Annotated in this window: 90 protein-coding genes, 3 tRNA genes and 1 pseudogene; 50 read left to right on the top strand and 44 right to left on the bottom strand. The window is 71.5% G+C overall.

Translation table 11 applies throughout. The features are described 5' to 3' along the window. Nucleotides 1-191: 191 nt before the first annotated feature. Both ACZ4E1_RS26475 and ACZ4E1_RS26470 read right to left on the bottom strand, forming a co-directional pair. On the bottom strand, nucleotides 192-632 hold the full coding sequence (locus ACZ4E1_RS26475) for a GNAT family N-acetyltransferase (protein ID WP_467543517.1): 441 nt from the start codon (nucleotides 630-632) through the stop codon (nucleotides 192-194). 10 nt (nucleotides 633-642) lie between these two features. Further along, a complete protein-coding gene (locus ACZ4E1_RS26470) occupies nucleotides 643-1,851 on the bottom strand; it encodes an MFS transporter (protein ID WP_467543514.1) in 1,209 nt (402 codons plus the stop codon). A gap of 72 nt (nucleotides 1,852-1,923) precedes the next feature. Between ACZ4E1_RS26470 and ACZ4E1_RS26465 the strand changes: the two genes are divergently transcribed. From ACZ4E1_RS26465 to ACZ4E1_RS26455, 3 genes are all read left to right on the top strand, one after another. Continuing rightward, nucleotides 1,924-2,925 carry a GlxA family transcriptional regulator gene (locus ACZ4E1_RS26465; RefSeq protein ID WP_467543510.1) on the top strand — a complete coding sequence of 334 codons (1,002 nt, stop codon included), beginning with the start codon at nucleotides 1,924-1,926 and terminating at the stop codon, nucleotides 2,923-2,925. Nucleotides 2,926-3,021: 96 nt separating this feature from the next. Beyond that, complete coding sequence (locus tag ACZ4E1_RS26460) at nucleotides 3,022-3,333, top strand: hypothetical protein (protein WP_188338670.1); 312 nt, start codon at nucleotides 3,022-3,024, stop codon at nucleotides 3,331-3,333. Nucleotides 3,334-3,587: 254 nt separating this feature from the next. Further along, the gene (locus ACZ4E1_RS26455) at nucleotides 3,588-5,738 is read left to right on the top strand and encodes an acyltransferase family protein (RefSeq protein ID WP_467543505.1); all 2,151 of its coding nucleotides are present in this window, start codon (nucleotides 3,588-3,590) and stop codon (nucleotides 5,736-5,738) included. 18 nt (nucleotides 5,739-5,756) lie between these two features. Here ACZ4E1_RS26455 and ACZ4E1_RS26450 read toward each other — a convergent pair whose 3' ends face one another. Continuing rightward, the gene (locus ACZ4E1_RS26450) at nucleotides 5,757-6,230 is read right to left on the bottom strand and encodes a carboxymuconolactone decarboxylase family protein (RefSeq protein WP_467543503.1); all 474 of its coding nucleotides are present in this window, start codon (nucleotides 6,228-6,230) and stop codon (nucleotides 5,757-5,759) included. Nucleotides 6,231-6,360: 130 nt separating this feature from the next. On the opposite strand from ACZ4E1_RS26450, the gene ACZ4E1_RS26445 reads away from it, so the two are divergent. The 3 genes from ACZ4E1_RS26445 to ACZ4E1_RS26435 all read left to right on the top strand — a co-directional run bounded on the left by ACZ4E1_RS26445 (nucleotide 6,361) and on the right by ACZ4E1_RS26435 (nucleotide 8,029). Next, nucleotides 6,361-6,819 (top strand): GNAT family N-acetyltransferase, encoded by a 459-nt coding sequence (locus ACZ4E1_RS26445; protein WP_467543500.1) that lies wholly within the window; start codon nucleotides 6,361-6,363, stop codon nucleotides 6,817-6,819. A 110-nt stretch (nucleotides 6,820-6,929) separates the two neighbouring features. Further along, nucleotides 6,930-7,724, top strand: a complete 795-nt coding sequence (locus ACZ4E1_RS26440) for a class I SAM-dependent methyltransferase (protein WP_467543498.1) — start codon at nucleotides 6,930-6,932, stop codon at nucleotides 7,722-7,724. After that, the gene (locus tag ACZ4E1_RS26435) at nucleotides 7,721-8,029 is read left to right on the top strand and encodes a hypothetical protein (RefSeq protein WP_467543495.1); all 309 of its coding nucleotides are present in this window, start codon (nucleotides 7,721-7,723) and stop codon (nucleotides 8,027-8,029) included. Before ACZ4E1_RS26440 ends, ACZ4E1_RS26435 begins: the two co-directional genes overlap by 4 nt. Here the strand turns inward: ACZ4E1_RS26435 and ACZ4E1_RS26430 are convergent. Next, nucleotides 8,009-8,740, bottom strand: coding sequence for an alpha/beta fold hydrolase (locus ACZ4E1_RS26430; RefSeq protein WP_467543491.1), 732 nt, complete (start codon nucleotides 8,738-8,740; stop codon nucleotides 8,009-8,011). The two genes, ACZ4E1_RS26435 and ACZ4E1_RS26430, sit on opposite strands and share 21 nt — an antisense overlap. A 121-nt stretch (nucleotides 8,741-8,861) precedes the next feature. Between ACZ4E1_RS26430 and ACZ4E1_RS26425 the strand changes: the two genes are divergently transcribed. Then, complete coding sequence (locus ACZ4E1_RS26425; protein ID WP_467543487.1) at nucleotides 8,862-9,737, top strand: AraC family transcriptional regulator; 876 nt, start codon at nucleotides 8,862-8,864, stop codon at nucleotides 9,735-9,737. 2 nt (nucleotides 9,738-9,739) lie between these two features. Here ACZ4E1_RS26425 and ACZ4E1_RS26420 read toward each other — a convergent pair whose 3' ends face one another. Then, the gene (locus tag ACZ4E1_RS26420; RefSeq protein ID WP_467543483.1) at nucleotides 9,740-9,916 is read right to left on the bottom strand and encodes a superinfection immunity protein; all 177 of its coding nucleotides are present in this window, start codon (nucleotides 9,914-9,916) and stop codon (nucleotides 9,740-9,742) included. A gap of 210 nt (nucleotides 9,917-10,126) precedes the next feature. Between ACZ4E1_RS26420 and ACZ4E1_RS26415 the strand changes: the two genes are divergently transcribed. Beyond that, nucleotides 10,127-10,591 (top strand): hypothetical protein, encoded by a 465-nt coding sequence (locus ACZ4E1_RS26415; RefSeq protein WP_467543481.1) that lies wholly within the window; start codon nucleotides 10,127-10,129, stop codon nucleotides 10,589-10,591. Nucleotides 10,592-10,598: 7 nt separating this feature from the next. Here ACZ4E1_RS26415 and ACZ4E1_RS26410 read toward each other — a convergent pair whose 3' ends face one another. Continuing rightward, complete coding sequence (locus tag ACZ4E1_RS26410; RefSeq protein WP_467543479.1) at nucleotides 10,599-11,492, bottom strand: hypothetical protein; 894 nt, start codon at nucleotides 11,490-11,492, stop codon at nucleotides 10,599-10,601. 236 nt (nucleotides 11,493-11,728) lie between these two features. Here ACZ4E1_RS26410 and ACZ4E1_RS26405 point away from each other — a divergent pair, with 236 nt between their 5' ends. The 4 genes from ACZ4E1_RS26405 (at nucleotide 11,729) to ACZ4E1_RS26390 (ending at nucleotide 16,110) form a co-directional block, all read left to right on the top strand. Beyond that, nucleotides 11,729-12,535: a DUF6042 family protein gene (locus tag ACZ4E1_RS26405; protein ID WP_467543475.1), complete on the top strand. Its 807-nt coding sequence runs from the start codon at nucleotides 11,729-11,731 to the stop codon at nucleotides 12,533-12,535. A gap of 188 nt (nucleotides 12,536-12,723) precedes the next feature. Then, complete coding sequence (locus ACZ4E1_RS26400) at nucleotides 12,724-13,347, top strand: hypothetical protein (RefSeq protein ID WP_467543471.1); 624 nt, start codon at nucleotides 12,724-12,726, stop codon at nucleotides 13,345-13,347. Nucleotides 13,348-13,489: 142 nt separating this feature from the next. Next, a complete protein-coding gene (locus ACZ4E1_RS26395; RefSeq protein ID WP_467543467.1) occupies nucleotides 13,490-13,897 on the top strand; it encodes a hypothetical protein in 408 nt (135 codons plus the stop codon). Beyond that, the gene (locus tag ACZ4E1_RS26390; RefSeq protein ID WP_467543464.1) at nucleotides 13,894-16,110 is read left to right on the top strand and encodes a tetratricopeptide repeat protein; all 2,217 of its coding nucleotides are present in this window, start codon (nucleotides 13,894-13,896) and stop codon (nucleotides 16,108-16,110) included. The genes ACZ4E1_RS26395 and ACZ4E1_RS26390 overlap by 4 nt, the downstream gene beginning before the upstream one ends. Nucleotides 16,111-16,146: 36 nt before the next feature. Here ACZ4E1_RS26390 and ACZ4E1_RS26385 read toward each other — a convergent pair whose 3' ends face one another. The 7 genes from ACZ4E1_RS26385 to ACZ4E1_RS26355 form a co-directional block, all read right to left on the bottom strand. Beyond that, a complete protein-coding gene (locus ACZ4E1_RS26385; RefSeq protein WP_467543460.1) occupies nucleotides 16,147-16,344 on the bottom strand; it encodes a DUF397 domain-containing protein in 198 nt (65 codons plus the stop codon). Beyond that, entirely contained in the window at nucleotides 16,344-16,637 is a 294-nt protein-coding gene (locus ACZ4E1_RS26380) for a Scr1 family TA system antitoxin-like transcriptional regulator (protein ID WP_467543456.1), read from the bottom strand. Before ACZ4E1_RS26380 ends, ACZ4E1_RS26385 begins: the two co-directional genes overlap by 1 nt. A gap of 177 nt (nucleotides 16,638-16,814) precedes the next feature. Beyond that, entirely contained in the window at nucleotides 16,815-18,680 is a 1,866-nt protein-coding gene (gene drmB / locus ACZ4E1_RS26375; protein WP_467543452.1) for a DrmB family protein, read from the bottom strand. After that, complete coding sequence (locus tag ACZ4E1_RS26370) at nucleotides 18,677-21,985, bottom strand: helicase-related protein (RefSeq protein ID WP_467543448.1); 3,309 nt, start codon at nucleotides 21,983-21,985, stop codon at nucleotides 18,677-18,679. Before ACZ4E1_RS26370 ends, drmB begins: the two co-directional genes overlap by 4 nt. Beyond that, complete coding sequence (locus ACZ4E1_RS26365; protein ID WP_467543444.1) at nucleotides 21,982-23,880, bottom strand: UvrD-helicase domain-containing protein; 1,899 nt, start codon at nucleotides 23,878-23,880, stop codon at nucleotides 21,982-21,984. The genes ACZ4E1_RS26370 and ACZ4E1_RS26365 overlap by 4 nt, the downstream gene beginning before the upstream one ends. Next, nucleotides 23,877-28,631 (bottom strand): DEAD/DEAH box helicase family protein, encoded by a 4,755-nt coding sequence (locus ACZ4E1_RS26360; RefSeq protein WP_467543441.1) that lies wholly within the window; start codon nucleotides 28,629-28,631, stop codon nucleotides 23,877-23,879. The genes ACZ4E1_RS26365 and ACZ4E1_RS26360 overlap by 4 nt, the downstream gene beginning before the upstream one ends. Before the next feature lie 126 nt (nucleotides 28,632-28,757). Then, nucleotides 28,758-29,024, bottom strand: a complete 267-nt coding sequence (locus ACZ4E1_RS26355; RefSeq protein ID WP_467543437.1) for a hypothetical protein — start codon at nucleotides 29,022-29,024, stop codon at nucleotides 28,758-28,760. Between the two features lie 528 nt (nucleotides 29,025-29,552). Between ACZ4E1_RS26355 and ACZ4E1_RS26350 the strand changes: the two genes are divergently transcribed. From ACZ4E1_RS26350 to ACZ4E1_RS26340, 3 genes are read left to right on the top strand one after another with little or no spacing between them, the layout of a single operon-like run. Further along, on the top strand, nucleotides 29,553-31,700 hold the full coding sequence (locus ACZ4E1_RS26350) for a helix-turn-helix transcriptional regulator (protein WP_467543433.1): 2,148 nt from the start codon (nucleotides 29,553-29,555) through the stop codon (nucleotides 31,698-31,700). Further along, the gene (locus tag ACZ4E1_RS26345) at nucleotides 31,697-32,692 is read left to right on the top strand and encodes a hypothetical protein (protein ID WP_467543429.1); all 996 of its coding nucleotides are present in this window, start codon (nucleotides 31,697-31,699) and stop codon (nucleotides 32,690-32,692) included. The genes ACZ4E1_RS26350 and ACZ4E1_RS26345 overlap by 4 nt, the downstream gene beginning before the upstream one ends. Continuing rightward, nucleotides 32,689-33,567, top strand: a complete 879-nt coding sequence (locus ACZ4E1_RS26340) for a DUF6339 family protein (protein WP_467543426.1) — start codon at nucleotides 32,689-32,691, stop codon at nucleotides 33,565-33,567. The genes ACZ4E1_RS26345 and ACZ4E1_RS26340 overlap by 4 nt, the downstream gene beginning before the upstream one ends. Nucleotides 33,568-33,583: 16 nt before the next feature. On the opposite strand, the gene ACZ4E1_RS26335 is transcribed toward ACZ4E1_RS26340, so the two are convergent. From ACZ4E1_RS26335 to ACZ4E1_RS26320, 4 genes are all read right to left on the bottom strand, one after another. Then, nucleotides 33,584-35,011, bottom strand: a complete 1,428-nt coding sequence (locus ACZ4E1_RS26335) for a DNA cytosine methyltransferase (protein ID WP_467543422.1) — start codon at nucleotides 35,009-35,011, stop codon at nucleotides 33,584-33,586. Further along, nucleotides 35,008-36,015 (bottom strand): DNA cytosine methyltransferase, encoded by a 1,008-nt coding sequence (locus tag ACZ4E1_RS26330; RefSeq protein WP_467543861.1) that lies wholly within the window; start codon nucleotides 36,013-36,015, stop codon nucleotides 35,008-35,010. The genes ACZ4E1_RS26335 and ACZ4E1_RS26330 overlap by 4 nt, the downstream gene beginning before the upstream one ends. Nucleotides 36,016-36,032: 17 nt before the next feature. Continuing rightward, nucleotides 36,033-36,413, bottom strand: a complete 381-nt coding sequence (locus ACZ4E1_RS26325; protein ID WP_467543858.1) for a very short patch repair endonuclease — start codon at nucleotides 36,411-36,413, stop codon at nucleotides 36,033-36,035. Nucleotides 36,414-36,753: 340 nt separating this feature from the next. After that, nucleotides 36,754-37,299, bottom strand: coding sequence for an AAA family ATPase (locus ACZ4E1_RS26320; protein WP_467543418.1), 546 nt, complete (start codon nucleotides 37,297-37,299; stop codon nucleotides 36,754-36,756). A 206-nt stretch (nucleotides 37,300-37,505) separates the two neighbouring features. On the opposite strand from ACZ4E1_RS26320, the gene ACZ4E1_RS26315 reads away from it, so the two are divergent. From ACZ4E1_RS26315 to ACZ4E1_RS26305, 3 genes are all read left to right on the top strand, one after another. Continuing rightward, entirely contained in the window at nucleotides 37,506-38,726 is a 1,221-nt protein-coding gene (locus ACZ4E1_RS26315) for a serine/threonine-protein kinase (protein ID WP_467543414.1), read from the top strand. Nucleotides 38,727-39,244: 518 nt separating this feature from the next. Further along, the gene (locus ACZ4E1_RS26310; protein WP_467543411.1) at nucleotides 39,245-40,039 is read left to right on the top strand and encodes a hypothetical protein; all 795 of its coding nucleotides are present in this window, start codon (nucleotides 39,245-39,247) and stop codon (nucleotides 40,037-40,039) included. 99 nt (nucleotides 40,040-40,138) lie between these two features. Next, the gene (locus ACZ4E1_RS26305) at nucleotides 40,139-43,636 is read left to right on the top strand and encodes a tetratricopeptide repeat protein (RefSeq protein ID WP_467543407.1); all 3,498 of its coding nucleotides are present in this window, start codon (nucleotides 40,139-40,141) and stop codon (nucleotides 43,634-43,636) included. A gap of 139 nt (nucleotides 43,637-43,775) precedes the next feature. On the opposite strand, the gene ACZ4E1_RS26300 is transcribed toward ACZ4E1_RS26305, so the two are convergent. After that, a complete protein-coding gene (locus tag ACZ4E1_RS26300; protein ID WP_467543403.1) occupies nucleotides 43,776-44,201 on the bottom strand; it encodes a hypothetical protein in 426 nt (141 codons plus the stop codon). A 148-nt stretch (nucleotides 44,202-44,349) separates the two neighbouring features. Between ACZ4E1_RS26300 and ACZ4E1_RS26295 the strand changes: the two genes are divergently transcribed. After that, entirely contained in the window at nucleotides 44,350-44,946 is a 597-nt protein-coding gene (locus tag ACZ4E1_RS26295) for a DEAD/DEAH box helicase family protein (RefSeq protein WP_467543400.1), read from the top strand. A 77-nt stretch (nucleotides 44,947-45,023) separates the two neighbouring features. On the opposite strand, the gene ACZ4E1_RS26290 is transcribed toward ACZ4E1_RS26295, so the two are convergent. Then, complete coding sequence (locus tag ACZ4E1_RS26290; protein ID WP_467543397.1) at nucleotides 45,024-46,073, bottom strand: SEC-C domain-containing protein; 1,050 nt, start codon at nucleotides 46,071-46,073, stop codon at nucleotides 45,024-45,026. A gap of 139 nt (nucleotides 46,074-46,212) precedes the next feature. Between ACZ4E1_RS26290 and ACZ4E1_RS26285 the strand changes: the two genes are divergently transcribed. The 6 genes from ACZ4E1_RS26285 (at nucleotide 46,213) to ACZ4E1_RS26260 (ending at nucleotide 51,100) form a co-directional block, all read left to right on the top strand. Next, complete coding sequence (locus tag ACZ4E1_RS26285) at nucleotides 46,213-47,037, top strand: class E sortase (RefSeq protein ID WP_467543856.1); 825 nt, start codon at nucleotides 46,213-46,215, stop codon at nucleotides 47,035-47,037. 26 nt (nucleotides 47,038-47,063) lie between these two features. Further along, complete coding sequence (locus ACZ4E1_RS26280; RefSeq protein WP_467543394.1) at nucleotides 47,064-47,294, top strand: DUF3311 domain-containing protein; 231 nt, start codon at nucleotides 47,064-47,066, stop codon at nucleotides 47,292-47,294. Continuing rightward, entirely contained in the window at nucleotides 47,291-48,802 is a 1,512-nt protein-coding gene (locus tag ACZ4E1_RS26275; RefSeq protein ID WP_467543390.1) for a sodium:solute symporter family protein, read from the top strand. The genes ACZ4E1_RS26280 and ACZ4E1_RS26275 overlap by 4 nt, the downstream gene beginning before the upstream one ends. A 65-nt stretch (nucleotides 48,803-48,867) precedes the next feature. Further along, a complete protein-coding gene (locus tag ACZ4E1_RS26270) occupies nucleotides 48,868-49,185 on the top strand; it encodes a DUF6412 domain-containing protein (protein ID WP_467543387.1) in 318 nt (105 codons plus the stop codon). Nucleotides 49,186-49,314: 129 nt separating this feature from the next. After that, the gene (locus ACZ4E1_RS26265) at nucleotides 49,315-50,088 is read left to right on the top strand and encodes a YidC/Oxa1 family membrane protein insertase (RefSeq protein ID WP_467543854.1); all 774 of its coding nucleotides are present in this window, start codon (nucleotides 49,315-49,317) and stop codon (nucleotides 50,086-50,088) included. 154 nt (nucleotides 50,089-50,242) lie between these two features. Next, nucleotides 50,243-51,100, top strand: coding sequence for a fumarylacetoacetate hydrolase family protein (locus ACZ4E1_RS26260; protein WP_467543384.1), 858 nt, complete (start codon nucleotides 50,243-50,245; stop codon nucleotides 51,098-51,100). Nucleotides 51,101-51,328: 228 nt separating this feature from the next. On the opposite strand, the gene ACZ4E1_RS26255 is transcribed toward ACZ4E1_RS26260, so the two are convergent. After that, nucleotides 51,329-51,799, bottom strand: coding sequence for a heme-degrading domain-containing protein (locus ACZ4E1_RS26255; protein ID WP_467543382.1), 471 nt, complete (start codon nucleotides 51,797-51,799; stop codon nucleotides 51,329-51,331). Next, complete coding sequence (locus ACZ4E1_RS26250) at nucleotides 51,796-52,905, bottom strand: Gfo/Idh/MocA family oxidoreductase (RefSeq protein ID WP_467543380.1); 1,110 nt, start codon at nucleotides 52,903-52,905, stop codon at nucleotides 51,796-51,798. Before ACZ4E1_RS26250 ends, ACZ4E1_RS26255 begins: the two co-directional genes overlap by 4 nt. Before the next feature lie 55 nt (nucleotides 52,906-52,960). Between ACZ4E1_RS26250 and ACZ4E1_RS26245 the strand changes: the two genes are divergently transcribed. The 8 genes from ACZ4E1_RS26245 (at nucleotide 52,961) to ACZ4E1_RS26210 (ending at nucleotide 61,784) form a co-directional block, all read left to right on the top strand. Continuing rightward, nucleotides 52,961-54,112 (top strand): ROK family transcriptional regulator, encoded by a 1,152-nt coding sequence (locus ACZ4E1_RS26245; RefSeq protein ID WP_467543378.1) that lies wholly within the window; start codon nucleotides 52,961-52,963, stop codon nucleotides 54,110-54,112. Nucleotides 54,113-54,340: 228 nt separating this feature from the next. Further along, complete coding sequence (locus tag ACZ4E1_RS26240) at nucleotides 54,341-55,234, top strand: hypothetical protein (protein WP_467543376.1); 894 nt, start codon at nucleotides 54,341-54,343, stop codon at nucleotides 55,232-55,234. Nucleotides 55,235-55,281: 47 nt separating this feature from the next. Continuing rightward, nucleotides 55,282-56,049 carry a GntR family transcriptional regulator gene (locus tag ACZ4E1_RS26235; RefSeq protein WP_467543374.1) on the top strand — a complete coding sequence of 256 codons (768 nt, stop codon included), beginning with the start codon at nucleotides 55,282-55,284 and terminating at the stop codon, nucleotides 56,047-56,049. Between the two features lie 183 nt (nucleotides 56,050-56,232). After that, nucleotides 56,233-57,336: an ABC transporter ATP-binding protein gene (locus ACZ4E1_RS26230; protein WP_467543372.1), complete on the top strand. Its 1,104-nt coding sequence runs from the start codon at nucleotides 56,233-56,235 to the stop codon at nucleotides 57,334-57,336. Then, a complete protein-coding gene (locus ACZ4E1_RS26225) occupies nucleotides 57,329-58,204 on the top strand; it encodes a 2-aminoethylphosphonate ABC transporter permease subunit (RefSeq protein WP_467543369.1) in 876 nt (291 codons plus the stop codon). Before ACZ4E1_RS26230 ends, ACZ4E1_RS26225 begins: the two co-directional genes overlap by 8 nt. Beyond that, the gene (locus ACZ4E1_RS26220) at nucleotides 58,191-58,988 is read left to right on the top strand and encodes an ABC transporter permease (protein WP_467543366.1); all 798 of its coding nucleotides are present in this window, start codon (nucleotides 58,191-58,193) and stop codon (nucleotides 58,986-58,988) included. The genes ACZ4E1_RS26225 and ACZ4E1_RS26220 overlap by 14 nt, the downstream gene beginning before the upstream one ends. Before the next feature lie 40 nt (nucleotides 58,989-59,028). Further along, nucleotides 59,029-60,102, top strand: coding sequence for a 2-aminoethylphosphonate ABC transporter substrate-binding protein (locus ACZ4E1_RS26215; RefSeq protein ID WP_467543363.1), 1,074 nt, complete (start codon nucleotides 59,029-59,031; stop codon nucleotides 60,100-60,102). Nucleotides 60,103-60,278: 176 nt separating this feature from the next. After that, nucleotides 60,279-61,784, top strand: a complete 1,506-nt coding sequence (locus tag ACZ4E1_RS26210) for an alkaline phosphatase family protein (RefSeq protein WP_467543360.1) — start codon at nucleotides 60,279-60,281, stop codon at nucleotides 61,782-61,784. Nucleotides 61,785-61,827: 43 nt separating this feature from the next. On the opposite strand, the gene ACZ4E1_RS26205 is transcribed toward ACZ4E1_RS26210, so the two are convergent. Both ACZ4E1_RS26205 and ACZ4E1_RS26200 read right to left on the bottom strand, forming a co-directional pair. After that, nucleotides 61,828-62,607: an HAD-IIA family hydrolase gene (locus ACZ4E1_RS26205; protein WP_467543357.1), complete on the bottom strand. Its 780-nt coding sequence runs from the start codon at nucleotides 62,605-62,607 to the stop codon at nucleotides 61,828-61,830. Nucleotides 62,608-62,697: 90 nt separating this feature from the next. Then, on the bottom strand, nucleotides 62,698-64,212 hold the full coding sequence (locus tag ACZ4E1_RS26200) for a recombinase family protein (protein ID WP_467543354.1): 1,515 nt from the start codon (nucleotides 64,210-64,212) through the stop codon (nucleotides 62,698-62,700). A gap of 57 nt (nucleotides 64,213-64,269) precedes the next feature. Here ACZ4E1_RS26200 and ACZ4E1_RS26195 point away from each other — a divergent pair, with 57 nt between their 5' ends. The 3 genes from ACZ4E1_RS26195 (at nucleotide 64,270) to ACZ4E1_RS26185 (ending at nucleotide 66,080) form a co-directional block, all read left to right on the top strand. Continuing rightward, the gene (locus ACZ4E1_RS26195) at nucleotides 64,270-64,707 is read left to right on the top strand and encodes an HAD hydrolase-like protein (protein WP_467543350.1); all 438 of its coding nucleotides are present in this window, start codon (nucleotides 64,270-64,272) and stop codon (nucleotides 64,705-64,707) included. A gap of 92 nt (nucleotides 64,708-64,799) precedes the next feature. Further along, nucleotides 64,800-65,360, top strand: a complete 561-nt coding sequence (locus tag ACZ4E1_RS26190) for a hypothetical protein (protein WP_467543349.1) — start codon at nucleotides 64,800-64,802, stop codon at nucleotides 65,358-65,360. A 6-nt stretch (nucleotides 65,361-65,366) separates the two neighbouring features. After that, a complete protein-coding gene (locus ACZ4E1_RS26185) occupies nucleotides 65,367-66,080 on the top strand; it encodes a class F sortase (protein WP_467543346.1) in 714 nt (237 codons plus the stop codon). Here ACZ4E1_RS26185 and ACZ4E1_RS26180 read toward each other — a convergent pair. Continuing rightward, complete coding sequence (locus tag ACZ4E1_RS26180) at nucleotides 66,019-66,801, bottom strand: ANTAR domain-containing protein (protein WP_467543343.1); 783 nt, start codon at nucleotides 66,799-66,801, stop codon at nucleotides 66,019-66,021. The two genes, ACZ4E1_RS26185 and ACZ4E1_RS26180, sit on opposite strands and share 62 nt — an antisense overlap. 165 nt (nucleotides 66,802-66,966) lie before the next feature. Between ACZ4E1_RS26180 and ACZ4E1_RS26175 the strand changes: the two genes are divergently transcribed. Continuing rightward, a complete protein-coding gene (locus tag ACZ4E1_RS26175; protein ID WP_467543340.1) occupies nucleotides 66,967-67,962 on the top strand; it encodes a glycoside hydrolase family 6 protein in 996 nt (331 codons plus the stop codon). 56 nt (nucleotides 67,963-68,018) lie between these two features. Here ACZ4E1_RS26175 and glxA read toward each other — a convergent pair whose 3' ends face one another. The 3 genes from glxA to ACZ4E1_RS26160 form a co-directional block, all read right to left on the bottom strand. Further along, the gene (gene glxA, locus ACZ4E1_RS26170) at nucleotides 68,019-69,956 is read right to left on the bottom strand and encodes a radical copper oxidase GlxA (protein ID WP_467543336.1); all 1,938 of its coding nucleotides are present in this window, start codon (nucleotides 69,954-69,956) and stop codon (nucleotides 68,019-68,021) included. Beyond that, complete coding sequence (locus tag ACZ4E1_RS26165) at nucleotides 69,953-71,917, bottom strand: glycosyltransferase family 2 protein (RefSeq protein WP_467543333.1); 1,965 nt, start codon at nucleotides 71,915-71,917, stop codon at nucleotides 69,953-69,955. Before ACZ4E1_RS26165 ends, glxA begins: the two co-directional genes overlap by 4 nt. A 363-nt stretch (nucleotides 71,918-72,280) precedes the next feature. Next, nucleotides 72,281-72,354: transfer RNA gene (locus ACZ4E1_RS26160), tRNA-Lys, on the bottom strand. A gap of 211 nt (nucleotides 72,355-72,565) precedes the next feature. On the opposite strand from ACZ4E1_RS26160, the gene ACZ4E1_RS26155 reads away from it, so the two are divergent. After that, a complete protein-coding gene (locus ACZ4E1_RS26155) occupies nucleotides 72,566-73,861 on the top strand; it encodes a peptidoglycan-binding protein (protein ID WP_467543852.1) in 1,296 nt (431 codons plus the stop codon). A gap of 76 nt (nucleotides 73,862-73,937) precedes the next feature. Further along, on the top strand, nucleotides 73,938-75,158 hold the full coding sequence (locus ACZ4E1_RS26150) for an SPFH domain-containing protein (RefSeq protein WP_467543331.1): 1,221 nt from the start codon (nucleotides 73,938-73,940) through the stop codon (nucleotides 75,156-75,158). 58 nt (nucleotides 75,159-75,216) lie between these two features. Here ACZ4E1_RS26150 and ACZ4E1_RS26145 read toward each other — a convergent pair. Then, nucleotides 75,217-76,440, bottom strand: a pseudogene (locus ACZ4E1_RS26145) (RNA-guided endonuclease InsQ/TnpB family protein). Between the two features lie 257 nt (nucleotides 76,441-76,697). Between ACZ4E1_RS26145 and ACZ4E1_RS26140 the strand changes: the two are divergent. The 4 genes from ACZ4E1_RS26140 (at nucleotide 76,698) to ACZ4E1_RS26125 (ending at nucleotide 80,062) form a co-directional block, all read left to right on the top strand. Further along, entirely contained in the window at nucleotides 76,698-77,294 is a 597-nt protein-coding gene (locus ACZ4E1_RS26140; RefSeq protein WP_467543328.1) for a lytic polysaccharide monooxygenase auxiliary activity family 9 protein, read from the top strand. A 124-nt stretch (nucleotides 77,295-77,418) separates the two neighbouring features. Next, the gene (locus tag ACZ4E1_RS26135; RefSeq protein ID WP_467543325.1) at nucleotides 77,419-77,865 is read left to right on the top strand and encodes a DUF3592 domain-containing protein; all 447 of its coding nucleotides are present in this window, start codon (nucleotides 77,419-77,421) and stop codon (nucleotides 77,863-77,865) included. A 38-nt stretch (nucleotides 77,866-77,903) separates the two neighbouring features. Then, a complete protein-coding gene (locus ACZ4E1_RS26130; protein WP_467543323.1) occupies nucleotides 77,904-78,320 on the top strand; it encodes a hypothetical protein in 417 nt (138 codons plus the stop codon). 77 nt (nucleotides 78,321-78,397) lie between these two features. After that, a complete protein-coding gene (locus ACZ4E1_RS26125) occupies nucleotides 78,398-80,062 on the top strand; it encodes a long-chain-fatty-acid--CoA ligase (protein WP_467543321.1) in 1,665 nt (554 codons plus the stop codon). Between the two features lie 15 nt (nucleotides 80,063-80,077). On the opposite strand, the gene ACZ4E1_RS26120 is transcribed toward ACZ4E1_RS26125, so the two are convergent. Further along, nucleotides 80,078-80,464, bottom strand: coding sequence for a YrdB family protein (locus ACZ4E1_RS26120; RefSeq protein ID WP_467543318.1), 387 nt, complete (start codon nucleotides 80,462-80,464; stop codon nucleotides 80,078-80,080). A gap of 109 nt (nucleotides 80,465-80,573) precedes the next feature. Between ACZ4E1_RS26120 and ACZ4E1_RS26115 the strand changes: the two genes are divergently transcribed. Then, a tRNA-Lys gene (locus ACZ4E1_RS26115) sits at nucleotides 80,574-80,647 on the top strand. A 213-nt stretch (nucleotides 80,648-80,860) separates the two neighbouring features. On the opposite strand, the gene ACZ4E1_RS26110 is transcribed toward ACZ4E1_RS26115, so the two are convergent. The 5 genes from ACZ4E1_RS26110 to ehuB all read right to left on the bottom strand — a co-directional run bounded on the left by ACZ4E1_RS26110 (nucleotide 80,861) and on the right by ehuB (nucleotide 84,924). Next, nucleotides 80,861-81,631: an IclR family transcriptional regulator gene (locus tag ACZ4E1_RS26110; protein WP_467543316.1), complete on the bottom strand. Its 771-nt coding sequence runs from the start codon at nucleotides 81,629-81,631 to the stop codon at nucleotides 80,861-80,863. Nucleotides 81,632-81,814: 183 nt separating this feature from the next. Then, on the bottom strand, nucleotides 81,815-82,585 hold the full coding sequence (ehuA, locus tag ACZ4E1_RS26105) for an ectoine/hydroxyectoine ABC transporter ATP-binding protein EhuA (RefSeq protein ID WP_467543849.1): 771 nt from the start codon (nucleotides 82,583-82,585) through the stop codon (nucleotides 81,815-81,817). A gap of 34 nt (nucleotides 82,586-82,619) precedes the next feature. Beyond that, a complete protein-coding gene (gene ehuD, locus ACZ4E1_RS26100; protein WP_467543313.1) occupies nucleotides 82,620-83,288 on the bottom strand; it encodes an ectoine/hydroxyectoine ABC transporter permease subunit EhuD in 669 nt (222 codons plus the stop codon). Next, the gene (ehuC, locus tag ACZ4E1_RS26095; protein WP_467543311.1) at nucleotides 83,285-84,031 is read right to left on the bottom strand and encodes an ectoine/hydroxyectoine ABC transporter permease subunit EhuC; all 747 of its coding nucleotides are present in this window, start codon (nucleotides 84,029-84,031) and stop codon (nucleotides 83,285-83,287) included. The genes ehuD and ehuC overlap by 4 nt, the downstream gene beginning before the upstream one ends. Further along, nucleotides 84,028-84,924 carry an ectoine/hydroxyectoine ABC transporter substrate-binding protein EhuB gene (gene ehuB / locus ACZ4E1_RS26090; RefSeq protein ID WP_467543308.1) on the bottom strand — a complete coding sequence of 299 codons (897 nt, stop codon included), beginning with the start codon at nucleotides 84,922-84,924 and terminating at the stop codon, nucleotides 84,028-84,030. The genes ehuC and ehuB overlap by 4 nt, the downstream gene beginning before the upstream one ends. A gap of 133 nt (nucleotides 84,925-85,057) precedes the next feature. Here ehuB and ACZ4E1_RS26085 point away from each other — a divergent pair, with 133 nt between their 5' ends. After that, a complete protein-coding gene (locus tag ACZ4E1_RS26085) occupies nucleotides 85,058-85,591 on the top strand; it encodes a DUF3830 family protein (protein ID WP_467543306.1) in 534 nt (177 codons plus the stop codon). A gap of 416 nt (nucleotides 85,592-86,007) precedes the next feature. On the opposite strand, the gene ACZ4E1_RS26080 is transcribed toward ACZ4E1_RS26085, so the two are convergent. Together ACZ4E1_RS26080 and ACZ4E1_RS26075 are read right to left on the bottom strand one after the other, a co-directional pair. Continuing rightward, the gene (locus tag ACZ4E1_RS26080) at nucleotides 86,008-87,405 is read right to left on the bottom strand and encodes an amidase (RefSeq protein WP_467543304.1); all 1,398 of its coding nucleotides are present in this window, start codon (nucleotides 87,403-87,405) and stop codon (nucleotides 86,008-86,010) included. Between the two features lie 29 nt (nucleotides 87,406-87,434). Next, nucleotides 87,435-88,412, bottom strand: a complete 978-nt coding sequence (locus ACZ4E1_RS26075) for a D-2-hydroxyacid dehydrogenase (RefSeq protein WP_467543302.1) — start codon at nucleotides 88,410-88,412, stop codon at nucleotides 87,435-87,437. Between the two features lie 271 nt (nucleotides 88,413-88,683). Between ACZ4E1_RS26075 and ACZ4E1_RS26070 the strand changes: the two genes are divergently transcribed. The 3 genes from ACZ4E1_RS26070 (at nucleotide 88,684) to ACZ4E1_RS26060 (ending at nucleotide 91,606) form a co-directional block, all read left to right on the top strand. Further along, a complete protein-coding gene (locus ACZ4E1_RS26070; protein ID WP_467543300.1) occupies nucleotides 88,684-89,490 on the top strand; it encodes a maleate cis-trans isomerase family protein in 807 nt (268 codons plus the stop codon). Beyond that, nucleotides 89,487-90,218: a maleate cis-trans isomerase family protein gene (locus ACZ4E1_RS26065; protein ID WP_467543297.1), complete on the top strand. Its 732-nt coding sequence runs from the start codon at nucleotides 89,487-89,489 to the stop codon at nucleotides 90,216-90,218. The genes ACZ4E1_RS26070 and ACZ4E1_RS26065 overlap by 4 nt, the downstream gene beginning before the upstream one ends. A 284-nt stretch (nucleotides 90,219-90,502) precedes the next feature. After that, the gene (locus ACZ4E1_RS26060) at nucleotides 90,503-91,606 is read left to right on the top strand and encodes an LLM class flavin-dependent oxidoreductase (protein WP_467543295.1); all 1,104 of its coding nucleotides are present in this window, start codon (nucleotides 90,503-90,505) and stop codon (nucleotides 91,604-91,606) included. 28 nt (nucleotides 91,607-91,634) lie between these two features. Here the strand turns inward: ACZ4E1_RS26060 and ACZ4E1_RS26055 are convergent, their stop codons facing one another. Next, nucleotides 91,635-93,545, bottom strand: coding sequence for a putative bifunctional diguanylate cyclase/phosphodiesterase (locus ACZ4E1_RS26055; RefSeq protein ID WP_467543293.1), 1,911 nt, complete (start codon nucleotides 93,543-93,545; stop codon nucleotides 91,635-91,637). A gap of 261 nt (nucleotides 93,546-93,806) precedes the next feature. Between ACZ4E1_RS26055 and ACZ4E1_RS26050 the strand changes: the two genes are divergently transcribed. Continuing rightward, nucleotides 93,807-95,063: a M6 family metalloprotease domain-containing protein gene (locus ACZ4E1_RS26050; RefSeq protein WP_467543289.1), complete on the top strand. Its 1,257-nt coding sequence runs from the start codon at nucleotides 93,807-93,809 to the stop codon at nucleotides 95,061-95,063. Between the two features lie 301 nt (nucleotides 95,064-95,364). Here the strand turns inward: ACZ4E1_RS26050 and ACZ4E1_RS26045 are convergent. The 7 genes from ACZ4E1_RS26045 to ACZ4E1_RS26015 all read right to left on the bottom strand — a co-directional run bounded on the left by ACZ4E1_RS26045 (nucleotide 95,365) and on the right by ACZ4E1_RS26015 (nucleotide 101,725). Beyond that, nucleotides 95,365-95,438 (bottom strand) — tRNA-Lys (locus tag ACZ4E1_RS26045). After that, complete coding sequence (locus ACZ4E1_RS26040; protein WP_467543286.1) at nucleotides 95,429-96,031, bottom strand: bifunctional DNA primase/polymerase; 603 nt, start codon at nucleotides 96,029-96,031, stop codon at nucleotides 95,429-95,431. The genes ACZ4E1_RS26045 and ACZ4E1_RS26040 overlap by 10 nt, the downstream gene beginning before the upstream one ends. A gap of 121 nt (nucleotides 96,032-96,152) precedes the next feature. Beyond that, the gene (locus ACZ4E1_RS26035; protein WP_467543283.1) at nucleotides 96,153-96,509 is read right to left on the bottom strand and encodes a hypothetical protein; all 357 of its coding nucleotides are present in this window, start codon (nucleotides 96,507-96,509) and stop codon (nucleotides 96,153-96,155) included. 261 nt (nucleotides 96,510-96,770) lie between these two features. After that, nucleotides 96,771-98,120: an AAA family ATPase gene (locus tag ACZ4E1_RS26030; protein WP_467543279.1), complete on the bottom strand. Its 1,350-nt coding sequence runs from the start codon at nucleotides 98,118-98,120 to the stop codon at nucleotides 96,771-96,773. Further along, complete coding sequence (locus ACZ4E1_RS26025) at nucleotides 98,117-99,697, bottom strand: hypothetical protein (RefSeq protein ID WP_467543277.1); 1,581 nt, start codon at nucleotides 99,695-99,697, stop codon at nucleotides 98,117-98,119. The genes ACZ4E1_RS26030 and ACZ4E1_RS26025 overlap by 4 nt, the downstream gene beginning before the upstream one ends. After that, nucleotides 99,694-100,839, bottom strand: a complete 1,146-nt coding sequence (locus ACZ4E1_RS26020) for a hypothetical protein (protein ID WP_467543846.1) — start codon at nucleotides 100,837-100,839, stop codon at nucleotides 99,694-99,696. The genes ACZ4E1_RS26025 and ACZ4E1_RS26020 overlap by 4 nt, the downstream gene beginning before the upstream one ends. Continuing rightward, complete coding sequence (locus ACZ4E1_RS26015; protein ID WP_467543273.1) at nucleotides 100,790-101,725, bottom strand: phosphatase PAP2 family protein; 936 nt, start codon at nucleotides 101,723-101,725, stop codon at nucleotides 100,790-100,792. Before ACZ4E1_RS26015 ends, ACZ4E1_RS26020 begins: the two co-directional genes overlap by 50 nt. Nucleotides 101,726-101,926: 201 nt before the next feature. On the opposite strand from ACZ4E1_RS26015, the gene ACZ4E1_RS26010 reads away from it, so the two are divergent. After that, nucleotides 101,927-102,526 (top strand): histidine phosphatase family protein, encoded by a 600-nt coding sequence (locus tag ACZ4E1_RS26010; RefSeq protein ID WP_467543270.1) that lies wholly within the window; start codon nucleotides 101,927-101,929, stop codon nucleotides 102,524-102,526. The last annotated feature ends 154 nt before the right edge of the window (nucleotides 102,527-102,680 follow it).

The following is a 102,680-nucleotide window of genomic DNA, read 5'->3' as shown; positions in this document are numbered from 1 at the left end:
AGACTCCGTGCGCCCGCAGGGGCATGTCGGTCGCGCCCTGCGACGGAGTCGCTGATGGGGTACAGCCCCGCGCCCCTGAAGGGCACACTCCGTGCGCCCCCAGGGGCATGCCGGTCGTGCCCCGCGACGGAGTTGCTGATCGGCATCAGGCCCGTGCCGCCGAGGCGCGCTCCGCTAGTCCCCCGGGCCGGTCACGGGAGCGGGCGGATCATGAACACGTCCACCGGGTCCTCCGACTCCGTCAGGAAGCCGTGGCGTTCGTAGAGGCGGCGGGCCGCGCTGCCCTGGAGGACGTTGAGGCGGACCGGGACGTGGGTCGTGTCGCAGTGGGCGAGGAGGTGGGTGAGGACGGCGCCGCCGATGCCGGCCCCCTGGAGCTCGGGCGCGAGGAAGAAGTGCTCCAGCCAGTGGGCGTCCGGCGCGGGCCGCAGCGCCACGCAGCCGGACAGCCGTCCGCCCACCTCGATGACCCAGGTGTGCTCCGGCGCGTACGCGTCCCGCAGCCGCTGCCGCACCCGGTGCGCGTCGAACCGCCCGAGCCGTTCCAGATCCGCCCGCATCACGACGGCCCGCAGCTCCACGAGGGGTTCGAGGTCGTCGGGCGTGGCCGCCCGCAGCATCCAGTCCGCCATGATCGCGAGGCTACCCGGGGCCGGTCCGCACCGTGAGGGCGAGCAGCGCCGCCACCGAGCACAGCCCCGCCACCCCCACCCACACGAGGTCGTACGAGCCGAAGGCGTCCCGCACCGCGCCCCCGGCGAACGCCACCGCGCCCGCGCCCACCTGGTGCGCGGCGCTGACCCAGCCGAACACGACCGGTGCCCGCTCCCCGAAGTGCGCCCGGCACAGCGCGAGGGTCGGCGGGATCGTCGCGACGTCGAGCAGCCCGAAGACGACGGTGAACGCGAACAGCGGCGCGTCCACCACCGCCCCGAGCAGCAGCGGCAGCGCGAGCAGGGTCAGGCCGCGCAGCGCGTAGTACGCGGCGAGCAGCCGGCGCGGGTCGAGCCGGTCGGTGGCCCAGCCGGAGGCGACCGTCCCGGCGACGTTGAAGATCCCGACGAGGGAGAGGAGCGAGGCGGCGACGGTCGTCGGCATGCCGTGGTCGTGGGCGGCGGGCGCGAAGTGGGTCCACATGACGCCGTTCGTGGAGGCGCCGCAGACGGCGAACGTCCCGGCGAGCAGCCAGAACGGGCCGCTGCGCAGAAGGCCGGTCGGCAGCGGCATCGACGGCACCCCGGGCGCGGCAGGGTCCCGTACCGCCGCGCCCACCAGCGGCACCGCGACCGCCGCCGCCCCGGCGAGCCCGTACGCCGCCGCCCGCCACCCGTACCCGTCGATCACCCACGACAGCAGCGGCAGGAACACGAACTGGCCCACCACGCTCGCCGCCGTGAGCAGCCCGGCGACGAGCCCGCGCCGCGCCACGAACCAGCGCTCGGTGACCGTCGCCGCGAACGTCGTCGCCGTGGCCCCCGTGCCGAGCCCCACCAGGACACCCCACGCCGCGACGAACTGCCAGGGCGCCCGCGCGGCCGTCGTCAGCAGCGCGCCCGCGCCGACCAGCACCAGCGCGCCGACCGCGACGCGCCGCATCCCGATCCGGTCCATCAGCGCGGCCGCGAACGGCGCCGTGGCCCCGTACACGACCATGTTCACGAGCGTGCCCAGGCCGATCGCGGAGCGGGACCAGCCGAGCTCCGTGTGCAGCGGGCCGACGAGCAGGCCGGCCAGCGTGCTGAACGACCCGGCGACGACGATCGCGAGCGCGGCGCCCGCCGCGACCACCCACTTCCGGTCGCGGGGCGGAGCGATCGCGGGGGTGCGGCCTGTTCCGGTGTGCGTCGTCATGCCTACGACCCTCCGCCCGGGCCGCCCTCCCTCACGACTGGCCAGATGGCCACGACCTGAAAGAATCTGGCCATGAGTGGAGCAGGGGAAGCGGGGGTGCGCCGGCCCGCCTCGGTGGCGGTCCTGGTCAGGGACGGGGTTCTGCCGATGGAGCTGGGCCTGGTCCACCAGTTGTTCGGCGCCGCCCGCGACCCGGTGACCGGCGAGCGCCTCTACGAGGTGACGACCTGCGCGCCCCGCCCCGGCCTGATCCGCACCGACGCCGACTTCCCGATCCACGCGGAACACGGTCTGGAGGCGGTGGCGGCGGCCGGCACGGTGCTCGTCCCGGCCTCGCACGAGACGGACGAGTCACTGACCCCGGACGCGGGCCCCGAGGAAGCGGTGCGGGAAGCGCTGACGGGTGCCCGGGGCCGGGTCGCCTCCATCTGCACCGGCTCCTTCCTGCTGGCCGCCGCCGGCCTGCTCGACGGGCGCCGGGCGACCACGCACTGGCTCTCGGCGGACCGTTTCGCCCGTACGTTTCCGCAGGTCACCGTGGACGCCGATGTCCTCTACGTCGACGAGGGGCAGGTGCTCACCTCGGCGGGCGAGGCGGCCGGCATCGACCTGTGCCTGCACCTGATCCGCCGCGACCACGGCGCGGGCGTCGCCGCCGACGTGGCCCGCCGCACGGTGGTGCCGCCGCACCGGGAGGGCGGCCAGGCGCAGTACATCCGCCGCCCGGTCGAGGCGCCGGGCCTCGCCTCGACGTCCGGCTCCCGCGCCTGGGCGCTGAGTCGTCTGGCCGAACCCCTCACCCTCGCCCGGCTCGCGGCGCGGGACGCGATGTCGGTCCGTACGTACAGCCGCCGCTTCCGCGAGGAGACGGGCCTGACCCCGATGGCCTGGCTGACCCGTCAACGGGTCGACCGGGCCCGGGAGTTGCTGGAGCGCACCGATCACACGGTCGACCGGGTCGCGGCCGAGTCGGGTTTCGGCACCGCCACCTCGCTGCGCCAGAACTTCCAGCTCACGCTCGGGGTGGCACCGGCCGCGTACCGGTCGACCTTCCGGGGGAGGGGCACCCCGTGACCGTGCTCACGTCTCCCCGGCCCGTGACGTGGCGCGGGCCCCCGGGGCGTAGCCTCTTCGAACAGACTTGCCCGGTATGACCAGGAGGCTCCAGTCATGGCCCGTTCCCTGCCCACCGCCCCGATCGCCGCCGCCGGACTGATCGGCGGCTACGCCACGGCCCGCTTCACGAAGAAGCGCCCGCTGGGCGGCGCCGTGCTCGCCGTCGCCGGGGCCGCCGCCGCGACGCAGTGGACGAAGGCGCGGGGCGGGAAGGTCGCAGGCGCGCTGACGGGCGCGTACGTCGCCGCGTTCGCCGGTTCGCACCCGCTGGCCAAGAAGGTCGGCGCCTGGCCCGCGGTGTTCGGTGTGGCCGGGGCCGTCGCCGCCGCGTCGTACGTCCTGGTGGACCGGCGCGCCGGAGCCTGATCGCCGCCGCATCCGAACCCGGTCCGCCCGCCGCATCCGAACCCGGTCCGCCCGCCGCACCCGAACCCGGTCCGCCCACCGCGTGTGAACCCGGGGCCAACTCCGTATGAGCCCCGGTTCACCCGCCGTCGGAGACCCGGCGAACTCCTCCCGGTGGGCGCAACTGTTCGATCCGGGCGGCCGTCCCCTGAGTGCGCCCCTGTCCTCCCCAGGGGCCCGTGCACCTCGTGGCCCCTCAGGAAGACGAACCCGCCGTGACCCAAGCGCCCCCGCTGCCGCACACCGGACCGCGCCGACCGTCCACCCCGCCGGGGACGGCCACCGAACCGCCCGGCCGCCGCGCCGACATCCAGGGGCTGCGCGCCGTCGCCGTCGGACTCGTCGTCCTCGCGCACGCCGGCGTACGGCGGTTCGGCGGCGGCTACGTCGGCGTCGACGTCTTCTTCGTCATCTCCGGATTCCTGATCACGTCGCTGCTCGTGCGCGAACTCGACCGCGACGGCCGCATATCGATCCGCCGCTTCTACGCCCGCCGCGCCCTGCGCCTGCTGCCCGCCTCGACGCTCGTCGGGGTCGCCACGCTGGCCGGGGCGTACCTCTTCCTCTCCAAGGCGCGCTTCACGGAGTACGTGGGCGACGCCGTCGCGAGCGGCCTGTACGCCGTGAACCTGCGGCTCGCCGCGTCCGGCACGGACTATCTGCGGGCCACGGCCCCGCCGTCGCCGTTCCAGCATTTCTGGTCGCTGGCGGTGGAGGAGCAGTTCTACGTGGTGTGGCCGCTGGTGCTCGCGGCCGTCTACGCCGGCGTCCGGGCCGCCACCCGGTCCGGCCGGCCGCCCGCCCGGGGCCTGCGCACGGGCACGGCCCTCGCCGGCGCCGCGGTGCTCGCCGCCTCCCTCGCCCTGAGCGTCGCCACGACCGGCGCCGCGCCCTCCTGGGCCTACTTCGGTACGCACACGCGCGCGTGGGAGCTCGCCGCGGGCGCCCTGCTCGCCCTCCTCCTCGCCGCCGGTCCCGTACGCCGCCTGCCGGCGTCCCTCGCCGCGGTCCTCTCCTGGGTGGGCCTGGCCGCGATCGTCGGCTCGGCGCTCGTGTTCGACGACGCGACCCCGTTCCCCGGGTACGCGGCGCTCGTCCCGGTCACCGGCACGGTCCTGGTCCTCTCCGGTGGCACCGTACCGAACCGCTTCGGGGCCGAACTCCTGCTCCGCCGAAGGCTGTTGACGGGCATCGGCGGAGTCTCGTACGGCTGGTACCTGTGGCACTGGCCGCTGCTCGTCATCGTGCCCGTCGCACTCGACCGGCCGGACGCCGGCGTGCCCGCGCGGCTCGCGGTGTGCGCGCTGGGGCTCGGGCTCGCCGCGCTGACGCTGCGGTGCGTCGAGAACCCGGTCCGGTTCGCCGCCGCCTTCCGCGACCGGCCGCGCCTGGCGCTCACGCTCGGCGCCTCCCTGACCGCGGGTACGGCCGCCGTGGCGCTGCTCGCCGCTCTCGTGCCGCCCGCGATCGACTCCGGCCGCCCGGCCCCGCGGCTCGCCGCCCGCCTCGACGCGGCCCCCGACCCCGCGACCGCCCTCGCCGACCTCCTCGCCGCGCCGAACGACGTCGTCCCCGCGAACCTCTCGCCCGCCCTCACTCGCATCAAGGACCGGCGCTCCGCCGTCTACCGCGACGGCTGCCACGTGAACCCCGGCACCACCGCCGTCCCCGGCCCCTGCGCGTACGGGGACCCAGCCTCGGCCACGACCGTCGTCCTCTTCGGCGACTCGCACGCCGCCCAGTGGTTCCCTGCGCTCGAACGGCTCGCACGCGAACGGCACTGGCGGCTCGTGTCCCTCACGAAGGCGTCCTGCAAGACCGCCGACGTCACGATCGTCAACGGCGGCGGCCCGTACACCGCGTGCGACACCTGGCGGGCCCGCGCCCTGGACCGGATCGCCCGGCTGCGCCCCCGCCTCGTGATCGCTTCGTCGTCCGAGTCGGGCGACCCCGTACGCCCGGCCGCGACGGGCCCCGTCGCCCAGTGGACGGCCGGCTACACCCGCACCTACCGGGCGCTGCGGGCGACCGGTGCCCGGGTCGTCGCCCTCCAGGACACGCCCTGGCCCGCGTCGGACGCGGTGGACTGCGCGAGCACCCACCCGCTGGACCTCGGCCGCTGCGCCTCGCCCCCCGCGCGGGCGGCGAAGGACCCGCGCAAGGCGGCGGCGGTCCGCGCCGCGGCCCGTGCCACCGGTGCCACGCTCGTCGACCCGCGCCCCTGGGTGTGCGCGGCGCGCGTCTGTCCGGTCCTGGTGGCCGACACCCTCGTCTACCGGGACGACGGCCATCTCGCGGACGCCTACGCCCGCGCCCTCGCCCCGGTCCTGGGCGCCCGGCTCAGCTCGCTGCCGGGAACGCCCTGACCGGTCTGCTCGCGTGGTTCAGCCGAACATGCCCGGCTGGTAGTCGCCCGCCGGCTGCTGCGTGATGACGTTCAGCCGGTTGTACGTGTTGATCAGGGCGATCAGGGAGACGAGCGCCGCGAGCTGGTCCTCGTTGAAGTGCTTGGCGGCGTTCTCCCACACCTCGTCGGAGACCCCGCCCGCCGCGTCGGCGATCCGCGTTCCCGCCTCGGCCAGCTCAAGGGCGGCCCGCTCGGCGTCGGTGAACACCTTCGCCTCGCGCCAGGCGCCGACCATGTGCAGCCGCTGCGCGCTCTCGCCCGCGGCGGCGGCGTCCTTGGTGTGCATGTCGAGGCAGAACCCGCACCCGTTGATCTGGCTGACGCGGACCAGGATGAGGTCCGCCGTGAACTTCGGCAGCTCCACCGCTTCCAGGGCCTTGCCCGCCGCGTTGATGTGGCGGATGAACTTGCCGGCGATGGCGTTTCCGAAGACGTTGAGACGGGCTTCCATGGCGATCTCCTGCCGCTCGTGAGCTTGCTTCCCGGTTGCTTACGTCTGGATGACGGAGCGCCCGCGAGAGATGTGACCGCCCGCGAATGTGACCTGCGTCACTCCAGAAATCGGGGGCTAGGCTCCGCCCATGCCCCGCCTCGAAGAGCTCACCCCCGCCAACCTCGACGCCGCCCTCGCGATCCGCGTCCACCCGGACCAGGAACACCGCGTGGCGCCCGTCGTGAAGTCCCTCGCCGAGGCGTACGTCCACCCCGGTGTCGCCTGGCCCCGCCTCATCGTCGACGACGACCGCCCCGTCGGCTTCCTCATGGCCTTCTTCGACATCGACTGGAAGGGCGACGGCTCTGGCGACGACCTCCGCTCCCGACTGTGGCGCCTGAACATCGCCGCCGCTGAACAGGGGCGCGGCTACGGCCGTTTCGCGGTCGACGCGGTCGCCGCGGAGATCCGCCGCCGCGGCGGCACCCGCCTCACCACCACCTGGCACCCCGGCCCGACCGGCCCCGAGAAGTTCTACGTCCGCCTCGGGTTCCGCCCCACGGGGGAGATGAGCGGCGGCGACGCGGTCGGCGAACTGGACCTCTGAGCCGCCGGGTCTCTGAAGTCTCTGCGATGTTCCACGTCAACAGGCCAAGGGCGACGGCGACTTGACCGATCCGGCGCCCGGACCCGGGCGCCCCTCGATAGCGTCACCGCATGACCGACAGCGACCAGGGCGAACGCCGCCTGCACGCCTCCTCGTTCGGCACGGCCGCCCCCGCCTACGCCGCACACCGCCCCGACTACGCGCAGGCCGCCCTGACCTGGGCGCGCCAACTCGCCCCGAGCGCCCGCGTCCTGGACCTCGGCGCCGGTACGGGCAAGCTGACCGCCGGCCTGGTCGTGCAGGGTGCCGAGGTCACCGCCGTCGAACCCGACCCCGCGATGCTGGCCGAACTGCGCCGCGCCCTGCCCTCCGTCCGCGCCCTGGAAGGCAGCGCCGAGTCGATCCCGCTCGCGGACGGCTCGGTCGACGCCGTCCTGGCCGGAAACGCCATGCACTGGTTCGACATGGCCGTCGCGGGCCCCGAGATCGCCCGCGTCCTCGCCCCCGGCGGCGTCCTCGCCGGCCTGTGGAACGTCCTGGACGACGGGGTCGACTGGGTCGCCGGCCTCGCCCGGATCGCGGGCGGCGCGGTCATCGGCCCGCGCGACACCCCGGCCGCCTGGCGCGCCGAGACGACCGGCCTGCACCTGCCCCGCCCGGGCACGGACGCCGAGGCCCGCTTCGGCTCGCCGGAGCAGGACACCTTCCCGCACGGCCAGCGGCGCAGCGCCGACTCCCTCGTCGAGACCCTGGCGACCCGGGCGGGCCTCCTGGTCATGCCCGCACCGGAACGGACGGCCACCCTGACCCGTATCCGCGACTACCTCGCCACCCGCCCCGAGACCGCCTCCGGCGACTTCACGCTCCCGATGCGTACGGCGGTGCTGCGCGCCCGGAAACTGTGAGGCGCGGCCCCGCCGACTGGGTCTCGATCACCGCGTACGAGAACCTGCCGGGCGCCCCGGGCCCCCTGGCCGCCCTCCGTGCCTGGCTGCGCGCTCGGGGCGTCGACTGGATGCCGTTCGACCCGGCGACCGAGATCCGCGTCGACCTGGCCTGCGGCCCCGAGCCCGCCCCCACACCCGGCGACGGGCACTGGCGCGGCTGGTACGACATCCGCGTCAGCGCGCCCGCCCTGCGTCGCCTCGGCCTCCACCCGGACCAGCCCACCGCGTACCGCGCGCCGGGATCATTCCCGCCCGGCCGCTGAGGCGCCGGCCGCTCCGACGAGCACGTCCGCCAGTTCCCGCGGCTGCGAGAACATCGGCCAGTGCCCGGTGTCGAGCTCCGCCAGCCGCCACTGCTCACCCTTCACCAACTCGGCGACGTGGCCGTCGAGTTCGCCCCCGCCCAGACCGCACAGCACGTACGTGACGGGAAGTTCGTCGAGCGGCCGGGCCAGGACGGCCGGCTCGGTCAGCGTCGTACCGGGATGCGGCGTCGACCCGGCGACGATCCGCGCGATCTGCTCCGTGCTCAGCCCGTGCCCCTCGAAATGCGCGGCGGGCGCGCACGGCCACCAGCCCCCGTTCTCCGCGAGCGACGCCCGCACCCCGGCCCCACCGTCCGGCCACTCCGCGACGAACGGCTCCCCGTCCACCGGCACGCTGGAGTCCACGAACACCACCCGCCGCAGCCGCTCCCCGATCAGCCCGGCCGCCTGCCCCACCGGCACCCCGGCATAGCTGTGCCCCACGAGCACGACATCCCGCAGATCGGCCCGCTCCACGAAGTCCACGACATCCCGCACATGCCCCTGCCGCCCCACGGGCGCCGCGTCGCCGGCCCGCTCGGCCAGCCCCGACAGCGTCAGCGGATACACCCCGTGCCCGCCCCCGTCCGCTCCCCGCAGGTACGGCACCACGTCGTCCCACGCCCACGCCCCGAGCCGTGCCCCTGCCACCAGTACGAAGTTCGCCATGCCCGGCACGGTAACGGCGCGGCACACCTGGCCGCCCGGGATATCCGACCGAACCGGTCCACGGCGATCGGGCACGCCCCGCAGCCCCCTGCCAGGCTGGGAACCACGCAAAGGAGGCCCCGTGATCGCGGCACTGAACCAACTGGTCGACCTGGTGGAACAGCACCTGGGCGACGACCTGGACGTCGACGCGTTCGCGTCGTCCCACGGCACGACCGAGTACCACCTGCGCCGGATGTTCTCGTCCCTGGCCGGGATGCCGCTCTCGGAGTACGTACGGCGCCGCCGTATGACCGTGGCCGCGGCGGACGTCGTAAGGGGCGGCGGCGACCTGCTCGACATCGCCGTACGCCACGGCTACGGCTCCACCGAGGCGTTCGGCCGCGCCTTCCGCGCCGTGCACGGCGCCGCCCCCGGTGACGTACGCCGCACCGGAGGCCCCCTGCGCACCCAGCCCCAGCTCAGGTTCCGCCTGACCGTCGAAGGAAGCACCCCCATGGACACCCGTATCGCCGACCGCCCCGCCTTCCGCCTGATCGGCCACGCCGCCCGCGTGCCGCTGATCTACGAGGGCGTCAACCCGCACATCCAGCAGCACATCGCCTCCCTGCCCCCGGAGACCCACGCCCGCCTCAAGTCCCTGAGCGACACCGACCCGGCGGGCCTGCTCGCCGTCTCCGACGACCTGGCCACGCAGGACGCCCCGGAGGGAACCGAACTCACCTACCTCCACGGCGTGGCCGTCACCACCGAGACCCCGGTCCCCGAAGACCTGGACACCATCGAACTCCCGCCGGGCTCCTGGGCGGTCTTCCGCAGCAGCGGCCCCTTCCCCGAGGCCCTCCAGACGATGTGGGCGGCGACGGCGACGGACTGGTTCCCCTCCAACCCGTGGCGCCTGCGCCCCGGCCCGTCGATCGTGGCGACCCTGGACCGCTCCCCGGACTTCACGACGGCGACCTGCGAACTGTGGCTCCCGGTCGAACCGGCGGCGTGAAGCTATCGGCCCGGCACCCCGTCGTTGGACCGGGCCGCCATCGCCGGCGCGACGACCCAGCCCACGAGCGTCCACCCCAGAAAGAGGTTGATGACGAGGACGGAGCCCGCGTTGCGGACGCCCCGCCCGAACGCCACCAGCGTAGGGATGAAGTAGAAGAGCGCTACGACAATGATCACGACTCCGGACGCCGAACCATCCATGTGTTCCCCCTGAGATATCGCGACGAGCGACCCACGGTGCGCAGCTGTGGTCTTGAACCTTGAACTGCCTTGTGTGGCCGGTGACTTGACGGCTCATAAGATGTGCCACCGTCCGCGCGCGGAGAAACGCTCACGACGCCCGCCCCGGCCGGAACCGCGCCCGACACCGGAACGTCCCTACCGTTCATGATCACCAATGACGCGGCCGAACTGATCGGAGACTGGGAATCGGTCTACCAGGGCTACTTCCCGGGAGACCCCGACGAGCTCCTCCGCGACACCCTGAACGGCCTCGCCCGAGCCCGCTCCACCCAGCCGTACGACCCGGCAGCCTCGGCGTTCTACGCCTTCGGCCTCGTCTGGACGTACGGCTACGTGGCGTCCGGCGACCCGGACCCCGAGCTGACCCGCCAGGTCACGACCACGCTCTCAGCCCTCGCCCGCACCGACTCCCCGTGCGCGGCCCACGAGACCCACCCGTGCGACGACGGCCTGAACGCCCACCTGGAGGCCTTCGAAGCGCTCCTGACGCTCCTGATCGACCTGTCCGACGACTACACGTGGGACGACCTCGCCGGCCCGGAATCGGCATGGCGCTGCCCGCACAACCTGGCGGGCTTCGCACGGGCGGCGGCAGAGGAGATCGGCTAGCCCCGACTCACTCCGCCGACGGCGACGTACGGCAGCCCGCACACCGCAATTCGTCGCCCACGGGCCGGAACAGATGGGCCTGGGTGTGATGCGGCCCCTCGCATTCCCGCAGGGCCGCGAGGCGGGCGGACACCCGGGGTCGCTCCGTGTCGCGCGTGCCCTGGGTGCTGTCCGCCCCCTTCGCCGTCTGCTCGACCGGTGGCACATCGGAGAGCAGATACCGGAGCAGCCCGCCGGGATGCCGTACGGGCGTCCCGTTCGCGGGCAGCCCGCGCAGGATGTGAGTCCGTACGTCCCCTGGCGTGTACCCGGCGGCGAGCCATCGGTCGGTGAGGGCGGCCAGCTCGGCGTACATGGCGCGGGGGATGCGGGCGAGGGCGGGATCGAGGGTCCGATACGCCTCAACGAGACCGCGAGACACCTCAGTTGCCGGCTCCGTCCGGCGCTGGCCCGGAAGGTTGGGGGTCTTCTCCCCGGTGTTGTGGTCGCCGTTGGGATGACCGTCGGTCGGCGGGGTGGTCGGCTGACCGACCGTCGGCTGAGGCCGACTCGGTACGACCTGCGGCGATGCCTCCCGCGCCATCAACTTGACGGCTTGCTCGGCGCTCAACGGCGTACTGGACACGAGCTGTTGGGTGATCCACCGCCCGCCGGGCCCCTGCATCCGCCGCTCATGAACGAAGCCCTCTTCCTTGAGCAGCTTCTTGGCCCGAGTGAAGGCGCTGTTGTTGATGCCGGCGCGCTCGGCGGTCCGGGAGAGATTCTCCCGTGCCCCCTCGGGAAGCGAGAGCTGCCACATCAGCAGCCGCACGGCATCGGAGGAGAGCCGGGGGTGCCGGATGAGCTCGTTGGCGAGCTGGGTGTAGGCGCGCGTGGGCGCGATATTGTGCCGGTAGATCACGGGTGGAGGTTCCGTCCACTAGTGGTTCAGGCCCTCGCCGGCGGCTGCAACCGCTGCGGGGGCCGTTTGCTTTCGGTGACCGTATCGCACGCCAAGTAATCGATGTGCCACGTTCTGTGAACTCGCTTGTGCGAACCTGGACTTCGCGCGAGTCGCAACGGCGAAGCAAAGAAAGCGGACAATTCGGCTGACCTGCCTTCGAGTGTTCGACCGCCTCTCGAGAAGGGGTTGACCGTATGACCGACCGCTCGTCCGCGCCTGGGCCCAGCTCGGAAATGTCGATGCACAACGACTGGTGGGCTTCGGGATGGGAACACATCCTTCCCCGCCAGGGCTTTGCGCTGACCATGCTGATCAGTACAGCGACCCAGTCGCGCTTTGCCGGATCCCTCGACGACCTTCTGCAAGCAATCTTCGAGGGCCCCTGGGACCTGATCGGTGGAGACCTCGACGGCGCGCTCACGTTCTCATGGCCCGGCGAAGAGTGGGACCACGAAGACGCACCGGAGGGCCGCGAGGCGTTCGAAGCGAAGCACTGGGAGCAGTTCGCTGCCATGCTCACGGCGGCCGGCCTCTCGGTGCCGGGCACCGTGCGGGACCTGACCGATCTCTACCTGAAGTGGGGTCTGGCGTCCCAGGAGGAGACGCCGGAGGGCCCCCGCTGGTCCATGCCCTCCGTCCTGCCGCTCCCCGGCGACCTGCTGCCGCTGGATGCCGAACTCGCCGAACGGCTGGACCGGATGCGCTGGTCGATGCGCATCGACCCGCTCGTCAACGGGCTCGTCGACCACTTGGTCGACGACCTGGGCGAGCCGAAGGAGCTTCTCACCTCCCTGGACCGTCTGGGGGCCGCGACCGGCAAGAACGCCGACGATCTGCGTATCGCCGTGGTGGAGCTCGTCGCGTCCGGTTACGCGCAGGTGTGGCGAGGGCGGGAACCCGCCGATGCGGAACGGCTGGAGACGCATCGGCGCTTCCGGCTGCTCATGGACTGGGAGCACTTCCACGCGACGCAGATGCGCGTGCACGCCAAGGACGACTGAGGTCGCGCTTGGCGCCGGCGACACGGGCGAGCTCGCCTGCGTCACAAACGGGGATTCACGGTTCGTCGGTGTCGAAGGTGTCGCACGGTGGCCCGTTTCACAGGTTCCGGAGGAGCGCCCGAGGGTAGGACCGAGCCCGGCCGTGAAGTGCTGCGCGCGGTGTCGTCAGCGGCGGGGGAGAGAGCAACGTGACTCTGGTGGATCAGCTTCCGGCGCTCATCGGTGTGGTGGTCGGCTCGCTCGGCTCGTACGCCGTGCAGAGCTTGACCGAGCGCCGGAGGTGGAAGCGGCAGCGCGAGGAGCGCTGGGACGACAAGCGTTTCGACACCTACGCCCGTTACGGGAACGCGCTCAAGGCGCAACTTCGGATCGCGCAACGGATGGGGGCCTCGCTCGGGTTCGCCGACCTGGTCGATCCGATTCCGTACGAGGACGGACTGCTGCTCCTCGCCGAAGCGGAGTCCAAGCGGGCGACGGAGTGGGAGTCGGTGCTGCTCGTCGGTCACTCGGAGACAGTGGCGGCGGCGAGGACGTGGCACGAGGCGATATGGACCGTGGATGCGTTGGTCCGTGAGCGTTCGGCCGACGCGCAGGCCTGGACCCAGGCCCACCGGCTTGCCAGTGCCGCGCGCGACGACTTCTACGCCCGTGCGCGACAGGAACTCGGCATCGCGGGCAGTCCGCCGCCGTCGGGCCGCTGGCCCCGCCCGTGGCGAGCGGAACTCTCCACGGCGAGTGCACCATCCCGTCCCTCCACTCCTGCAACTCCCGCCGCTCCCTCTGCTCCTTCCGACGGCGCCACCCTCGGTTAGGCGCCGGCCGGGCCCTGGCTTCCGTCCCCTTCGCAAAGGGCCCTGCAGGGACCGGACTTCAGAGCCGGACCCGATCCGCTCGCGCGGATGCCCCGGATACCCTGATGGCGGTGTCGTTGATGATCCGAAACGGGGGCGTCGGATGGATCCGGAGATCGCAGCGTTGGTGGGCACGGCGGGCACGACCTTGGTCACCTCGCTGACGACCGAGGCGTGGCAGCGTACGAGGGACGGGTTCGCGGCCCTGTGGCGCCGTGCCCAGCCGGACCGGGCCGAGGCCATCACCGCAGAACTCGAGCTCACCCGCACCGACTTGCTCGCCGCGCAGGCGGGCGGCGACGTCGACACCCAGAGCGAGCTGGGCACCGAATGGGCGGGCCGTATCCGCCGGCTGCTGGTGACCCACCCCGATGAGGCCGAGGCACTGCGCACGCTCCTCGACGAGCTGCAACCGCCCGAACCTGCCGCGCCCGTCGTGACCCAGCGCGCGACCGCCTCCGGCAGCGCCCGCGTCTACCAGGCCGGCCGCGACCAGCACTTCCACTCATGACCGGCACCCCGGGCACCCCTAACACGCCGAGCACGGGGGGTACGTACGGCGGCGCCGGACGCTACGACGCCCGGGCCGACGGCAGCGGCCGCGTCTACCAGGCCACGGGCGACCAGCACATCACCGAGCACCATCACCACGCCCCCGACTGGTCGGGTCCCGACTCCGTGCGCCACCCGTCGGTCGGCCGCGCCCCCGTCGTACTGCGTGACCGGGTCGGCGAGATGGACCGCCTGCGAGCCGCGGTCGAACCAGGCGTCGGCAACGGCGTCTACGTACTTCACGGCCTGGGCGGATGCGGCAAGACCGCTGTCGCGTACACCCTGTTCCAGCACGCCACCCGGCAGGCAGGACGCATCGGGCTCTGGGTCAACGCCTCGGACCCGGCCTCCCTGCGCGCGGGCATGCTCGCGGTGGCCGCCGACCGGGGTGCCACGGATGCCGAGCTGACCGGCGCCCGCGCGGGCCTGCGCCCCGCCGCCGACCTCGTCTGGCAGTACCTCGACCGGTCCGACCGGCCCTGGCTCCTCGTCCTGGACAACGCCGACACCCCCGCCGTCCTCCGCGACGGCGGCTGGCTGCGCACCAGCCCCGCGGGCACCGTCGTCGTCACGACCCGGCAGGCCGCAACCCACTGGTGGCCCGGCGCCGAGCTCCTCCAGTTCGGTGTTCTGCCGCGCGAGGACGCCGCCCGCGTCCTCCAGGACCTCGCTCCCGAAGCGGGCTCGGCGCAGGACGCGGTCGAGGTGGCGGACCGCCTCGGCCACCTGCCCCTCGCCCTCACCCTCGCCGGCGGTTTCCTCGCCCACCAGGTCATCGACCCGTGGACCCTGGCCGACTACCGGAACAGGCTGGACGGTCACTCAGGGCTGAACCCCATCGACCTGATCGACCAGGGCGCCGAAGGCTCGTCCGCCGACTCCCGCCGCCTGCTGAGCCGCACCTGGCAGCTCTCCCTGGACGCCCTCACAGCCCAGGGCCTGCCGGAGGCCACGCACCTCCTGCGCCTGCTCGCCTGCTGGGCGGGTGACCCACTCCCCCTGAAGGTCCTCGCCCGGGCCGAACAGGATCCGGGACTCCCGCCCGCCCGTGTCGAGATCGCCCTCCGCGGACTGCTCGACCACTCCCTGACCGAACTCGTCCCTGGCGAGGCCCGCTCTCTGCGCACCCACGGCATCCTCCTGGACAGCGTCGCCCACGCGACCCCGACCGAGGAGCGGGAACGCCTCGCCGCGACGGCGATCAGGCAACTTCGGGCCGTCCTGCCCGAGGTCCCCGAAAGGGGAGAGCAGGACCCGGCGGTGATCCTCCTCGCGCCCCACGTTCTCGCTTTCCTGCGCCGCCTGACGGCCTGGCAGGTCACCGGTCCCGTACTGGAGGCCGCCGCAGACTGCGCCCTCCGCATCGTCACCGCCGTCCACCGCTCCGGCGACTACACCTCGGCCCTCACCCTGGCCCGAGAGGCGGTCGACCTCACGACACCGTGTCTGGGCCCGGACAGCGCGCCCGTGCTCAGACTCCGGATTCGAGTGGGGCGTGCCGTCTTCCGGCTCGGGCGGTTCGAGGAGTCGGAGCGTGAGCTGCGGGATGTGCTCGGGCGGTGTGAGCGGGAACTGGGGCCGGACGCGCCCGAGACGTTGGACGCCTGCCTGCGACTGGTGAGCCCGCTCTTCAACCTCGATCAGCCGCAGGAAGCGGCCCGGCTGGCGCGACGCGTCGTGAAGGGCCGGACGGAACAGCTCGGAGACCTGCACCCGCTCACGCTCATGGCGCGCAAGTCCATGCTGGAGATCCCGGCAGCCAGGGGCGCGGACAGGGTTGCCGAGGTGGCCGAGATCGTCGGCACCGGGCCCGCCGTGATCGCGGACTGCCGCACGGTGTCCGGCGACGATCACCCCATGACTCTCGGAGCCGAACTCAACTACGCCGCCACCCTGTTCGTCGTCGGTGACCCGAGCGAAGCACTGCCGTACGCCCGCAAGGCCGTCGCCGGCTATGAGCGGATCTACGGCCAGAACCATCCGCTGGTGCTGAGCGCGCGGCGCACCCTCAGCGTGGTCCTCTCCGACCTGGGGCAACACGCCGAGGCCATCGAGCTGGGGGAGAAGCTGGTCGAGGGGCGCGTCAGACTGCTGGGCCCGACCCACCCCTGGACCATCAGCGCGGAGGACCACCTCCGCGACTTCCGGACGGCTGCGGGCCGGTCCGAGTGAGCGGATGGCTCACGCTCGGGGCGCCTCCTCCTCCGGTCAGCGACCGTCCCGTCGACCGGCGAAGGCCGACCAGGCGGACCAGGCTGTCCGGGAGATCGCTATGCGCGGGCCCTCGGGTCTCTTCGAGTCGCGTATCAGGATGCCGGTGGGTACGACCGCGGCCTCCACGCACTCGGTTCCGCTGCCGCCGCTGTACGAGGACTTGAACCAGGTGGTCGAGCCTTGGGTGTGCATCAACTCTCCTTGCTCATACGGCGAACGAGGTCGCCGGAAGCGTCGGGGCTGAGCGCCTGTGCACTCAGCGACTCGAACGCTGACCTGTACCGTTCGAGTTCCTCCGGCTTCTCCGTGAACAGGACCCCGCCCAGGAGATCCACGTAGACCACGTCGAGCTCGGACGCCCGCCCGATGAGGCTGACGAAGCTGCCGATGGCCGCGGCACGGACGCCGGTGGAGAACGGCAGTACCTGGATCATCACGTGGGGCAGCCCGGACGACTCGTACAGGTGGGCCAGTTGCTCGCGCATCACGTCACGGCTGCCGGACAGGGGGTCTCGGGCGTCCGGTGCACCGCCTCCGAGCAGGCGCGGGTCTGGAGGAGGCCCGGGACGGAGACCGATGCGAGGTGGTCCTCGCGAACCGTGCGGTGTGACTGTCGGGCGTGCGGTTCGCGAGGACCCTCCCCGTTCGGGCCTCGGAGGGGCTCAGACCTGGAGCAGGTCCACGAAGAAGCCGACCTCCGGGGTGTCCGGAGTGCCGACGAGCAGAGCGCGGTCGAGCAGGATGTTGTTGTGCTCGCAACTGGTCTCGGGCAGCATCACGCACGCGTGACACGCCGCGAGATTTGTGCCGCCCGTGCCGGACGCCTCGGACTCCACGCACAAGGGATCCGACGAGCACCACTCCGCACGCCGAACGGCCGACCTCAGCGAGTCCGCCAGACGCTCGGGCTCGCCCTGGGCGACCAGGCCGCCGAGGCTTCCCTCGGAGTCGCTCGTCGCCGTGTAGACGAGCAGCCCAGACATGTCGGAGCCCGAGTAGAGTCGCTCACGCAGCGCCGCCGCAGGATATCCGGCGTCCAGGCTCCACTCGTTGACGAGCACATGAGCCAGCGTGTGCAGCAGAACCATGCGGGGGGTTGCCGGGGACGGCGGCACCCGTGTCGGGTCGGACGCGCGTTCACGCATCACCCGCTCGTGCGCCTCACGCATCTGTCGTGCCCGCGCGACCACGCCAGGGTCGTTCTCCCAGGAACGCAGCCGTTGCTCGTCGAGGCGGAGAAAGACACCTTCGCCTCGTACCTCCATCGCCGGCAACCAGTTGGGGCGTGTGGCGGCCAGCGGCGCCTCCAGCGCCTCGTTCGAGGCGTCGAGATCGGCGAGCCGCGTGAAGGCCTTGAGCGCGCGCACCTCGCGGAGCTTCTTCACCAGCATCGGGCCGGTGATGCCCAGAGGGGCCAGCGGTGCCGTGTCGCCGAGCGGGGGCTCGCAGACGAACTGCTCCTTGCGGGAGTGCTCGCGTTCTTCGTTCCCCAGGCGCAGCCGTTCGTACTCCTTGGTGCGCAGCGCCTGGTACCGGTGGTCGAACGTGGGTGTCTCGGCCCCCTCGGGGTCCTCCTCCCGTTCCGCGTCCAGGAGCTCCATCACCTGGTCCACGGTGATCGGAGTTTTCAGGCGTAGGGCTTTCAGGTAGATGGCGATCTGGTCACGCCCCTCCAACTCCCGCAGGGCAGACCAGTGTTCGGCCAAGGGGTCCGCACTGCCGTCACTCCACGGAGGGATCGACAGTGCGGATTTGAGGACGGCCTGCCAAGCAGCCGACGAACCTCGCTGGACGGTGCGTGCCGTCAGAGTGCAGGGGTCCGCCGGCACGTCCCTGCCCAGCCATGGCTTGGTGCCTCGGCAGCTCAGGCCCAGGTCCTTGAGCGAGGTCCGACGGAAGGAGCCCTCCATCGACACCTCGGGCACCTTCCCGCACGTGCAGGAGATGAGAATGGACCGCAGGGACGAGCTCCGCCCTGTGGAACGCATCTTCAGCGTGCCGCCGCAGCCGCCGGGCGCCGTGCCGGATCCCCGATCGGTGCTGCGGTGCACCCAGTGCCAGTACGGGAACTCGTCGATGTGCCCGGCCTCGCAGGCTACAACGAAGCGGGACGGGACCAGATCCGCTTCGCAGGTCCCGCAGGCGCTGCGCCCCGCGGGTGAGTTGAACTCGGAGTGCCGGCGCAGCTCGTGGCAGTCCGGGCAGGAGTGCATCAGGGGGAACCTCCGCACCCGGAGGCCGTCCTTGCTGCTGTCGTCCGACGCGGGCGGAAGGCGGAAGTAGGCCACGTCGAGAAGGCGTGCCAGGCGTCGTTCGTGGATCTGAGGGGACTCGTTGGGCCGCCAGTTGGTGTCGGCACCGTCGAGGCCGGAGACGATGAACGACTCGTGGTCGACGGCGACGAGCGAGCCGACACCGTACGTGGTGATCGCCTGAGCCCTGCGGATGCTTCCGCGACGGGGGAGATTGCGGGCGGGGGCTGCGTCTCCGGAGCCGGCCCGGCGTCGACGGGAAGGGGGCGGGGTCATCGGGTTGCCTCCATGAACAGGGCGGACTCGGCGTCGACGTCGCGCAGGCTCCACAGGGTGCGCCATGCCTCCCTGTCCTCGATTTCGTCGTTGTAGGGCTTCAGGAGGGAGGGGGAGCGGACGCCCTTGCGGGGCTCGAAAAGCAGTCCTCCGTGGGTGTCCGCCTCGTCGCGCCACCAGTCGACGAACTCGTCGAAGTCCTCGGCCACGTTCTCCGTCTCCTCGGGGGTGACGGCTGCGACGCGAGCGAGGAGCCGACTCTTGATCTCTCCTCGGACCAGGTGCTCGTACGTGGCGACCTTGCCCGCCGCGTCGTTGTCCCGTGCGGCCGGGATCAGGATGCGGGCCATGGCGACGACCACCGCGTGGAGTCCGCGCTCGCGAGCGCGCGCGGAGAACGGGGTGACCGAGGTGGACTCCACCTCGCGGTACAGAGCCGAGTGGAAGTGTTGGAAGCTCTCGTAGTGCGAACGGTCCCTGGAACGCGTGGAGTTGTACATCACCGCCACGAGCCCCGGATGGGCGCGCCCCACCCGGCTGGTGGCCTGGATGTACTCGGCGGTCGTCTGAGGTTGTCCCATCACGGCCATCAGGCCGAGCCGGTCGATGTCCACCCCGACCGCGATCATGTTGGTGGCGAGGAGGACATCCACGGTGTCCTCGTCAGGGAGCCTCTTCTCGATGCGCTTGAGGGTCGTCGGGATCTCGCTGGCGTCGATGCGGCTCGTCAACTCCGAGTAGTTCGCAACGCGGCGCGGGGTGACGCCCTCGCGATCGGCGAGGACGCCAAGGTAGGACTCGACGTCGTCGTGCACCTGGAGCTCGGCGGCAGACAACAGCCGGAGGCTGTTGAAGTAGCCGACGAGGCTGATGTAAGCGTCGCGCACCTCGTCGTCCGTCTTCGCCTGCTTCGCGCGGTGCATCAGCGTGGCGTAGGTGCGGATCAGGAGAGTGGCCTGGCTGGTGCCGGGGGCCAGCAGACCCACGTAGCGTCGGCTCGCCTTGTCCTCGCGGGGCGTCTCCACCGCGAACCAGGAGTCACGTGAGTCCAGCCCGGCCGGCGGGAACTGCCGGACGCTCCGGTCGAAGAGTCCCTTGCTCTGCTCGGCGGCGCGCCGGATGGTCGCGGTGGAGGCGATCACCTTGGGGCGTCCTGCCCAGGGCCTGTCCGGGTCGACCGGGAGAGAGGCGAGTGCGTCGACGGCCGTCTCGTAGAGCCCGGTCAGGGTACCCAACGGACCGGAGATCAGATGGAGTTCGTCCTGTACGACGAGCTCCGGCGGTGGCGTGGCGTCACCGGACCTGTCGCGGTTGAACAAGGCCGCCGTCGCTGGACGCCAGGGCATCGACGCGAACTTGTCGACGGTGGCGATCACCAGCGTCGGCCGGGCCGCGTACACGGCCTCGTCGACCATGTGGACGGGAAGGCCGTCGGAGAAATCACAACCGGCCCCGGGGCAGCGGACGTACATTCGCCTGGCCTCTTCGTCCGCCTCGTACGCGCGGGCGTCCAAGCGGGTGCCGCACCACGGGCAGGCGTGCAGCTGGACCGGGTTCTCCGTCGCGAGTCGCTTGTCGAGGTCGGCCCGGAGCTCCGCCAGCTTCGCTCCGGCCTCCTCGAGCGTGTTGGGGGTGGCCGACCGTCCGACCCACATCCCGAGTGAGAACTCCTCGACGCCCAGCGTCCTCGGGTCCGATCGGCGCATGTGCTCCATCGCGCAGAGCAGGATCGCCGCCCGCTCGAACTGCTGCAGCGTGAGCAGCCGCAGGGTGTACCGCATGAGCACGGTGACACCGCCCCCGTCCGCACCGAGGCGAATGCGACGCAGGAACGAGGTGAGGGCGATCAGCCCGAGGTACGCCTCGGTCTTGCCGCCGCCGGTGGGGAACCACAGGAGGTCGGAGGTGCCACGGTCGGGGTGGTTCGGATCGTCCACCCCGGCCAGGCACAGCAGGACGAACGCGATCTGGAAGGGACGCCAGTAGCCGGTCGTCGGGTCGGGACTGCCCTTCCTTCCGTTCTTCACCCAGGCACTGCGGGCCCGCTGCTCGGCCATGGCACGGTTGGCGAGCTGGAACGCCTGCATCAGATCGGGCTTGGTCGCCAGGAGCTCGATGCCCTCGCGGATACGCTCCAGAGCCTCACGGCAGGCGAGGATCTGGGCCTGGGCAGGCTCCACGAGTCGCCGGTCCGCCGGGTTGGTCGACCGGTACAGTCCGGCAGCCTCGGCCTCCTTGCTCTCGATCCAGCGTTCGTAGCCTTCGGCCAGCGCCCCGAGGGCGGCGAGCACCTCCACCCCGGACCGCTCGGCGAGTCCGACCATAGAGAGTGCTGAGGTGTCGATCTCCGGGTTCGAGTCCGTGAGCAGCACTTCGGCCGAGGGCACGAACTCACTGCGGATCTCGTCGACAGCGGGCGGCACGGAGTCGCTCATGCCGATCGGCTGCGGCGTCCAGTCCCACTCGGCCGCGCAGCCGTGACCCACCGCGAACGTCGGTGCGTGCCGATGCAGCAGTCGGCTCGTCTCGACCTCGAGATCGTGGGCCCTGGTGGGCGCCTGGCGCTCGACGAAGGCACTCGCGCCGTTCGCCGCGCGGACCGTCAGCCCGCACTGGAAGAGGGAGAAGGCGTCCTGCAGCTCACGTTCGCCGATCCGGTGCGTGTTGACGAGCGTGACGGTCACCGTCACGGTGCCGTGCACCGGATCCGGGCGGCGGATGTTCGCCCGCAGGGTCGCTCCGTCGCCGAGATTCGTGCGCAGATTCGGGTTCGGTGTGGTGACGTCGATCAGGACGGGCTGCAGCGCCAGCTCCTTGCGGCGCCACTGTTCGTCCTGGTCGGCCACGGTCCGGGCCTCGGCGCGGCGCGCGGGCACCGGCCGCCCCTCGGCGTCCGTCGGCACATAGGCGGCGGCACGGGCCCGGACCTCGATGGGGCCTCCGTCCAGGGCGTCTGGGGAGACCGCGAAGGTCAGCCCCATGGACGACGGCTTGCGCGATCCCGCGGAGCCGATCTCCTGAGCGGTGGCCGACTCCTCGATGTCCGTCCTACGGCTCAGCGGAGCCATGTCGGAGCCGTCGTCCTGCGCGCTGTCGTCGTCCATGGCCGCCTGGGCCGCCGCGTTGGCCGACTGCGGGTAGAGGACTCCCGACAGATACCGGTCGATGGGCGCTTCCTGGGTGAGCACCTCGTCCCGGTCGGGCGAGGTGGCGTCGGGGCCGAGCAGTTCTCGACGCAGGCTCGCCAACAGCTCGTCGTCCCGTACCCGGTAGTGCTCGGCGTGCCGGCCGGTCGTCTGTGTCATGCGTGCTGCTCCTGCTGCTCGTCCCAGTGGAACCGGCCGATGCCGGTGATGCGTGGAGCTGTCCACACGCCGCGGTCGCCGAGGCCGGCGTTCGCACCGGCTGCGGCGCTGCCGGTCACGGTCTCCAGTGTGTCCACGCGCAGTTCGTGAATCTCGTTGGGCCACCGGGGGGCGCGCCCCAGGTACAGCACTTTGAAGAGATCCTGGCGGAATCTGTCGGAGGCCTCGCCGATCTCCCGGCCCTCGTGCAAGAGCGCGTACGGCGGGCTCTGCCACTCACCGAGCGGCAGGTTGTGGCGCTGCCGCAGTACGACCTCGTCGCCGGGGTGGACCTTCTCCAGGAGGTACGTCTGAGTGTCGGCGGCGGTGCTCTCGTCCCCGGCGGGCGTGTCTGAACTGATGTCGACGGCGCTGGCCACGATGCCGAGCCGATGCCCCCGCTTGTATCCGCCCATGTACTGCCTACTGTTCTTCCTGTTCTTCTCGGCGCGCTTCAAGAAAGGCAGGCCCGGGCTGTCCATGAAGTACAGGTCCTCACGGGCGCGCGTCATGGCTACGTACAACACCCGGGCCTCGGCCTGCATGTCGAGATCGTCAGTGAACTGTTTGCGCAGTTCGGGAACGGTCGGCGGGGTGAGCACGATCACTCGGTCGAACTCCAGGCCCTTGGCGCGGTGCGCCGTGGACACGGTGAGGTGTGCCGTCTCCGGGTCTGCCGCCTCGTCCGGGAAGCGCCGGTCGACGACCACGCGACGCAGCCGATCGAGGTCGATCACACCACGCCCCGGGCCTCGGGCGACCCGCCGAAGCACGCTCCACAGGGCGTCCAGGTTCGGTTCGTACGGCAAGGGGATCGACGCCATGAGCGAGCGGAACCGCTCCTCGGACAGACCCGTAGCCTCGGTCCTGCGCAGCAGCTCGGCCACCCAGTAGGGCACGGGCCGCTCCTCCAGCGGTTGCCGCAGCCGGTGTGCGATGCCGTTCGCGTGCAGCAGGCCGGAGACGACCAGCGCCTGGCGGTTGTAGCGGGTGAGGATCGCGGTGGTGCCGGCTGAGGAGCGGAGACTGTCGAGTGAGAATGTGTCGGTGAGCCCGGCCATCCTGTTCATCGGGACGGTGAGAAGCTCGCGCAGCTCCTCGTACACAGCCATGGCCTTTTCGTCGTCAGGGATCTTTTGCAGCCGGGGCCCGTGAGCGAGCGCGGTACGGGCCTCGGGGGTGGTGGCTCGGAAGTTCTCGGTCAAGCGCAGTTCCACGAGATCGTCCGCGAACGAGACGCGGAGCCAGGTGAGGAAGAGCCCGGTCTCCTCGGCTCGCTCGGTCGGGTCGTCGACCTGGAAGCCGTAGACGAACTGGGCGGTGTCACCGACCACCGTGAAGCCGCAGGTTTCCTGGTAGACGTCGAGCAGGGTCTGGACCAGCTCTCTCCGCTCCCCGACGAGGTCCTGCACCTCGTCGACGATGACATGCGCGGGTGGTACGGCGTCGCCCGCCTCCAGTGCTCCGGCCGCGACCGCGTCACCCGCCGCCCTGATCCGCTCGTCGAAGGTCGTGGCGCCCCAGTCCCGGTCCGGGTACGCCTGCGTGACAATGCCGTACGCCCAGGCGTCGAAGGTCTGTGCCCGCACCCGACGAGCCCGCTCCCCGTGCCGGGCGATCCGCTCGCGAAGCTCGCGTGCGGCCGCCCGGGAGAACGTCAGCACCAGGATCTCGGACGCCTCCAGCGCCTCCTCGGGATCCTCGTGGCCGCACAGCTCATCGAGCCGACGCACGAGGGTGTGCGTCTTGCCCGCGCCGGCCCCGGCGGTCACCAGGACTCGCGCATCCCACGGCTGTTCGACCACCGCCTGCTGTTCGGCCGTGAGCGGTGGGCTGTCGAGGTAGGCGTCGGTCACTGACGGCTCCAGAGATGTTCGAACTGGTTGAAGGCGAGTTGGGTGTCGAAGTTGGTGATGTTGTCGCTGACGTTGAGGATCAGGCAGGTGTCCTTGCCGCCGTTCTTCGGCCCGCGCAGGCCGCGTCCGATCATCTGCTGGTACACGTTCGTGCTGTAGACCGGCCTGGCCACGATCACGGCCCGGGTCGCCGGTGCGTCGAAGCCCTGGGTGAGGACGCCGTAGTTGGTGAGCACGCGGATCCGACCGTTCCGAAAGTCGTCGATGCGGCTGCGGCGGTCCTGGGTGCTGGTGGTCGAGTCCACGGCAGCGGAGCGGATGCCGCAGTCGTTCAGCATGGCAGCCAAATACCTGGCGTGGTCCACGGATGTCGCGAAAAGCAGGGTCGGCCAGTTCTCGTCCAGCGCCGCCACCGCGTCGACGATGCGCCGGCTGCGCGCATGGTCGTCGGCCAGCCTCTGTTCGGCCGACCGGGAGAGCACGGCCATCGTGTCGGCGTGGCTCTTCTCCTCCCGCGTGAGCTCGATGCTGCCGCCCTCCAAGGTGCGGTGTTCCACCTGGGCGAGCATTCCCCACTCCTGGAGATCGCGGTACGGGTCGCCCGTGGGGAAGATGCCCTCGTCGAGACGGCGCTCACCGAAGCGGACGACCAGTCGACGCGTCTCGCTCTCGTTGGTGTTGCGGAACGGCGTGGCGGTCAGGCCCAGAAGAGGACGCTTGGTCTCGTACTGCGTGAGGCCCAGCTGCCCGAGGATCTCCGTGTAGCGCTTGGAAACGGCGGTGTGTGCCTCGTCGACGATCACCAGCGAGGCCTGGCGCAGCCAGTCGTAGCCGTCCGTCGAGAGGCAGCGCTCCAGCTTGGCGTCCGTGGCGACCACGAGATGCGGGTGCTCCACGACGTTGCCGGCGTCGTTGCTCCCCCACAGCCGACTGATGATGAGGGGACGTTCCGCTCCGACCTTGCTCCAGACGAACTTCCAGCTCTGGACAGCCTGTTCGCAGAGTTCTTCGGTCTGGGCGATCCACAGCAGCGGCCCCGTGAGCTCTTCGGAACGCTTGACCCAACGAATCACGGCCTCGGCTGTCACGCGCGTCTTGCCCGCACCGGTGGGCAGAGACAGCATGCCGCGCTGGGGTGTGCGGTGGTCGAGCATCGTCGTGACGTTGCGGACCAGGTCCTCCTGGTAGTCGTGCAGGCTCGGGAAGTCTCGGGGGCCTTCGATGGTCTCGACCGAGGGGGGCGGGGACGTGCGCGAGCCCGCGAAGGACACGGGGAGACGCAGATCGGAGACGAACGCGATGGCGTTCGATGCACCTGCGTAGCTACCGGGCGCCTGCGGGAAGCGTGCCTGGATGTCCCGGGCGTGCCGCTGCAGCACACCGTCGCCGTGAGCGTTGAACGCCATCTGCGCGATGCGGTGCGGGGTCGGCTCGACGCCGCCCTCCTGCATCTCCGCCTCGACGAGCCCCTCGGGCAGGCCCGTGCGCAGAGCATCCGCGCCTACCAGCAGCTCGATCTTGGTGACCACGTCCGGCGCCTCGCGCACGGACTTCACGGCGGCCTGCATCGCGCTGTCACGAGCCATGCGCTCCTCGAGCTCCAGGACGGCACGGCAGCCCTCGGCGCGGAGCCCGAGACCGAGCTCGGCGTCGATCAGGGCCAGCATCGGCGCGCGCTCGAGCGGCACGCGCACCTTCACGACGTCGCCCTGGCGGACAGCCCTGAGCGGAGCCGAGCGCGTGCCCTTCGGGGTGCGGATCACTTCCTCCAGTTCACTGCAGCGCTGGACGGAGGTGTTGCGGTTCGAGCCGTTCAGACGCTGGCGCAGCCCGGGGTAGAGATCGACGAGGGGCACCGACTCGCCGTCGAGCACCTCACGCGTCTCCCGGCTGACCACGTCGGCGTAGCGGAGCATGCCCCAGTGCTCCACCATGAGGGCGGCGTCGGCGGCGTTGGACACCAGCAGCGCCGGGAGCTGCTCGGCGCGCAGCACGCGGTACTCGGCCTCACCGACCGCGACCGTGATCTCGCCGTCGGGCCGAGTGCCCCATGTGTCCCCGATGCGGCATCGTGTCTCGACGTCCGCGGGGAAGTCGGCCTCGAACCGGGTGAGCATCACATACGTGGCACCGACGAAGGCGTCGTCCTCGCTGCGCGACACCGCGTCGAGCAGCGATTCCCACAACTGCGAGGGCACCTCCTCGACGGTGACGGGCAGATGCAGCTTGCGCGCCTTCTCCGGAGAGATGTCGGCGACCGGCAGTACGTCGCGGTACGAGGCCAGTTGAGGGCCGACGGCCTCCTTCAGCGGCTTCAGTCCCTGCGTGGTCCCGACGACACCGTACTTCCGAAACATCCACCGGATCGGAGAAGGAACCGTCTTCCGGTCGTTCGCCTGCGCACCGAACTGGCGGGTCCAGTGATCCACCACGGCGTCGTCGGGAAGGGCCTTGAGGAAGTTCGCCCGGGACTGCTCCGACAGGGAACGGAAGAGGTGCAGGGGGCCGCCGATCGGCGCACCCTCCACCTTGAGCCTGGACAGGGCCGGTCGTGGGGCGCGGCTGTCGAGTCCGAGCAGGTGCGAGGTGTGGACGGCCTCGCGGTACTCCTGGAACCACTCCTCGTCCGTGCTCGGACGGACGCCGCTCGACGGCTTCGCGGTCAGACGGACCTGGGCGAAGAACGGAAGGTCGTCCGAGTGGAACGCGGTGTCGACAGCGATCCGTGGGTCACGGTGGATGTCGACCACGGGTCCGGGCAACATGCAGTCCTTGATCGGTCGGAACCGGCCGTCGCCGGTCCTGACACGGAGCGTCTCGCGGGGGTGGGGAACCCGCTCCAGCACCTTGAAGGTCTGCTGCCTGATGCCTGCCTGGCGGAACAGTTCCCAGAAGCGCTGCCACTCGGCGTCGCCGTAGTGGTCGAACCCCTGGTCGAGCACGCTGGCGAACCGACCTTCGACGTCGGCCTCTCGGACACCCAGGACGTTGAGCTCGTGCGCCAGGTCGGCGTCCTGGGACAATGCATCGACCACGTACACGAGCGACTCGCGCAGCCCGCCCTGCTCGGTACGGCGGAACACCTTGCCGTGCGTGGGCGCGACGAAGCCGTGCTCCTCCGTGAGGATGACGCGTGCCCTGCGGGCCTCGTCCGCCTCCGCACGTCCCGACTCGACGAGTGCGGCGAGGATTTTGATGGCGGCCTTGGACGACTCGGCGCTGCCGTCCTGGACCAGAGCCTCCAACCAGTTGCGCACACCGGCTCGTTCGAGGCGACGTTCGAGCAGGATGTGCTCGACCTTTCCGGTGCGAAGGGCATCGGCGTCCGCGCTGGGGTGCAGCCAATCGGACGGCCGGCCCGGGCTGTTGTGCCAAAGGCTCAGCCATTTCGCCTTGTCCTTCGCGTCCTTGAAACGCGGAGGCATCTTCAGGTCCGCCGGGTTGCGCAGAATTCCGTCCTGGTCGGGGAGGGACGGACTGTTCGCGGCCCGGTTCCAGATCTCGCGGGTCAGGAACTCGTCGGCCCAGCTGATGGATTCCTTCACGCGGCCGGGCAGGAGCGGAAGGTATGCGGCGGGGTCGGCGGCCGGGGCGAGAGAGGGGAGGGAGTCGACGACCAGGCCTGCCGCCACCCGGATCATCTCCTGGTTGAACGGAGATGAGTCGAGCAGGTTCTGCCGATCCTCGTTCGTCTTCCAGGCTCCGTTGAGAACCCCGCTCAGCGTCATCTCGTACTTGGTGGGGAAGAAGGACCAGAACCGCCCGCGGCCACGGGCGTTGGCGGTGTGGAGGCCGGTCGACGGGTCCTCGACCAGCGCCGGGACGGCCCAGGACAGGTCGAGCGCGACACGGTCGTGGAGCTCGCCGGCGTCCGCGCGTGCCGCGGGGCCGGGCTCGTGCGTGGTGGTGAACACGCGCCAAGCCGTCTTGGTGACGGCTTTCCCGGTCCGTGTCTCGTCGATGGTGTGCAGGTCGCCCGACCGGTGAGAGGTCAGGACGCGACGCAGCACCGGGAGGGGGCGCCGGTCCTCCAGCACCACGCGGCCGACGTGAGGGGAGAACAGCTGGAAGCCGACGGGGAATTCGTCACGGACCTCCCCGTGGTCCTTGGCCCGGCCTCCGTGCATGTCCCGGCCCAACCGATCGTCGGCACCGGTGAGAAGGGGGAGGCGCACCACGGTGGTCGCCCAGGTCAGCAGTTCGTTCAGTACGGGGTCGGCGTCTCGTTCGGCCGGCATGTCGAGAGGGCGGGCCATACGCAGCACCGGCGCGTCGAAGCCCTTTCCGTATCGTTCGGTAACTCCCGGAACTGCGCTGATTTTCTCGTAGGACCAGGACCGGTCGAATCCGAAACTTCCCGAGGTGCTGAAGAATTCAGGTGCGTCCGTCACGACAAGCACGGACTTAACGCCCACGCCGAAACGACCGATCTGTCCGCCTCGCTTTCTGGACATGCTCATCCGGAGAATGGTCTCGGCACCCTCGGGGGTTACTGCGTCACCCTCGTTGGCGCAGTAGAGGTGCTTCTCCGTGAGGACGACATGAATTTTCCCACCGGGTGCTGACGAAATTTCGTCGGCGGCATTCTGGACGAGTTCGAAGAGTTGCCGGTCCCCGTATCCACCCTGAGTGATTCGACGCTCGCCGTTCGCGTGCTCGGCCACGAGGCCGGGGTCGACGGAATAGGTCTGAAGGACGCGCGAGGACTGTTCGAGAACGGTCTGGACGACCCGTTGGTCTGAAGGCTGCACGGTAGCTGCGCTCCTGATGCGTCAAATGCGATGAAAGTCGGTGTGGGGCGGGCCGGCCGCCGCAACGTGTGCGGCCGGCCCAGCGGAGCGGGGAGGACTCGCCTGACGCGCTCTCCAAGGGAGGCGTCAGATGTCCCTGGAGGGCGCGTCAGGCCAATCCTCCGGGCGCTCCTCGTCCCCCTGCGTCGGGGGATCCGGGACCTCGGGGAGGCTCTCGATCGACTGCGCCAGGCCGGGGTGGTGGTGCGGGAGGGATGCCTCGGGCAGGTCGTGCTTGTCGAGGATCCGAGCCACCTTGACCCCGGTCCGACTGCCCTCCATCAGGCAGTCCAGCTCGATCGCGCTGAGCTCCCGGGAGCAATTGATGAAATTGTCATCACTCGGGTCGTGCATGGAATGTATCGCCTCTTTCTCCGGGTGGAACCGAATGGATTTCAGGCGCGACTCATCTGTCGCTGGCGGATGGGTCGGCGACTGTTTCCCGAGGTGCGACGGGACGCCAGGTCGACCAGGGGTGGTGGCCGTACTGTCGGCGGATTGCTGCCGGTTCGGGGAAATGATTCTGCGGACGCCCGGGGTGTCGGCGTGTGGACAGAGCTCTCTCCCGGAGCCTCTTGTCTGAGGTCCTCCAGGGGAGTTTTCCAAAGCTAGCGGTTGGAGAGGGTCGGGCGCAACCTTCAATTCGCCCTGGGATTCGAGGAGTTGAAGAGAATCCTCGGAAGTGACGCCTCCGTTTACAGAGGTGCGACGAAGGGGGCAGAGCGGGCATATGTGGACAGAACTTCACCTCTCCGAGGCGGAGCTCCGGTCGGGGTGAGTCAAACGACAGTTGACGGTAGTCGTGATGTCAAATTACGCTGCGGGACCATCCGGTTGCATGCAGTCCGGACAGGGTCTCGATCGAGCGAGGAGCGGCGGAGCGTGGAGACAGGCGAGGAGTTCGGGCCCTGGTTGGCTCGACAGCTCAGGATCGCAGGGAAGTCGCAGGCGGAGCTGGCGAAAGAGATGGGGTTGACGCGAGCCGCGGTGTCCGCCTGGATCACTGGCCGGTCGACCCCGCGTCCCACGGTGATGACGGACATCGCCAAGGCCCTCGGCACGGACGTCGGAACCGTGCACACCCGCACCACTGACACACGGACCGGCCTGCCCGTCACCTGGTATCACCGGCCCGGATACCCGGACGGCGGCCGGGACTTCGGCAACGCGGCCGCCTTCGCCTTCGACGCCGACGTCCAGGTGCTCGCCCGCGAGACCTGCCAGAACAGCCTCGACGAGCGCCTGCGTGAGAACGGCCGACCGGTCCGTGTCCGCTACACCCTGCACGAACTGACCGGCGAGGCGTTGGACGACTTCCGCGACGCCATCCTCTGGAAGGACCTGTTCCCGCACTACTCGGCCGTGTCCGAGACCTCCGGCACTCAGAAGGTCGGCCGCGTCGTGGACGCCGGTGTGCGGGACATGTACGAGCAGGGCCGGCTGGTCCTGCTGCGGATCGACGACTACAACGCCTCGGGGCTCACCGGTGACGACTACGACGACGGCAAGTTCGCCGCAGTCGTGAGGCGTCAGCTCGAAAGCCTCAAGTCCGGCCCGGGTGCGGGTGGTTCGTACGGTCTGGGCAAGGCGACGCTGTGGGCCACCAGCGCGCTCGGTCTCGTCCTCATCAACTCCACTCTGTCCGTACCCCACGAAGGCCGCACCGAACGACGGGTCATCGGCCGTCTGGAGCTGCCCTGGCGCGAGGTCAACGGTGTCGCGTACGCCGGCCCCGCCTGGCTCGGGCGGCCTGACCCGGACACTGCGGGCGCGGCCGTCGCCCGATCCTGGTGGGCCGACGAGGCGGAGGTGGAGCGACTCCACCTGACCCGCGAGAATGACGAACCCGGAACCTCTTTCGTGGTCGTCGGCGCGCACGACGTCGCGAGTCTGGAGGCGGCGACCGCTGTCGTCGAGACCGACGCGGACGACGACGAGGGCATGGACCCGCGCAATATCGAACACATGCACGCCCGCTTGGTGGAGGCGCTCGGCCGGGACTTCTGGGCCGCCATGACGGGCGGTGGGGGAAGGCTTCCGTTGCTGGAGGTCTTCGTACGGACCATGCGCAACGGCGAAGTCGTCGTGCCCGAGGAGCAGATCGACCCCTCCGCCGAGCAGCCGGCCCGCACCCGCGCGTTGAAGGCGCACTACGAAGGCGCCACGGTGGAGAAACTCACCGAGGCCGGGCAGGTCGCGATGCGGCAGATCCCGCTCAAGCTGCCGTTGTCCGGCGGGGCGCGCGGCTCGCTCGGCACGCACCAGGGCGTCCTTCTGCTCACCGACGCGGAGGAGAAGGACCACGGAGGCAAGAACCAGGTCCACTCCCTGCGCGGAAACAGGATGACGGTCAAGAGGTCCGGTGTGCCGGGACTGTCGCTCGGAGTCAACCCCTTCCAGGCGGTACTCCTGCTCGGGGATGCTGCCGGAGAGACAGCTGCCTTCGCGCGGGAGGCCGAGGACTTTCTGCGCGCTGCGGAGCCGCCCGAGCACGACGGCTGGGGCCAGACCGACGAGCTGACCCTGAGGTGGTCGCCGGGCGCGTACCGACGGATCAGCGCGCTCACCACCGAGGTCAATCGGGCGGTCAAGGATCTCGTCGCCCGGCCCAAGCGTGGCAGTGCGGAGGGCGGAGCCGCGCTGCGGAAGGCGCTGACAGTGAAGTCGAAACCCAAGGCCAAGGTGCCGAGTGGACCCGCCGTGCCTGCGCTGGACACGTTGGAGGCGCGTATCGGGGACGCGGGGGAGTGGCGGATCACCGCCGAGGTGACCATCCCTCGTGGAGACGAGATCACTCCCATGGCTCCCATCGCCCAGCTCGACGTGCGGTCCGGCGGCCGTCCCACCCTGCGGTGGGCCGAGCTGGAGGGAATCGAGGGCTGCGAGGTCGTCGACGGCACTCTGCGTTTTGAGCCCGGTACCCGCAGAGCCACGTTCCGTGGCGCGACCGATGTCACCAGCCACCCCGTCCGGACGGTCCTCAGCCGCCTGGTCGTCGAACTCCGCACCGGCAAGGGGGAGGACGCGTGAAGGTCTACCCGTACCAGCACCTCAACCGACCGATCACCCTCCGGGTGACGGCGGTGTCGCTCAGACTCGACGACGGCACACTCGACCGGTTGGAGACCAGCGCCTACTCCACCACGGAACGAGCCGTGGCCCTCGGCCTTGCGGGCCACGACAGCTGGGTAAGTGCCCGGGTCGGCGTATCCGCGACGATGCCGCCCGGCGCCGACGCGGAGGACGCCCCCTGGTCCGATCTCCGAGTCCTCGCCGTGCTGACCGACGGCGAGACCAACGTGCGTACCTGCGTCGAGCTGGCACGTGAAACGGAGGACGGCCGGGACTGGTCCGGCGTGGTGGAGCTGCTCCGGGACGACCACACCGGGAGGGCGTCACTGTCGGCCTTCGCCGCCGGTACCGTCGCCGACGTTCCGGGACGTGTGATCACCGAGAGCCGGGACAACTGGGTCGTCGACACGCTGTCCGAAGATCCGGTCAGGGACATCCAACTCAGCGTTCAGAAGGCATCGTTCAAGAAGAGCGCGCGGGAGTGGCTGAGCGCCTACGCCGACGCGCCCTGGATCGTCGACACCTCGGCGCGCCTCCCCACGGTCTTCGTGAATACGGACGTCGAGGGGTTCCTCGGCCTGCTGGACAGCGTCGGGTCCGGCGTGGAGAGCAAGGTCAGCGATCTTCTGATCTCGCAGATGGCCACCGACGTCTGGAGTGCTGTCTTCCACAGCGCTCTCGGAGACCTGGAACTCGACGGCGGTGACCCGGTGTTCCCCACCGACTGGAAGGGCGAGGTGCTGCGGGAGATGCTGCCCGACGTGCTCCCCGGCCTGCATGTCGAGGACGCCCTGCGCGAGGTCCATCGCCGCCGCACCGGCGACTCCGGCTGGGCCGAACTGCAGACCCGTATCCACTACGCGGCAGTGCGCCGCTCCGACACCACGAAGGCCCTGAGCCACGCCATCCGTCGGCTGGAACAGATGAACCGAGAGAGCGTGACGTCGTGATCGACAAGCCGAACCACGTGCCTGACCGCCTCGGGCTGCTCGACACCGCCGCTGCCGACCCGTTCCTCACGGAGGGCCTGCTCAGGGGCGAGGAGGTGCACGGCGGGATCGATCTCGCCAAGAAGGTGGAGCAGCTTCCCGAGGACGACGCCAGGTGGTCCACCGCTCCGATCCGCGCCTTGGTCGGAGAGGCCATGGACCGATTCGCGGCTGACCGGGCCCGTGCGGACGCCTGGCTCGCTCCCCGTCTGCATGCCACGCTCCGGCTGACGCGCCGCGAGGCCGCCAACAAGCGCCTGTGGAACCACATCGCAGTGGGGGTGGCCCCCGACTACGTGGTGTGGCGGCATCTGTCGGAGCCGACCGCGAAGAGGAAGGTGAGGAGGGTCTCCGCCGAACGCTTCCGCGGTTCTCCGGATCGGCAGTGCTTCTCGCGGTTGTGGTGGGCGGCGGAACTCTTCAGGAACGGCGCCGACTACGAGCCTGCCGTGGCGGCGTGTAGCAATCAGGATCTCATCCACAGCGTTCTGAAGAAGGAGCTGATCGACCATCGTCCGACGGCCCAGGCCCTGGTCCAGCTCCTGAAGGACGGCGTCATCACCACGGGCCGGGAGGCCGACGGCCTGAGCGTCGCGATCAACGCCGCCGGAGCGACGATCGTCTACGACGTCCTGGCCCCGGACGAGCCCCGCGACCCCAAGCCGCTGCGGCGGTGGATCGCCGAGGTCGAGTCGGCACCGCCGGTCAGCCCCGACGAGTTGCCGGAAGGGCCCGACGAGGATCCCGCTCCCAAGGAGTCTGTGGCCGTCCTCGCCAAGTACTTCGAGGAGCTTTTCGAGACAGCGCCGGTGCGAGGCCGGAAGAACACCGACTGAGCATGCCGCGACACGCTCACAGGGCGTACTGCGGCATCATCTGCTCCGTCGACGCGGGCACTTCCTTTCGAGGGCTCGTCGTCGGCGGGGTCGAGCGACGCGGAGCTTTGTCGTCGGAGCGAGGGCACCTGTCGGTGCAGTCGTCGGGAGCACCGCAGCCGTGGAGCCGCCGCTTGGCCCGCTGCTCCTCGGTGGCCGCGGTCCAAGGCCTGTCCATCAGCGTGGCCGAGGGCGTCGGAAGCCCGAGGGCAGCACTCAGCAGGTGGGCGCCGAACAGCGGCGGTACGGCGTTTCCCACCTGCTGGGCCTGGGCGGTACCGGACCAGGGGTAATCGGGCGGGAAACTCTGGAGCATCCCGGTTTCGTTCATGCTGAACCGGTCGCCCTCGTAGACGATGTCCTCGTTCAGGTGCTGGAAGACGACGAAGCGGGAGATACGTCCGGTCACGGTGGTCGCCGGCTGCCGGTCGGTGCGCACACCACGGCGGCCGGGGTGGCCGGAGCTCCCGTAGTTGGAGCGCACGAGGAACGGCGTGGGGCGACCAGGATGCGAACCGGCCGGCTTGCCGAGGGCGTCACCCATCGACCTCCAGGCCCGCAGCTCGGCGGGGGCCGCCGAATCCCCGTCGAGCGTCTCCTGCCGCCCTTCCACCCGCGCTTCCTCGAGCTCCGGCACCGCGTCGTGATTCCACTTCTTGGGCTCGTATGCCCTGTGCGTGGGAGCAGGAAGGGTAGGCCGGCCCAGCCCCACGCGCCGGGCGACGAGTACTGCGCGCTTTCGCGTCTGAGGCACACCGTAGAGCTCGGTGCCCAGGACGCCGACGCTGACCTCGTACCGCGTGCCGTCGGGGAGGCCCTGCTCCCACAGCACCTTCGCGTACTGCTGCCAGAGCGCCTCGACCGCCGGAACCTGTTCCAGCACGATGACGTCGTACGGCCGGTGCGAACGGGTCGGGCTCCGGGTGGCCTGGATTGCGTACCGCAGCGGCTCCAGGACCAGGGCGGTGCGGGGGTCACTGAGATTCCCGAGTGCCTTGTCGATGTCCTGGTCCGAGTCGCCGTGCATCAGGCGGTCGATGTAGCCCTTCACCTCGTCCAGAGCTTGCCGGCCCGCCCCGCTGCCCGCCACGGAGTACGTCTGACAGGGCGGGCCGCCGGCGAGGATGTTGATCTCAGGCGGCAGCGATTCGAACTGCTCCCTGCGCACGGCGCTCACATCCGCGTGCAAGGTGTCGAGACCAGCGGCATAGCGGGTCAGACATGCACTTTTGTCCCATTCGATGCCGAGGCTCGGGATGTCGAGTGCGTGAGCGGCGACGTCGAGTCCACCCGGGCCGGCGAACAGGTCCAGAACGAAGGGGGCGTCGAGAAAGGGCTTGCAGGGCGTCGCGTCAGTGCCAAATGGTGCGTCAAGGGCGGATGTGCGAGGCGCCGTGCTGGTCATTGGCGAATTCTAGCCGGCCGCGAGGGGTGCTGGTCGCCCTTGAGCGCATCGGCCACAGCCCGGCCCAGAGCGCGCCCGACGGGCGGCGGCAGGGCGTGTCCGATCTGCCGATAGCGCGGAGTCTTGGGGCCGCTGACCGACCACGACTCGGGAAAGCCCTGGAGGGCCGCCGCCTGCTCAGGCGTGATCTTCACCATGTGGTCCCGCCCGAGCTCGGGATCCCAGACGAAGTCGGCGTCGGGCACCTCGTTGCCCAAGGTGTGACCGTTGACACCCATGGTCGCCCACTTGTTCTTGGAGCCGGTCGGGCCCAGATCGGCTCCGCCGCGGTTCTTGGAGCCGCCGACGAGAGTCGGCGCCGGCCGGTCCGCCTGTGCGGCCCAGCGGGCGGCGTCCGGCCAACCCCGGGCACTCATCGAATCCCGCAGCGCAGCGCCGACGGTCGTCGGCTCGACCACTGTGGGAAGCGGAGGGCGGAACGTGTCACCGTGGCCGCGCTCGATCGCCACGAGCACGCCCGACCTACGGTTCTGCGGGACTCCGAAGTCGACGGCGTCCACGACGAACCAGCTGAACTCGTAGCCGAGATGTGCCAGTTCGGCCCGTGCGAAGTCCCGGAAGGGCTGGTACTCGTCCGCGTGGGCAAGTCCGGGAACATTGTCGATGAGCAAGGCCCGCGGCTTGATCGCGTGCGCCAGGAAGATGGTGGCTCTCAGCAGCCGCTCCTCCTCGGCGGAATCGGGGCGACCGACCGTCGCGTTCGACTTCACGCGGGGGAGCCCAGCGGAGAGCAGATCCACGTCGTAGGACTCGGGGTGCTCGGCCGGGTCGAAGTCCAGCAAGTCACTGAGCAGCACGTTCCAGTGCGGGCGGTTGGACCTGAGGGTCTCTGCAGCGCGCTCGTCGTCGTCGAGGAGAAGGCGAGGCTCGAAACCGGCCTGTTCCAGGCCGAGCGCGAGACCACCGGCTCCCGCGCAGACATCCACGAAGGTCAGACCGCCCATGCTCCCCGTCTCCCTGCTCATGTTTCGTCGCTCCGTATCACGGCGGCCCGGATCCGCGCCGCCACGTCCTCCGGGGCCTCGTGCTCCCAGAACCGCAGCACGGTCCACCCTGCTGCCGTCAGATGCTCGGTTGTCTCACGGTCCCGCGCCATGTTCCTGTCCAGCTTCTGGCGCCACCACTCGGCGTTGGCCTTGGGCTGAGTCGCGTGCTGCGGGCAGCCGTGCCAGAAGCAGCCGTCGATCAGCACGGCGACCTTGGCTCGGGTGAACGCCACGTCGATCCGTCGCCGGGCCATCCCCGGCACCGGGTACTCGACGCGATATCGGAGCCCGGCCGCGTGCAGCAGGCGCCGCACCGCCAGCTCGGCGCCGGTGTCCTTGCTGACCTGGCGCTTCATGCGGGCGGATACGCCGGGGGAGGAGGGCGTGATCATTTGCTGGGGGGCCTCATGCCTGCCGAGCTGTTGCTGACGGGGTCGATCGTACGGAACGGTGCGGGACCAGAACCACGTATGGCGGGGTCGGACCGAGAGCGTCCAGGGCTGATCGTTCGGGACAGTCTCCGTTGGATCGAGCGCAGCGTGGCCTGACCTCCGGGGGGTTCCCGGGATGCGTTCTTGCTCGTGTCCGCGTCTGCCGAGCCCTTCCCCTGACGGGTGCTGGTGCAGCGTACGGCCTGCGATCACCCGCGCGAAGTGGTGCTTGGGAGGTACCTCCGCAGATGGCTGGGAGGTGGCCTCAGCCGGCGATGCGGGCCGTGGTGAGGCCCGCGAGGATCGCGTCCACCGTTTCCTCCGGTGTCTGGGCCGACGTGTCGAGCCACAAGCCGACTCGCGGTGTGTCACGGCGCAGGGCGGCGTCGAGGGCGGTGGGGGTCCAGGGGCCGCCGTAGCCCGTCTTGGGGCGGGACGACTCGCGGGCCGTGAGGGTTGCGGGGGGTGGGGAGAGGACCACCAGGTACAGGGGGCGGGTGGTCACCGAGTCGAGGAACGCGGTGAGGTGGTCGCCCAGCACGATGTCCTGGGCCACGACGGTCCAGCCCGAGCGGGCGTACAGGTCGGCGATCGTGGCGGTCGCCTCGTGGCGCAGGCGAAGCTGGGCCGTCGCCTCCGCACTCGGCTGGGGCAGGAACTCCTCGCGGCCGGACACGATCATGCGCCGGAAGGCGTCGCCGCGCAGGTGTACGGACCGTGGGAGGCGTTCGGCGAGGAGTTGGGCGACGGTGGACTTGCCGGCCGCCATGGCGCCCGTGATGAGGATGACTGCCGCATCGAGCTCCTGCACTGCTGACCTCCGTCGGCGTTACGTGGGGGCGACCATGCTGTCAGGGGCGTGGGACGGGCGCCGCCGGATATCGACCGCGGGGCCGGCGCCGCAGGGCGTGAGCGGATCGTTCTTGCCGTGCGGCCGTATCGGCTTCGATACGCTCGGGAGTAAGCCCAAGTGGCCGGTGGGGTACGTGTGTTGGGGCGGGGGCGGGGGCGGGGGCTATGGAGCGGATCGGGGACTACGTGGTTCTGCGGCTGCTGGGCAGCGGCGGCATGGGGTCCGTCTATCTGGCGTGCTCGCGGTCCGAGAGGCTGGTGGCCATCAAGGTCGTCCGGCCCGAGTACGCCGCCGATCCCCGGTTCCGGGAGCGCTTCCGGCAGGAGGTCGAGGCTGCTCGTAAGGTCGGCGGTTTCCATACCGCGGCGGTGGTCGACGCGGACCCGGATGCCGTGCAGCCGTGGATGGCCAGCGCGTACATCGAGGGTCCGACACTTCAGGCGGAGGTGGCGCGGCGCGAGCGGCTTTCCGAGGCGGAGTTGTGGCGGCTGACCGCGGTCCTGGCCGAGGCACTCGCGGCGATCCACCGGCACGGCCTCGTACACCGCGACCTGAAGCCCGCCAACATCGTGCTGGCCTCTGACGGGCCCCGTGTCCTGGACTTCGGGGTCGCCCGGGTCGTCGAGGAGACCCGGCTGACGACCGACGGCGTGGTGGTCGGCACCGCGGGCTTCCACTCGCCGGAGCAGGCTCTCGGGCGGCCGGTCACGGGAGCGAGCGACGTGTTCGCCCTCGGCGCGGTGCTCGTGGCGGCGTCCGGCGGCAGCGCGTTCGGGCACGGTGAGCCGACCGCGCTGATGTTCCGGGTGGTGCACGAGGAGCCCGACATCTCCACGGTGCCGCCTTCGCTGCGGTCCCTGGTCCTCGCCTGCCTCACCAAGGAGCCCTCTGGCCGCCCGAACCCGCTACAGCTACTCGATCTGTGCGCAGCGCATGCCGGGGGCGCCGCCGCACCCGGGCACGGCGCCACCGTGATGGACGACGGGCCGCCTCCTGCTCACATGGCCCCGCCTCCTCCTCGCGCGGCCCCGCCGCCGTCGAGGACGGACGGCCCGTCGCAGCGGGCGACCGAGACAGCGCCGCCGAACCCGCCCCCGGCGCTCGCGATGTACCTCGTCGACAGAAGCGTCTGGTTTCTGCAGATCCTGCGCAACGTGGCCGGGGTGGCCGGACTCATCGCCGTAGCGGTGGTGGGTGAGCCGGCCGGCCTGCCCATATGGCTGGTCGTGGTGTGTGCGGTCGTCGCCTTCCTTCTGGGCGTACGGCTCCTGGGACTGCTCGGCGCCGCCAAGGACAACCTCACCCTCAACAGTCGCGGCATCGGACTGGGCCCGCCGAACAATCTCCTGGTCATGCCTGGAACGAGATCAAGTCCCTGGAGCTGACCCGGCGCTCGGGGTGGACGGATCTGACCGTTCGCCTCAGCGTGGTGCGTCCGCTCCCGACGGGTTACCACCATCCGAGTTGGGTCCGAAGTGACCCGGCGGGCGTCCTTCACATCCGTACGCGCAGGCTTACGCCAGTGGGTGCGGCTCCTCAACTGGACGCGAGCGCCCAGGCGTTCGCGAGATGGCAGCGGATCCGGGTGACGGAGAGGCAGTGACGTAGCATCAACTGCCGTTTCTCTCTTGTCACTTACATCGGGTAGGGGTACGTACCTATGGCGGAGCGAGGGCCTGAGGAGGCCGCGCCTTCGGACGGCATACCGGCCGGAAACGGCAGACCGGCCGGAACTCGCACTGGGACCGGCACTCCGGCCGGAGCCGATGACGGCGGCCGGAATCGGCGATCGTTCGTCGACGATGTCGTGCAGAGCGTCCTGCCCGAGGCAGCCGGCGCCGACCGGCGTACGCGGAACCGGAAGATTTATCTCCGGGTGGGCTGGCTCGTGGTCAGTTCCGTCGTGTTGTTCCTCGTGACCAAAGGGGTCGACTGGGTCTTCTCGGAGCACGACGCCAAGGTCGCGAGCGAGGCCGACGACAAGGTGGACAAGGAAGGACCCGCGTTCACCGCGAGCGTCAAGGCGGACACCGAGTACACCGAGGCATCGCTCTACGACGCGCCGTTCACGGACGCGGAGAGGGCGCAGGTCGTCGGGCCGCCCAAGGATCTGCGGCCGTTCGCAGAGGCGCATCACGCCCGCGGCGTCTTCCTGTCCGACGTCTGGAACCCCTCGATGCGTTCGCCGTGGCGCGGCTACTCCCAGGCGTGGCTCGTGGACCTGATCAGCGACCGCAAGGCCGCGTTCGTCATCAACGGCATGCGCGCGAAGGGCGTGAAGTGCACCCCCGCCAAGGCCACCACCGTGGTCGTGGCCCGCGGTGAGGGCGACGGCGGATACGTGGGCATGATGTTCGACCTCACGCGTTCGACGGACGTCCCCTTGCTCACCGAGCCCACCAACGACTTCGGCAAGCCGTACTTCGCCCACAAGAAGATCGACCTCGGCAACGGGGCCTCGCCCGGCGGGCTGCGCGTGCAGGTGACGTCGGGGACGAAGGACTGCACCTGGAAGGCGTTCGAGGTCACGTACGTCGACGCGGACGGGACCCACACCCAGGACATCACCGACAACGGGAAGCCCTTCTCCGTGCACGGCATCGCCGAGCACCCCGCCCAGATGTACCAGTACAGCACCCAGGAGATTCAGGAGTGTGTACCGGCGGCGCGCGGGCAGATGGACTGCCCGCGGGGGTGATCGCCGAGCGCGGGCGGGACAGTGACTCGTACCGGACCCGCCGGCCGTCGCGTCCGGTGTAGAACGGGAGCGCAGGCGGGTCTGGCGAGGGGTGGAGGCATGGCGGCGCAGGAGCGGCGGCGGTCGCGCGGTGAGCTGATCCGGGAGCGTGCCCAGGCGCAGTTCGTGGGACGGCGGGCGCAGCTCTCGCTGTTCAGCGAGAACCTCGCCAAGGACCCGCTCTCGGAGAGTGACCCCGCGGATTTCCTGTTCTCGGTCCACGGGCTCGGCGGGGTGGGGAAGTCGACGCTGCTGCGGCAGTGGCGGGAGGCCGCGCAGCGGGCCGGGGCGCTGACCGCGGTGGTCGACGAGAACGACGTGCACGGGGTGCCGCAGGCGCTCACGGAGCTGGCGCGGCAGATGGCCCGTGAGGCCGGGGTGCTGAAGGGGTTCGACAAGGCCGTCGAGCAGTTCGAACAGCAGGCGAGGGAGCAGGCGGCGGCCGGAGAGGAGCCGGCGGGTGGGGCCGGTGGGGCCTCGCTGTCGAGCCGGGCGGTGGCCCAGGCCACGTTCGGGGCACTGTCGTTCGTCCCCGGGGCTGGGGCGGTGACCTCGATGGCGAACCCCGACACCGCGGCGCAGGGGATCGACCGGCTGCGGGAGAGCGCCCGGGCCCGCGGCCGGCGCGGGCGGGCCGCCGATGCGAGCGGGCTGTCCCGCGCGTTCGTCACGGAGCTGGACCGGCTGTGCCGGCAGCACCGCTGGGTGGTGCTGTTCTTCGACACGTGGGAGCAGACCGGGCGCCATCTGGACGCATGGGTACGGGACCTGGTGCAGGACGCCTTCGGGCCGCTGCCGGTGAACGTGATGGTGGTGCTCGCGGGGCGGGAGGAGCTCAGCGAGCGGGACTGGGCACCGCTGCGGCACCTCGTGAACGATCTGCCCCTCGAGGTGTTCACCGAGGACGAGACCCGGGCGCTGCTCGCCGCACGCGGAGTGTCCGACCCGGCCCGCGTCGAGGCGGTGTTCCAGCTGTCCCTGGGGCTTCCGCTGCTCGTGGAACTGCTGGCGCTGACCCCGCCCGAGCAGGCAGACGTCGGAGGGCCGGCGCACGGCGGGGACGCCGTCGAGGCCGTCGTGAAGCGATTCGTGCGGTGGATCAGCGACGCCGATCAGCAGAAGACGGTGCTGGCCTGCGCGCTGGCGCCACAGTTGAACGAGGACGTGTTCGCCGCGGTCGCACCCGAGGAAGGGCGGCACCTGTGGGGGTGGCTGAACGAGCAGCCGTTCGTCAGCGGCCACGGAGACTTCAAGCAGTACCACGCCGTGGTGCGGGCCGGCATGGTGCGCCAGCAGCGCGCCGAGTCGCCGCAGCGCTGGACCGCGGCGCATCTGCGGCTCGCCGAGGCGCAGGCGGGATGGCGGGCCGCGATCGAGAACCGGCTCCCGGCCGACGGGTGGTGGCAGGACGCCCGATGGCGGCGGCACCGGCTGGTCGAGGAGTACCACCGGATGTGCGCGGACCCGGTTGCCGGGCTGGAAGGCGCACTCGAACTCACGGTGCACGCGGCGGGCCGGACCGCGGCGATACTGCAGGAGTGGGTCGACACGTGGGAGCAGGCGGCCCGGGACACCGATGACCGCGACCTGCGGACCTGGGCGGCTCGCCTGCGTGCCGCCGCATCCGAACTCGCCGTGCTCGACCTGCTGTTGGTGCGCGGCGTGCTGTCGTCCGAGGCGGCCTCCTGGGCCCGCGTCCACCGCTGCCGGCAGCTCTTCCACGCCGACCGGGACGACGAGGCACTCGCAGCGCTCGACCGCGAACTGGACCGCGTGGGGGCGCCCGCCGACATCCGGCGGCACGCCTTCGCGACCCGCGGTGCCCTGCACGCCTGGCACGGGCGCACCGAACAGGGGATCGCCGACCTGACCGCCTCGCTCGACCTCGCCCCCACGTACTGGGCGCTCGCGTGGCGCGGTGAGGCCCACCGGGTCGCGGATCACGACGAGGAGGCCGTCGCGGACCTCACGGCGGCGATCGAGCTGGACCCGGCCGACGCGTGGGCGTTCACGTGCCGCAGCGATGTCCACCGGGACGCGGGCCGTCACGACGAGGCGGTCGCCGACCTGACGGCCGCACTCGAACTCATGCCGGGCGAGGCGATCCTCTACGAGGCGCGTGGCGAGGCCCACCGGGACGCGGGCCGGCTGGGCGATGCCATCGCCGACCTGACCTCCGCGATCGAACTCGCCCCCCACAACGCGGCGTACGTGATCACCCGTGGCGAGATGAACCGGCTGGCCGACCGTTACGACGACGCCGTGCGTGACCAGACCGCCGCCCTGGAGATCGACCCGGCGAATGCCCGGGCTCTGGCCGCGCGGGGTACCGTCCACCGGCAGGCGGGCCGCCTGGACGAGGCGATCACCGATCTCTCCGCCGCGCTGGCCCTCGCGCCGTCGACAGAACGGATCCTGGCCGAGCTGGGGGCCGTGCACCAGGACGCCGAGCGGTGGGACGAGGCGCTCGGGCACTTCACCGCCGCGCTGGAGCTCTCACCCCGCTACGCCTGGGCCCTGACGAGGAGAGGCCTCGTCCACCGGTCGGCAGGGCGGCTCGACGACGCGGTCGCGGACCTCACCGCCGCGCTCGACGCGAGACCCGACTACGCCTGGGCTCTGGAGGAGCGGGGCAACACTCACTGTCAGGCCCGTCGGTACGACGAGGCCGTCGCCGACTTCGACGCCGCGCACGCTCTCGCCCCCGACGACCCGGAGGTCCTGGCGGGGCGCGGCTTCGCCCACCGGATGGCCGGCCGTTACGAGGCCGCGGTGCGGGACCTCACCGCGGCCCTCGCCCTCGACGCCGACTACGCCTGGGCCCTGGTCTCGCGCGGCAACGCCCACCGGATGATGGGGAATTACGAGGACGCGGTGCGCGACCACACGGCCGCGTTGGCCCTCGACCCCGAGTCCGCCTGGGTCCTCGCCCTGCGAGGTGAGGCGCACCGGCTCGCCGGCCGTCCCGAGCGCGCGATCGTGGACTTCGACGCCTCCCTCGCGATCGACCCGAACGATTCCTGGGTCCTGGCGTCCCGTGGCCAGGCCCACCGTCTGGCCGGCAGGACCGAGGAGGCGTTCAGGGACCTGGACGCCGCCCTGGCGATGAGCCCCGAAGTGGGCTGGGTGGTCATCGAACGCGGCCGCTGGCTGCGTCAGGCGGGCCGTCACGCGTGCGCACGGGAAGTCTTCGAACGAGCGGCAGGGCTGGAGGGAGTCGAGGAGCACGAGGTGGCGTTCGAGCTGCTGCTGCTCGACACGCTGGTGCAGGGGTTCGAGGACTGCGAGACGCGGTGGAGCGCACTGCTCCGCACGCCCGTGGACGACGAGGACTCGGTCAAGGTCTTCGGCCTGTTCGGGACGCTCCTTCTCGAACCGGACCGCGCGGTCGAGGACGCTGCCGCGGCGTTCCGTGCGACAGCCCCCGACGGCGAGCTCGTCACCTATACGCTCGCGACCCTGTCCGAGCTCGCCGGCACGGACGGCCCGACCGCCCGGCGCGCGGGGCGCTGCCGCGCGATCGTCGCGGAGTGGGCCGCGGAGTGGTCCGCGGAGTGACGTCCAGGAGGCGAGCCCGCATCCGCGCCGCCGCACCGGCCGGGTCCGCCGGCCGCGCCCGGCGGACGCCGGAGGAGACCGTGTGGCCCCTCCCTCCGCGGCGGGTGGCACGCGGCCCCGAGTGAGGGCCTCGCCGGGATCAGTCGTCCATCGCCGTCGTCGCCACGTACCCCACCGGGGCCGACAGGAACAGGAAGACCCAGTCCCGGTCCTGCGCCTCCAGCTTGAAGACCTTCGCCGCCTCGCCGGCGTGCTCGGTCAGGAGGGTCCAGGCGTCGCTGAAGTCGCCGCCGAGCGGGGTGACGGCGATCAGGCTGATGCCGAGCAGCGTGCCCAGGTACGTGCCGAGCGGCGCGGCGATCGCGCAGGTCAGGGCGACCGTCTGGCTGCCCTTGCTCTGACTGCCCGCCGCCGCTCCGGTGATCCCGGCGATCAGCAGGGCGCCCCAGGTGATCAGCTCACCCTGGTCCTTGACGACGTACGCCCACGCCACGGAGAGCGCGATCGTCAGTCCGAGCACGATGAGTACACCGGTGCCCTCGGTGTCGTTCCCCGACCCGCTCATCCCGTCCCCCTCGCGATGCGCCCACGCGCCAAAGCTCGGCGCGAGTTTCATGGTGACGGTCAGTCAGCTCCTTGAACAGAGTGCGATGGTTGGTGCCGCCGGGCCGCCGGCGGCCGGATGGTGAGCGACGAGAGGGAGGCTGTGACGCATGGATCAGGCAGAGGTGCTGCTCATCGGTGGTCGCGCCGGGGTCGGGAAGACGACCGTGGGGTGGGAGGTGTCGGCGCTGCTGCGGAGGGACTCCGTGCCGCACTGTGTGATCGAGGGGGACTTCATGGCGCAGGTGCACCCCGCTCCCGAAGGGGACCCACGGCGCCGGCGGATCGCCGAGCGCAACCTCGCGGCCCTGTGGGCGAACTACGCCGAACTCGGGTACCGCCGCCTCGTCTACACCCACACCGTGAGCGTGCTCGCGGAGGGCGAGGACATGTTCCGGCGCGTGATGGGCGACGAGGTCAGGATCGTACGGGTGCTGCTCACCGCGTCGGACGAGACGGCCCGGGCACGCCTCGCGGGACGCGAGATCGGCTCCGAGCTGGAGGACGAGCTGAGGAGCAGCGCGCGCAAGGCGCGGATGCTGGACGAGGGGGCGCCGGCCGACACGGTGCGGGTGGTGACCGACGGACGGTCCGTGGGCGAGATCGCCCGGGAGGTGGTGGGCGCCGCGAAGTGGGGTGATGCGGGCGATGAGCGCGTGCAGGGCGCGGCGATGCCGATGGGGGCGGCACCGCCGCGGTGCCGGTGACGTGAGAGGGAGCCGGGCGTCAGGCCCCCGCCCCCAGGGAACCGGGCGTCAGGCCCCCGCCCCCAGGGAGCCGGGCCTCAGGCCCCCGCCCCCACCACCCCGTGACACACCCCGTACGCCGACCCCGACCCGCACCAGCACGCCGCCCCCGCCTCCGGCGGCCACGGGACGGCGCGGCCTCGGGCGGCCAGGGTGGTGGCGTACTGCGGGAGGAGGGTCGCGTCGTCGGGGGAGGAGGCCTCGGACGCGGCGAAGGCCTCGTAGGAGGGGACCGTGCCCGTGACGATGCCCAGGTTCCGGGTGCCGGACGCGGCGAGCTCCCGCAGCGCACCCTCTATCGACGCCAAGTGGGCCTCGTAGGACGGGTATTCGGAGGAGAGCGCGGGGTACGCGGCGATGAGTTCGGCGTACTCGGACGAGGGCCAGTGCAGGACCGCTACGGGGAACGGGCGGGACAGGGCTTCACGGTACGAGCCCAACTCGGCGCGCAGGCGCGCGATCTCGGCCTGGAGGTCGGCCGGATTGTCCGAGCCGAGGGCCCACAGGCGTTTGGGGTCGTGGAGTTCGTCGAGGGAGACGGAGGCGCGGTTCACGCGGTCCGCGAGCGCGTCCCACACGTCGTGGTCCGCGCCGAGCAGCCGGCGGACCCGGTGCCGGCCCAGGACCAGCGGATGCCGGGCGTACGGGACCTCGCCGGCGTCCCGCTCGGCCTCGGACACCAGCAGCGTCAGGGCCTCCGTGAACGTCTCGTGCGCCTGCTCCAGCTCGTCGTGCGACTCCAGGGACTCCGCGATGATCACCCACGGCGCCGGGTCCTGCGGCGCGGTCGCCCGCAGGCCCGTGATGATCGCGCGGGCCTCGGCCTCGTGACCGTACTCCCACAGGTTCGCGGCCTTCAGGGCGCGGACCAGGGAGCCGTTGTGCAGGTGCTCGGAGGACAGCAGGCCGTCGTAGAGGGTGGTGGCGCGCTCGCGGGACTCGGCGAGTTCGTAGTGGGCCGCGGCCTGCAACAACAGGGGCTCGGCGTCCCCGGGGTACAGGGCCGCGGTGCGTTCCAGGCGCTCGGCTTCCGCGACGTGATCGGCGTGGTCGTTCTCGGCGGGCGTGGCAGGCGTGTCGGGGCGCATGCAGAACACGGTACTGCCGTGGGCCCGGGGAGGGGCCGATCACCCGACGATGACACCTGCGACAGGCACCGGTGAGACGCCCGCGCCCCGCACGGCTCTGGTGAGTTGAGGCCGCGCCGTCTACCCTGCGCGCGTGCTGCTGCAGCGTACGGAGGACGACCGACCCCGGACCGTGGCCCAGGGGGCACCGCCCCGCCGGTCGCGGACGCGCCGCGCCCTGTGGAACGGGGCGGAGGGCGCCGTGACGCTCGGGCTCGTGCTCCTGCTGTTCGTCGCGCACCAGCTGTGGTGGACCAACCGGCAGGCGAAGGCGGGCGCCGAACGGCAGGTGCAGGCCCTGGAACGGCAGTGGGAGCGGCCCGGGAGCCCGCCGCCCGACGTCGGTGGGTCCGCGCCGCCGCCGGAGGCCGCCGAGCCGCCCGCGCAGGACGACGACCCCGCCGCGGACAGCACCCCGCGCACCGGCACCGGGACCGGCGGCGGCACCCGCACCACCCGCCAGGCTCCCCGCTGGGACCAGGCCTACGCCGTCCTCGGCATCCCGCGCCTCGGCCTGCGCGTGCCCGTCGCGCAGGGCGTCGGCAAGGCCAGCGTGCTCAACCACGGCTACGTCGGCCACTACCCGGGCACCGCCCAGCCCGGCCAGGCCGGGAACTTCGCGCTCGCCGGGCACCGCAACACCCACGGCGAACCGTTCCGCTACATCAACCGGCTGCGCCGCGGCGACACCCTCACCGTCGAGACGAAGCAGGCCACCTACACGTACGTCGTCGACAAGGGCCTCGCGCAGACCTCGGCCCGCGACGGCGGCGTCATCGCACCGGTGCCCCGCAGCCGGGTCGTGCGCGGCGCCGGGTACGCGCAGCCCGGGTACTACATCACGCTCACCACCTGCACCCCCGAGTTCACCTCCCGGTACCGGCTCGTGGTGTGGGGCACGCTCCGGTCCATGCGGCCGCGCTGAATCACCACTGAGTAAGGTCGTCGTCCGTGATCAAGCGACGGCCCCACCTGCTCTGGCTCCTCGTGCCCTTCGTGCTGTACGCCGGGGCGCTCCCGTTCGCGAACCGGGTCGAGCCGGTCCTGCTCGGGGTGCCCTTCCTCTTCGTCTGGCTGTTCGCGGCGACGCTGCTCACGCCCGTCGCCGTCTGGCTGACCTGGCGCGGGGACCAGCGGCTGCGTACGGAAGCGGGAGCGGAAGCCGAAGGGGGCCGGCGATGAGTGACGCGGCCGTGGCCACCACCCTGTTCGGCGCCTTCATGGTCGCCACCGTCGCCCTCGGACTGCTCGCCGTACGCGGCAAGGGGCGCGGCGGCGGGCTCACCGAGTGGTCCGTCGGCGGCCGCAGTCTCGGGGCCGTCTTCATCTGGGTCCTCATGGCCGGCGAGGGCTACACCAGCTTCAGCTACCTCGGCGCCGCAGGCTGGGGCTACAACTTCGGCGCGCCCGTCCTCTACGTCGTCGCCTACATGTCCTGCGGCTACGCCGTCGGCTACGTCGTCGGACCGATGCTGTGGTCGTACGCCCGCACGCACGGCCTGGTCAGCATCACCGACATGATCGCCCACCGCTACGGGCGGCCCTGGCTCGGCGCCGCCGTCGCGATCCTCGTCACCGTCTTCCTGCTCCCGTACATCCAGCTGCAGATCACCGGCATGGGCGTCGTCGTCTCGACGATCTCCTACGGCGCCGTCAGCCTGAACTGGGCCTACTTCGTCGGCTTCGCCGTCACCACCGCGTTCGTCGTCGTCAGCGGGCTGCGCGGCAGCGCCTGGGTGTCCGTCCTCAAAGACCTCCTCGTCATCGTCACGCTCGCCTTCCTCGCCGTGTACGTGCCGCTGCACTACTTCGACGGCTACGGGGACTTCCTCGGGCGGCTCGTCGACGAGAAGAGCGCGTGGCTGACGCTGCCGGGCGCCGGGGGCAGCCCGTACGGGCAGGCCTGGTTCGCGACCACGACCGTCCTCAACGCGCTGACCGTCGTCATCTTCCCGACCACCGTCGCCGGATACCTCGGCGCGCGGAACGCGGACGCGCTGCGCCGCAACGCGATCTGGCTGCCCGCCTACAACGTCCTGCTCTTCGTGCCGATGCTGCTCGGCATGGCCGCGCTGTTCGTCGTGCCCGGACTGACCGGCGCCGAGTCGAACCTCGCCCTGTTCAAGCTCGTCGTCGACTCGCTGCCCGCCTGGGCCGTCGGCGTCATCGGGGTCGCCGCCGCACTCTCCTCGATCGTGCCGATGGCCGTGTTCATGCTGGTCATCGGCACGATGTGGGGCAGCAGCGTGCTCTCGCTCGTGCCCCGGTGGCGGGACTCGTCCCGGGCTCAGAAGACCGGCTCGCAGATCGTGGTCGTCATCGCCGGCGGCCTCGCCCTGATCCTCACCTACGCCGCGCCCAACACCCTCGTCCGGCTCTCCCTCATCTCCTACGAGGGCATGGCGCAGCTCGTCCCGATGCTGCTCGTGGGGCTGTTGTGGCGGCGGCTGAGCTTCGCCGCGGCGGTCGGCGGGCTCGCGGTCGGCGTCGGCGTCGTGTGCGGGCTCGTCTTCGGCGAGCACGACCCCGTGCTCGGGGTGAACGCCGGCATCGTCGCCCTCGCCGCGAACCTCGCCGTCACCCTCCTGATCACCTACGTGTTTCCGGCGGACCGCGACCCCCGGCCGGACCACGAGCTGCTCGCCCGGGACCCGATCGACCCGTCGCCGCACGACCGGCTGCCTGTATAACTGACGGAGCGGGAACAGGACCCGCAGCAGGGATTTCGCAGCCGACAGGGAACGGAGGGGAGCGCATGGACAGGAAGAACACCTGGGGCGCCGCCCTGCGCCCCGTCGCGCTCCTGCTGTTCCTGCTCGTCGAGGCTGTCGTCGTCGACACCGGCAGTCTCGCCGGGGCCGTCGCCCTCGCCGCGACCGCCGCCGTGGGCTCCGCGCTCACCGTCTGCTCCGTGCTCGCCGCGCGCAGCGCGCCCGCCGTGCCGCGCACCCGCGTCCGTACGGCCATCCGCGACCGGGAGCAGCGCACCGCGTTCCTGCCCCAGCGCGATCCCGACGCCCGGGGCCGCACCCGGCCCCGAGCACCCGGACGTCTCGTCCCGACGGCCTGCTGACCCGGCCCGGTCCGGTCCTTTCGACCCGCCGACCGGCCCTCGCCTCCGCAGTCCGTCACGCCGCGCAGTTCGTTTCCTGATCCCGGCACGACGAGACCCCCGGAGGGCTCACCACTCATGTCGTCAATCCTGGCGTCGTTCATGTCCGTCTTCGCGAGCCTGGTCGCCGGCCTGGCCGATGTGCTCGACCCGCTGTTCCACGGCGCCGCCACGGCCGCCGCCATCGTCCTGTTCACCGCGCTCGTCCGCCTCCTCGTCCACCCGCTGTCCCGGGCCGGGGCGCGCGGGCAGCGGGAACGCCTGAAGCTGCAGCCGCGCATCGCCGAGCTGCGCAAGAAGCACAAGAAGAACCCCGAGGCGCTGCAGAAGGCGATCATGGAGCTGCACCGGGAGGAGAAGGTCTCACCGCTGTCCGGGTGCCTGCCGATGCTGTTCCAGATGCCGGCGTTCTTCCTGCTCTACCACCTGTTCTCCAGCCGCAGCATCGGCGGCGACCCCAACGAACTCCTCGGGCACACCCTGGGCGGCGCCCCGCTCGGCGGCCGGTTCGCGGACGCGCTCGGGCACGGCGGGCTGCTGGGCGAGCAGGGGCTCGTGTACGTGGCGCTGTTCGCGCTCGTCGCGACCGTGGCCACGTTCAACTACCGGCGGACCAAGCGGCAGATGGCGCTCTCGGCGCGGCCCGAGGCCACCGGCGACGGCAGCGGTCAGCAGGTGCCGGGCATGGCGGCGATGAACCGGTTCATGCCGCTGATGTCCTTCATGACCCTTTTCTCCGTGGCCTTCGTGCCGCTGGCCGCCGCGCTCTACATCGTGACGTCCACGACCTGGAGCGCCGTCGAGCGGGCCTTCCTCTACCGGGACATGCCGTATGGGGCCGGGGCCGCGGCGCCCGCGCTGTAGCGGGTCCGGGGGCGGGGTCGCACCGGGGGCGGGTCCAGTCCGTGAACGGGGTCTTGCGGACTGGACTTGGAGCTTGGAGGATCGACCAGACCTCCGATGGCTTGACGCCGCACCTGGCCTTCGGGGCTCCTCCTAGATCAGAGGGAGTTACACCATGAAGCTGCTGCGAGTCGGTCCCGCCGGAGCCGAGCGCCCCGCGCTCCTCGACGACGGGGGCACCCTGCGCGACCTGTCGGGCCTCGTGCCCGACGTCGACGGGGCGCTGCTCGCGGACGACGCCGCGCTCGACCGGATCCGCGCCGCCGCGGCCTCCGGCGAGCTGCCCGCGCTCGACGCCGCCGGACTGCGGATCGGGGCCCCGGTCGGCCGGATCGGCAAGGTCGTGTGCATCGGCCTGAACTACCACGACCACGCCGCCGAGACCGGCGCCGAGCCGCCCGCCGAGCCCGTCGTCTTCTTCAAGGCGGCGGACACGGTGGTCGGGCCGCACGACACGGTGCTCGTGCCGCGCGGTTCGCAGAAGACCGACTGGGAGGTGGAGCTGGCCGTGGTCATCGGACGTACGGCCCGCTACGTCGAGTCCCACGAGGCCGCGCTCGCCTGTGTCGCGGGGTACGCGGTCGCCCACGACGTGTCCGAGCGCGAGTTCCAGATCGAGCGCGGCGGCACGTGGGACAAGGGCAAGAACTGCGAGACGTTCAACCCGCTGGGCCCCTGGCTCGTCACCGCCGACGAGGTCGCCGACCCGCAGGCGCTCGGCCTCCGGCTCTGGGTGAACGGCGAGCTCAAGCAGAACGGCAGCACGGCCGACCAGATCTTCTCGGTCGCCGAGGTCGTGCGGTACGTCAGCCAGTTCATGACGCTGTACCCCGGCGACGTCATCAACACCGGGACGCCGGCCGGCGTGGCCATGGGGCAGCCCGAGCCCAAGCCGTACCTTCGGGCCGGGGACGTTGTGGAGCTGGAGATCGACGGGCTCGGGCGCCAGCGGCAGGAGCTGAAGCCGGCGTAGCGCTCCGCCGGGGGGCGGGTGGGCCTGGGGGCGCCGTCTCCGGGCGCGCCCGGGCTTTGCCGGAGCTTGGCCCCGGGCCGCCGTATCCCTGACCCGGGACCCGGCCGTTCCCGCCGTAGGGGCTTCACTCGTGGCCGGGTGCCGCTCCGTCGTGGTTGCTCGCGCCGTTCCCCGCGCCCCTGGGGGCACACTTCGTGCGCCCCCAGGGGCGGCTTGGTGGAGCGCCGGTCACGCCAGGAAAGTGGCCAGGGCTTCTGTCACCAAAGCGTGGTCTTCCCGTTGGGGGAGGCCTGAGACTGTGGCGACGCCGATGACGCCTGCGTCGCGTACCCGGAGGGGGAAGGCGCCGCCGTGGGCCGCGTACACATCGGGGTCGAGGCGGGAGGACGCCTCGAACGTCGTGCCCTTGGCGCGGAACCGGCTCCCCACCAGGTACGACGAGGCGTGATAGCGCTCGACGACCCGGCGTTTCCGGGCGATCCACGCGTCGTTGTCGGGTGTCGAGCCGGGCAGCGCCGCGTGGAACACCTGCTGCCCGCCCCGGGTGATGTCGATCGCGACCGGCGCCTGCCGCCCGCGCGCCAGCTCCACCAGCAGCGTGCCGAGCCGCCACGCGTCCTCGTAGGAGAACGAGTCGAGGATCAGGGTGCGCTCCTGTTCCTCCAGTTCCGGTACCGAAGGGGTCTCGTGCGCGGTCACAGGGTCACCACCGATCCGTCGCGGGCGGAGCGTCGCGCCGCCTCCAGGACGTCGAGCGCGGCGGCGGCCTGCGTGGCCGGCACCGGGTTCGGGGTGCCGTCGCGCAGGGCTGCGGCGACGGCGGCGTAGTAGGCCGGGTAGTCGCCGTCGGCCGTCGGGACCGGGGTGCCGCCGCCGGTCAGCGGGGACTCGCCGGCACCGACGCGGCCCCACATCGTCTCGGGCTCCACACCCCACGGCTTCCCCGCGCGAGGCCGCTCACCCTCGCGCAGCGCCGCCTCCTGCGGATCCAGGCCGTACTTCACATAGCCCGCCTGGGAGCCGAGGACGCGGAAGCGCGGGCCGAGCTGGGCGGTGGTCGCGGAGACGTAGAGGTGCGAGCGGACCCCGTTCGCGTGCGTGATCGCGAGGAACGTGTCGTCGTCCGCCTCCGCGCCCGCGCGGCGCACGTCTGACTCCGCGTACACGGAGACGGCCGGGCCGAACAGGACCAGGGCCTGGTCGACGACGTGGCTGCCGAGGTCGTAGAGGAGACCGCCGATCTCCTCCGGGTTCCCCGACTCGCGCCAGCCGCCCTTGGGGCGCGGGCGCCAGCGCTCGAAGCGGGACTCGAAACGCCACACGTCACCGAGCGTGCCGTCGGCGAGGAGCCGCTGGAGCGTGCGGAAGTCGTTGTCCCAGCGGCGGTTCTGGAAGACGGAGAGGAACAGGCCCTTCTCGTCCGCGAGGGCGGCGAGCGCCCGTGCCTCGGCCGCCGTGCCCGCGATCGGCTTGTCCACGACGACCGGCAGGCCCGCCTCCAGGGCGGCGGTGGCGAGCGGTACGTGCGTCTTGTTCGGCGACGCGAGGACGATCAGGTCGAGCTCGCCGGCCCGCGCCCACAGCTCCTCGGGACGCTCGGCGAACCGCAGCGCGGCGCCGTGCTCGGCGCGGGCCTGCTCCTGCCGCTCGGGGTTCGAGGTGACGACCGTGTCGAGGGCGAGGCCCTCGGTCGCGGCGATCAGCGGGGCGTGGAAGACGGAACCCGCCAGGCCGTACCCGACGAGCCCCACGCGGAGCGGCCCGCTTCCACCATTCATGCCAGTCGTACCAGTCGTGCCAGTCATGCTTCCACTTAAGCAACGGTGTTGCCAAAGTGCAAGCGGGAGGCACAATGGGCAGGTGAACACGCACGTCACCCATGTCGGCCCCAGTACGGGGGTGAACCTCGCGGCCCTGCGCGGGCACAACGCCGCGCTCGTCCTCGACCTGCTCCGCACCGCGGGCGAACCCGGGATCAGCCGTCTGGAGCTCGCCGAGCGGACCGGTCTGACCCCGCAGGCCGTCAGCAAGATCACGGCCCGGCTGCGCGCCGACGGCCTGGTCGTCGAGGCGGGCAGGCGCGCCTCGACCGGCGGCAAGCCGCGCACCGTGCTGCGCCTCGTCGCGGGGGCCGGGCACGCGGTCGGGCTGCACCTGGACCGCGACGAGCTGCGGACCGTGCTGACCGACCTCGCCGGGGACGTGGTCGCCGCGCGGCGCGCTCCGCTGGACCTGGGGGCGGGGGCCGACGCGGTCCTCGCCACCGCCGCCTGCGAGATCGACCAACTCCTCGCCGAGGGAGAGGCGGCCGGGGGCGACTCGGTGCTCGGCGTCGGCGTCGCCGTGCCGGGGCCCCTCGATCACGCCGGGGGCGTGCTGCACCGGGTGACCGGGTTCCCGCAGTGGGACGGCTATCCGCTGCGCGACGCGCTCACCGAGCGGCTCGGGCTGCCGGTCGTCGTCGACAAGGACACGAACGCGGCGGCGCTCGGACTCGCGCTGGTGGGGGCCGCGGGGGAGGGAGGGCGTTCCTTCGCATATCTGCACCTGGGGACGGGACTCGGGGCGGGCCTCGTGCTCGACGGGGCGCTGTACCGGGGGGAGCGGACCGGGGCCGGGGAGTTCGGCCACCAGGTGATCCAGCTGGACGGGCCGCGGTGCGAGTGCGGGAACCGAGGCTGTATCGAGGCGATCTGCCTGGCCGCGGTGGCCTCCGGCGACGTGGCGGAGGCGGCGCGGGTCCTCGGGGAGGGCGCCGGGAACCTGGTCGGTCTGCTCGACATCGACGCGGTGCTGCTCGGGGGCCGGACGGTGAGCGCGGCGGAGGATCTCTTCGTACGAGGCGTGGGCGCCGTCGTCGAGACGCGCGCCCGGCGCGGCGGCGGAGGCCGCTCGATACCGGTGCGCGCCGCACCGGGCGGCCCCACCCTGGTGGTAGAAGGCGCCGCCCAACTCATCCTGGCCCCCCTCTTCGGCCGAGGCACAGGCACGGTCCCATCCCGAAGGACCTGACCCTGCGGGGCGGGACTGTGTCCGATCAGCGACCCCGTCGCGGAGCGCGCCCCATATGCCCCTGGGGGCGCACGGAGTGTGCCCTTCAGGGGCGCGGGGAACTGCGCGACCAGCCACGACGGCGCGGCACCCGGCAACAACAGGCACCCCTACGGCGGCACCCCGCCCCCCGACCCCAGGATGAAAGTCGTACTGGTCCGATCGAGGGGAGCCGGGCGGAGCCCAGGCGTGCCGGACGGACCGGGCACCGCCCAGATGCCAGCCTGGCTGACCCGGCTCCGCGACCAGCAAAGGCAAAGCAACCGCATGCGACTGCGCCGCCCGACCGCCCTCGCCCTCACCGCCGCCACTCTCACCGCCGCCGCCCTCACCCTCCCCCTGCACCCCACCGCGAGCGCGGCCCCCGCCCCGGCCCCCTGCGAAACCGCCCGCGCCCCCGCCCGCTTCCCGATCACCACCCGCATCGACGCCGGCCCCGACACCTACCGCCCCGGCGCCGACCCCCGCACCTGGTCGATCACCCTCACCAACCACACCCCCACCCGCTGCACCGCCCTGCACCCCGTCCTCGTCCTCGTGGACGACAGCCGGAAGCTGCGCCCCACCGGCATCCGGCTCGAGTTCCGCGACGGCACCCGCTGGCACCCCGTCACCTTCGAACACACCGACCAGGACGAGAACGTGGGCGTCATCGGCGCCGACACCGGCGGCTTCTCCGTGGAACCCGGCGAGACGGTCACCGTGCCCGTACGGCTCGCGTTCAGCGAGGACACCCGCCCCGACCACGTCGTCGCCGACGCCGCCCTCGTCCAGCGCAGGGCCGACGACGGCGACTGGGTCGGGGAGTCCGGCCACTACCCCTTCGACATCGTCACGGCAGAGGACGAAGCGCAGGACGAAGGGGAGGAGTCAGGGGAGGCCCAGGCCGGCACGGGCGCCCGGGACGGGGACGGCGCCGCCACCCCCGACCGCCCCGGCGGAACCGCCCTCGCCGGCGAACTCGCCCGCACCGGCCCCCCCGCCCCCCTCGCCACCCTCGCCGCCGCGGCCGGCCTCTGCCTCCTCGGCGGCGCCGCCGCCCTCCTCCTGTTCCGGCGCCGCACGGCCGCCCGCCACCGCTGACCGGTACCCCGCGCCGGCGGTTCACCCACGTCTGCGACGATCCCCGCGTGGACTACCCGAACGACCTGGACCCCGGCGCCCCCGTGCGCGGCGGCGTGCCCGAGCACGGACGCATCCCCAAGTACTACGCGGTCAAGGCTCAACTGACCGCGCTGGTCAACGACTTGGCCGAAGGCGAGACTCTGCCGACCGAGCGCGATCTCGCTGTCCGGTACGCCGTCTCCCGCGAGACCGTGCGCCAGGCCCTGCGCGAACTGCTCCTCGAAGGGCGCCTGCGCCGCAAGGGCCGCGGCACCGTCGCCGCCGGCCCCAAACTGGCCCAGCCGCTCTCCCTCGCCTCCTACACCGAGGGCGTCCGCCGCCAGGGCCGCCGCCCCGGCCGTACGCTCATCGGCCTCGACCGTTTCCCCTGCCCGCCCGCGCTCGCCGACGAGACCGGCCTCGAACGCGGCGAGCCCGTCTGGCACATGGAGCGCGTCCTGCTCGCCGACGACGAACGCGTCGGCCTCGAATCCACGTACGTCGCCGTGGCCCGCATGCCCCGCCTCGACACCGAGTTCGACCCCGACTCCTCCTTCTACTCCTACGTCCACGAGCAACTCGGCATCGACTTCGGCTCGGCCGACGAACGCATCGAGACCGTCCTCGCCACCCCCCGCGAGGCCCTCCTCATCGGCACCCCGCCCGCCCTCCCCATGCTCCTCATCCACCGCGTCTCCTACGACCCCGCGGGCCGCGCCACCGAACGCGTCCGCACCCTCTACCGCGGCGACCGCTTCTCCTTCACGACCCGCCTCGGCGCCGAGAACCAGTAGCGACCGCAGGGAGATCGGGCGCCCTCGCCCCCAACTCCGCATGTAACGCGGAGATAACGGGTCTGGTCCAAGCTTGGGGGGTCGTTCACCGGCCCGTTCCCGGCCGGACCCGTCCGGGACACCCGATCCCGCGAACGTAGCCGCCGTGAGAGTCATCGAGCCGACTGCGAACGAGCGGGACTGATGGAAAAGCTGACCGACCCTCCGGGCGCCCGCAGCGGCATCCGGTTCGACCGGGTGTCCGTCGCGTACGGCGGGAACACCGTCCTCGACTCCCTCGACCTGACCGTCGAGCCGGGCGAGGTCATGGCCCTCCTCGGGCCCTCCGGCTCCGGCAAGACCACCGCGCTGCGCGCCGTCGCCGGCTTCGTACGGCCCGCCGCCGGACGCGTGTTCATCGGCGGCCGTGACGTCACCGACCTGCCGCCGCACCGGCGCGGCATCGGCATGGTCGTGCAGCAGTACGCGCTGTTCCCGCACATGAAGGTGAAGGACAACGTCGCCTTCGGCATGCGCGCGCAGAAGGTGCCCAAGGCCGAGATACCCGGCCGGGTCACCGAGGCCCTCGAGATGACCGGCATGGGCGCCTACGCCGAGCGCCACCCGCGCGAGCTCTCCGGTGGCCAGCAGCAGCGCGTCGCCATCGCCCGCGCCCTCGCCATCCGCCCCGACGTGCTGCTCCTCGACGAGCCGCTCTCCGCGCTCGACGCACAGCTCCGCTCCGGGATGCTCGCCGAACTGGCCCGGCTGCACCGCGAGTTGCCCGACGTGTCGATCCTCTACGTCACCCACGACCAGGTCGAGGCGCTCACCCTCGCCGACCGGATCGCCGTCATGGACCGCGCCCGGCTCCAGGACGTCGGCACACCTCAGGACCTGTACCGGCGGCCCCGCACCGAGTTCACCGCGTCGTTCGTCGGGAACGCCAACCTCCTTCCCGTCCAGGTCGGTTCGGGCTCCGCCGTCACCTTCGGCGCCGCCGAACTGAAGGTCGCCGTCCCGGACACCGCGGCCGGCACCTCCGCCACGCTCTGCGTCCGCCCCCACCTCGTCGGACTCGGCGACGGACCCAACGCCCTCACCGGCGAGGTCGCCGAGGTCCAGTGGCGCGGCTCCACCCACCGCCTCCTCGTCGACGTCGACGGCCACCAGGTCAAGGCCGACCTGCGCGAACTGCGCACCCCGCCCGCGCCCGGCGACACCGTCACCGTCCACTTCGCCCCCGAGGACGCCGTGCTGATCGGCGCCGGCGTGGGAGCGGAGGCGGAGGCGGTGGCCCATGGCTAGCGCCGCGATCGGCACGACAGCCGTCCGGGGTTCCGCCAAGTCGCCCCGCACGACCGGCGCTTGGGTGTGGGCGCTGCCGCCCGTCGCCGGGCTCGGTCTGGTCTTCCTCTACCCGCTCTTCCTCGTCGTCCAGCAGTCCTTCCGGCCCGACAGCGGCGGCACGTCCGTCCAGCCGTACCGCGACGTCTTCGCCTCCCACGCGTTCCGCGAGGCGCTCGGCACGACGGTGTGGCTCGCCGCCGGATCGACGGTCGGATGCCTCGTGCTCGGCTTCGCTCTCGCGCTCGTCATCGCGTTCGTCCCGTTCCCCGGCGGGAAGGCCGTCGCCAAGTTCATCGAAGTCTTCCTCTCCTTCCCGTCCTTCCTCATCACCCTCGCCCTGCTCTTCGTGTACGGGCAGGTCGGCATGGCCAACGGGCTGTGGACGGACGTCACCGGCGCCGCCACCGGGCCCTTCCAGTTCCTGGCCACCCCCTGGGGCGTCCTGCTCGCCGAGATCACGTACTTCACGCCGTTCGTGATGCGGCCCCTGCTCGCCGCGTTCTCGCAGGTCGACACGGCCCAGCTGGAAGTGGCGTCGTCGCTGGGCGCCGGGCCCGGGCGCATCGTCCGGCAGATCGTCCTGCCGGAGGCGCTGCCGGCGCTGGCCGCCGGCGGCTCCCTCGTCCTGGTGATGTGCCTGAACGAGTTCGGGATCGTGCTCTTCACCGGCGCCAAGGGCGTCACGACCCTGCCGATGCTCGTCTACGGCAAGGCGATCCTGGAGTCGGACTACCCCGGCGCGTGCGTCGTCGCCGTCGTCAACGTCCTGATCTCCGTCGGTCTCTACGGCATCTACCGGGCGGTGAGTCGTCGTGCTGGTGCATAGCCGGGCCGGGAAGTGGGCCACCTGGGCTCTCTTCTTCGCGCTCTTCCTGCCGCTCTTCGCGGTGCCGCTCCTGGTGATCCTCGCCGCGTCGTTCGCCGGCCACTGGTCCGGGGCCCTGCCCTCCGGCTTCACCACCGGGCACTACGACGCCGCCACCAGCGGTGACTCGCTCACCGCGCTCACCACCAGCCTCGTCACCGCCGTCACCGCCAGCGTGCTCGCGCTCGTCGTCGGAGGCTGGGCCGCGCTCGCCGCCGCCGCGCTGAAGAAGCGGGGCAGGCGTGCGATGGACACCCTGTTCATGCTGCCGGTCGCCGTGCCGTCCGTCGTCGTCGGCCTCGCCGTCCTCGTCGCCTTCAGCAAGCCGCCGATGCTGCTCAACGGCACCCGCTGGATCGTCATCCTCGCGCACACCATTCTTGTCACGGCGTTCGCCTACCAGTCGGTCTCGGCCGCCATCGTGCGTCTCGACCCGGCGTACGAGCAGGCCGCGGCGTCCCTCGGCGCCCGGCCCGCGTACGTCCTGTGGAAGGTGAAGCTGCCCCTCCTGCTGCCGTCGCTCAACGCGGCCGCGGGACTCTGCTTCGCCCTGTCCATGGGCGAGTTGAGCGCCACGATGATGCTCTACCCGCCGGACTGGATGCCGCTGCCGGTGCAGATCTACGCCACCACCGACCGCGGCTCCCTCTTCACCGGCTCCGCGATCGCCGTGGTCCTGATGGGCGCCACCCTGCTCGTGCTGCTCGCCGTCTCCCGCGTCCGCACCAAGGCCTCGTACCGCTGACACCCCCGTACTTCCCAGCTCTCCAGGAGTTCACCTCGCCATGTCCGCGAACCCGCGCAAGAACACCCTCACGGCGATAGCCGCCGTCACCGGCTCCCTCGCCCTCGCCGCCACCCTCACCGGCTGCGGCGGCAGCTCCGCCGCCTCCGACGAGAAGGTCGTCACCGTCTACAGCGCCGACGGCCTCAAGGGCGAGAACGGCGACGGCTGGTACGACAAGGTCTTCAAGGACTTCACCGCCAAGACCGGCATCAAGGTCGAGTACGTCGAGGGCGGCTCCGGCGAGGTCGTGCAGCGCGCCGTCCGCGAGAAGGCCAACACCCAGGCCGACGTCCTCGTCACCCTGCCCCCGTTCATCCAGCAGGCCGGCGGCAAGGGCCTGCTCGCCAAATACGCGCCCGAGGGCGCCGACCAGGTCGACGGCGCCGACAAGGGCGCCGACGGCACCTGGACCTCCGTCGTCAACAACTACTTCGGGTTCATCTACAACAAGAAGGAACTCAAGACGCCGCCGCAGACCTGGCAGGAACTGCTCGACGGCAAGTACAAGAACAAGCTCCAGTACTCCACCCCGGGCGTCGCCGGCGACGGCACCGCCGTCGTCGTCAAGGCCATGCACGACCTCGGCGGCAAGCAGCCCGCCATGGACTACCTGAAGAAGCTCCAGGCCAACAACGTCGGCCCGTCCGCCTCCACCGGCAAACTCGCCCCCAAGGTGGACAAGGGCGAACTCCTCGTCGCCAACGGCGACGTGCAGATGAACTACGCCCAGTCCAAGGACATGCCCAACCTCGGCATCTGGTTCCCGAAGACCGAGGGCGGCAAGCCCACCTCCTTCGCCTTGCCCTACGCCGCCGGCCTCGTGAAGAACGCCCCGCACACCGCCAACGGCAAGAAGCTCCTCGACTTCATGCTCGCCACCAAGCAGCAGCAGGAGGTCAGCGCCATCGGCGGCGGCTTCTCCGCCCGCGGCGACGTCCGCGCCACCGACGAGAACGCCCTCGCCCTCGCCAAGATCATGGACGGCGTCGAGATCTTCGAGCCGGACTGGAACGACATCGACAAGAACCTCCAGACGTACGTCGACGACTGGAAGACCGCCACCGGCAGCTGACAGCCCACCCGGCCCCGGCAGTTCAGTCCATCGGGCGGCGACGAATGTCCATGGCGCTCCCCGCCCGCATCACCAGAAGATAACGGGTCTGGTCCAACACTCCTGGCTGCTCAGGGGTGTTGGGCCGGCCCGTGCCTGCTCGTGCCCACTCGTGCCCCCGCTCCGGAGGACCCCGCATGCCGCGCACCCCGTCCGGCCTCTCCCGCCGCTCGATGCTCCTCGGCTCCGCCACCGCAGCTCTCGCCCTCACCGTCCCCGCGACGAGCGCCGTCGCCCGCGCCGCCCGGACCCCGAAGGTCCTCGTCATCGGCCTCGACGGCGCCCTCCTGAACCGCATCAAGGACGCCGACGCACCCCGCCTCAAGGCCCTGATGGAGGCCGGCCTCACCGCGCCCAGCCCGATCTACGCCAACCCGATGGCGCCCACCATGTCCGGCCCCGGCTGGTCCACCCTCATCACCGGCGTCTGGCCCGACAAGCACAACGTGAAGGACAACAACTTCACCGGCCACAAGTTCGCCCAGTACCCCGACTTCCTCACCCGGATCGAGACCGCGAAGCCGTCGCTGTCGACGTACGCCGTCTCCTCCTGGGCACCGATCACCGACATCGTCTTCTCGGCGAAGGTCGACACCCGCGTCTCCACCCCGAGCGCCGAGTACGACACCGGCACCACCGCCCGCGCCGTCGAGCGGCTCAAGGGCGCGAACCCGGACGCCGTCTTCGTCCAGCTCGACAACGTCGACCACGCGGGCCACTCCTACGGCGCCGCGAGCCAGGAGTACCTCGACGCGATCCACGGCGTCGACGGCCAGGTCGGCGCGATGGTCGACGCCGTCACCTCCCGTTCCACGTACGGGAACGAGGACTGGCTGATCCTCGTCACCGCCGACCACGGGCACACCGACGCGGGCGGCCACGGCGGCTCCACCTGGCCCGAACGCCAGACCTTCATGATCGCCGTCGGCGGCACCGCCGCACCCGGCTCCACCCGCCACGACGTCAAGATGCCCGACATCGCGGCCAGCGCCCTCGCCCACCTCGGCATCGCGCTCGACCCCGCCTGGGGCCTGGACGGCCGCCCCATCCAGCAGCCGCTGCCGGACGACTTCGACACCCTGCGCGCGCAGCTCGGCGGACCCGTCGACGAGACCGGCATCGGATCCGGCGTCATCGGCTTCACGCACACCCCGCCCAGCGGCTGGAGCGTCGACAACTCCCGGATGGGCACCGGCGGCGTCACCGAATGGCGCGGCTGGTCCTTCACCACCGACGAGTTCTGGACCAAGGCCGAACGCGACCAGCAGCGCGAGTGCAACGTGCGGGCCCGCGGCGTCTTCGCCGTGGCCGACGGCGACGAATGGTCCGACAAGACCGTCACCGGCACCTTCGACTCGACCCTGACCAGCCCCGCCTTCCCGGTCACCGGCGGCCGCCCGGCCACCCTCACGTACACCACGTTCTACCGTCAGGAGGCCCCGCAGAAGGGCGAGGTCCTCGTCTCCTACGACGGCGCCGCCCCGGTCCCCGTCCGCACCTACACGGCCGACGTCCCCTCCCGCACGGAGACCGTCCCCCTGACCGTCCCCGCGGGCGCGACCAGCGCGAAGGCCCACTTCCGCTACACCGGAGCCAACAACTGGTTCTGGACGATCGACGGGGTCAAGATCAGCCGCACCTGACCCGGGGTCCGGCCCGGCCGCAGGGGCGGCCGGGCCACCTCCGTCACACCAGGTCGACCAGATCCGCGATCGAGTCGACGACCTTGGTCGGCCGGAACGGGAACCGGTCGATGTCCGACGTGGCGGTGAGCCCGGTCAGCACGAGGAACGTCGTCATGCCTGCTTCGAGGCCGGCCAGCACGTCGGTGTCCATCCGGTCGCCGATCATGGCGCTGGACTCGGAGTGGGCGCCGATTGCATTGAGGCCGGTGCGCATCATCAACGGGTTCGGTTTGCCGACGAAGTACGGTTCCTTGCCCGTCGCCTTCGTGATCAGTGCGGCGACAGACCCGGTAGCAGGCAATACACCCTCGGTCGAGGGCCCGGTGTTGTCAGGGTTCGTGGCGATGAACCGGGCGCCGCCGTTGATCAGGCGAATGGCCTTGGTGAGCGCTTCGAACGAGTAGGTTCGAGTCTCACCCAAGATCACGAAGTCGGGGTCCGCATCGCTGAGGATGTAACCGACGTCGTGCAGCGCCGTCGTCAGACCGGCCTCTCCGATGACGTACGCGGTTCCGTTCGGTCGCTGGCTGTCCACGAACCGGGCGGTCGCCAGGGCTGATGTCCAGATGTTCCCCATCGGCACTTCCAGGCCGATGCGGTTGAGGCGTGCGTGCAGATCACGGGCCGTGTACATCGAATTGTTGGTCAGGACCAGGAAAGGCTTGCCGGAGTCACGCAGTTTCTTGATGAACGAGTCCGCGCCAGGGATCGGCACCCCTTCGTGCATGAGGACTCCGTCCATGTCCGTCAGCCACGAGTCGATGGGCTTCGGCTCTGTCATGGGCGCGGGCTCCTGTCTGTCGTTCTGCGGATTGCCATCGTATTCACCCAGAGGACCCCACTGGGATGGCCGCGGCAGGACCGGTTGCTGTCAGGACTTCCAGACGATCTCGATGAGGTCGGGACGGAACATCCCCCTCTGCGCCCCGCCCTTACCCGCAGGTTTGACGATCACGGTCTCGATGGTCCGTTCCAGTTCATGCCGCTTCTGCTCCGTGGTGAAAGAGCTCCACTCGCGCATGACTCGGCTCACGGTCGAGTTCGGACGTTCAGGAATCGAGACCGGTGCAGCGTCGGCCGTTCCGCAGAGGTCTTGTTCGGCGGCTTCCAGCCGCCGGATCTCCCTCGCGAACTCGACGAGTGACAGAAGGCCGTCCGCTCGGAGCTTGCGCGCCTTGGTCTTGTCGGCCCGAACCTGCCGAAGGGCGTCGCTCCACGGGCTCGCGCCGGGTGCTGTATCGCTGCTCTGGCTCTCGGTGACGGCAAGGCGTTGCCGGAGCTGGTCGAGCAGTTGCTCCTCTACGTAGTCCTCAACGGGGGGCCCACTACGGGAGAGCCGACCGCAGCCTCCGTCGGCGGCACGGCAGTAGTAGTGGTAGCCGTGCTTCGCGTAACTGGTGGTGCCCTTCTGGTAGACGCCCGACGAGAGAGTTGCTCCACATCGGGCGCACTGCAGGATGCCAGTCAATAGTCGCCTGGTGACAGGGGTGCCCTTCGAGCGTCCTGCGCCGGTCTGCTTGCGGGAGTTCAGCTCCTCGACCAGTTCACACCACTCCTCGGGCGTGAGGATGGTTTCCCAGGTGCCGATGACGGGTTTGCCGTCTGTGCGTTCCACCAGGTACTCGACCGGGTCGAGACGACCGGACCGTTCGCGGATCTCTTGCGGGATGTACGAGCGGTATCCGCAAAGGCGAGGGTTGCGCAGGACGTAGAGCACGCTGCTGTAGCCGATCGTCCTGCCGGGCGGGGTCTGGGGGCCGCGAATGCCCAACTCGGCCCATTCCCGGTGAACAGCGGACACCTTCTTGCCCTGCATCACATCCTTGTGCGCCTTCCGGATCAGCTCGCCTTCTCGCTCGTCGACATGCTCTGCGTCGGCCCAGCCGAAGGCGCGTTGCCCCTTGTGGGGCCTGCCGGCTCTGGCCTCGGCCAGCTTCTGCCGGGAGACGCGGCGGGCGGCGTCGGAGGAGAACTTGTTGGCGACGGTCACGTAGATCCGTGCCTGGAAGCGGCCGTCGCTGGTCGTGAGGTCGTGATCTCCTGCCGTGGTCGCGAACACCATGGGGCGCCGCGCTTGTTCGTAGACGTCGATGAGCCGCTGCAGGTCGCGGGGCTGGCGCGCGATCCGATCGATGTTGTAGGCCACGACGCCACTGATCGTTCCGCTCTCCAAGTCCCGGACCATGTCCTCGAACGCGGTGCGTCGGGCGTGACGCTTGAAGGCCGAGGTGTCGTTGTCCTCGTAGATGCGGTGCACGCGGCATCGCCTGACCTTGGCCAGGTCGTACACGTCTTCGCGCTGTCTGATCACGCCTTCCCGGCCGTCGCGATCGTCCCCGAGCTGTCCGATGTCCGACGTCCGGGTGTATCCGCCGACCACGATCATGCTTGCCCCCAGCGCCCGTCGACTCGTGTGGGTGGGGGCGGAGTCAATCTACGAGAAATGCGTCCTGAGATGAGTAAGAACCTAATATTTCGACAGAACAAGTGGCGCCTTACGGCCGGGGGTCTGGGGGTTGCCCCCAGAAGACACAGCATCTGCACGAACCCCGACGAGACCGGCCCCTCCACCGAGGGCCCGCTGCCCGCCACCGGCGCCGTCGCCGCGCTCATCACCAAGGCCACCGGCAAGCAGCCCTACTTCGCGGGCAAGCCCAACCCGCTGATGATGCGCACGGGGCTCAACGCGATCGGGGCGCACTCCGAGACCGCCGCCATGATCGGCGACCGGATGGACACCGACGTGCTGGCCGGGCTCGAGGCCGGGATGCAGACGTTCCTCGTGCGGACCGGGCTCACCAGCGACGCCGACATCGAGAAGTACCCGTTCCGGCCGTCCACCGTCGTCGACTCCATCGCGGACCTCGTCGACCTCGTCTGACCCACCCTGGCCCCTCCTGAACTGGGATTTCTCCTCCCCGAGATGCGAAATGCCGCCGCGCGCGTGAACCTGCCATTACCAGGAGGTTCACGATGCGTACAGGACTGCTCGCTCTCCGTGCCGCAGGGGCGGCCGCCGTACTGGTGACGCTCCCGGCCTGCGCCGCGCACGGTGCGCAGGACGCCGGATCGGTCACCGTCGGCCCGGAGGCCGCGCCACCGGGCACGGACGTCGAGCTCGCCGTCACCGGATGCCCGGGGACGGCCGCACGCGCCGTGTCCGACGCGTTCGTCTCCGACGCCGTCCTCGCCCCCGCCGCGGGCCGCTCCGCACTCACCGCCGAGGCCCGGGTCGCGACCTCCGCGAAGCCCGGTCCGCACCAGATCACGGTCACCTGCGACGGCGCCGGGACCAAGACCAGGGGCACCGTCCAGGTCCTGGAGCGCGGCGCCTCGCCCGCCCCGAGCCCGACCGCGCCCGTGCACGCGGGCGGCGGCGGAGCCGCGGCCCGGCTCGCCGCCACCCAGCAGTCCGCCGAAGGACCCGGCACCCGGCACGCCGTCATCGGCCTGGCGCTCGCCGCGATCGCCGCCGTGGCCGTCGCCTGCCGCAGCGTCCGGCGCCGCCGGAACCCGTCCGAGAACCCCCGGTAGGCCGCCATGAAGGACCGCGACCGACAAGGCCCGGGCGGCGGCCGGATGCTCACCGGCGTGGCCTGGGCGGTACTGCTCCTCGGCCTGTGGATGTGGGGCCGCGGCGTCACCGACCTGAACCTGTCCTCACCGACGACGGGCGATGCGGCCGCCGTCGGACGCCCCCTCGGCGTCTCGCTGCCCGCCGCGCACAGCCCCGTCCGCGCCGCGAAACCCCAGCGCATCGACGTGCCCGCCCTCCATGTGCAGGCGCCCGTCGTCGCGCGCGGCCTCGACGGCAGCGGCGCCGTCGACCCCCCGCCCTACGACCAGGCGGGCGTCGTCGGCTGGTACGGCGCGGGCGCGCAGCCCGGGGAGCGCGGCACGGCCCTGTTCGTCGGGCACGTCGACACCGAGACCCGGCCCGCCGTGTTCTTCCACCTCAGCGAGGCGAAGCCCGGCGACACCGTGAAGGTGGTGCGCGACGACGGCTCCGTCGCCACGTTCACCGTCGACGACGTCCAGGTCCTGTCCCGCGACCGCTTCGACCCGGCCACCGCGTACGGGCCGCGCCGGCCCGGCCGCGCCGAACTGCGCCTCATCACCTGCGGCGGCACCTTCGACAAGACCTCGCGCACCTACACGGCGAACGTCGTCGTCTCCGCCTACCTGTCCGGCCTCACGGACGCGCCGAAGGAGCCGGATCCGGAGCCGGAGAAGGAGAAGGTCCGGGCGGGGTGAGGTCCTCGCCGAGCTCCCGGGCCAGGACGGCCCCGGCGACCCGGTCCAGCGGCATCCGCCTGCTGCGCGCGTACCGGCGCAGGACCGTGAACGCGGTGTCGGGGGAGGCGCCCCAGCGCTCCGCGAGCATCCCCTTCGCCTGCTCGATCCGCACCCGGCTCGCCAGCGCCCGCTCCAACTGCCGGGCCAGCTCCCGCTGTTCGGCATAGGCGCGGTGCCGGTCCAGGCCCGCGCCCGCCGCGTCGGCGAGCGCGCCCGCGAACGCGGCATCGTTGTCGACCGGCGCCGACCGGGTCAGAACACTGAGCGCGCCGACCGGCGTCCCGCCCCGGCGCAGCGGCACCGCGTGCGCGGTCGTGACGCCGTGCCGCCGGGCCAGCGCGGTGAACGCGGGCCAGCGCGCCGCCGCCACCGTGCCCGTCAGCCGCACTCCGGCCACCGCCCGTCCGGTCGACAGCGCCTCCCGCGCGGGCCCGGCGAGCGCGTCGGCGCCCAGCAACTCCCGTACCGCGTCCTCCTGTTCGGGGGCGCAGGCGGGCAACGGCTGGGGGAGGGTGTCCGGTTCGGCGAGGGTGACGCCCGCCGCGTGCGCGCCGAGGAGGTCCGCGCAGCGGGCGGCGAGGCGGGCCAGGTGCGCGGCGGGGTCGAAGTCGGCGTCCAACGGGTCCGACAGCTCCAGCACCGCCTCGGCGAGACGCAGCGCGCGGGCCGGGTCCGTCATGTCCCGCTCACCCCTTCCACGCCGCCGCCCGTACGAGTCCTGGTCGCGGCCTACCCCGCCCCGGACCGGCTGTAACAGGTCGTGGACAAGGGCCGCACGGCCTCGAAGCGCGACCGGGGCGTATGTCACGATTGAGGACCAGACAGTGCACCCAAGGGGGAGTGGATGTACCGGAAGATGAGGGCTGGAGCGGTCGTCGTGGGGGCGGCGCTGCTCGTGTCCGCGTGTTCCTCCGGAGGCGACGGTGAGGGTGATGCCCGGTCTCCCGTGAAGCAGCAGCCCAAGAGCGCCGACCCGTTCTGGGTCAACCCCGACAGCAAGGCCGCGCAGGCCGTCGCGGGGCTGGAGGAGGACGGCAAGGACGAGGAAGCGAAGACCGTCCGCAAGATCGCCGAGCAGCCCAGCGGCGAGTGGATCACCCCGGAGAACGCGACGGACCAGGCCCGTGGTTACACGGAGGCCGCGCAGAAGGCCGACCGGGACGCGCTGCTCGTCCTCTACAACATCCCGCACCGCGACTGCGGGAACTACTCGAAGGGCGGCGCCGCGGACGGCAACGCGTACCGCGCGTGGATCGACCAGGTCGCGGCCGGTATCGGGGACCGCCCGGCGACGGTCATCCTCGAACCGGACGCGGTCCAGCACATGGTGGACAACTGCACCCCGGAGCAGTTCCACGAGGAGCGCTACGACCTCCTCAAGGGCGCCATCGGCAAGCTCAAGTCGCTGAAGCACACGACGGTCTACCTGGACGCGGGCAACGCGGGCTGGGGCAAGCCGGACCAGATCTTCGAACCGCTGAAGTGGTCCGGCGTCGACCAGGCCGACGGCTTCTCGGTGAACGTGTCGAACTTCTACTCCACCGAGGAGTCGGTGAAGTACGGCAAGGAACTCTCCGCGAAGGTCGGCGGCAAGCCCTTCGTCGTCGACACGAGCCGGAACGGGAACGGGCCGTACACCGGCGGCAATCCGGACGAACGCTGGTGCAACCCGCCCGGCCGCGCCCTCGGCGAGACCCCGACCACCAAGACGGGCGACCCGCTCGTGAAGGCCTACCTGTGGGTCAAGCGCCCCGGCGAGTCCGACGGCACCTGCAAGGGCGGTCCGCGCGCGGGCGAATGGTGGAGCGAGTACGCCCTGAAGCTGGCCGCTTCCTCGTAAAGGTCAGGAGGGGTACGGGACCGAGTCCCGTACCCCTCCTTCCTGTGCGCTGTGCCCTACGGGACGTGCACCCACTGCGCCTTGCTCGGGGTGCCGTGCTCGTCGGTGACGAACAGCATGTACCAGCCCGACTCGACCAGCGACCGGTTCTCGGGGACGGTCACCGTCACCGAGTCCGCCGACTTCTTCAGGTCGAGCGCGATGGACGTCTGGTCCACGTCCGTCACGTGCGTGGACGCGCTGGGCCGGATCAGCCGGGCCGTTTTGATCGACGACGCGTGGTTGGTCTGGTACGTCGCCGAGGCACCCCGCGCGATCGTCTTCTGACCGCCCTCCAGGGTGGGCCGCGAGTCCCGGTACAGGTACGGCGGCGTGTAGATCTCGATGCGCTGCTCGAACACGCCGGGCTTCGTGTTGGCCTTGTCCGCGTACAGCGAGTCCGAGCCGAAGAACAGCACCCGGCCGTCGGGCAGCAGGATCGAGCCCGAATGGTAGTTGCGGCCGACCAGCGGGTCGGCGACGCTGCGGAAGGTGTTGGACTTCGTGTCGTAGAGCCGGGCCTGGAGGATGTTGGAGTCACCGCGGCCGCGGTAGTCCTCCGAACCGCCGGAGACGAGGATCGAGTCGTCGGGCAGGATCGAGGACTGCGGGTAGCGGGTGCCCTTCTCCAGCGTCGGGCCGTCCGTGAACTTCGGGTTCGCGTCCTTGAGGTCGACGATCCGCGTCTTGTTGCTGGACAGCTTGGACTCGCCGACGCCACCGCCGCCGACCACCATGTACCGCTGGTCCTGCGCGGGCGGCAGCTCGACCGTGCCGGCCGTCTCCATCATGTTCGCGTCGGACAGGCCGGGGATCTTCTGGAACCTGTTGGTCTCCAGGTCCCAGATGCCGGGCTTGCGGCCCACGTTGTCCGGGCCGTAGCCCGCGTTGGCGCCCGAGTAGAAGATCTTGCCGTTCTCCATCTGGAACAGCGCCGGGTACGTCGGGAACTGGCGCTGCTTCTTCAGATAGGTCCACTTCTTGGTCTTCGGGTCGTAGACCTCGTTCTTGCCGGGCACCAGCTGCCCGATCTCGTCGAGGCCGGACACGGAGAGGACCTTGCCGTCCGAGAGCGTGGTCAGCGTGGGGTACCAGCGCGCCTCGTTCATCGGGTCGACCTTGATGTACTTCTCGGCGACCGGGTCGAACTCGTAGGAGTCGCGGATCCCCTGGAAGTCCTTCTTGTCCAGGGCGAGCTTCTGCGCGATGCCGTACACGTTGCGCGCGTCGGCGCCGGCCAGGCCCTGCACCCGGTAGTTGTCCTGGGTGCCGGTCTCGTACTTGGCGCCGGAGCGCTGGGCCTCGACGTAGACGCGGCCGAGGCCCGGGTCGTTGCGCACGAACCTGCCGGTGACCGGGTCGAAGACCTTCTTCGCGCGCTCGACCGTGATGTTGTCCTTGGCGACGAAGGTCTTGCCGTTCTCCTTGCCGGTGAACCGGGTGCCCGCCTTGATGGTCTTCGGCGCGTCCGGGTCCTCGTTGTGCACGATCATCAGGCCGCCGGCCTTGTTGACGTCACCCTTGAGCTTCTCGTAGCGCTTGGTGCCGCCCGCGATCAGCAGATTGCCGTTGGCCAGCTGGGTGTGGCCCGTGCAGAACAGGTCGCTCGGCGTCGGGATCTTCTTGATCGAGCCCTTCACCGGGTCGTAGAGCCGGGTGTCGAACTTCTTCGCGTCGAAGTTCTTCTGGTTGTTGCCCGAGCCGGCCACCAAAAGGATCTTGCCGGTGTGGAGCAGCGCTGCGTGGATCGTGTTGAGGCGCATGTCCTGCGGGAACTGGATGATGTCCCACTTGCCGTTGGCGGCCTTGTACTCCGGCTTGTTGATCTTGTACTCGTGGTACTTGGCCGACCCGAAGCGATACAGCCAGGGCCCGTTCATACCGGCCAGCGCCAGGACCACCACCGAGCCGATGGCTATGCGTCGGGCCCGGCGGCGGCTCGCACCGTCTTTCACTTGTTACGTCCCCCCAGGGAGATCTGCATGGTCTCGTCGTTGCCCCCGCCGGCGGCCCAGGTGGGCTTCTGCTGCGGGGCCCCGTGCGGGCCCGCGGCGTGCCGGGGGCCGGTCGCCTGCGGCGGCACGGACTGCGCCTGAGGCGGCGCCGCGTCCGGCGCGGGCGGCTTCGGCTTCTTCCGGTCCTGGCGCAGCATGTACCGCCAGGCGAACATCGGCGTGGCCGTGATCAGCAGGGCGAAGCAGGCCCAGGTGATCATCGCCGGGTGGGCGTGACCGAGGACGAATCCGGCGGTCATCGAACCGGCGAAGATCAGGATGAAGTACCAGTGGTACCGGAAGGTGCCGAACCAGCGGTCGGGGCTGGCGGAGTCGCCCTTGGGCGTGACCACGAACTTGCTCTTGCGGCGCAGCAGCGAGTCGAACAGCGCCTTCGCGTACAGCGGGGCCGACAGGGCGGACATCACCATGCCGGCCACGCCGCCGGAGCCCTCGGGCTCGTGCGGCGACACGTTGTGCCGGCGGTTCCAGATGTAGAGGCCGATCTGCAGCGCCGACGCGTTGCCGTACAGCATCAGCCAGATCGTCGGGTCGATGTTCACGCCCGAGGCGCCGAGGCCCAGGAACAGGGCGCAGCTGAGTGCCGCGAGGATCCAGTTCATGGCCGACATCGGGTAGAAGATGATCATCATCGTGTAGTTGAAGAGCTTGCTCGGCGGGAGCGAGTACCAGCCCTTCCAGTACTGCTTGAGGATCGTCTCGTACGTGCCGCGCGACCAGCGCATCTGCTGCGTGAAGAAGTCCGTCCAGGCGCTCGGGCCCTCGCCGACGGCGAGCACGTCCGGGGTGTAGACGGAGCGCCACTTCTTGCCCGTCGCCGGGTTCTTGGCGCGGTGGATCTCGAAGCCCGTCGCCATGTCCTCGGTGATCGAGTCGTACAGGCCGCCGATCTGCTTCAGTGCCGAGATCCGCACCGCGTTCGACGTGCCGACGAACATGGGGGCGCCGTAGCGGTTGCCCGCGCGCTGGATCAGCGCGTGGAAGAGGAACTGCTGGGACTCGGCGGCCTTGGTGACGAAGTTGTCGTAGTTGCCGTAGACCTGGGGGCCGATCACGAAGCCCACGTTCGGGTCGCGGAAGAAGCCGAGCATGCGCTCCAGGTAGTTCGGCATCGGCACGTGGTCGGTGTCGACCGAGGCGAAGTAGTCGTAGGCGTCGCCGTGCGCGTCCAGCCAGGCGTTGTAGTTGCCGTGCTTGGTCTTGGCGCGGTGCGGGCCCTTCGCCTGGTTCCACTTCGCGACGCCCTTGCGGGAGAAGTGGTGCACGCCGAGGCGGGCGCAGACCTCCTTGACCTCCGGGTCGTCGCCCTCGTCGAGCAGCCAGACGTGCAGCAGGCCCCGGTGGCGCAGCTTGACCGCCGCCTCCAGGGTCTTCGTCACCATCTCGATCGGCTCCTTGCCAGGCACGAACGAGGTCAGGAAGGCGACTCTGGTGCCGGTCTCGGGGACCACCGGGATGGGGTCGCGGGCGACCAGGGTCGCGTGCGCGTTCGACAGCACGTTCATGCAGCGGAAGAACTCGATCAGGCCGATCGAGACGAGCATGACGATGTCGAGGGTCGGCAGGAAGTCGTACTGCACGTAGTCGCGCTCGGTCCAGTGCTCGGGCTGGAGCAGCCAGAAGAGCAGGACGAGCGAGAGCAGCGGGGCCGCGCCCAGCATGAGGGCGGCGCGGATGCGGTGCGGCTCCTGGCTGAGCAGAGAGCGGTACTGCACCGTGTACGGCTTGTTCGGATCGGGCTGGGTGAGGGGCCCGGCGAGCCGGCTGTAGTGCTCGTAGTCGTAGCGTGGCAGCGATTTCTTGATGCGCCGGAAGCCGCCGGTGCGGTGCGGTGGCACCCGCAGCTGGGTCGTCTCGGACGGGTCGAAGCCCTCGCGGGCACCCGTCGGCGTCGACGTCATGATGAGTCATCCCCCCGCACGCGAGTCACCGCGTGGTTGTCGGTCCTCACCCGGATCCGGTCCCCCTTGACCGCCCCCGGGTGTATCAGTGGCAGGCCACCGTCCCACCCCTACTAAGACTGGAGCGACGACCTTCCGGTTGCATGATGCCCCCCTCGACATCGCTTCATGAACGGGACCCCCGCCCCCGCCCCCGCAACTGCCCCACCCCGCAAGCCTCCTGCGAGCCGACAGCTCCAGGACAGGGTGCTGGGCCCGACACCATGATCGCAAGGGTGGATGACGCCAGCTCGCTTGTGCGGTATGGGCTGGCCCCGCACACGACGAAAGCCCCCCGTTTTCACGGAGGGCTTTCGGTGTCGGTGCGCCGCCAGGGACTCGAACCCCGGACCCGCTGATTAAGAGTCAGCTGCTCTAACCAACTGAGCTAGCGGCGCCTGCTGACCTGCGTAACTCTACCCGATGCCCGGGGGTGGGCGTGACCATCGGGGGTGGGCGACGCGCCGATGGGTGGGCGAATTGTGGTGATTTCCATCTTTTGCACCGTCAACATGCGATATGTGCAGACAGTTGAGACGCTTCCTGCGTGCGAACACGAGGCACATCAGTGAGGGGAATCGCATGGACGGCATTCAGGACACGGAGCGCATGGCGACCCCGGCGTTCGAGGACGTGGCCCCGGCGGGCGACTGCGACTGCGCCGGCTGCGTCCAGGGCCGCCTCGCGGCCTCGCCCCCGGCGCACACCGGCATCGGCGCCCGCCACGCACTGGTCGTCGCCGCCACCGCCGGCACCGTCATCGGCGGGCTGCAGGCCGCCCCGGCCAGCGCCCAGCGTGCCGACCACCACGAGGTGAGACCGGGCGACCCGGCCCCGCCCGGCGAGGGCACCGTGTCGACCCCGCAGGGCGGCACCAGCCCGCTGCACGGAGCCCCCGGTTCCGCCGCGTCCGGCGTGGAGCTCACCCCGGGCGCCGTTCGCGCCACGACCCGGGCCGCGATCATCAACCGCGCCAAGACCTGGGTCGCGGCCGGGGTCCCGTACGACATGAACCGGTACTGGAAGGACGGGTACCGGCAGGACTGCTCGGGCTTCGTCTCCATGGCCTGGGACCTGCCCGGCAACGAGTGGACGGGCAGCCTCGCCCGCTACGGCACGAAGATCTCCAAGGCGGACCTGCAGCCCGGCGACATCCTGCTCTTCCACAACCCGGACGACCCGGAGAAGGGCTCGCACGTCGTCATCTTCGGCGGCTGGACGGACTACACGCGCAGCTACTACATGGCGTACGAGCAGACCCGCCCCGCCACCCGCCGGCAGGCGACCCCGTACAAGTACTGGTCCTACTCCAGCCGCTACGTCGCCTACCGCTACAAGGGCGTCAAGGCGGGCAGCACCTCGGGATCCTCCTCGACGACGAAGTTCCCGGGCGCCGAGGCCTTCGGCCCGGGGGCGAACAACGCGTACGTCACCCAGCTCGGGCGGCTGCTCGTGGAGCGCGGCGGCAAGCGGTTCTACACCGAGGGGCCGGGCCCGCGCTGGGGCGAGGCCGACCGCAGGGCGACGCAGGCGTTCCAGAAGGCGCAGGGCTGGACCGGCGCCGACGCGGACGGCATCCCGGGCCCGACGACCTGGTCGTACCTGGTCACCGGCAAGGGCAAGGACATCCCGGCGAGCGGCGCGGGCGGCCCCGAGGCGGACAAGGTGCCGGCGTACCCGGGGGCCTCCGCGTTCCGGCCCGGCGCGAGCAGCGACGCGGTGACACGGATGGGCCGACAGCTCGTGAAGAAAGGATTCGGCAAGTCCTACGCGCAGGGTCCGGGCCCGCGCTGGGGCGAGGCCGACCGGCGGGCCGTCGAGGCGTTCCAGCGGGCCCAGGGCTGGAGCGGCAGGGAGGCGGACGGCTACCCGGGTCCCGAGACCTGGCGGCGGATCTTCTCGTGAGCGGCCCGGCGCGGACAAGACGGCGCGGACGGGCGGCGGCAACTCAGTGCGGAGGCGAGTCAGTGCGGAGGCGAGGATGAGTACGACCGCGGAACAGCCGGAAAGGGCGCTGGGCCACCCGGCGCCGATCGCGGACGACGGCCCCGGCGCGCAGTCGCTGCGCGGGGCGACGGGGGAGTCGGGCAGGGGTTCCCGAGGGGGCGCCGGGGAGGCCCGGGGGACCCGGGTGATCCACAACGAGGCGACCACCGAGATTCCCGTTCATCTGTTGTTCCGGGACGACCCCGACCCGGAGGCGGCGCCCGTGGCGGTGCGCACCGCCGTGGTCGGGAGCGGGACCGGGGGCGGGCGGCCCTCGCCGGTGCGGCCGCATCTGCGCACGCCCGTGCGGCCGGTGCCGGCCGTCGACCCGGAGCTCGCCGAGCGGACGGGCCGGACGCTGCCCGGCGCGCTCGGGGTGTTCGGCGGGGCGCTGGGCGCGGCCGGGACCGCGGTGTCGCTCGGCTGGGCCGGGGCGCTGCCGCGGATCATGACGGAGGTCGCCGGGCTGCCCGGGTACGAGGGCGTCGGGCTCGGCCCGGTGCAGTGGGCGGCGGTGGCCGGGTCCGGGGCACTCGCCCTGTTCGGGTTCGGCGGGCTCGCACGCGGGCGGGCCGGGCGCGCCTGGGTGCTCAGCCTGTGCGGCCGGTACCGGGGCAGCGTGCGCCGGACCGGTCTGATGTGGGTCAACCCGCTGCTGCTGCGGCGCCGGATCGACGTACGGCTGCGGCACTGGCGCAGCGAGCCGATGCCGGTGGTCGACGCGAACGGCACCGCGCTGCGCGTCGTCTGCCTCGTCGTCTGGCGGATCAGGGACACGGCGAAGGCGGCCCTCGGCGTCGAGGACCACGAGGAGTACCTGCGCGAGTGCGTGGAAGCGGGTCTGGCCCGCGTCCTGTCACAGCTGCCCGCCGACGCCTTCCACGAGGACGCCCCGACGCTGCGCAACGCCGAGGCCGTCGGCGACCTGCTCACGCGCCGGCTGGCGACGGACGCCGGGCCGGTCGGCATCGAGGTCTTCTCGGCGCAGCCGACCCGGATCGAGTACGCCCCCGAGGTGGCCGCGGCGATGCGCCGCCGCCGGGTCGCGGCGCTGGACGCCAAGCACCGGGACTCGGTGCTGTCCTCGGTCGTGGACTCGGTGGAGGACACGGTGACGCGGCTGACCACACGCGGTCTGGTCGAGCTGGACGACTACGAGCGCAAGGCGCTGGTGAAGGACCTGACCGTCGCGTTCTACACGGGACGGGGGGATTGACCTGCTCCTCGGGCTGAAGCCCGAGGATTTCTGGCCTTCCCGGCCGAAGTTTGTGCCGCTACGTGGCACGGGCTTCGGCCGGGAATCCGTGGCTTCCTGTTTCTTCGCGCTGTGCCGGGATTGCTCCCGGTCTTACCGGCGCTTCGCAGGCCGATGCCGCCAGTCCGGCGGCCGTTTTGATGTTGAGTGCGGCGTTGATGTCCCGGTCGTGGACGGTGCCGCAGGCGGTGCAGGACCAGTCCCGCACGTGCAGGGGTTTGGGTCCGTCCTTGACGCCGCACGTGGAGCAGGTCTGACTCGTCGGCTCGAACCGGCCGATCTTGACGAAGGTCCGTCCGTACCGCTCAGCTTTGTACTTCAGCATGGCGACGAACTGCGCCCATCCGGCGTCATGGACGGACTTGGCGAGCCGCGTACGTGCCAGTCCCGCTACCGACAGGTCCTCCATACCGATCCCTTGGTTCTCGGAGATCAGCCTCGTGGAGAGCTGGTGGTGGAACTCGCGGCGCGCATCGCGAACCTTCGCGTGGTCACGGGCGACCTTCAGGCGGGCCTTCTCGCGGTTCTTCGATCCCTTCTGCTTGCGGGACAGCTCCCGCTGGGCCTTCTTCAGCTTCTTCTCCGCACGGCGCAGGAAACGCGGGGAGTCGATCTTCTCGCCGGTGGACAGGACTGCGAAGTGGGTCAGCCCCAGGTCGATGCCGATGGCCTGGTCGCTTGCAGGCATCCGTGCCGCGTCGGCAGCCGGATCGGTGTCGATGACGAACGAGGCGAAGTACCGGCCGGCCGCGTCCTTGATCACGGTGACCGAGGTGGGGGTGGTGGGCAGGGTGCGGGACCATTTCACCTTCACCGCACCGACCTTCGGCAGCCTCAGCCGGTCGGCATCCGTGATGCTCCAGCAGGCATTGGTGGTGAAGCGGACCGACTGCCGCACGTCCTTACGAGACCTGAACCGTGGCCGCCCCACCTTCGGGCCCTTACGCGTGCCCTTGAGGGAGGCGAAGAAGTTGCGGTAGGCGGCCTCGGCGTCGCGCAGGGCCTGCTGGAGCACCACCGCGGACACCTCACCGAGTCACGACCGGTCAACCGTCCGCTTCGCCTCGGCGATCAGAGTCCGGGACAGCTCGGCAGCCGTCGGGTACGGCCGCCCGGTCTTACGTGCGTCCTCACGGGCACGGACGGCGTCGTTGAACACGACCCGCGCGCACCCGAACGCCTTTGCCAACGAAGCCTGTTGACCGGCGTCCGGGTACAACCGGAAGGCGTACCTGAGCTGCATGTGAAGATCGTAGAAACCAGCCACACCGACCGTCACCGGGAACGCTCGTTCCCTTACCCACCCATGCGGGTGGTGGCACTGTCCGGCCCGCCCCTGGAGGCGGGGGTTCCGGCAGTCATGGGTGGCTCTTCGATTGGTATGGACATGTTCAACTACCGCCCCTACATTGGGCGTTGGTCTAGACCTGAACGATCCAAGCATCGGACGACCGCTGTGCACGGCTACCGGAACTCCCCACACCCCCCAGGAGCGGCAGCATGCGAAAGAAGATCTACGCGGCCCTGCTCGGCCTGACCACCGCCGGGGCCTTCGCGCTCTCGGCCGGCGGCGCCAGCGGCCACGGCTACACGGACCTCCCCATCAGCCGGCAGAAGCTCTGCGCCAACGGCACCGTCACCGGCTGCGGCAACATCCAGTGGGAACCGCAGAGCGTCGAGGGCCCCAAGGGCTTCCCGGCCGCGGGCCCCGCCGACGGCCAGATCTGCTCGGCGAACCACGGCGAGTTCGCCGCGCTCAACGGCGCGAAGCAGCCCAACGGCCAGGCCTGGCCCACCACCAAGGTGACGGGCGGGCAGAGCTACACGTTCCGCTGGCAGTTCACCGCGCGGCACTCCACCACGGACTTCCGCTACTACATCACCAAGGACGGCTGGAACGACAGTCAGCCGCTCACCCGGGCGGCCCTGAACACCACCCCGTTCCTCACCGTCCCCTACAGCGGCCAGCCCCCGGCCACCCTCTCCCACTCGGGCGTCCTGCCGTCCGGCAAGTCGGGCCACCACGTGATCCTCGCGGTGTGGACCATCGCCGACACGTCCAACGCGTTCTACGCCTGCTCGGACGTCACGTTCTGACGGCGGGTTCTGAACGGAGGGTTCTGAGCTTTCCCTGAGGCGCCCCGCGCTCCGGCGCGGGTAGGTTCCTGTGCACGGCGCCGTGCACAGGAACTGTGCGGGGCAAGGGAGTTCGGGGGAGCTCATGCACGTGATGTTCTACGCGGTGCCGGCGTTCATCGCCTGCGTCGCCCTGTTCGCCGCGGCCACCGAGGTGCGCAGCACGTTCCGGATCGGCGCCGCCTGGCGGGGCGGACGCACGGCCGAGGCGCGCTGCCTGAGCACGTACGCGACGGTGGACCCGCACAGGGACGGGGACACCCGCACGACCACCACCCGGCACCACCTCTACGAGTTCAGGACCCGGGACGGACGCACCCTGCGCTTCGAGGAGAAGGGTGGCCCGGCGACGACCGTCGTGGGCGACGTGGTGATCGTCCACTACCGGGACAGTCATCCCGAGCAGGCGACCGCGCGCCCGCGCCGCCCCGTGCGGCTGGCCGCGCAGACGCTGGGGACGCTGCTGTTCATGGCCGTGGTGATCGGCTTCTGCGTATTCTTCGTGGCCGATCTGCCCACTGACGACTTCTGACACTTCCGAACCGGGGGCCCGCGGTCATGGACGGCTTTGTGTTCCACGTACTCTTCCCGCTGCTCATCGCCCTGGCGGTCTGGGCCGGCTGGGCCCTCGTACGGCGGGCGCGGGAGCGGCGGGCCGCCTGGCGGAGCGGGCTCACCGCGCAGGCACGGGTGGTCGACGCGTACCAGCGGGTGCAGATGGTCAACGGCGTGGCCCGGCGCATCCAGTGGCACGAGTACGAGTTCACCGACCAGGCCGGGCGGCCCGTGCAGTTCAAGGAGACGGGCGGTCCCGCGAGCCGGGGCGCGGGCGGCAGCACGCTGATCTACTACGCGGCCGAGGAGCCGGAGCGGGCCACCGCGTCAGAGCCGAGCCCCGGCAAGGACATGGCCGGCCTGGTCTTCGGGCTCGGGGTGTTCGGCGCCGGGGCCGTGATCCTGCTCAATGTGACCATCGAGTACTGGTGAGAAACGGTCGGCGCCCCTCCGGTCCGGGGCGTCGGACCTCTCCACATCTGACGTAGCGTCAATTACCGTTCGCCCGCATGGGATCCCTGAGGAACACCTTCGCGGAACTCGTCCAGGAGCGGTGGGAGGACCACCGGCCCGGCCTCGCCTACGAGGACCAGGTGCTCAGCCATCACCAGGTGGCCGCGGGCGCCGCGGCCCGCGCCGCGCTCCTGGGCGACCTGCTGCCCCGGGGCGCCGAGCCGCACGTCGGCGTGCTGCTCGACAACACCCCCGAGTTCCCGCAGTGGCTCGGCGCGGCGGCCCTCGCCGGAGCGGCCGTCGCCGGCATCAACCCCACCCGGCGCGGCGCCGAACTCGCCCGCGACATCACCCACACCGACTGCCGCGTCCTGGTCACCGACCGCTCCCGGCTGCCCCTGCTCGACGGCCTGAAACTGCCCGGCGTCCGCGTCCTGGTCACCGACACCGGCGCCTACGAGGAGATGCTCGCCCCGTACCGGGGCGCCGAGCCCGTCGCCGCCCGCCGGGTCGGGCCGGACGCGCGCATGCTGCTCTACTTCACCTCCGGCTCGACCGGCGCCCCCAAGGCCGCCATCTGCTCCCAGGGCCGGCTCGCCGCCGCGGGCCGCTCCCTCGTCGGCCACTTCGGCGTGCGCCGCGACGACGTGCACTACATCTGCATGCCCCTCTTCCACGGCAACGCGGTCATCGCCGACTGGGCCCCCGCCATGGCCGCGGGCGCGGGCGTCGCGCTGACCCGCCGCTTCTCGGCCTCCGGCTTCCTGGACGACGTACGCCGTTTCGGTGCCACCTACTTCACCTACGTCGGCCGGGCCGTGCAGTACCTCCTGGCCACCGAGGAACGCCCCGACGACCGGGACAACCCGCTCCGCGTCGGCTTCGGCACGGAGGCCGGGGCGGTGGACGCCGCCCGCTTCGAGGAACGCTTCGGGGTGCGGCTCGTCGAGGGCTACGGCTCCTCCGAGGGCGGCGCCTCCGTGTCCCGTACGCCCGACACCCCGCCCGGCGCCATCGGCCGGGCGTCCCCCGGGGACGACCTCGTGGTGCTCGACCCGGCGACGAAGCGGGAGTGCCCTCCGGCCGAGTTCGACGCGGGCGGGCGGCTCGTCAACGGCACGCAGGCGATCGGCGAGCTGGTCAACCGCGGGCGCTCGCCGTTCGAGGGCTACTGGCGCAACGACCGGGCGAACGCCGAGCGGGTGCGCGAGAACGGCTGGTACTGGACCGGCGACCTCTTCTACCGGGACGCCGACGGCTTCCTCTACTTCGCCGGACGCGACGACGACAAGATCCGCGTCGACAGCGAGAACCTCGCCCCCGCCATGATCGAGAACATCCTGGCCCGCTGGTCCGACGCCGCGGCCGTCGCCGTCTACGGCGTCCCGGACCCGGTCACCGGCGACCAGGTGATGGCCACCGTGGCCCCCCGCGACGGCGTCGCCTTCGACCCCCTGGCCTTCGGCGAGTTCCTGCTCACCCAGGGCGACCTCGGCACGAAGATGGCCCCCCGCTTCGTCCGCGTCGTGGAGCGGATGCCGGTGACCGCCACCAACAAGGTGCGCCGGGGCGAGCTGCGCCGCGAGGGCTTCTGGAGCAGTGGCGGAATCTGGTGGCGGCCGCCCGGCGAGGCCACGTACCGGCCGCTCACCGAGCAGAACCGCGACGAGCTGCTCGACGCCTACGAGCGCGGGGGCCGGAAGGGGCTTCTGGGGGCCTGAGGCCGGGGCCGCGCCTCAGTGCCGCAGCAGCCAGGCGACCCGGTCGAGGGACGCCGCGTGGTAGGCGACCAGGACCGCGGCGAGCACCAGGGCGGGCACCTGGGCGCCGGCCGCGTACAGGGCGGCGGCGCCGCCGAAGAACACGGCGAGCTCAAGGAGGAGCCGCAGTCCTCCTCGGGTGGCGACGACCGCGTCGCCGCTGCGGGACGCGTCCCCCGGCGTCGCGAAGACGCCCCAGGCGACCGCCACCAGGAGAGGCGCCGCGACCACCGCGACGTACCGCAGCGGACCGGGGGTGAGGTGCCAGGCCCCGTACCCGAAGCAGGCCAGCGCCGTCAGCTCCAGCACGAATCTGAGCCCGAGCATCGCCGGGCGGTAACCGAGCCCCGTCGCCATCCGCATCCTGCTCTCTTTTGAGGGTGCGCGGTCAAACGCGTCTACGGCGATCATGCTCGCTCGGGGCTGGTCACGACCACCCCTTTCAGCCATGTAGTATTTACCTCGTCAACCGGCGCCATTAGCTCAGTTGGTTAGAGCAGCGGACTCTTAATCCGCGTGTCCGGGGTTCGAGTCCCTGATGGCGCACCGACAGCAAGGCCCCTCGCGAGCAGCGGGGGGTCTTCGCTTTTGTGTCTGGGGTCGTCCGGCGCGGCACTCCGGCCGGGGGTCCGGGGGTTGCCCCCGGGGGATGCGGCATCCGCGTGTCCGGGGTTCGAGTCCCTGATGGCGCACCGACAGCAAGGCCCCTCGCAGCAGCGGGGGGCCTTCGCTTTTGTGTCTGTACCCGGGGCGGGTGGGTCAGATTGCGAGGGAGAGGAGGACCGGGGCCGCGCCCTTGTTGAGCTGGTCCGCCGCGCGGTGCAGGCGGTGTGCGTGCTCGACCGGGAGGGAGAGGGCCAGGCAGCCGACGGCCGAGCCCGCCGTGATCGGCACCGCGGCGCAGACCGTGCCGACCGCGTACTCCTGGAGGTCCAGGACCGGGACGGTCGGGGGCTGGGCGGCGAGGCGGGAGAGCAGCACCTTCTCGTTGGTGATCGTGCGGGAGGTGAGGCGGGCCATCTTGTGCCGGGAGAGGTGGTCGCGCCGGCCGTTGAGGTCGAGCTGCCCGAGCAGGCTCTTGCCGACCGCGCTGGCGTGCGCGGAGACCCGGAAGTCCACCCACTCGTTGACCGCGGGGGTCTCGGGGCCGGCCGCGTACTGGGTGACGCGGACCTCGCCGTCGATGTACCGGCTGAGATAGACGGCCGCGCCGACACAGTCCCGCAGCTCGTCGAGCGTGTGCTGGAGCTTGGCGGTCAGGGCGTCCTCGCGGCCCTCGGCGACGGTCAGCCGGTCCAGGGTGGCGCCCGGGACGTACGCTCCGTCGGCGGTCTGCTGGACGTACCCCTCGCGGCGCAGCATCCGCAGCAGCGTGGTCAGCTGGTCCGCGGGCAGCCCCGTGACGCGGCCCAGCTCGGTGTCGGTGATGCCGACCCCGCGCCGGGAGACCGTCTCCAGGATGCGCAGCGCACGCTGCACCGACCGGTGCGGCTGGTACGACGACGCGTCCTGCTCGTGCTTCAGCGCCACGGCATCCCCCTGTATGGAACCGTTCCGGACAGCTGGGCTCCGTCCACGATAGCCGTCAAACACCCCGAACGGGGCGGCTGTTGGGGAGATAGATGGCAGAAGGGTGGTGCGTTCCGTGCCTCTCAGCAGGAACGCACCACCCTGGCATATGCCCATGTCATGCCACGAGGGCTGCGCGGCTGGTCACAGCACCGCGCTCAAGAACTCCCGGGTGCGCTCGTGCTCGGGCTCGCTGAAGATCTTCTCCGGCGAACCGGATTCGATGACCCGTCCCGCGTCGAACATCAGTACCTGGTCCGAGATGTCCCGGGCGAAACTCATCTCGTGGGTCACGCACAGCATCGTGATGTCGGTGGTGTGCGCGATGTCCCTGAGCACGTCGAGGACGCCCGCGACCAGCTCCGGGTCGAGCGCCGACGTCACCTCGTCGAGCAGCAGCACCTGGGGCCGCATGGCCAGCGCCCGCGCGATCGCGACGCGCTGCTGCTGACCGCCCGACAGCTGCGTCGGGTACGCGTCGCAGCGGTCGCCGAGCCCCACCATGTCGAGCAGCTCGCGGGCCCGCTCCTCCGCCTCGTCCTTGGACAGGCCGAGCACGGTGACCGGCGCCTCCGTGATGTTCCTGAGCACCTTCATGTTCGGGAACAGGTTGAACTGCTGGAAGACCATGCCGATCTTCTTGCGGACCTCACGGACGTGCTTCTCGCCCGCCGGCACGAGCTTGCCGTTCTTCTGCTCGTGCGTGAGGTACTCGCCGCCCACCTTGATCGTGCCCTCGTCGGGCTTGATCAGGGTCATCAGCAACCGCAGGATCGTCGTCTTGCCGGAGCCGGACGGGCCGATCAGCGTCACGTGCTTGCCGGACGCCACCGAGAAGTCCAGCTCGTCGAGGACGGTGTTGCCGCCGAACCGCTTCACGACCTTGTCGAAGCGGATCAGCTCGCTGCCGTCCACCTTGGGATTGGGCTGGTCCTTGGGGAGGTTCGGGTCAGCGGACAAGACGGCGCTCCAGAGCTCGGAGAAGAAGGGAGGACGGGTAGGCGATGAGGATGAAGGCGACACCGACGACGGTCAGGGCCTCCGTGTACTGGAACGTCTGCGCGGCTTCGAGCCGCGCGCGCTGCAGCATCTCCAGGACACCGATCGCCGCGAGCAGCGGAGTGTCCTTGAGCATCGCGATCACGTAGTTGCCGAGCGCGGGCACCACCCGGCGGATGGCCTGCGGCAGGATCACCGCGGTCCACGTCCTGCGGTACGGCAGGCTCAGCGCCCGGGCGGCCTCCCACTGGCCCACCGGGACGGCCTCGATACCGGCCCGGTACACCTGCGCGGTGTACGTCGAGTAGTGCAGACCGAGCGCGAGGACACCCGTCGTCAGCGCCGACGCCTGCACCCCCCACTCCGGCAGCACGAAAAAGAAGAAGAACAGCTGGACCAGGAGCGGGGTGTTGCGGATGAACTCCGTGAAGGCCCCGACCGGCCAGCGTACGAAACGCGTCGGCGCGCGCAGGGCGAGCGCCCAGACCAGACCCAGGCTGAACGAGATCAGCGAGCCGAGCACGAGGGCCTGCAGCGTGACGAGAACGCCGTCCCAGAAGGTCGGCATGAAGTCGGCGACGGCCGACCAGTCCCAGGAGGACGCGGCGGTGACGATCATGCGCCGCCACCTCCCGCGCTGGTCGGGACCTGCGAGACCTGAGTCGTCTGGCGGAGGTTGAGCTTGCTCATGATTCCGTTCCCGGCCGCCGGACGCTGGCCGATGCCGGCCTTGGCCTTGCGCTCCACGGCGCGCATCACCCGCGTGAGCAGGAACGCGATGACGAAGTAGATGACGAGCGTCAGCAGGTAGATCTCCGCGCTCTCCGTCGTCGCGAGCCGCACCAGGTTCGCGGCGAACGACACATCGCCGATACCGAGCAGGGACACCAGGGCGGTGCCCTTCATCAGCTCGACCAGCAGGTTGGAGAACGGCGGGATCATCTCCGGCACCGCCTGCGGCAGCAGGATCAGCCGCATCCGTTGCCACGGCGTGAAGCTCAGCGCCACGCCCGCCTCACGCTGCGCGGGCGCCACCGCGTTCAGGGCGCCGCGCACGATCTCCGAGCCGTACGCCCCGTAGGACAGGGACAGTGCCAGCACGGCCGCCCACATCGGGACCAGCGACCAGCCCGCGAGCTGCGGCAGCACGAAGAAGATCCAGAACATGAGGATCAGGGCGGACGTGCCCCGGAAGACCTCGGTGTAGAACCCGGCGACGAACCGTACGATCCACAGTCGGTGCGTGCGCGCCATGCCGACGCCGAACGCGACGACCGCCGCGAGCAGAGCGCTGTACACGGTCAGCTGGATCGTGATCCAGATCCCGGGGAGTACCCAGTGTTCCCACAGTCCGCTGGTCATCGGCACAGCTCCTCGGCGGTCAGGTTCGTCATCTCCGCCTTCGTGAAGCCGAACGGCTGGAGAATCCTGAACAGTTCGCCGCTCTTCTTCATCTTGTGGATCTCGACGTTGAAGGCGTCCCGCAGCTTCGTGTCGGTCGGCCGGAACGTGAAGCCGCCGCCGTCGACGTGCTTCTTCCCGTCCACCAGCGGCGCGAACGGCTCGGTGTGCTCGGCCTTGCGGCTCTTCTTGGTGACCTCGCGGGTGGTCAGGGCGGTCCCGGCGAACACGTCGATGCGGCCCGCCTCCACGGCGTTCAGACCGGCCACCTGATCCTGGAGGATCACGATGTCGGACTCCTTGTAGCCCGCGTCGACCGCGTACTGGATCTCCGCGTACCCGGTGCCCGTACCGAACTTGGCCTTGGCCTTCACGACGTCGGCGTAGTCGTGCAGGTTCATCGGGTTGCCCTTGCGGACGATGAACGAGTCCAGCATCTGGTACTCGGGGTCCGCGAAGATGACCTGCTGACAGCGCTCCTTGTTGATGTACATCCCGGCCGACACGACGTCGAACTGCTGGGTGTTCAGACCGGGGATCAGCGAGGCGAAGTCCGTCGCCACCGGCTGGACGCTGTCCACGCCGAGCCGTTTGAAGATGACCTTGGCCAGCTCCACCGCCTCGCCCGTGAACTCGCCCGCGTCGTTGATGTACCCGTAGGGCACCTCACCGGCGATGCCCAGGCGGACGGTGCCCGCCCCCTGGAGCCGTGCGAGCGTGTCGCCGTTCGGCACCCGGCTGCAGCCGGCGGCGCCGATCGCGCCGAGCGCGCCGAGCGCTCCCGCGCCGGCGAGCAGTGATCGTCTGCGGATGATCCGTTTCCCGTGCGTTCGTTTCTCTGTAGGTGGAGCCATGGGCGCGCGGCTACCCGACTCGACTCAACCTATGCCGATCAATTCCCGCCTTCCCCCGCCGGGGCGACACGCGGTTGGGCCGGGGGGAGGCGTACTTGACCCACGGGGGTGAACGGGGCCGACCATGGGACGTATGGCTACGACGCAGGACGCAAAGGACAGCACCGCCGCCGCCCGGTACCTGGAGGTCTCGCTGGTCAAGCGGGGCGTCACCTGCCGGGCGAAGCTCCTCGACGACCGGGCGCCGCTCACGTGTGCGGCGGTGTGGGACGCGCTGCCGCTCGTCTCCGACGTCTACCACGCCAAATACGCCCGCAACGAGATCTACGCCCTGTTCCCCGCCTTCGCCGAGCAGGAGCCGCCGCTCGAGAACCCGACCGTCACGCCCATCCCCGGCGACCTCTGCTACTTCTCCTTCAACGGGACGCAGTTGGGGTCGCAGTCCTACGGGTACGGGTCCGGGGCCTCGCTCCAGGCCGGCACCCCCGTGATCGACCTGGCCCTCTTCTACGAGCGCAACAACCTGCTCCTGAACGGGGACGTCGGCTGGGTCCCCGGCATCGTCTGGGGGCAGATCGTGGACGGCCTCGACGCCATGGCCGAGGCCTGCCAGGACCTCTGGCGCAACGGAGCCTCCGGCGAATCCCTGTCCTTCCGCCGCGCCTGATCGATTCCCCGGGCCGGGGGTGTGCGGTGGGGGCGGCCGGGTGCCGTGCCGCCAGGTTGCTCCTGCGGTTCCCGGCGCCATCGCGCCGATTCCGTAACCCGCGACGGTGGCACCCCCAGGGGCTCCGCCCCCGCCCCCGCTCCTCAATCGCCGGAGGGGCTTGATCTTCGGCTCTCCCGCCGCGGGGGCTGGTCGCGCAGTTCCCCGCGCCCCTGGAGATGCGCACTTCGTGCGCGATCTCCGTCGGGCGGTCACCCGTCGGGGAAATGCGACCCGAAGGGTCTGCATTTCAGGGGCGCGGGGCTGTGTCCATCAGCGGCTTCGCCGCGGGGCGCGACCAGCCCCCACCGGACCCGCACCCGGCAACGAACCGCACCCGGCAGACGGGCACCCGCCCCGGCGAAGCCGACCCGGACCTAAGGTCCGCTGACCCCCGCCGCCCCCGAGGCATACAGCGCGTGGGCCGCGCGCAGGACCAGGGGGTCGGCGTGGCGGGCCGCGACGAGTTGGAGGCCGATGGGGAGGCCCTCGGAGTCGAGGCCCACGGGGACGGTCGCCGCCGGCTGTTGCGTGAGGTTGAAGGGGTACGTGAAGGGCGTCCAGCCCGTCCAGCGCCGGAGCCCCGAACCTCGGGGGACCTCGACCCCCGCCTCGAACGCGGTCAGCGGCATCGTCGGCGTCACCAACAGGTCGTACGTGGAGTGGAACACCCCCATGCGTCGCCCGAGCGCCATCCGTGCGTCGACGGCCGCCAGGTACTCCAGCGCGCTGTACCGCGCCCCGCGCGCACACACCTCCTTGAGGCCGGGGTCCAGCAACTCACGCTGCGCAGGGGACAGTTGCTGCACCACGCGCGCCGCCCCGCTGAACCACAGCACATGGAACGCCTCGACCGGATCCGTGAAGTCCGGGTCGACCTCCTCCACGTACGCCCCGAGTTCGGCCAGCCGCGTCACAGCGCCGCGCACCGCCGCCGCCACCTCCGCCCGCACCGCGACCTGCCCGCCCAGGGACGGCGAGAACGCGACCCGCAGCCCGCGCACGCCCTCGTCGAGCCCGTCGCGGAAGCTGCCCGCGACCGGCCCGAGCCCGGACCAGTCCCGCGGATCGGGCCCCGAGATCACGTCCATCATCAGCGCCGCGTCCGCCGCGTCCCGTGTCATCGGCCCGACGTGCGACAGCGTCCCGAACGCCGATGCCGGGTACAGCGGCACCCGCCCGTACGTCGGCTTCAGCCCGAAGATCCCGCAGAACGACGCCGGGATCCGTACCGACCCCCCGCCGTCCGTGCCCAGCGACAGCGGCCCCGCGCCGACCGCGACCGCCGCCGCGCTGCCGCCGCTGGACCCGCCGGCGGTGCGCGAGGTGTCGTACGGATTGCGTGTGACGCCCGTCAGCGGCGAGTCCGTGACGCCCTTCCAGCCGAACTCGGGGGTCGTCGTCCGCCCCACGAAGACGGCCCCGTGCTCCCGCAGCCGGGCCACCGACGGCGCGTCCTCGTCCCAGCGCCCCTCGGCCCGCACCGTCCGCGACCCACGCAGCGTCGGCACCCCGCGCTGCAACAGGATGTCCTTGACGGTGACCGGCACCCCGTCCACCAGGCCCTGCGGCTCCCCGCGCCGCCACCGCTCCGCGCTCGCCTCCGCCGCCGCGAGGGCGCCCTCGGCGTCGACCCGCGTGAACGCGTTCAGCGCGGGCTGGGTCTCCTCGATCCGGGCGAGCACCGCCCGGGTGGCATCGACCGGGCCGAACTCGCCCTTGCGATAGCCGTCGACGAGTTCCTGCGCGGTCAGTCCGGTGAGCTCGGTCGTCATCCGCCCTCCAGCAGCAACACAGTCAGCGATCAGTTCCCGGGGACATACCCACGTTTCTTGTCGACTACATTCGTCAGCGGCCGGCCGGCGGCCCAGGCCTCGTACAACTCGACGAACTGGGCACCCAGTTCGTCCCGCCAGCCCACCGTGTCCCCGCTCATGTGCGGCGACACGATCAGTCCCGGGGTCGTCCACAGGGGGCTGTCCGGCGGCAGCGGCTCGTGCTCGAAGACATCGAGGGCGGCGCCCGTGATCCACCGCTTGTTCAGCGCGTCCAGCAGATCGTCCTCGACGACGAGCTGTCCGCGCCCCACGTTGATGAACCGCGCCGACGGCTGCATCACGCCGAACCGCCGGGCGTCGAACATGCCGCGCGTCGCGTCCGTCAGCGGCGCCGCGCACACCACCCAGTCGGCCCGCGCGAGCAGCCGGTCCAGCTCGTCCTGCCCGTGGACCCCGGCCCGCGCCTCCCGCCCCACCAGCGCCGTGATCATCCCGATCGCCTTCAGCTGCTTCACGATCGCCCGCCCGATCGGCCCCGAGCCGACGACACAGGCCCGCGTCCGCGCGACCCGCTGCGACTCCCGGTGCCGCCAGGTCCGCTCCGCCTGGAGCGCGAGGGTGCGCGGCAGGTCCTTGGCCATCGCCAGGACCAGCGCGGCGACGTACTCGGCGATCGGCCGGTCGAAGACGCCCCGGGCGTTGGTCAGCACGGTGTCCGAATCGACCAGCTCGGGGAACATCAGCCGGTCCACGCCCGCGCTCGCCGTGTGCACCCAGCCCGGCCGGGCCCCGGGCGCGGCGGCCGGCCAGGCCTCCCGTACGGCGTCCGAGAGGAAGTCCCAGACGAGCAGCACATCGGCGTCGGGCAGCCGCTCGCGCAGCTCGTCGGCGTCCTGGGCGTGCTCCACCCGGGCCCGCCCGGTGAGGCTGCCGAGGCGGGGCGCCGGGGCCGGTGACGGGGCGTCCAGGACCAGCACGGTCGGGGTCCGGAGATCGTTGCGCAACGAGGTTCCGCTTCCTGGGGGACGGTTCCCCGGGTCCCCCGGGAAACAGATTCTGCGGGCTTCGGGCATCCGCCTGACTTGGGCGGATTGACCACGCTGGCACCTGAATCTAACGTCGTCAACAGGGGTACTCCGTAAGCGGATACCCACCCTCTCCGCTGTTCCGACGTCCCGGCGGTCCGCCGGCCTCAGCACCACCCGGGAACACCCCGGCACATTCCGGCACCCGGCATCCATCACGCATCACGACAGCTGAATGTGGGGCCAGCTCATGGACGTCTCATTCCTGGGGGGACCGCAGCCGCAGCGCGGCGTGGGCGTCGTCGCACCCTTCGACTTCGCCCTCGACCGCGAGCTGTGGCGCTGGGTGCCCGACGAGGTCTCCCTCCACCTCACCCGTACGCCGTTCGTGCCGGTCGAGGTCAGTCTCGACCTGGCCCGCCTGGTCAGCGAGCACGAGACGCTCGACGAGGCGGTACGGGCCCTGGCCATGGCCGAGCCGGAGGTCGTGGCGTACGCCTGCACCTCGGGCAGTTTCGTCGGCGGCATCGCCGGTGAGCGGGCGATGTGCGAGGCCATGCGCCGGGCCGGCGAACTGCCCTCGGTGACCACCTCGGGCGCGCTGCTCGAAGCCCTCGCCGAGCTCCGCGCCCGGCGCGTCGCCCTGGTCACCCCGTACACGGCGTCGGTGACCGAGTCCCTGGAGTCGTATCTCGCCGAGGCCGGGACGACGGTCACCGGGCGGGCCTATCTCGGACTGACCCGGCACATCTGGAAGGTCCCGTACCGGGACGTCGCGGCGATGGCGCGGGAGGCGGTGGGCCCGGGGGCCGACGCGCTGTTCATCAGCTGCACGAACCTGCCCACGTACGACGTCATCCCGCAGCTGGAGGCCGAACTGCGGATCCCGGTGATCTCCGCCAACCAGGTCACGATGTGGTCCGCCCTGAAACGGCTCGGCACCCGCGCGGTAGGCCCCTACCAGGCGCTGCTCGACCCGGCCGCGCGCCGCCAGTGGCCCCTGCCCGAACAGGACCCGCAACTCCCCGAAGGCCAGCAGGAAGGCGGCTTCGCATGACGGCGCTCGGATTCCTCTACCCCGGACACTCCGCCGAGGACGACTACCCGCGCATCGAGATGCTGATCGACAGCGACGTACGGCTGCCCGTCGTGCACACCGACATCGGCGAGGACGCGCACCGGGTCGACGCGCTGCTGCGGATGGGGGCGCCCGAGCGGCTCGCGGCCGGGGTCGAGGAGCTGCGGCTCACCGGGGCGGAGGCGGTGGTCTGGGCGTGCACGTCCGCGAGCTTCGTCTTCGGCTGGGAGGGGGCGCACGAGCAGGTGCGGGCGCTGGCGCGGGTCGCGGGGCTGCCCGCGTCCAGCACGTCCTTCGCCTTCGCGTACGCGCTGCGGGAGCTCGGGGTGCGGCGGGTCGCGGTCGCGGCGACGTACCCGGAGGACGTCGCCGCGTACTTCGCGGAGTTCCTCACGGCGGCGGGGGCGGAGGTGCTCTCCGTGCGGGGGAGCGGGATCATCACCGCGGCGGAGGTCGGCACGTGGGGCTGGGACGAGGTCCTGGCCATGGCCCGCGCCGGCGACCACCCCGAGGCGGAGGCGATCCTCCTCCCCGACACGGCCCTTCACACGGCGTCCTACATCGCCGCCCTGGAACGGGAACTGGGCAAGCCGGTCCTCACCGCCAACCAGGTCACCGTCTGGGAGGCCCTGCGCCTCGCCGACCGCCGCGTCAACGCTCCGCTCCTGGGTGCGCTCTTCACGAAGGCACCGCTGATCCAGGCGTAGACCTTCGCCCGCGGGTCGGTGGGGGCTGATCGCGCAGTTCCCCGCGCCCCTGAAATGCAGACCCTTCGGGTCGCATTTCCCCGATCAAGGCGCGGGGCGCCTGCCATCGGGGGAAGGCGCGGCGAAGCCGCAGCCTTCCAGGGGTGCGGGGCTGTGTCCATCAGCGACTCCGCCGCGGGGCGCGAGAAGCCCCACCGGGCCGCAGCCGGAGAACAGGGGAATAAACCGGAGACCGCCTCCGTTAAAGCGGGCGTTGAGTACAGGCACCCGTAGCAGGAGGATCCGTGCCGCCCACCCCAGACGACATCCGCGGCGCAGCCACCGGCACCGCCCCCACCCCCCTCTCGGTCCTGGACCTGGTGACGGTGGGCGCCGGCCGCACCGCCACCGACGCCCTCCGCACGAGCGTCGACATCGCCCGCCTCGCGGAGCGCCGCGGCTTCCACCGCTACTGGGTCGCCGAGCACCACTCCATGCCCGGCGTCGCCTCCAGCAGCCCCGCCGTGATCCTGGCCCACCTGGCCGCCCACACGGACCGCATCCGCCTCGGCTCCGGCGGCGTCATGCTCCCCAACCACGCCCCGCTGGTCATCGCGGAGCAGTTCGGCACGCTGGAGGCGATGGCCCCGGGCCGCGTCGACCTCGGCCTCGGCCGAGCCCCGGGCACCGACGGCGCCACCGCCGCCGCCCTGCGCCGCAGCGAGCGCCTGAACGAGGGCGCCGACGACTTCCCGCAGCAGCTCGCCGAGCTGCTCCGCTTCCTCGACGACGACTTCCCCGACGGACACCCGTACGCCAAGATCCACGCCGTCCCGGGCCCGGTCCAGGCCACGTCCCCCGGTGGCGTCCAGGACCCGCACCGCCCGCCGGTCTGGCTCCTCGGCTCCTCCGGCTTCAGCGCCCGCCTGGCCGGCAGCCTCGGCCTGCCGTTCGCCTTCGCGCACCACTTCTCCGCGCAGAACACGATCCCGGCCCTGGACCTCTACCGCGCCTCGTTCCGGCCCTCCGCCGTCCTCGACGAGCCGTACGCCCTCATCGGCGTCTCCGCGCTCGCCACCGACGACGACGGCACCGAGGCCCGCCGCCAGGTGATGGCCGCGGCCCTGAACATGGTGCGGCTGCGCACCGGCCGCCCCGGCCTGGTCCCGACCCCGGAGGAGGCGGAGGCGTACGCGTTCAACGAGATGGAGCGCGACTTCATCCGCACCTGGAACTCCAATGTCATCCACGGCACCCCCGACGAGGTCCGCTCCGGACTCGACGACCTTCACAAGCGCACCGGCGCCGACGAGCTCATGCTGACGGCCAACGCCCACAGCGGAGACGTCCGCCTGCGCTCGTACGAGCTGATCGCCGACGCCTACGGACTCCCGGGCGCCGGCGCCTGACGCCCGCCCCCGCCGGCCGGGAGCCTGCCTAGGCGGCGCTCCCGGCCAGCAGCGCGGAGATCCCCTCCGCGGCGACCGCCCGCGAGTACAGCCAGCCCTGACCCGTGTCGCACCCGATCCGGCGCAGCCGCTCCGCCTGCTCCGACGTCTCGACGCACTCCGCGATCACGGAGAGCCCGAGCCGGTGGGCCAGCTGCACCAGCGCCTCGACGATCATCGCGTCGGCCGGGTCGGACGCCGCCGCGCCGCCCTGGCCGCCGCCGTCCTGGAAGCCCCGCACGAACGATCCGTCGAGCTTCAGCACCGACACCGGCAGCCGGCTCAGATAGGCGAGGTTCGAGTACCCGGTGCCGAAGTCGTCGATGGCGATGGCGACCCCCATGTCACTGAGCGCCTGGAGCGCCTGCAACGGCCGCCCCGCCGACCCCATCACGGCCGACTCGGTCAGCTCCAACTGCAGAAGACGCGGCGGGAGTTGTGTCTCCTCCAGGATCTGCGCCACGTCGGCCACGAGATCCGAGTCCCAGACCTGACGCACCGCCACGTTCACGCTGACGACGACCGGTTCTGCCTCCGGGTGCGCCACCTGCCAGGCCCGCGCCTGCCGGCAGGCGGTCCGCAGCACCCACCGCCCCAGCTGCACGATCGACCCGTCCTCCTCGGCCAGACCGATGAACCGATTCGGCGTGAGCAGGCCGAACCGCGGGTGCCGCCAGCGCACCAGCGCCTCCACCCCGGACAGCCCGCCGTCGGCCATCCGCACCAGCGGCTGGTACTCGAGCACGAACTCCCCGCGCTCCACCGCCGGCCGCAGCCCCGAGGAGAGCGCCTGCCGTGTCATCCGGTGCGCGTTGCGCTCCGGGTCGAACAGGGTCCAGCGCGCCTTGCCGTCCGCCTTCGCCCAGTACAGCGTCGTGTCCGCGGCCTGCATCAGACCCGTCGTCGTGGTCCCCGCGACATGCCGCTCCACGACCCCGATCGAGGCCGACATCGACAGCCGCTGCCCCGACAGGTCGAACGGCTCCTGGAGCGCGGAGAGCACCGACTCCGCCAGATCCGCGAGCTGCTCGGTACCGGTCGAGTCCTCCACCAGCAGCGCGAACTCGTCACCGCCGAGCCGGGCCACCAGCGGCGTCCCCGTCGCCGTGGCGGCCCGCTCCGCGCAGCGGCTGAGCCGGTCGGCGACCGCGGTCAGCAGCCGGTCGCCGACGTGGTGGCCGAGCGTGTCGTTGACCGCCTTGAACCCGTCGAGGTCGAGATGGCACACGCCCACCCGCCCGGTCGCGCCCGTCCCCTCGTACGCGCCCGCCTCCAGCGCGGCCGTGACCCGCTCGAAGAACAGCGCCCGGTTGGGCAGCCGGGTCACCGGGTCGTGCATCTCCAAGTGCCGCAGCCGCGCCGCGAGTTCACGGCGGGCGCTGATGTCGGTGAGCGAGATCAGCGTGGTCTCGGTGCCCGGTACGGGGCCGACCGTGATCTGCGCCCACACCGAGTGCCCCGAGGCGTGCTTGAGCCGGCGGGTGCGGGTCAGCCGGGCCTGCCGGCCGCGCAGCACCTCGCGGTACGCGTTCCAGGTGCGCGGGTCCGAACCGAGGTCGAGCAGCTCCGCGGCGTCCCGGCCGGTCAGCGCGTCGCGGCCGGCGCCGTCGAGCAGGACGCGGGCCGCCGTGTTGGCCGCCTCGATCCGGCCCGCCGGGTCGACGACGACCATCGCCAGCGGCGAGGCGAGGAACGCGGACCGCAGCGGGTTCCTCGCCTGCGCCTCCTGGGCCCGCTCGGCACTCTCCGTGAGGGTGTGGCCGGGGCGCGGGCCGGGCGGGCAGGTTTCCGTCGCGGTCGTGGGCCCTTCTGGCTGTGCGCTCACCGCTCGCTCCCGCTGTGCGTCGTCTGGATGCGTGATCTGGTGCGGCCGGGTCCCGGCAGAAAGTGTGCCGATCATAGAGGCAGGCCGGACGGCCCATCCAGCCTGCGCAGGCCCACCGGCCGCACCGCGCCTGCCGGGTGACCCCGTGCCAGATCGTTTCTGCTCAAGGTGCGTCGCGGTCGTGCCGAGGTCCGTGCACAGCCCGACCGGCTGTGACGTTCTGTGACCGCCCGGCGTGTCACCCCGTCACTCGTCCGGGCCAGATAAAGAGGGCGCAGTCCTACAAACACCCACAGTCTGGGTGGGGTGTCCCGCTTTCCCCACCCGGAGGTCGACTTGCCGCGTCCGCAGCCACCCGGGGGAGTGGAGAAGCCCCGGCCGCGCGCTGTCGCGGCGGCGCTCACCGCTCTCACCGCCCTGGCCGCCACGGGTCTGGTCGCGGGCCCCGCGTCCGCCGCCCCCTACGGCGGTCCCTGCGCCCTGGAGCGCACCGCCGCCCACCACTCCGAGGGCCTCGACACCTGGAACGAGGCGTATCCGCGACCCGGCAAGCGGCTCGACGCCGTGATGGTCTTCCTCTCCTTCCCCGACGCGCCGCCGCAGACCAGCCCGCAGGAACTGGCCGCCGACCACTTCCCGGCCACCACCCAGTTCTTCGAGCGGGCCTCCTACGGGCGCTTCGAACTTGTGCCGCATCCGCAGACCCGCTGGATCCAGATGCCGCACGCCTCGACCTCGTACGCCATAAAGCGGGACTGGAGCGCGGCGCACCGCAGCGACTACCTGCGCGACGCGCTCGCCGCCGCCGACCCGGTGACCGACTTCAGCAAGTACGACGTCGTCTACCTCGTCGCCGACCCGGACGCGCCCGGAGTCGACTCCGACGCCACGAAGGTCGTCAACTTCGACCGGCCGATGCGCGCCGACGGCACGGACATCCAGCGCGTCGTCACGGTCTTCGAACGTCACCCGCCCGACCGCAACGTCCTCGCCCACGAGACCGGGCACGTCTTCGACCTCCCCGACCTCTATCACCGGCCCTCCGACGGCAAGGGGGACTGGGACACGTACGTGGGGGACTGGGACGTCATGGGCAGCCAGTTCGGGCTCGCGCCGGACCTGTTCGGCTGGCACAAGTGGAAGCTGGGGTGGCTGGACCCGGGGCAGGTCCGCTGCGTCAGCGCGACCGGGCCCACGCGGCTCACCCTGGAGCCGTTGAGCACGGGGCCGGACGCGCGGGGCGCGGCGTTCGGCACGGGGGACGGGACGAAGCTCGCCGTCGTCCGTACGGGGCCGTCCAGTGCGATCGCCGTCGAGGCGCGCGGAGGCACCGGCAACGACACCGGCACCTGCACGCGGGGCATCCTCGTCTACCGGGTCCGCAGCGACTCCACTTCCGGCGAGGGTCCCGTCCAGGTCCTCGACACGCACCCGGGCACGGGAGCCTGCTACGGCGAATCCGTCTACCCGCCCCTGGCCGACGCGCCCCTGGAGGTGGGCGAGAGCTTCACCGTCCCCGGCGAACACCTCCGCATCGAAGCGGAGGACCGCACCCGCTCGGGTTCCTGGAACGTGAAGATCACGACGGGCTGAGCACGCGCCTGGGCCCCCGCCGGGCCCCTCCGGTTCCGGGCGCGTATCCGGTCGGGTCGACCCAGCCTTGGGCAGTCTGCCGCCTGGGGCGGCACGGGTGGGCAAGGCGGCACCCAGGTGCCGGGTGCGCGAATCGGTCGGCCTCGGCCAAGGCGTAGCCGCCGTAGGGGCTGAGCATCGTCGCTGAGTGCTGCGCCGTCGTGGCTGGTCGCGCAGTTCCCCGCGCCCCTGGAGGGCGCACTCCGCGACGGAGTCGCAAAAGCGAAGGCCCCCCGCTGCTTGCGAGGGGCCTTGCTGTCGGTGCGCCATCAGGGACTCGAACCCCGGACACGCGGATTAAGAGTCCGCTGCTCTAACCAACTGAGCTAATGGCGCCGGCTGACGTCGTAGACATTAGCATCGCGATCGGCGGACCGAGAAATCGATATGCGCACCGTCGCCCGGGCCGCCCGGACGCAGGCCCAGAGCAGCACCTCGGGCCCCGGCAGCCAGGGCCGGCGCGTGTCCGGAGCCACCACCCAGCGGGACCGCGCGTGCGGCGGCGCGGGTGACAACGGCGCGGGCACGGTCACCGCGTCGCCGGGGCCGTGACACAGCAGCGGCGGCACCGCGGGGCCCCATTCCTCCCACTCCAGCAGCGACGGCAGCCGCTGAGCCGTACCGGGCGCCGTGAAGAGGAGCATGCGCCCCCGGTGCGCGGCGACCGGACCCGAGCCGGGCCCCTGGTCCCACAACCGGTCCAGCATCCGCCGGCCGAAGATCGCCGGCACGTTCACCACGTCGAAGACGGAGCCGCAGGGCAGCACCACGGGGGCGTCGGGGCGGGACTCCCAGTCGGCCAGCGTCGAACGCGGATACGCTCCGGCCGAGGCGAGCCACGCGGCGCCCTCGGGGGTGAGCCCCGAGGCGTCGAGGTGGTCCTGGAACGCGGTGGCCGGCGGCATGAGGTGCGGGTGTGCGGTGCTCATGTCCCCTACATCTACGGGCTGTGAGAGCCCGCTTCCCGAGAGTTGCGGGAATTCGGGACAGGAGGGGGCGGGGCGGAGTATCTTGCCCCCTCGGCATATGCCACCAGGTCATTACGGACGGTCAGTCGGTGTCGTCCCGGGCGCCGCGCAGCAGGTCACGGCCGAACTCGACCATCTTCTTCGCATAGTCCTCGGTCCACTCCGCGCGCTCCGCGATGTCCGCCGTGGTCAGCCGGTCGAACCGGCGCGGATCGGCGAGCTGTGCGGCCGCGATCGCCTGGAACTCCATGGACCGGTCCGCCGCCGCGCGGAAGGCATGGGTCAGCTCGGTCGCCCGGCCGAGCAGCTCGCGGGGGTCCGCGATGGACTCCAGGTCGAAGAAGTGCTCCGGGTCCGCGGTGGCCTCCGCGGGCTCGAAGATCAGCGGGGCGGGCCGCAACCGTGGCTGCGGGCTACGGGGCCGCTCGGGCTCCGCCATGGTGGTCCTCCTTGGTTCCGGCTACGTCTTCATTGTCCGGCACTCCGCAAGACCACCCTCTGGCCTCAGGGTCTCCACGCCGCTCGATGGCCTCGCGCCTCAGGGTCTCCAGGTCACCCGATGCCGCGACAGCCGTTCCAGCACCGCGTGATTCGCCTCCCAGCCGTCCGGGCTGTCTTCTTCGGCCGCCTCCGGCGGCGTGCCGGACTCCGTCCGGTGGCCTGGCCTCAGGGTCTCCAGGTCACCCGATGGCCTCGCACCTCAGGGTCTCCAAGCCACCCGATGCCGCGACAGCCGTTCCAGCACCGCGTGATTCGCCTCCCAGCCGTCCGGGAACTTCACCGCGACCCCCAGTTGGACCGGGTCCGTCGACGGGTGGGCGTCGAGGAGGTCGGGGATGCCGGCGCGGCTGATGACGATGCAGGCGTGGCGGTGGCGGGACGCCAGGACGCACAGGCGGCCCGTCTCCAGGTGGAAGGCCGTCGCGTCGGGGCGGCCCGACAACGGGTGCAGGACCACCGTCACGTCGAACTCCATGCCCTGCAGCCGGTTCGCCGTGTCGACCGTCACCCCCGTGACGTCCAGCTCCGCGAGTGCGGCCCGTACGGCGGCCGCCTGGTCGCGGTGCGCGGTGCCGACACAGATCCGGTCCGCGGTCAGCGCTCCCTCCCGCGGCTCCCGCTCGGAGTACGTCACCCCTTCCCGGTCGAGCAGGCGCCGTACGACGAGAGCCACCGCCCGCACCGCCTCCGGGTCCGTGCGTGGGGTGTGCGCCGCGGGCAGTTCGAGCAGGCCCCAGCCGGAGCGGGCCGCCTCGTCGATCACCCGGTCCGGGCCCGAACCGTCCGACGGGACGCGGAAGTCCAGCGCCCGGTCCCCCTCCTCCGTGCCGCTGCGGAACTCCGTGAAGGGGTAGAAGGCCTTCGACACCAGCGGCGCCGCCGTCGCGGGGAGCCGCCACGACACCGGGAGGCGGTGCTGCGGCAGTTCGGGGTTGTGCGCGAGCAGCGTCGACACCGCGGAGGCCGACGGGTCGTAGGACAGGCCCGCCCACTGCTCGGAGCCCACGATCGAGAACGGGTCCAACTGCCCCGGGTCGCCCACGAACAGTGCCCGCTCGAACAGCCCCGCCACGGCGAGCAGCGCGTCCGACCGCATCTGGTACGCCTCGTCGACGATCGCGTGCCGCCACGGCGCGTCGACCTTCACGTGCGCCCACTTCGCGGCCGTCGAGATGACGACCGGGAGCGGCGCGAGATCGCCGGCCTTCGCCGAGGTGCGGACGTTCGGCAGGTCGTCCAGGGCCTTGTCGTACGCGTCGGCGTCGCTGCTGTGCAGGCGGCCCACGGGCAGCTCGGGGCTCTTGTCGTGGAGCCGTACGACGAGGTCGTCCACCTGCGCGTTCGTCTGCGCGACGATCATCAACGGGCGTCCCGCGTCCGCGAGTTCGAGCGCGGCCCGCACCACGAGGGTCGACTTCCCGGCGCCGGGCGGGGAGTCGACGACGACACCGCGCGCGTCCCCGTGCAGCGTGTCGCGCAGGATGCCCTCGGTGGCCCGGGACGCCTCGGCGCCCGGGTCGAACGTGTCCGGCGTGCTCACCGTGCTCACAGGATGTCCTCCGCCGTCGTCGCGTCCGGTGCCTCCGCGCCCGCCCCGGGCGGCCCGCCGTGCGTCCACGGCGTCGCCTCCGGATCCGGCAGCTTCGGCCCGCCGCGCTGCTCGTGCTCGAACAGCGTCCAGCACACCCGGTCGCCCTTCCGCGGCACGGAACCCTCCTCCGGCTCCTTGCCGCGCCCCATCTTGTCCAGGATCCGCAGCACCACCGCGTCCTCGCCCTCGTACGCCACGAACTCGGCGCTCTGCGGCTTGCCTTCGAGCGAGCGGTACACCTTCACGCGCTCCGCGAGGTGCGGCCGGTCGTCCGTGTGGACCGTGACGAGCGGACGCGGGCGCTTCTTGTCGTTGTACGCCGCCACGACCTCCGTCACCTCGCCCGCGAACGCCTCCCCGGCCAGCCGCCGCCCGGCCATCACCAGCGGGTCGTCGAGCGCCTCCTGCGCGTCGAGCCGGGCCTGTTCGCGCTCCCGCGTCGCCAGCTTGTTCGCCGCCGTCACCGCGTCGTCGCGGCGCGGCTGCGGGGGCTCGCCCGCCGCCACCCGGTCGCGGTGCATCGTGAACGACCAGCGGTCCCGCGTCCAGCGGTCCGCCGCGTGCCCGCCCTCGGGCAGCGTGCACAGCACGTCGAGGCCGCGCCACACCGCGTCCCAGGTGGGCCGGGTGCGGGACTCGACCAGGGCGTGGATCTCCCGCTCGGCCGCCGTCAGTTCGGCGAGCCGGCCGTCCGCCTCGATCGCGTCCTCGGCCGCCGCCATGCGCGTGCGCGCCCGGTCGTAGCGCTCGATCGCCGGCGCGAGCAGCTTGTTGTCGAACGCCGGGTCCGTGGCCGGGCCGGCCGGCGGGCACAGCAGTTGGCCCCGCTCGTCCCGGCCCCGCTCCGCACGCTCGGCCGCCGCCGCGCCCGATGTGCCCTGCGGGGCGTCGATCCAGGCGAGCAGCGCGCCCAGGTGCTGGTCCTCCAGGCTGGACTGGCCCGTCGCCCAGTGCCGCGACAGCAGGTCCGTCATCGCCAGGAGCAGCGCGGAGCCCGGCACGCGCGCCCGCTCCCCGAAGTGCGTCAGCCAGCGCCCCAGCAGCGGCACGTGCGGCGGCGCCGGATACGGAGCCTCCGGATCCTGCTCGGCGGTGCGCCGGAACCGCATCGACCGGCCGAGCAGCCGGACGAACTCGACGCCCGCCCGGCTCGGCACGATCAGCTGCGGCGCGTCCGCGCACAGCTCCACCTCGACCTTGACCTTCTTGCCGGTCTCCGCGTCCGTCTCGTTGCGCTCCGTCAGTTCGACGTCCGCCGCGAACCCGTCCAGATACGGCAGCACCTCGTCCGCGAGCCGGGTGAGGAACGCGAAGCGCAGGTCGCGGTCGCGCGGCTGCGGCACCACGAGCAGGCGCGGCGACGTCCGCTCCGTGCCGACGAGCGCGCCGAGCGGGGCGCCCGTCTCGCCCGCGGTCGTCAGCGGCACGAGGACCAGCGGGCGCTGGGACAGATGCCGGTGCCGCACCGTGGCGGTCGGCTGCGCGCGTCCCGTGCTCGTGGCCTCCAGCCGGGCCAGATGGTTGATCAGACTCACCGCTGCCACTCCTTGCCGCTCAGTGCCTCGGCCCGCAGCGCGGCGGCCCGGCGCAGCGCCGCCACCGTCGGGTCCGCCGGATCGCCGCCCTCGCCGTGCGCCGCCGCGAGCACCGCGTCCACCGTCGTCAGGCCGCCCAGCTCGGCGCGGAGCGGCCGGCCGAGCGCCGTCACCGCACCCGCGGCCCGGGACCGCTCCCGGCAGTGGAACGCCAGCTCGCACGCGGCCAGGCACTCCGGCGCGTACGTCGCCGGCACCGCCTCCACCGACGCCGCCAGCTCGGCCGCGGGCAGCTCGGGGTCGAAGGCCGTGCCCGGCGGGAGCGCCGCCGCGATGTCCTCGATCCGGGTCAGCCGGGCCAGCTGCCTGCGCGTCACCGCGAGCTGCTTGCGCACGTCGACCGCGGACGCCGCCGGCAGGTTCGAGAAGTCCTTCGGGCACACCAGCACGATCCGGTCCCGGACCCTGACCTCGGCCGCGGGGCCGGGCAGCCGCTGTGCGACCTGCTCCAGGGCCAGTACGTACACGGCCGCCTGGCGGGCCGCCGCCCCGACCTTCGCCGCGTCCGCCGCCCCGTCGATCATCGGGAACGACTTGATCTCGACGACCGTCCAGCTCCCGTCCGGATGCACCACGACGGCGTCCGGCTCCAGGAAGGCCGGGCTGCCCGCCACGTCGAGCGCCAGCATCGGATGGGCGAGGAACGTCCACGTGCCCGGCGATTGCGCGGCCTCGCGCAGCGCCAGCGCGGTCCGTGCCGTACGGCCCTGCGGACCGGCCGCCGACAGATCGGGCGCCGAGACCAGCTCACCCACCGGCTCCGGCGCGCTCGCCGGACCGACCCGCTCGTGCACCAGCCGCAGCAGCTGCGTGCCGCCGTCCGCCTTCACCCGCGCCTCGAACACGTTCCCCCGCGCCAGCGCGAACTGGGACTGGCCGAACGCCGAGGGCGCCCCCAGCGCGTCCGCGAGCCACGCCTTGTCGACGCCCGCCCCGTCCAGGAGCGCGCGCCGGTCGCACCCCGGGTTCGCCGCGAGGGCGGCCAGGGCGCGGGCGTCCAGCGGGCGCGGGGGACGGTCCGGGCCGCGCAGCTCAGCGAGCTGGTGCCGCAGCCCCGTCACCGGTGTCGTGGGTCGGGGCACCCTTGCGCTGTCGGGGAATTCGCTCACCCGGCGAAGTCTGGCACTCTCCACTGACAATCGAGGAACGTGTGGCGGAAGGGGCGGCCCACGAGCCGTTCGCCAGCACCGCGGCGACCCTGTCCCGGACCCGCCCGGCGGCCCGCTGGACCGGCTTCGTGAGCAGCAGACCCACGCCCATCACGGCGGCGCCCGCGACCGCGTCGAAGAAGTAGTGGTTGGCCGTGCCCATGACGACGATCGTGGTGATCAGCGGATAGCCGACGGCCGCCGTCCGCGCGAGCGGGCCGCGTCCGTGCCGCCACAGCATCACCCCGCACCACAGCGCCCATCCGACGTGCAGGCTGGGCATCGCCGCGTACTGGTTCGTCATCCCGCCCATGCCCTTGGGCGCGCTCGCCGCGCCGCCCCACCAGCCGTACGCGCTGTACTGGGCCATCGTGTCGACGAACCCGTAGCCGGCCGTGAGGAGGCGGGGCGGGCAGGTCGGGAGCAGGGTGAAGCCGATCAGGCCGATCAGCGTCGAGGTCATCAGCCAGGTGCGGGCCGCGCGGTACACATGGGCGCGGCGGCGGAACAGCCAGACGAGGATCGCCGGCGTGACCAGGTAGTGCAGCGAGGCGTACCAGAAGTCGGCGGGGACGCCGATCCAGGCCTCGCGGGTGAACAGCCGGTTCAGCGGATGTTCGAGATTGAGGTGGACCGCCTTCTCGGCCCGGAGTATCGCGAGGCCGTGGTCGACGGCCGTGCTCACGTCGCCGCGGGCGAGCAGCCGGCCGGCGGTGTACACGCCGTACACGAGGAAGATCAGCGGGAGCTCGGTCCACCAGCGCAGCCTCGCTCCGGGTATGTCCCCGGCGTGCGCTGCGTCGTCGTCGGTCTGCGACATGCGGGCCGCTCCCCCTCTTCCCTCGTCGGCGGCCTCCGGCCACTTCGTCACCCTACGGCGTGAATGAGGTCCTTGGTGGGTGACCTCTGACCCTCGTAGACGCCGAGATCGACGGCCGGGTTGCCCGGCGGGCGGTCCCCGGCGAGGTTGCGCGATGATGAACGGGTCCCTCCCGAACCGTTGAACTGCGAAAGGCCCCCCATGGCACCGCGCATCCTGCTGGCCCGGCACGGACAGACGGAATGGTCCCTGTCCGGACGGCACACCGGCAGGACGGACATCCCGCTCCTGGAGGAGGGCCGGCGCGGCGCGAAGCTGCTCGGCGAGCGGCTGCACCGCGCGCCGTACGACGGGCTGCCCGGCGTCGAGGTGCGGACCTCGCCGCTGGTGCGGGCGAGCGAGACGTGCGCGCTGGCCGGGTTCGGGGAGCGGGCCACCACGTGGGACGCGCTCATGGAGTGGGACTACGGGGCGTACGAGGGTCTGACTCCCGCGCAGATCCAGGAGCTGCGGCCCGGCTGGTTCATCTGGCGCGACGGGGTGCCCGAGGGGGAGTCACTGGCGGAGGTCTCGGCGCGGGCGGACGAGGTCGTCTCCTGGGCCCGTTCCGCGGACCGGGACGTGCTGGTGTTCGCCCACGGGCACATCCTGCGGTCGATCGGGGCGCGGTGGCTCGGGCTGCCGCTCGACTTCGCGGCGCGCATCCGGTTGAACCCGACGTCCCTGTCCGTACTGGGGTGGGCGTACGGGGAGCCGGCGATCGAGTCCTGGAACGAAACGGGGCACCTGGCGGTGGGCTGAGCGGACGGCGCCTCTTCGTCTGCGGGGTGCTCGTCGCGGTCGGGCGCGGGTCTCGTCGTGGCTGGTCGCGCAGTTCCCCGCGCCCCTGAAATGCAGACCCTTCGGGTCGCATTTCCCCGATGAGGCGCAGCCTCATCAGGGGCGCGGGGAACTG

This window comes from Streptomyces sp. NPDC025806 (assembly GCF_055558275.1).
This window is presented reverse-complemented; position numbering and strand designations above follow the sequence as displayed.

Coding starts and splice junctions, on each gene's coding strand:
- ACZ4E1_RS26475 (WP_467543517.1), bottom strand. CDS start 632: ATGGCGGACTGGATGCTGCGGGCGGCCACGCCCGACGACCTCGAACCC.
- ACZ4E1_RS26470 (WP_467543514.1), bottom strand. CDS start 1,851: ATGACGACGCACACCGGAACAGGCCGCACCCCCGCGATCGCTCCGCCC.
- ACZ4E1_RS26465 (WP_467543510.1), top strand. CDS start 1,924: ATGAGTGGAGCAGGGGAAGCGGGGGTGCGCCGGCCCGCCTCGGTGGCG.
- ACZ4E1_RS26460 (WP_188338670.1), top strand. CDS start 3,022: ATGGCCCGTTCCCTGCCCACCGCCCCGATCGCCGCCGCCGGACTGATC.
- ACZ4E1_RS26450 (WP_467543503.1), bottom strand. CDS start 6,230: ATGGAAGCCCGTCTCAACGTCTTCGGAAACGCCATCGCCGGCAAGTTC.
- ACZ4E1_RS26445 (WP_467543500.1), top strand. CDS start 6,361: ATGCCCCGCCTCGAAGAGCTCACCCCCGCCAACCTCGACGCCGCCCTC.
- ACZ4E1_RS26440 (WP_467543498.1), top strand. CDS start 6,930: ATGACCGACAGCGACCAGGGCGAACGCCGCCTGCACGCCTCCTCGTTC.
- ACZ4E1_RS26430 (WP_467543491.1), bottom strand. CDS start 8,740: ATGGCGAACTTCGTACTGGTGGCAGGGGCACGGCTCGGGGCGTGGGCG.
- ACZ4E1_RS26415 (WP_467543481.1), top strand. CDS start 10,127: ATGATCACCAATGACGCGGCCGAACTGATCGGAGACTGGGAATCGGTC.
- ACZ4E1_RS26405 (WP_467543475.1), top strand. CDS start 11,729: ATGACCGACCGCTCGTCCGCGCCTGGGCCCAGCTCGGAAATGTCGATG.
- ACZ4E1_RS26395 (WP_467543467.1), top strand. CDS start 13,490: ATGGATCCGGAGATCGCAGCGTTGGTGGGCACGGCGGGCACGACCTTG.
- ACZ4E1_RS26390 (WP_467543464.1), top strand. CDS start 13,894: ATGACCGGCACCCCGGGCACCCCTAACACGCCGAGCACGGGGGGTACG.
- ACZ4E1_RS26385 (WP_467543460.1), bottom strand. CDS start 16,344: ATGCACACCCAAGGCTCGACCACCTGGTTCAAGTCCTCGTACAGCGGC.
- ACZ4E1_RS26380 (WP_467543456.1), bottom strand. CDS start 16,637: ATGCGCGAGCAACTGGCCCACCTGTACGAGTCGTCCGGGCTGCCCCAC.
- drmB (WP_467543452.1), bottom strand. CDS start 18,680: ATGACCCCGCCCCCTTCCCGTCGACGCCGGGCCGGCTCCGGAGACGCA.
- ACZ4E1_RS26370 (WP_467543448.1), bottom strand. CDS start 21,985: ATGACACAGACGACCGGCCGGCACGCCGAGCACTACCGGGTACGGGAC.
- ACZ4E1_RS26355 (WP_467543437.1), bottom strand. CDS start 29,024: ATGCACGACCCGAGTGATGACAATTTCATCAATTGCTCCCGGGAGCTC.
- ACZ4E1_RS26335 (WP_467543422.1), bottom strand. CDS start 35,011: ATGACCAGCACGGCGCCTCGCACATCCGCCCTTGACGCACCATTTGGC.
- ACZ4E1_RS26330 (WP_467543861.1), bottom strand. CDS start 36,015: ATGGGCGGTCTGACCTTCGTGGATGTCTGCGCGGGAGCCGGTGGTCTC.
- ACZ4E1_RS26325 (WP_467543858.1), bottom strand. CDS start 36,413: ATGAAGCGCCAGGTCAGCAAGGACACCGGCGCCGAGCTGGCGGTGCGG.
- ACZ4E1_RS26315 (WP_467543414.1), top strand. CDS start 37,506: ATGGAGCGGATCGGGGACTACGTGGTTCTGCGGCTGCTGGGCAGCGGC.
- ACZ4E1_RS26305 (WP_467543407.1), top strand. CDS start 40,139: ATGGCGGCGCAGGAGCGGCGGCGGTCGCGCGGTGAGCTGATCCGGGAG.
- ACZ4E1_RS26300 (WP_467543403.1), bottom strand. CDS start 44,201: ATGAGCGGGTCGGGGAACGACACCGAGGGCACCGGTGTACTCATCGTG.
- ACZ4E1_RS26295 (WP_467543400.1), top strand. CDS start 44,350: ATGGATCAGGCAGAGGTGCTGCTCATCGGTGGTCGCGCCGGGGTCGGG.
- ACZ4E1_RS26290 (WP_467543397.1), bottom strand. CDS start 46,073: ATGCGCCCCGACACGCCTGCCACGCCCGCCGAGAACGACCACGCCGAT.
- ACZ4E1_RS26275 (WP_467543390.1), top strand. CDS start 47,291: ATGAGTGACGCGGCCGTGGCCACCACCCTGTTCGGCGCCTTCATGGTC.
- ACZ4E1_RS26270 (WP_467543387.1), top strand. CDS start 48,868: ATGGACAGGAAGAACACCTGGGGCGCCGCCCTGCGCCCCGTCGCGCTC.
- ACZ4E1_RS26260 (WP_467543384.1), top strand. CDS start 50,243: ATGAAGCTGCTGCGAGTCGGTCCCGCCGGAGCCGAGCGCCCCGCGCTC.
- ACZ4E1_RS26250 (WP_467543380.1), bottom strand. CDS start 52,905: ATGACTGGCACGACTGGTACGACTGGCATGAATGGTGGAAGCGGGCCG.
- ACZ4E1_RS26230 (WP_467543372.1), top strand. CDS start 56,233: ATGGAAAAGCTGACCGACCCTCCGGGCGCCCGCAGCGGCATCCGGTTC.
- ACZ4E1_RS26225 (WP_467543369.1), top strand. CDS start 57,329: ATGGCTAGCGCCGCGATCGGCACGACAGCCGTCCGGGGTTCCGCCAAG.
- ACZ4E1_RS26215 (WP_467543363.1), top strand. CDS start 59,029: ATGTCCGCGAACCCGCGCAAGAACACCCTCACGGCGATAGCCGCCGTC.
- ACZ4E1_RS26210 (WP_467543360.1), top strand. CDS start 60,279: ATGCCGCGCACCCCGTCCGGCCTCTCCCGCCGCTCGATGCTCCTCGGC.
- ACZ4E1_RS26205 (WP_467543357.1), bottom strand. CDS start 62,607: ATGACAGAGCCGAAGCCCATCGACTCGTGGCTGACGGACATGGACGGA.
- ACZ4E1_RS26200 (WP_467543354.1), bottom strand. CDS start 64,212: ATGATCGTGGTCGGCGGATACACCCGGACGTCGGACATCGGACAGCTC.
- ACZ4E1_RS26195 (WP_467543350.1), top strand. CDS start 64,270: ATGCGTCCTGAGATGAGTAAGAACCTAATATTTCGACAGAACAAGTGG.
- ACZ4E1_RS26190 (WP_467543349.1), top strand. CDS start 64,800: ATGCGTACAGGACTGCTCGCTCTCCGTGCCGCAGGGGCGGCCGCCGTA.
- ACZ4E1_RS26185 (WP_467543346.1), top strand. CDS start 65,367: ATGAAGGACCGCGACCGACAAGGCCCGGGCGGCGGCCGGATGCTCACC.
- ACZ4E1_RS26180 (WP_467543343.1), bottom strand. CDS start 66,801: ATGACGGACCCGGCCCGCGCGCTGCGTCTCGCCGAGGCGGTGCTGGAG.
- ACZ4E1_RS26175 (WP_467543340.1), top strand. CDS start 66,967: ATGTACCGGAAGATGAGGGCTGGAGCGGTCGTCGTGGGGGCGGCGCTG.
- ACZ4E1_RS26165 (WP_467543333.1), bottom strand. CDS start 71,917: ATGACGTCGACGCCGACGGGTGCCCGCGAGGGCTTCGACCCGTCCGAG.
- ACZ4E1_RS26155 (WP_467543852.1), top strand. CDS start 72,566: ATGGCGACCCCGGCGTTCGAGGACGTGGCCCCGGCGGGCGACTGCGAC.
- ACZ4E1_RS26150 (WP_467543331.1), top strand. CDS start 73,938: ATGAGTACGACCGCGGAACAGCCGGAAAGGGCGCTGGGCCACCCGGCG.
- ACZ4E1_RS26140 (WP_467543328.1), top strand. CDS start 76,698: ATGCGAAAGAAGATCTACGCGGCCCTGCTCGGCCTGACCACCGCCGGG.
- ACZ4E1_RS26135 (WP_467543325.1), top strand. CDS start 77,419: ATGCACGTGATGTTCTACGCGGTGCCGGCGTTCATCGCCTGCGTCGCC.
- ACZ4E1_RS26125 (WP_467543321.1), top strand. CDS start 78,398: ATGGGATCCCTGAGGAACACCTTCGCGGAACTCGTCCAGGAGCGGTGG.
- ACZ4E1_RS26120 (WP_467543318.1), bottom strand. CDS start 80,464: ATGCGGATGGCGACGGGGCTCGGTTACCGCCCGGCGATGCTCGGGCTC.
- ehuD (WP_467543313.1), bottom strand. CDS start 83,288: ATGATCGTCACCGCCGCGTCCTCCTGGGACTGGTCGGCCGTCGCCGAC.
- ehuC (WP_467543311.1), bottom strand. CDS start 84,031: ATGACCAGCGGACTGTGGGAACACTGGGTACTCCCCGGGATCTGGATC.
- ehuB (WP_467543308.1), bottom strand. CDS start 84,924: ATGGCTCCACCTACAGAGAAACGAACGCACGGGAAACGGATCATCCGC.
- ACZ4E1_RS26085 (WP_467543306.1), top strand. CDS start 85,058: ATGGCTACGACGCAGGACGCAAAGGACAGCACCGCCGCCGCCCGGTAC.
- ACZ4E1_RS26080 (WP_467543304.1), bottom strand. CDS start 87,405: ATGACGACCGAGCTCACCGGACTGACCGCGCAGGAACTCGTCGACGGC.
- ACZ4E1_RS26070 (WP_467543300.1), top strand. CDS start 88,684: ATGGACGTCTCATTCCTGGGGGGACCGCAGCCGCAGCGCGGCGTGGGC.
- ACZ4E1_RS26065 (WP_467543297.1), top strand. CDS start 89,487: ATGACGGCGCTCGGATTCCTCTACCCCGGACACTCCGCCGAGGACGAC.
- ACZ4E1_RS26055 (WP_467543293.1), bottom strand. CDS start 93,545: ATGATCGGCACACTTTCTGCCGGGACCCGGCCGCACCAGATCACGCAT.
- ACZ4E1_RS26040 (WP_467543286.1), bottom strand. CDS start 96,031: ATGAGCACCGCACACCCGCACCTCATGCCGCCGGCCACCGCGTTCCAG.
- ACZ4E1_RS26035 (WP_467543283.1), bottom strand. CDS start 96,509: ATGGCGGAGCCCGAGCGGCCCCGTAGCCCGCAGCCACGGTTGCGGCCC.
- ACZ4E1_RS26015 (WP_467543273.1), bottom strand. CDS start 101,725: ATGTCGCAGACCGACGACGACGCAGCGCACGCCGGGGACATACCCGGA.
- ACZ4E1_RS26010 (WP_467543270.1), top strand. CDS start 101,927: ATGGCACCGCGCATCCTGCTGGCCCGGCACGGACAGACGGAATGGTCC.